At 51.4% G+C, this 115343-nt stretch carries 82 protein-coding genes and 1 pseudogene (2 of these 83 running past the window's edge); 19 read left to right on the top strand and 64 right to left on the bottom strand.

The window, feature by feature from the left end:
* Positions 1 to 3233: the 5' portion of a DUF2252 family protein gene (locus tag EYB31_RS21150; RefSeq protein WP_131015399.1), read on the bottom strand. It extends 1882 nt beyond the left edge of the window; 3233 of the gene's 5115 nt are visible here — the first part of the coding sequence; the start codon lies at positions 3231 to 3233; the stop codon falls past the left edge of the window.
* Between the two features lie 399 nt (positions 3234 to 3632).
* Between EYB31_RS21150 and EYB31_RS21155 the strand changes: the two genes are divergently transcribed.
* From EYB31_RS21155 to EYB31_RS21185, 7 genes are all read left to right on the top strand, one after another.
* Positions 3633 to 4733 (top strand): amidohydrolase family protein, encoded by a 1101-nt coding sequence (locus EYB31_RS21155; protein WP_131015400.1) that lies wholly within the window; start codon positions 3633 to 3635, stop codon positions 4731 to 4733.
* Between the two features lie 12 nt (positions 4734 to 4745).
* The gene (locus EYB31_RS21160; RefSeq protein WP_131015401.1) at positions 4746 to 5663 is read left to right on the top strand and encodes an ABC transporter permease; all 918 of its coding nucleotides are present in this window, start codon (positions 4746 to 4748) and stop codon (positions 5661 to 5663) included.
* Complete coding sequence (locus tag EYB31_RS21165) at positions 5663 to 6538, top strand: carbohydrate ABC transporter permease (RefSeq protein WP_131015402.1); 876 nt, start codon at positions 5663 to 5665, stop codon at positions 6536 to 6538. The genes EYB31_RS21160 and EYB31_RS21165 overlap by 1 nt, the downstream gene beginning before the upstream one ends.
* 22 nt (positions 6539 to 6560) lie before the next feature.
* The gene (locus EYB31_RS21170; RefSeq protein ID WP_131015403.1) at positions 6561 to 6956 is read left to right on the top strand and encodes a Rieske (2Fe-2S) protein; all 396 of its coding nucleotides are present in this window, start codon (positions 6561 to 6563) and stop codon (positions 6954 to 6956) included.
* A 46-nt stretch (positions 6957 to 7002) separates the two neighbouring features.
* Entirely contained in the window at positions 7003 to 8526 is a 1524-nt protein-coding gene (locus tag EYB31_RS21175) for a type 2 periplasmic-binding domain-containing protein (protein ID WP_165452525.1), read from the top strand.
* A 109-nt stretch (positions 8527 to 8635) separates the two neighbouring features.
* A complete protein-coding gene (locus EYB31_RS21180; protein WP_131015405.1) occupies positions 8636 to 10942 on the top strand; it encodes a helix-turn-helix domain-containing protein in 2307 nt (768 codons plus the stop codon).
* An 11-nt stretch (positions 10943 to 10953) separates the two neighbouring features.
* A complete protein-coding gene (locus EYB31_RS21185) occupies positions 10954 to 12516 on the top strand; it encodes a glycoside hydrolase family 88 protein (protein ID WP_131015406.1) in 1563 nt (520 codons plus the stop codon).
* Positions 12517 to 12796: 280 nt separating this feature from the next.
* Here EYB31_RS21185 and EYB31_RS21190 read toward each other — a convergent pair whose 3' ends face one another.
* The 9 genes from EYB31_RS21190 to EYB31_RS21225 all read right to left on the bottom strand — a co-directional run bounded on the left by EYB31_RS21190 (position 12797) and on the right by EYB31_RS21225 (position 23875).
* On the bottom strand, positions 12797 to 13903 hold the full coding sequence (locus EYB31_RS21190) for a glycoside hydrolase family 88/105 protein (protein WP_131015407.1): 1107 nt from the start codon (positions 13901 to 13903) through the stop codon (positions 12797 to 12799).
* A gap of 19 nt (positions 13904 to 13922) precedes the next feature.
* Entirely contained in the window at positions 13923 to 15218 is a 1296-nt protein-coding gene (locus EYB31_RS21195) for a sulfatase family protein (RefSeq protein ID WP_131015408.1), read from the bottom strand.
* 353 nt (positions 15219 to 15571) lie between these two features.
* Positions 15572 to 15847, bottom strand: coding sequence for an AraC family transcriptional regulator (locus tag EYB31_RS41560; RefSeq protein ID WP_420819463.1), 276 nt, complete (start codon positions 15845 to 15847; stop codon positions 15572 to 15574).
* A gap of 149 nt (positions 15848 to 15996) precedes the next feature.
* Positions 15997 to 16200 carry a hypothetical protein gene (locus EYB31_RS40310; protein WP_165452526.1) on the bottom strand — a complete coding sequence of 68 codons (204 nt, stop codon included), beginning with the start codon at positions 16198 to 16200 and terminating at the stop codon, positions 15997 to 15999.
* Between the two features lie 96 nt (positions 16201 to 16296).
* The gene (locus EYB31_RS21205) at positions 16297 to 17832 is read right to left on the bottom strand and encodes a collagen-like domain-containing protein (protein ID WP_131015409.1); all 1536 of its coding nucleotides are present in this window, start codon (positions 17830 to 17832) and stop codon (positions 16297 to 16299) included.
* 33 nt (positions 17833 to 17865) lie between these two features.
* Positions 17866 to 20220, bottom strand: a complete 2355-nt coding sequence (locus tag EYB31_RS21210; protein WP_165452527.1) for an S-layer homology domain-containing protein — start codon at positions 20218 to 20220, stop codon at positions 17866 to 17868.
* A 462-nt stretch (positions 20221 to 20682) separates the two neighbouring features.
* Positions 20683 to 21657, bottom strand: coding sequence for a 2,3-diaminopropionate biosynthesis protein SbnB (locus EYB31_RS21215; protein ID WP_131015411.1), 975 nt, complete (start codon positions 21655 to 21657; stop codon positions 20683 to 20685).
* A 3-nt stretch (positions 21658 to 21660) separates the two neighbouring features.
* The gene (gene sbnA / locus EYB31_RS21220; protein WP_338119967.1) at positions 21661 to 22641 is read right to left on the bottom strand and encodes a 2,3-diaminopropionate biosynthesis protein SbnA; all 981 of its coding nucleotides are present in this window, start codon (positions 22639 to 22641) and stop codon (positions 21661 to 21663) included.
* 13 nt (positions 22642 to 22654) lie between these two features.
* On the bottom strand, positions 22655 to 23875 hold the full coding sequence (locus tag EYB31_RS21225; protein WP_240762683.1) for a phenylacetate--CoA ligase family protein: 1221 nt from the start codon (positions 23873 to 23875) through the stop codon (positions 22655 to 22657).
* A gap of 215 nt (positions 23876 to 24090) precedes the next feature.
* Between EYB31_RS21225 and EYB31_RS21230 the strand changes: the two genes are divergently transcribed.
* Positions 24091 to 24885, top strand: a complete 795-nt coding sequence (locus EYB31_RS21230; RefSeq protein ID WP_131015413.1) for a YheC/YheD family protein — start codon at positions 24091 to 24093, stop codon at positions 24883 to 24885.
* A 213-nt stretch (positions 24886 to 25098) separates the two neighbouring features.
* Here EYB31_RS21230 and EYB31_RS21235 read toward each other — a convergent pair whose 3' ends face one another.
* Entirely contained in the window at positions 25099 to 26940 is a 1842-nt protein-coding gene (locus EYB31_RS21235) for a methyl-accepting chemotaxis protein (protein WP_131015414.1), read from the bottom strand.
* 400 nt (positions 26941 to 27340) lie between these two features.
* Here EYB31_RS21235 and EYB31_RS21240 point away from each other — a divergent pair, with 400 nt between their 5' ends.
* Positions 27341 to 28258 carry an aldo/keto reductase gene (locus EYB31_RS21240; protein WP_131015415.1) on the top strand — a complete coding sequence of 306 codons (918 nt, stop codon included), beginning with the start codon at positions 27341 to 27343 and terminating at the stop codon, positions 28256 to 28258.
* 303 nt (positions 28259 to 28561) lie between these two features.
* On the opposite strand, the gene EYB31_RS21245 is transcribed toward EYB31_RS21240, so the two are convergent.
* Genes EYB31_RS21245 through EYB31_RS21275 form a run of 7 tightly spaced genes read right to left on the bottom strand, consistent with a single transcriptional unit; the run spans position 28562 to position 34548 of the window.
* On the bottom strand, positions 28562 to 29230 hold the full coding sequence (locus EYB31_RS21245; RefSeq protein ID WP_420819460.1) for a CoA transferase subunit B: 669 nt from the start codon (positions 29228 to 29230) through the stop codon (positions 28562 to 28564).
* Positions 29231 to 29288: 58 nt separating this feature from the next.
* Positions 29289 to 29978 (bottom strand): CoA transferase subunit A, encoded by a 690-nt coding sequence (locus tag EYB31_RS21250; protein ID WP_131015416.1) that lies wholly within the window; start codon positions 29976 to 29978, stop codon positions 29289 to 29291.
* The gene (locus EYB31_RS21255; protein WP_131015497.1) at positions 29975 to 31186 is read right to left on the bottom strand and encodes an acetyl-CoA C-acetyltransferase; all 1212 of its coding nucleotides are present in this window, start codon (positions 31184 to 31186) and stop codon (positions 29975 to 29977) included. The genes EYB31_RS21250 and EYB31_RS21255 overlap by 4 nt, the downstream gene beginning before the upstream one ends.
* Before the next feature lie 5 nt (positions 31187 to 31191).
* A complete protein-coding gene (locus tag EYB31_RS21260; RefSeq protein ID WP_131015417.1) occupies positions 31192 to 32517 on the bottom strand; it encodes an MFS transporter in 1326 nt (441 codons plus the stop codon).
* Positions 32518 to 33306 carry an HpcH/HpaI aldolase family protein gene (locus EYB31_RS21265; protein WP_165452528.1) on the bottom strand — a complete coding sequence of 263 codons (789 nt, stop codon included), beginning with the start codon at positions 33304 to 33306 and terminating at the stop codon, positions 32518 to 32520.
* A complete protein-coding gene (locus EYB31_RS21270; RefSeq protein ID WP_131015419.1) occupies positions 33296 to 33634 on the bottom strand; it encodes a cupin domain-containing protein in 339 nt (112 codons plus the stop codon). Before EYB31_RS21270 ends, EYB31_RS21265 begins: the two co-directional genes overlap by 11 nt.
* A 26-nt stretch (positions 33635 to 33660) precedes the next feature.
* Positions 33661 to 34548: a DUF6282 family protein gene (locus tag EYB31_RS21275; RefSeq protein WP_131015420.1), complete on the bottom strand. Its 888-nt coding sequence runs from the start codon at positions 34546 to 34548 to the stop codon at positions 33661 to 33663.
* 284 nt (positions 34549 to 34832) lie between these two features.
* Between EYB31_RS21275 and EYB31_RS21280 the strand changes: the two genes are divergently transcribed.
* On the top strand, positions 34833 to 35522 hold the full coding sequence (locus EYB31_RS21280; protein ID WP_131015421.1) for a GntR family transcriptional regulator: 690 nt from the start codon (positions 34833 to 34835) through the stop codon (positions 35520 to 35522).
* A 131-nt stretch (positions 35523 to 35653) separates the two neighbouring features.
* Here the strand turns inward: EYB31_RS21280 and EYB31_RS21285 are convergent, their stop codons facing one another.
* Positions 35654 to 36316 carry a YfbR-like 5'-deoxynucleotidase gene (locus EYB31_RS21285; protein ID WP_131015422.1) on the bottom strand — a complete coding sequence of 221 codons (663 nt, stop codon included), beginning with the start codon at positions 36314 to 36316 and terminating at the stop codon, positions 35654 to 35656.
* Between the two features lie 186 nt (positions 36317 to 36502).
* Between EYB31_RS21285 and EYB31_RS21290 the strand changes: the two genes are divergently transcribed.
* A complete protein-coding gene (locus EYB31_RS21290; protein WP_131015423.1) occupies positions 36503 to 37207 on the top strand; it encodes a hypothetical protein in 705 nt (234 codons plus the stop codon).
* Positions 37208 to 37315: 108 nt separating this feature from the next.
* Here the strand turns inward: EYB31_RS21290 and EYB31_RS21295 are convergent, their stop codons facing one another.
* From EYB31_RS21295 to EYB31_RS21345, 11 genes are all read right to left on the bottom strand, one after another.
* A complete protein-coding gene (locus EYB31_RS21295) occupies positions 37316 to 38767 on the bottom strand; it encodes an HD-GYP domain-containing protein (RefSeq protein WP_131015424.1) in 1452 nt (483 codons plus the stop codon).
* A 314-nt stretch (positions 38768 to 39081) separates the two neighbouring features.
* The gene (locus EYB31_RS21300; RefSeq protein WP_131015425.1) at positions 39082 to 39828 is read right to left on the bottom strand and encodes an ABC transporter ATP-binding protein; all 747 of its coding nucleotides are present in this window, start codon (positions 39826 to 39828) and stop codon (positions 39082 to 39084) included.
* A gap of 93 nt (positions 39829 to 39921) precedes the next feature.
* Positions 39922 to 41580 (bottom strand): ATP-binding cassette domain-containing protein, encoded by a 1659-nt coding sequence (locus EYB31_RS21305; RefSeq protein WP_131015426.1) that lies wholly within the window; start codon positions 41578 to 41580, stop codon positions 39922 to 39924.
* Positions 41577 to 42575, bottom strand: a complete 999-nt coding sequence (locus EYB31_RS21310) for an ABC transporter permease (RefSeq protein ID WP_131015427.1) — start codon at positions 42573 to 42575, stop codon at positions 41577 to 41579. Before EYB31_RS21310 ends, EYB31_RS21305 begins: the two co-directional genes overlap by 4 nt.
* Positions 42562 to 44211, bottom strand: coding sequence for an ABC transporter substrate-binding protein (locus tag EYB31_RS21315; RefSeq protein ID WP_240762685.1), 1650 nt, complete (start codon positions 44209 to 44211; stop codon positions 42562 to 42564). Before EYB31_RS21315 ends, EYB31_RS21310 begins: the two co-directional genes overlap by 14 nt.
* A gap of 51 nt (positions 44212 to 44262) precedes the next feature.
* A complete protein-coding gene (locus tag EYB31_RS21320) occupies positions 44263 to 44868 on the bottom strand; it encodes a hypothetical protein (protein ID WP_131015428.1) in 606 nt (201 codons plus the stop codon).
* A complete protein-coding gene (locus tag EYB31_RS21325) occupies positions 44865 to 45503 on the bottom strand; it encodes a phosphate starvation-inducible protein PhoH (RefSeq protein ID WP_420819461.1) in 639 nt (212 codons plus the stop codon). The genes EYB31_RS21320 and EYB31_RS21325 overlap by 4 nt, the downstream gene beginning before the upstream one ends.
* A 5-nt stretch (positions 45504 to 45508) precedes the next feature.
* Entirely contained in the window at positions 45509 to 46033 is a 525-nt protein-coding gene (locus EYB31_RS21330; RefSeq protein ID WP_131015430.1) for a hypothetical protein, read from the bottom strand.
* A gap of 273 nt (positions 46034 to 46306) precedes the next feature.
* Positions 46307 to 48151, bottom strand: a complete 1845-nt coding sequence (ftsH, locus tag EYB31_RS21335; protein ID WP_240762687.1) for an ATP-dependent zinc metalloprotease FtsH — start codon at positions 48149 to 48151, stop codon at positions 46307 to 46309.
* 147 nt (positions 48152 to 48298) lie between these two features.
* On the bottom strand, positions 48299 to 48988 hold the full coding sequence (locus tag EYB31_RS21340) for a response regulator (RefSeq protein ID WP_131015431.1): 690 nt from the start codon (positions 48986 to 48988) through the stop codon (positions 48299 to 48301).
* Positions 48948 to 50243: a sensor histidine kinase gene (locus EYB31_RS21345; protein WP_131015432.1), complete on the bottom strand. Its 1296-nt coding sequence runs from the start codon at positions 50241 to 50243 to the stop codon at positions 48948 to 48950. The genes EYB31_RS21340 and EYB31_RS21345 overlap by 41 nt, the downstream gene beginning before the upstream one ends.
* Before the next feature lie 376 nt (positions 50244 to 50619).
* Between EYB31_RS21345 and EYB31_RS21350 the strand changes: the two genes are divergently transcribed.
* The gene (locus tag EYB31_RS21350) at positions 50620 to 51462 is read left to right on the top strand and encodes a nicotianamine synthase family protein (RefSeq protein ID WP_165452529.1); all 843 of its coding nucleotides are present in this window, start codon (positions 50620 to 50622) and stop codon (positions 51460 to 51462) included.
* A gap of 171 nt (positions 51463 to 51633) precedes the next feature.
* Here EYB31_RS21350 and EYB31_RS21355 read toward each other — a convergent pair whose 3' ends face one another.
* The 15 genes from EYB31_RS21355 to EYB31_RS21425 all read right to left on the bottom strand — a co-directional run bounded on the left by EYB31_RS21355 (position 51634) and on the right by EYB31_RS21425 (position 74276).
* Entirely contained in the window at positions 51634 to 52485 is an 852-nt protein-coding gene (locus EYB31_RS21355; protein ID WP_131015434.1) for an aldo/keto reductase, read from the bottom strand.
* A 128-nt stretch (positions 52486 to 52613) separates the two neighbouring features.
* Positions 52614 to 54179: an extracellular solute-binding protein gene (locus EYB31_RS21360; protein ID WP_131015435.1), complete on the bottom strand. Its 1566-nt coding sequence runs from the start codon at positions 54177 to 54179 to the stop codon at positions 52614 to 52616.
* 138 nt (positions 54180 to 54317) lie between these two features.
* Positions 54318 to 55460, bottom strand: coding sequence for an enolase C-terminal domain-like protein (locus EYB31_RS21365; RefSeq protein ID WP_240762689.1), 1143 nt, complete (start codon positions 55458 to 55460; stop codon positions 54318 to 54320).
* Between the two features lie 66 nt (positions 55461 to 55526).
* Positions 55527 to 56408, bottom strand: a complete 882-nt coding sequence (locus EYB31_RS21370) for a carbohydrate ABC transporter permease (protein ID WP_131015436.1) — start codon at positions 56406 to 56408, stop codon at positions 55527 to 55529.
* Positions 56409 to 56425: 17 nt separating this feature from the next.
* Positions 56426 to 57385 (bottom strand): ABC transporter permease, encoded by a 960-nt coding sequence (locus EYB31_RS21375; protein WP_131015437.1) that lies wholly within the window; start codon positions 57383 to 57385, stop codon positions 56426 to 56428.
* Positions 57386 to 57619: 234 nt separating this feature from the next.
* Positions 57620 to 59932, bottom strand: coding sequence for an AraC family transcriptional regulator (locus tag EYB31_RS21380; protein WP_165452530.1), 2313 nt, complete (start codon positions 59930 to 59932; stop codon positions 57620 to 57622).
* A gap of 280 nt (positions 59933 to 60212) precedes the next feature.
* A complete protein-coding gene (gene cydD, locus EYB31_RS21385) occupies positions 60213 to 63998 on the bottom strand; it encodes a thiol reductant ABC exporter subunit CydD (protein ID WP_131015439.1) in 3786 nt (1261 codons plus the stop codon).
* A gap of 12 nt (positions 63999 to 64010) precedes the next feature.
* Positions 64011 to 65021: a cytochrome d ubiquinol oxidase subunit II gene (gene cydB / locus EYB31_RS21390; protein ID WP_131015440.1), complete on the bottom strand. Its 1011-nt coding sequence runs from the start codon at positions 65019 to 65021 to the stop codon at positions 64011 to 64013.
* 102 nt (positions 65022 to 65123) lie between these two features.
* Positions 65124 to 66521, bottom strand: a complete 1398-nt coding sequence (locus tag EYB31_RS21395) for a cytochrome ubiquinol oxidase subunit I (protein WP_131015441.1) — start codon at positions 66519 to 66521, stop codon at positions 65124 to 65126.
* Between the two features lie 142 nt (positions 66522 to 66663).
* Positions 66664 to 68109 (bottom strand): cardiolipin synthase, encoded by a 1446-nt coding sequence (cls, locus tag EYB31_RS21400; protein WP_131015442.1) that lies wholly within the window; start codon positions 68107 to 68109, stop codon positions 66664 to 66666.
* 283 nt (positions 68110 to 68392) lie between these two features.
* A complete protein-coding gene (locus EYB31_RS21405; RefSeq protein ID WP_131015443.1) occupies positions 68393 to 68782 on the bottom strand; it encodes a retropepsin-like aspartic protease in 390 nt (129 codons plus the stop codon).
* Positions 68773 to 69030: a hypothetical protein gene (locus EYB31_RS21410; protein ID WP_131015444.1), complete on the bottom strand. Its 258-nt coding sequence runs from the start codon at positions 69028 to 69030 to the stop codon at positions 68773 to 68775. Before EYB31_RS21410 ends, EYB31_RS21405 begins: the two co-directional genes overlap by 10 nt.
* Positions 69031 to 69229: 199 nt before the next feature.
* Positions 69230 to 72019 (bottom strand): AAA domain-containing protein, encoded by a 2790-nt coding sequence (locus EYB31_RS21415; RefSeq protein ID WP_131015445.1) that lies wholly within the window; start codon positions 72017 to 72019, stop codon positions 69230 to 69232.
* A 260-nt stretch (positions 72020 to 72279) separates the two neighbouring features.
* Positions 72280 to 73263 (bottom strand): Gfo/Idh/MocA family protein, encoded by a 984-nt coding sequence (locus tag EYB31_RS21420; RefSeq protein WP_131015446.1) that lies wholly within the window; start codon positions 73261 to 73263, stop codon positions 72280 to 72282.
* Positions 73260 to 74276, bottom strand: a complete 1017-nt coding sequence (locus EYB31_RS21425) for a zinc-dependent alcohol dehydrogenase family protein (RefSeq protein WP_240762691.1) — start codon at positions 74274 to 74276, stop codon at positions 73260 to 73262. Before EYB31_RS21425 ends, EYB31_RS21420 begins: the two co-directional genes overlap by 4 nt.
* Positions 74277 to 74585: 309 nt before the next feature.
* Here EYB31_RS21425 and EYB31_RS21430 point away from each other — a divergent pair, with 309 nt between their 5' ends.
* From EYB31_RS21430 to EYB31_RS21445, 4 genes are all read left to right on the top strand, one after another.
* Positions 74586 to 75473 carry an AraC family transcriptional regulator gene (locus EYB31_RS21430; RefSeq protein ID WP_165452531.1) on the top strand — a complete coding sequence of 296 codons (888 nt, stop codon included), beginning with the start codon at positions 74586 to 74588 and terminating at the stop codon, positions 75471 to 75473.
* A gap of 213 nt (positions 75474 to 75686) precedes the next feature.
* A complete protein-coding gene (locus tag EYB31_RS21435) occupies positions 75687 to 76082 on the top strand; it encodes a VOC family protein (protein ID WP_131015449.1) in 396 nt (131 codons plus the stop codon).
* A gap of 286 nt (positions 76083 to 76368) precedes the next feature.
* Positions 76369 to 76647, top strand: coding sequence for a hypothetical protein (locus EYB31_RS21440; RefSeq protein ID WP_131015450.1), 279 nt, complete (start codon positions 76369 to 76371; stop codon positions 76645 to 76647).
* 12 nt (positions 76648 to 76659) lie between these two features.
* The gene (locus EYB31_RS21445; protein WP_131015451.1) at positions 76660 to 77016 is read left to right on the top strand and encodes a spore coat protein; all 357 of its coding nucleotides are present in this window, start codon (positions 76660 to 76662) and stop codon (positions 77014 to 77016) included.
* Between the two features lie 64 nt (positions 77017 to 77080).
* On the opposite strand, the gene EYB31_RS21450 is transcribed toward EYB31_RS21445, so the two are convergent.
* Positions 77081 to 81355, bottom strand: a complete 4275-nt coding sequence (locus tag EYB31_RS21450; RefSeq protein WP_165452532.1) for an S-layer homology domain-containing protein — start codon at positions 81353 to 81355, stop codon at positions 77081 to 77083.
* Between the two features lie 487 nt (positions 81356 to 81842).
* Here EYB31_RS21450 and EYB31_RS21455 point away from each other — a divergent pair, with 487 nt between their 5' ends.
* Both EYB31_RS21455 and EYB31_RS21460 read left to right on the top strand, forming a co-directional pair.
* A complete protein-coding gene (locus tag EYB31_RS21455) occupies positions 81843 to 82796 on the top strand; it encodes a helix-turn-helix transcriptional regulator (RefSeq protein ID WP_131015453.1) in 954 nt (317 codons plus the stop codon).
* Between the two features lie 64 nt (positions 82797 to 82860).
* Positions 82861 to 83439: a GyrI-like domain-containing protein gene (locus tag EYB31_RS21460; RefSeq protein WP_131015454.1), complete on the top strand. Its 579-nt coding sequence runs from the start codon at positions 82861 to 82863 to the stop codon at positions 83437 to 83439.
* Positions 83440 to 83630: 191 nt separating this feature from the next.
* Here the strand turns inward: EYB31_RS21460 and EYB31_RS21465 are convergent, their stop codons facing one another.
* From EYB31_RS21465 to EYB31_RS21510, 10 genes and pseudogenes are all read right to left on the bottom strand, one after another.
* Positions 83631 to 84098, bottom strand: coding sequence for a DinB family protein (locus EYB31_RS21465; protein ID WP_131015455.1), 468 nt, complete (start codon positions 84096 to 84098; stop codon positions 83631 to 83633).
* 443 nt (positions 84099 to 84541) lie between these two features.
* Positions 84542 to 84925: a retropepsin-like aspartic protease gene (locus EYB31_RS21470; RefSeq protein ID WP_131015456.1), complete on the bottom strand. Its 384-nt coding sequence runs from the start codon at positions 84923 to 84925 to the stop codon at positions 84542 to 84544.
* Positions 84922 to 85179, bottom strand: a complete 258-nt coding sequence (locus EYB31_RS21475; RefSeq protein WP_131015457.1) for a hypothetical protein — start codon at positions 85177 to 85179, stop codon at positions 84922 to 84924. The genes EYB31_RS21470 and EYB31_RS21475 overlap by 4 nt, the downstream gene beginning before the upstream one ends.
* Positions 85180 to 85525: 346 nt before the next feature.
* Complete coding sequence (locus tag EYB31_RS40315; RefSeq protein ID WP_165452533.1) at positions 85526 to 85726, bottom strand: hypothetical protein; 201 nt, start codon at positions 85724 to 85726, stop codon at positions 85526 to 85528.
* A gap of 24 nt (positions 85727 to 85750) precedes the next feature.
* Positions 85751 to 95449, bottom strand: a complete 9699-nt coding sequence (locus EYB31_RS21485) for a non-ribosomal peptide synthetase (protein WP_131015458.1) — start codon at positions 95447 to 95449, stop codon at positions 85751 to 85753.
* Between the two features lie 25 nt (positions 95450 to 95474).
* The gene (locus tag EYB31_RS21490; protein WP_131015459.1) at positions 95475 to 96716 is read right to left on the bottom strand and encodes an MFS transporter; all 1242 of its coding nucleotides are present in this window, start codon (positions 96714 to 96716) and stop codon (positions 95475 to 95477) included.
* A gap of 44 nt (positions 96717 to 96760) precedes the next feature.
* Positions 96761 to 97441: a 4'-phosphopantetheinyl transferase family protein gene (locus EYB31_RS21495; protein ID WP_131015460.1), complete on the bottom strand. Its 681-nt coding sequence runs from the start codon at positions 97439 to 97441 to the stop codon at positions 96761 to 96763.
* 276 nt (positions 97442 to 97717) lie between these two features.
* Positions 97718 to 98698, bottom strand: a pseudogene (locus EYB31_RS21500) (virulence RhuM family protein).
* Positions 98699 to 98852: 154 nt separating this feature from the next.
* Complete coding sequence (locus EYB31_RS21505; protein ID WP_131015461.1) at positions 98853 to 99767, bottom strand: ParB/RepB/Spo0J family partition protein; 915 nt, start codon at positions 99765 to 99767, stop codon at positions 98853 to 98855.
* 16 nt (positions 99768 to 99783) lie between these two features.
* The gene (locus EYB31_RS21510) at positions 99784 to 101439 is read right to left on the bottom strand and encodes a ParB N-terminal domain-containing protein (protein ID WP_131015462.1); all 1656 of its coding nucleotides are present in this window, start codon (positions 101437 to 101439) and stop codon (positions 99784 to 99786) included.
* Positions 101440 to 101990: 551 nt separating this feature from the next.
* On the opposite strand from EYB31_RS21510, the gene EYB31_RS21515 reads away from it, so the two are divergent.
* Positions 101991 to 102872, top strand: a complete 882-nt coding sequence (locus EYB31_RS21515) for an IS1 family transposase (protein ID WP_131015463.1) — start codon at positions 101991 to 101993, stop codon at positions 102870 to 102872.
* A gap of 751 nt (positions 102873 to 103623) precedes the next feature.
* Here the strand turns inward: EYB31_RS21515 and EYB31_RS21520 are convergent.
* The 8 genes from EYB31_RS21520 to EYB31_RS21555 form a co-directional block, all read right to left on the bottom strand.
* Positions 103624 to 104607, bottom strand: coding sequence for an SPFH domain-containing protein (locus EYB31_RS21520; RefSeq protein ID WP_131015464.1), 984 nt, complete (start codon positions 104605 to 104607; stop codon positions 103624 to 103626).
* A gap of 38 nt (positions 104608 to 104645) precedes the next feature.
* Positions 104646 to 105437, bottom strand: coding sequence for a TPM domain-containing protein (locus EYB31_RS21525; protein ID WP_131015465.1), 792 nt, complete (start codon positions 105435 to 105437; stop codon positions 104646 to 104648).
* Complete coding sequence (locus EYB31_RS21530) at positions 105434 to 106468, bottom strand: TFIIB-type zinc ribbon-containing protein (protein ID WP_131015466.1); 1035 nt, start codon at positions 106466 to 106468, stop codon at positions 105434 to 105436. The genes EYB31_RS21525 and EYB31_RS21530 overlap by 4 nt, the downstream gene beginning before the upstream one ends.
* Before the next feature lie 10 nt (positions 106469 to 106478).
* The gene (locus EYB31_RS21535) at positions 106479 to 107165 is read right to left on the bottom strand and encodes a PspA/IM30 family protein (protein WP_131015467.1); all 687 of its coding nucleotides are present in this window, start codon (positions 107163 to 107165) and stop codon (positions 106479 to 106481) included.
* A gap of 682 nt (positions 107166 to 107847) precedes the next feature.
* The gene (locus tag EYB31_RS21540) at positions 107848 to 108972 is read right to left on the bottom strand and encodes a P1 family peptidase (protein ID WP_240762693.1); all 1125 of its coding nucleotides are present in this window, start codon (positions 108970 to 108972) and stop codon (positions 107848 to 107850) included.
* A gap of 914 nt (positions 108973 to 109886) precedes the next feature.
* Positions 109887 to 110381 (bottom strand): S-layer homology domain-containing protein, encoded by a 495-nt coding sequence (locus EYB31_RS21545; RefSeq protein ID WP_240762700.1) that lies wholly within the window; start codon positions 110379 to 110381, stop codon positions 109887 to 109889.
* Between the two features lie 39 nt (positions 110382 to 110420).
* Positions 110421 to 112163, bottom strand: coding sequence for a sensor histidine kinase (locus EYB31_RS21550; protein ID WP_131015469.1), 1743 nt, complete (start codon positions 112161 to 112163; stop codon positions 110421 to 110423).
* A gap of 942 nt (positions 112164 to 113105) precedes the next feature.
* Positions 113106 to 115343: the end of an InlB B-repeat-containing protein gene (locus EYB31_RS21555; protein WP_476703871.1), read on the bottom strand. Its footprint extends 5382 nt past the window's final position; the window shows 2238 of its 7620 coding nt (coding positions 5383–7620); the start codon falls outside the window, past its right edge; the stop codon is at positions 113106 to 113108.

Genomic DNA, 115343 nt, shown 5'->3' on the forward strand with positions numbered 1-115343 from the left:
TTGCTGCTGCCTGGCGAGCTGCCCCCGCCGCTTGAAGATATGTTCATGACGGAGATCGTATAAGTCATAACCGAGCCGTCCCGAGCCGTGACGGTGACCTGGATCGGATTTACTCCTGTTTGCAGCGCGACCATTTGTGTATTCACTCCGTCCGCCGTCGAGCCGTTTAATGTAACCTTCGCTTTGCTGTCCGCCGCCGTCGCTTTGATCGATACCGCAGTCTCATTCGTGACGCTAGCCGAGTAATTCCGAACCGGAACGTTAGCGGAATACCCCTCATAAGGCGTCAGCTTAACAAACGCCGGCGTCAACTGCGCCGCGCCGCTGCCCGCAGTCACTTCCAGTCCCGACAAATGCGTGACATCAAGAAGTGCACCGCTCGCCATCTCCGCTTGCATCAAGGCGTAATCCGACTTGGACTGCATATAATAAGCCGCCGAAAGATCCAGAAGCTTTTGCTTAAATGCCGCCCAGCTGTTATCGTCCATCGAGTTTACAAATTTCCCTGCGAATCCCGAAGCTGATCTGGCATGCGCCAGTGCATATGACTGTGCCGCATACTTCATATAATTGGCGAAATCCGTTTTGGAGGCAAAAGCCGTTTTGATCTCGGTATAATCGCCTTTGCTGATAGCGATGGCGCGCACCAGGAAACTGCGGCCTCCCATTGTCATCCAGCCAGCATAATTCTCCGTGTTGGCCGTCATTTTCTTGTAGTTGTCCATAACCCGCTTGCCATGATCCGTTCCATAAACGGCGTCATATTGACTGCGATCCGTTTCTGGGTTAGTGAACAATGTCGGCAAGTATTCTTCTTTCACATCCAGCAAAACGTCGTCGTTTTGCCCGGTGCTGTCTCCTTCAATCAATACGTTGAAGCGCGTCGAACCCCGGCTGGCATTACCTTGATTGACCCGGTAAACGACATCTTTCAGGTTGAAATAACCGGGATTTTTACTTCTAACGAAGCTATCGATGCTCGCCAGATACGAATTCCAATTGGCTTCAAAAAGCTGGCGTTCCGCCGCAGTCAATACGACGTATTTGGAGTTGGTCTTAAATTTTCTCGTTTGTGTCTGAGTATCTACCGGCACCGCGCCGTCCAACTGATCGACAAGGGTGACCGCAGCCATTTTATCGACCAGCGTTTTCGTAAATCCGTCGACGTTGCTTGTCGTCAGCTCTTTGTTCAACAGATTGCCGTCGCCGTTTACCGCCGCCAGCATGCTGCGGTATTCATCGAGGAAGCCGTTGATAATATCGGCCATATCCGCATCGGTCAAGCTTTTTTCGGTTGCCGTACCGTTATCTCTTTCCAGGAAAAGGCTTGGCACCATACGCAGCAAATCCCAATAAAATGGCGCCGGCGCCGAGCTGTCGAAATCGTTTAGCTCAAATTTCACCTGTCCGCTTGCATTTTCGAACGTCCCGACGTTTTGCAGGTGGGCGTCGCCTTGAACGGTCGTTTTCAAGTCCATCTGCTTCCATGCATCCGGAACCGGAAAAACGCTTGTGTTTAAGTCTTTAAAGAACACGTCAGGCGTGCCCCGGAAGAAATCGAAGCTGCCGGCTGCCTGCGTAACATACTTGTCGGCTTTCATCGCCGGATCGGAGAAGAAAGCATTGCTGGCCTTAATGCTGTTCGCCAAAAAGTTTTTTCTCGTGAGGTCCGACACGGTATTCATCTTCTGAATCGTAATGCCGCCGACCGGATCGGAATCCTGGATCGTCTGGCTGTCTACGGTCGTATTGGTTAACACGGAATTGTGCAAAACGAGCGAATACGTTTGATCTTTGGTAACCGGAATGGATGAAGTGCCGGAAATGCGGAATGTAATCTGATTTTTTGCGTCGTTCACGGTTGCCGACAAGGAAAGACCTTGCGGCAGCGCCGGCGTCAGGGCGTAAGATGAAGGGTCCAGCGTATCCTTGAGCGACACGCCGCTCACATTGAGTACCGACACCGTAAATGACGATTGGTTCGGATCAACCGTCATCGCCGTGGACATTTTTACACTGCCGGACACCAGGGCGGCATTCACTTTGGGCAAAGGGACCGCAACTGTAAAACTCACGGGATCGGAATCGGTCTGCTCTCCCGAAGTTACGCCCGCGGCTTTCACTTGCACCGTAAAGGTCTGATTGGCCGTTACAGCGTTGACGGCAGTGCCTGCGATGCGAACTTCCAGCTTGTGGCCCGCTGCATCGAGAACAACGGTATACGTCAGCCCTTGCGGCAGGTTGGAAACAACTACGCTGCTTTCGTTAAAAGAGCTGCTTAGCTGCGTCAAAAAGGGAAGCTGCAGCGCAACCGTATTTTTCGATGAATCGACGGTGGTGTATGTAGCCATCGTTACGCTATTGCGAAGAGAGTCCGCCAGGGCGTAAATTTTTTGCGGATTGCGGGCGCTCTGCGAGTTACGTACATTAGCGGGATTGGACTTGTATGTATTCGATATGGACGTACTGCCGCCAACTTCAAAATCAGTAACATTAACGCCGGAGTTATATCCGTTGCCGTAGCTATTTTCATTCGCATTTGGCGTGCCGTCCGCGCTGCTTGTCGAAAGCGGAGAACCTGATGGATTGGCAGGGCTTACCGCCTTGCGGACGTAATAATTGTAAATTTTCATCGCAGGTGCGGAATTCGCGTCTGAATCCCCATAAACGACAGCATCTTTAATCGACGCATCGCCGCCCACAAGCTCGATTTTTCCGGTATCCTTGTCCATTTTGAATATACCGGTGGCACTGGATGCGGTAATATCCGGTGTCGGCAAATCCGCACCGTACTTCGGTTGGTCCAAGGCTTCGGCTCCGCTCGGATTGCGGTCAAAATCTTCCTGAATCAGAAAGTAACCGTGAGGCTGGATCGTTCCATAAATATTGGTCGTGACGGAAGTTTGCCACGTGCCCGAACTTTTGGTTGCGTACTGAAGTTTCCAGCCTGCCAAATCAACCGCCGCTCCGGACGGATTGTACAGCTCGATGAAATCGTATTTATACAAATTATTGTTCTTTACCGTTGTCCCGGAGCTGAAGCTCGGACGGTTGCCCGCCGGATTGAACTTGCTGATGACGACGTGATCGGCCGTTTTTGTAAATGTTTCCGTTGCATGAGCCGTTCCTTGGGCTAAGCCTAACAAGCCTGCCATGGAGCTGCAAACAAGAGACAACAGCGCGACGTAAGTGACCCACATTCTTGACGATCGCTTAAGAAATAGATGGTGCACGACATGATCCTCCCTTTTTAAACAAACCAGTATGCAATCTTTTCCTTACGATCATATCCCCTGATTGTTAGCGACAGATGAGACGAGGATTATCCTATTGTAAAATCAACACGCTTATCGCTGTCTTCCGCGCAGCCCTAAACATGTGTTGTTTCGTTGTATCACGGCGGTCTGCCAATCACCCCCCTTTGTTTGGGCGCAATTCAGCAGCTCGCATTCGACTCGCTTTTGCAGTCACAAAATGATTTTTCAAGTGCATCCAAAGATTATACAGGCGCCTGTTTTCCCCGCGGAATCCGGGGTTTTAAGCTGTCACGAATTGATTATATGCGGTAAACGGGACGCCAAGTAAGATAAATAGCGAGGCAACCATCATCACGAAAAAAGAGGTGTGAGCAATTGGAGAACCAGGACGTAACTTCTAGCCGCAGAGCGCCGCTGATTGATACCGACGTGCATAACGGAATTAAAAACCCGCGTGATCTGCTGCCTTATTTGGATAAGCCTTGGCATCAGCAGTGGATCGGAGGAGGAACCGGAGTCGGACAGCCTTTCTTTACGCCGGTCGGCGTGCTCCGCAAGGACGCCGTTCCCGATCAAGGCGGCATTTCCGGGAGCGACCCGGCATTTATGGTGAAGGATCATATTGAGCGGTACGGCTTTGATTACATTATATTAACCGGGCAAAACGTGCTGGAAATGTCGCTGAATCCCGACATCGACTATGGCAACGCGGTCATATCGGCTTATAATGATTATTTGATCGACCACTGGCTGTCGGCAGATCCCCGATTCAAGGGCGCCATGGTGATCAGCCATGCCGATCCGCAGTATGCTGCGAAGGAAATTGCCCGTGTCGGCGGGCACCCCGATATCGTCGAGGTGGTGATGTGCAGCGGCGCGACACGGCTGTACGGGCATCGCTCCTACCATCCGATCTACGAGGCTGCGGAAAAAGCCGGTCTGCCGGTCGCCATCCATCCGGGCACAGAGGGCCGCGGCCTTGCAGGCCCGCCTACTCCGTCCGGGTATCCGTCGCGGTACATGGAGTGGCATAATATTTTGCCGACGAATTATATGGCACATGTCAACAGCCTGGTATGCGAAGGCGTATTCGAGAAATACCCCGGCCTGAAGGTCGTGGCTATCGAAGGCGGTATCGCCTGGCTGCCCCACCTGATGTGGCGGATGGACAAGAACTATAAGGCGCTGCGGGACACGACGCCATGGCTGAAGAAGCTGCCTTCGGAGTATATCCGCGAGCATATTTATTTGACAACGCAGCCGATCGAAGAACCAAGCGTACCCGAGCATCTCGTACAGCTGATTCAAATGTGCGGGGCCGAAGACCGCATCATGTATTCCAGCGATTATCCGCATTGGGACTTCGATCATCCGAAGCTGGCGTTAACCGGATTCCCCAAGGACATCCGCGTCAAGGTTCAGGGCGGAAACGCCGCCGCTTTGTACGGCCTGCTGCCGAAGCCGGATACACGGTAAGGAGGCGGACAAATGAACCCTACCAGATCAACCATACTGAAAGATATCCGGCGCGACTATTGGCTGTATATTATGGCCATACCAGGCATTCTCTTCTTTCTGTTGTTTAAATATTTGCCGATGAGCGGCGTCATTATCGCCTTTCAGGATTTCTTTCCGTTTTCGGGATTTTTCGGCAGCCCGTGGGTCGGACTGAAGCATTTTCACCGTTTGTTCAGCGATCCCGATTTCTTCATGCTGCTGCGCAATACGCTGATGTTGTCCGTGTATCAATTGGTGTTTGCGTTTCCCGCACCGATCATTTTGGCCTTAATGCTCAACGAGCTGCGCCGCGAGTGGTTTAAGCGCTCCATCCAGACGCTGGTGTATATCCCCCATTTTATGTCCTGGGTGGTCGTCGTTTCGATGTTTTACGTCATTTTCGAATCGCAGCAAAGCTTGTTTCAATCCATTCTCGAATCGCTTGGGTTCAAAAGCTTCTCCATCATGATGGAGCCAAGCCTGTTCCGTCCGATGTATATATTACAGGTGGTATGGCGGGATAGCGGCTGGGGCACGGTCATCTATTTGGCGGCGCTGGCGGCCATCAGTCCGGAGCTGTACGAAGCGGCGAAAATGGACGGCGCCGGACGTTTCCGGCAAATATGGCATATCACGCTGCCGGGCATCCGCAGCACGATCGTGGTCCTGCTGCTGCTGAAGTTAAGCGATATTTTGGAAACGAGCTTTGACCATGTATTTAACCTCGTTAACGCTCTGAACCGCGATGTCGGCGAGGTATTCGATACCTACGTGTACCGGGTCGGGTTAATTAATGGACAGCTCAGCTACGCAACGTCCGTCGGGCTGTTCAAAGGGGTCGTCGGCCTGATACTCGTCGTATTCGCCAACTGGCTGGTCAAAAAATTCGGCGAGGAGGGCTTGTACTAATGCGGGAACGAAGTTTGGGGAAATATGTGTTTGATGGCGTTAACGCCATCCTGCTCATCCTATTTGCGCTCATTACGATCATTCCGTTTATTCACGTCATCTCGAGCTCCTTCGCGTCGGTTGCGGAATACAATTCGAAAAACTTTCTGCTGATCCCGACCGAATTCTCGATGAAGGCGTACGATTATATTTTCACCACCAACGCGCTGCCCAAAAGCTTAGGCATCACCGTATTCATCACGGTGGTCGGCACGCTTGTCTGCCTGCTGTTTACGATTCTGTTCGCTTACCCGCTGTCCCGGCGGCGCTTTCACTTCCGGCGCACGATCATGTTCCTTGTTGTGTTTACGATGATTTTCCAGGGGGGCATGATTCCCGAATATTTGGTTGTAAAAATGCTCGGGCTGCTCAATTCCTACTGGTCGTTAATTATTCCGCGGGCCATCATCGCTTTTTATTTAATTATCATGATTAACTTTTTCCGGAACATTCCCGAGGAGCTGGAGGAATCGGCCAAAATGGACGGCTGCGGCGATTTGCGCCTCTTGTTCCAAATTATGATTCCGCTTTCGCTGCCGGCGATTTCCACTTTGACGCTGTTTTACGCCGTTTTTCAATGGAATACGTACATGCATGCGATTCTTTACATCAACGATACGGAGAAGTGGCCGATTCAGGTGCTGCTGAGGCAGATTGTTATGGTGTCCCAAGCCGGGTTCGTCGAACAGGGTTCTGTCGAAGGCGAATCGTCGATTCCGCCCGATACGGTGAAGATGGCCGTCATTACAGTGGCTACCGTGCCGATTCTGCTGGTTTATCCGTTCCTGCAAAAATATTTCGCCAAAGGCGCGTTGGTCGGCTCCGTAAAGGGCTAACCGGGTTAGGAGGAACACATCCATGGAGAAATATTGGGTCGCCAAAAAAGCGGAGATTGCCGAAGGCACCTGTAAAATCGTGACCGTCAAAAACGCCGAATACGGCATCTACAACGTCAAAGGCGAATATTACGCCTGGCGTAACGCTTGTCCCCACTTCGGAGCCCCCGTGTGCAAAGGTGTCATCACCGGCACACGGCTGCCTTCGGGCGTATATGAATATAAGCTTGGACGCGACAACGAAATCGTCAGATGCCCGTGGCACGGCTGGGAATTCGACCTGCTGACCGGCGAGCATCTCGTCGATCCGGCCACTAAACTGCGCCAAGGCAAAATCAGCGTTGAGACGGGCGCCCAGGAGAACTTGGAAAAAGCCGATCTGGAGCTGCAGTCGGACGATATTTACATGTGGTTGTAATGGCTTTCAACATAAACCAATGAACTTCAAAAGGGGAGGATGTTTAATGAAAAAGCAAAAAATGTACAAATCATGGGGTCTGCTGTTCAGCTCGGTTCTGGCTGTATCCGCCATACTGTCTGCTTGCCAAACCTCTGGTACCAATCCCGGCGCAAGCTCGGCCTCGGGCACCGGCGGGAACGCCGCTGCGGGCTCAAACTCCGGCAGCAAGCAAGGCGCGGCGGAGCCGGCCGGACCGGCAACCGTGTCGATGCTGAACGTGTACTTGTCCAACACCGCGCCCAAGGCGGACGGACCGATCGTCAAGGAAACGGAGCGCATCGCTAACGCCAAGCTGAACATCACCTACGTGCCGTTTAACGTGTACAGCGAGAAGTTGAACGTTACGATGACATCGGGCGACATGCCGCAGGCGATCATGGTCGAGAACCCTTTTGTCACCTCGATCGTTAACGGCATCCGCGCAGGGATGTTCTGGGACCTTACCCCTTATTTAAACGAGTTCCCGAACTTGAAAAAATACGATCCGCAAATTATGAAAAACCTTTCCGTCGACGGCAAATATTACGTGATTCCGCGCCCCCGTCCGCTCGTGCGGCTGGCGACCATTATCCGCAAGGACTGGCTGGACAACGTCGGCTTGTCCGAACCCAAAACGGTCGACGAGTTCTACAACATGCTGAAAGCGTTTAAAGAGAAAGACCCGGACAAAAACGGCGTCAACGACACGTATGGCATGATGATTTACGAAAACAGCATCCCGACGGAAATATTCGCCTGGTTCGGCGCGCCGAACAACTGGAAGGTCGATGACAGCGGCAACTTTGTCAAAGACGTAGAAACCAAAGAATACCGCGAAGGGCTGCGTTTCGTCCGCAAGCTGTACAATGAAGATTTGATCAACAAAAACTTCGCTATTGTCGTCCGCAACGAAGCGAGAAAAGATCTGTACAACAACAAAGTCGGCGCAAGCATCGAAGCGATCGACGCGGTCGTGCCGTTCTATTACTTCCAAATGCAAGACACGAAAAACTTCTATAAAATGACCGTCAGCCCGCCGATCAACGGCAAAGCATACGCGGCTTCCGGCCATTATGGCGGCGCGCTGATCTCGAAAACAAGCGTCAAAACGGAGAAAGATCTGCGCCAGGTACTGCGTTATTTCAACGCGGTCAATAGCGATGAGGCTAAAGCGGAGTTCGTCAAAGTCGCGCAGGAAAACGATAAGAAACCGGCAGCCGAGCAGTTCAATCTGGACGATCTCAAAAATCTGGTCACTACCGATGCGATCGTGTATCCGACGGGAACAACCGATACCGACACACTGCTGAAAAGCCGGATGACCGAATATGCCGCCATCAGCATCCCGGACCCGTCCAGCGCTCTGATTTCTCCTACGCAAACCGAGAAAAACGAGCAGCTCAAAACCATTTTGACCGACGCGCGCGCTCAGTACATTATGGGTAAAATCGACGATGCCGGCTTTGACGCCGCAGTCGCCCAATGGAAAAAAGTCGGCGGCGATCAAGTGGCCAAGGAACTGGCCGATCTGTACAAAAAAAGCAAGTAAATTCATGGCGGGATTGTACCTTCAAAAGGTGCAATCCCTCATCTTCCTTCCATGAGCTTGTGTGATATGATAAAGATACAACAGCAATATGGCGTAAGCGGAGGACAACATGAAAAGATTGCGGACATCGAGCTTTTTCAAAAAATTAGTGCTGCTCAGCTGCGTGATCGGGATATTTCCCGTTATCCTGCTAGGTTACCTGTCTTTTCACAAGTCGTCCTCCATCTTGCAGGAAGAGGTTACGTCCAGCAAACGCCTGATCCTAAAGCAGAACAAGGAAAAAGTAGAATATTTGCTGAAAACGATCGACACGCTGACGACCCGGACCATCAGCGGGCCTGTCACGACCAACACGATCTCGATGCAGACGGTGCTTGGGTTTCCTTTTGATTATGAATACCAGAACGTGTTCGAGAAGCTGATCTATGAGCTTGTGCAGATTCAGGTGTTCGAGCTGGGGATTCAAGACGTCAACATGATGAGTTACCGGCAAAATTGGGTTGTCGAAGGCGGCGCGATCTACCCGATGAACGGCCGCCCTCTCATCGAAGCCCACGACGCTTACTTGTACAAGCTGCAGTCCATGCTGCAGTCGTACCGGGACGACTCCCGCCGTTCTTATTGGAAGCTGATTCAGGACGACAAGGCCGGTTATGTGCTTAAGCTCATTAAGCATATTCCCTTGAACTCCACCAACCCGGACGGCATCATCACCGTGAATGTGCCGATGCCGGAAATCGGCAAACGTCTGACCGGCGATGCCGACGAAGGCCACACGTTTATCCTTGACGATACGGGCGCAGTGCTGGCCAGCTCCAATAGCGAGGACATCGGCGGCAGCATGCAGGGCGAAAGCTACTATCAGCAAATTGCCGGCAGCGAAGAGCAGGAAGGTTTTTTTGTATTCGACCAGCACAATCAGAAATATGTCGTCAATTACAATCATGCCTTGTACAACAATTGGACGTACGTTTCAATCACGCCTTTAGAGCATTTGATGAGCAAATCGGACGGCATCAAGCTGTATACAATTCTTTTTGCGGCTATCCTGATTGTTCTTGTCATTACAACATCGGTCATCGTTTCGCATCGGCTCTACTCGCCCATTCATCAAATTTACCGTTCGATCCAGCCGGATCGCAGGCAAATGCAGAACAACGAGCTGAATTATATCGGCGAGCATTTGACCGAGCTGACGCGCTCCAGCACAAGGCTCAAAGATGAAATCGGGCTGCTGCACAATCAGACGCGCGAATTTTTCGTATTAAAGCTGCTGCTTGGAGATATGAAGCTGGATTCGGTCGAAGAGCAGCTGGAACAACACGAATTTCCGGCGGGCTGGGACCAGTGGTGCGTGCTGGCGGTGCAGATCGATACGCTGGAGAACACCCGTTATACCGATAAAGACTTGGACCTGATGTTGTACGCCATCCACAATATCATCGAGGAGCTTGTGCCCCAGCCGATGCGGTTAAGCCCGGTCATTTTAAGCCAGGGACTTGTCCTGATTCTTGGCGGCGGACTGGACGAGGAAACGCCGTTTAAGGTGCAGGTGTTTAATAAAACCGAAGAAATCCGCAGTACCGTCAAACAATACTTGAATTTAAAAATCAGCATCGGCATCAGCAGACAATATACCAGCTTTATCTACGCGCCGCTGGCTTACCAGGAGAGCTTGGACGCGTTGGCTTACCGGGTAAGACTGGGCTCGGAATCGATTTTGTTTATCGACGAGGTGGAGCCCGGTTCGGAGCATACGTTTCGTTATCCCAAGGAGCTGGAATTTCAAATTATGGAGGCGATCAAGCAGTCGAATCAGGATCTCGCGAAGGAAAGATTGCATGCGATTATCGCCCATTTTTTTGAAAAGCTCGTTCACCACTACGACTACCAGCATATTATCGGACGGCTGTTTCACAACTTGACCGGGCTTGTTCAGGATGCAGGCGCGTCGGTACAGGAAGTATTCGATAAGGAGATTTTTTCTTCGGATCTGCTGGTGCGCATGCATACGTCCGAGCAGGTCGAGGCCTGGTTCTGGAAGCAGATTATCGAACCCCTGCTCATCTGGACCGAAGAGCGCCAGCGCAAGCAGGACGTCAACATATCCAAGCTGATGATTGCCGAGGTCGAGCAGCATTACGATCAGGATTTGAGCGTTGAAATGTTTGCCGCGCGTCTTCATTACCATCCGAGTTATATCAGCCGGGTATTTAAGAAAGACACGGGAGTGAATTTCTCCGAGTACTTGTCGAATTATCGAATCGAAATTGCGAAGCGCTGGCTTGCGGAAACGGATATGAAAATTGCGGACATCGCCGAAAAGCTTCAATACAGCACCGCTTCCAACTTCAACCGCAACTTTAAGAAAACCGTGCAAATCACGCCAAGCCAGTATCGCGAACAATATAAATAGGGAGCGATAAGATGAGACAGATCAGCTATTTGCCCGCCAGCAGAGTGATTTCATCGGAGGCGCAGCTGCCCGAGGGCAAAAGTATTGCCAGAGGCTGGAGCGCCGTACAAGTCGGCGAAGGGAACGGCCGGATGGAGCTGGAATGGCGGTGCCCGGACGGGGGCGGCCCGCTGGAGCCGAAACGTGCTACCATGGAAGGGAGCCCTGCGGAGGTTTCCAACCCAAACTCGCCGTTGGACCTTTCACAGGGAGACGGACAAGGTGTCGATGGGATCAGCCGGGGCAGCCGCCTGCGGATTACGGTGGCGCTGGATTACCGGGACGCGCAGCAAGTAGAGGTCACGCTGCGCCAATCTAACGTGACGATCGGCGCGATCGATATCCGTTATGCCTACGTATTTCAACCGTTCGAGCTGGCTCTTACCGCGGAGCAGACGGCCGCTGTGCTCAGCGAAGGCTTGTGCCTCACATTGCGCGGCGGCAGCCAGCCCTTATGGGTGTTCGATACGCTGGATGGCGTGGAGGAACGGGTGCTGTTCGCCCCGCATCTGCTGATCGGCGAACCCGAGTCGCATGTGGAGGAAGCCATGCACACGATGCTGTCGCTGTCCTCGCTGCAGCCTTTTGGCTGGATGGAGGGCTGCGTGCTGGACGGGCTGCACAGCTTGCGGGCGCTGCTCGGCGATAGCCGTGTCGACCCGGCGCTTGATCTGCATTTTCGCCAATTTTTTAACGACCGCGGCGATCTGCTGTACGAGGATTTGCACGGACAGAAAGCCGACGGTACGTTTACGACGATTGAAGCGACGTTACCAGTCGCCGTCATTGCGCAGTATCGCCCCGAGCATCCTGTCATCGACAAGGCGGTAGCTTTTTTCAAGGCCAAGGGGATGAAAGACGGCAAAGCCGTTGTGGACGATGACATGGTGTCCGCGGAAGGCTCTTACACCGTCGCTTATCCGCTGGCCGTAATCGCCAAACGCCGCGGGCGCAAAGACTTGGCCGAGCAGGCGATCGCGCAGGTGCTGCTGCGCCGGGACTGTCTGGCGCGGGACCGCCACGTCTACCTGCGTTATATGATGCGTTCGCAGGAGCATACGTTCCGCAGCTGGGCCCGGGCATTCGCGTGGTATTGCCTCGGCCTTGTGAAGACGTGCAGCGAGCTGCTCGATTCGCCGTTCGCCCAGCTTGCAGGAATGGGCGAGCTGCAGGCGGAGATCGCCCGTATCGCTCAGGTCGCTGCCGATTGGAGACAGCCGGGCGGGTTGTGGTCGTGCTTTTTGGACGACGCTTCCACGGGTATCGATACATCCGGCTCGGCAGGCATCTCCGCGGCGCTGGCGCTGGCGGCCAGACGCGGGCTGCTGCCCGCCTCTTATATGGAGCTGGCACGGGACAATCTGCAAGCACTCTCCGTATATTTGACGCCGGACGGGCTGATGAGCGGCGTCGCTCAGCATAATGCCGGAGGCATGGAGCTGCAGCGCAGCGGCTACCGGGTCATCTCGCAGATGGGGCTTGGCCTGTGGACGCAGTTGTATGCGCAGGTGAATGCGGAGCGGCAGCCAGAGTAAGCTCAGACACCGGTCACAGAAGGCGTAGAAAAAACGTCAAGAAATAAATGAAAGGCCTCCTATTGTTTAGATGGTGTCTAACAATAGGAGGCCTATTTCATGCTCGCCCGACGTTTTTAGATCCTTGAGGTTGCTTTTGCACGTTGCCCGAAATGAGCGTTGGGAGTAAGCCACCCCACATTCATGTCTTCATTTCGCACATCACATTCAACCGCGCTCCGAACGCATATCATCCGGCGTCACATCCCCTTCCTCGAACGACTGGCCGCCCCGCTAACGTTTACAACCCTTCGTGAAAAAGCGCTTCCGCAAGCAAAACGATCGTAAGAGCTTGTCCATAAGCGGTCGGCGCGATCGCGATTTTTTTGTAGTCTTCTTTTTCCTTGCCGATCGGCGTTCCTGCGGAAACATTCAGCACCGTGCCGTCTTCGGAAATGTTCCGTAATACGGCGGCAACCGCTTTACGGCAGGGCTCCATATAGCTGGAATCGAGCAGACCCATGCGGATGCCCTTGAGCATACCGGCGGCAATCGCAGCCGAGCCGGAAACCTCGGTGTAACTGTCGCTGTCATCCAGCAGCGTATGCCATAACCCGTCAGCGCTCTGCAGCTGCACCAGCCGGTCAACCTGCGTTTTATAAGTATCGCCGATCAGACGGCGGGACTCCGCCGGTATCGCATCCCGGACGATGTCGAGATATTCGGGAGCGGCCAGCGTGTACCAGCTGTTACCGCGGCACCAGTGGGCTTCGCTGAAGTTGTTTGCATTTTTGAAATCATAACCGTGATAAAACAAACCGCTCTCGCGGTGAAAAATATATTCAATATGAACGGCGAATTGATGATCGGCCTCCGCGATCCACGCCGGATTATTGTACTTTTGGCCCATCTTGGCGGTAAACAGGACAACCATAAATAAAGTATCGATCCAAATCTCCTGATCGTGCAGATTGACCGTCGATTTTGAGGTATCGCCGGAAGTCACGTGCTGAATGCCGTTTTCTTTCGTCCGCGGGCAGTCTTTCTCCACCCATTGCATCCATTCCAAGGCGAGCTTCTCGATTTGCGGTAAATCCATCAAAGTAAGCAGCGGCGCGGTTGTGTTTACATTATGCAAAGGAAGGCCGCGGGCGATCTGCTCTTCAGCCCAATTCGCGAAATATTCGCGGAAATCGCCAAAGCCCTCTTGGTTCGTAAGTTTATTCAGTCCGTACAACCCGATACCTTGCGGCCAGTCCCATTCCTCCATGCCAAAATCCCGCGGATAATAACCGAGCACCTTGCCCTCTTCGGCCAACGCCTTGAATTCGCTTTCATTGTCCGGCCTTTTTAAATTCATCAATTGATTGATAATTTTCTTCAGCTCTTGTCGAATGACTTCCTGCATGATGATCAGCTCCTTCTTTTTACAAAAACGTAGACTCGCGGGGGCTCAAGCTTTCCGGCAAATTGATCCGGGCTCCTGGCGGAAAGGGTACGGGGCCGTTCAGCAGCGGGTCGCCGGTCTCTTCCATCCATTCTTTTAACCGCAAGCTCATCGTTTCATAGACATGCGAATATTTCTCATCCTTCGCCAAGTTGACGCGCTCGACAGGATCCAAAGCAAGATCAAACAGCATTTCCTCACAGTATGCTTCATCCTGCAGGCCATGCTGAAGCATAAACGACTTGGAACCGCCGTCGTCGATATTGGCGAGCGTCGGACGGAACCTGTCGCCAAATCTGCGGATATACTTGTAGCGGTCCGTTCGAACACAGCGCATCGGTTCATAGGCGGCATGGTAAGTGACCTCGGCGAACACCTCGGACCGGACGGAGTCCGTCTTGTTTTGCAGCAGCGGCAGCAGGGATACCCCTTGGGTATGTCCCGGCGCTTCGACTCCTATCATATCATAAATGGTAGGGAGCAGGTCTATATGGGAAACAAGACCATCGACCGCCCTCCCGTTGCTGAAAGAAGGATGTTTCATAATCAGCGAAACGCCAATGCCGGTATCATACAGATTGCACTTCATCCTCGGAAAAGCAGGCCCATGATCCGTTGTATAGATGATCAGCGTATCGTCTTCCAGACCGGACGACCGCACGGCTTCAAGCACAATCCCAACGCAAGCATCCATGGTTCGCGCCGACATCATATAAGCGGCTGTATCCTTGCGATTTTCTGCGGTATCCGCGAGCGGAAACGGCGGAATCACATAATCGGGGTTAATCGTCCCGTCCAGCTCAGGGAAATCCCGATGTGTATTAAACATGCCAAACGATAGAAAAAAAGGCTGCTTTTTGCCGCTCGCTTGAATATATTCGGCCGCCAGCGCCGCGTTATGCAAATCGTCCTTATCGCTGCCCGCCGATTTCGCCAAAATGTGCCTATAGCCGATCGACGAGGCGTCAGCGGCTTCATGCTGAACACCGCATAACACGGTTTCGTACCCGAGGCCTTTCAGTTGGCGCACGACGTGCTGATCGTAGTTGTTAAGGGAGAACCCGCGATGCGCCAACCCTATCATGCCGTTGGAGTGGGGAACCATGCCGGTCAGCAGAGCAGAACGGCTGGGCGAACAAGTCGGTCCTGCACAGTAGGCGTGCCGGAACAAAACGCCTTCCCGGGCAAAAGCCATAACATTCGGAGTAGGAACCGCATGTCCGTACGGTTCGATGTACCTTCCCGTATCGTGAGAGTGCATGTAAATGATATTCATCAAAACATCTCCTCCTCTTTCTTGAAATAATCGGAAGGGCGGCTTCCGATTACGCCGCGAAACACTTCGCTGAAATACGTTGGCCTTATGCATGCAAGTTGCACGCTCCAACGGTCAGGAGCGCCTTTATTTGTCAAAAAAATCGAAGTTATCATTTTTAACGGACGGGAGCGTCTTTATTTGCTCAAAAAAGTCGGGGAAACCCCGATGATAGGCCGAATAACAGCGCTGGTGTCCGCCCCATTAAGTAAACCGCAGATTTGGTTTACATTGCTGCGCGCAGGTCCGTTAGAGAGTAAGCCTCCTAACGTTGGGGATGCACAATGAATCGACAGTCTCACTCAGTCCGTCCGTTATCCATTCGGATGGATTCTAAGTCCGGAACGGGTCGCCACGCATAAAAGAAGCTTGATCATTCCTGTGACGATACTTTGGTCAAGCGACTCTGATCCTGACAACATTGGCCCGTTGCCAGCAGACCCTTCGCCTTCTGAATGCGAAATTTGTTCAAATAGGAGGACAAACGTTTCCCCGGTCACCTTCTTAAACAGCTGGCTCAAATAATTGCGGCTGACGAACAATTGCTTCGCGATATCGGAAAACCTAATTTTTTGGGCATTAGAGAACATAATGTCTTCGGTATTAATGAAGCTCAACGTATTCCTTAACCTGCTGAATCAATTGATGGAACGCTTGCTTAGCTGCGGGAAATATTTCACCTTCTCCCCAAAAAAACGATAACAACCATATTTTCATTATAATCCAAACGGATGGCCTTTCACGGGTTATTTTCGACTTCGCATCCATGCAAAGGCTCATCTATGATGTTCGAGGCTACTGAATAAGTGGACGCTGCATGTGCGAAGTTATTCCCTAGGGTCGCTGGTTGTCTGCGAATTGCTTGGATGATACCCGCTTTATGGCGGGTGAAATTCGTGGACAAAAGCGAACGCTGGCGCTGCTCCAGCATGATTTCACTCACTTCGCTGCTTTTTCAGTGACCTTATGATGTTGACGGCTCCTTATAGGCAAAAAATGGACCCGCAGCAAGAGCTGCAAGTCCATCTTGTTTTTTGAGTTATTTCACAAACATATTTTCTGGAGTCCACGCCATGGTTTGGAAGGTATATCCGGCGGTGCCGGCTTGTCCGCTATTCCCGCTGGTACCGCCATTCCCACCATTCCCGCCGCTTGCTCCGCCTCCGCCGCCGCTGCTTGCGCTCGCAGTTCCGCCCGAAGGTAATCCGGCAGCACCTCCCATTACTAGCAACGATCCGCTGACGCTTGGGCTAGTCTTTGAAATCAGATGGATGATGCCCCCACCTCCGCCCCCGCCCCCTGCAACAGCCGTTCCATTGGTCGAGTAACCGTTTGAACCGTTGCCGCCAATCGCCCTAATGGTACCCGAGATGGCTAGGTTGCCCTTCGCTCCGATTACGATGATTCCGCCGCCTCCGCCACCCGTCCCGGCAATTGTGGGACCGGGAGTTTGCGGATTTACCGCATCGGCGCCGTTCGCATTGATCGAGCCGGTTACATTCAAGGTAACATTGCCTTTTGCAACCATGACAAGCGAACCGCCTCCTTCTCCCCCTGTCGTAGTAGTCAGCCGTTTCCCCGCACCGCCCGCTGCCGCTCCCGGTAAAGTTAATTGCGCTGCTTGCAGTTGGGAAAGCCCCTTGCCGCCAACACCTAAACCCGATTCAGCCAACGATATGCCGGGATGCGGATTGCCGGCGCCGGTATCCTTGGCACCTGTGTCGACACTGATAATTCCCGAAATGTTGATATCGCCCGACGAGCGGATCATGGTGCCGCTTGGAACAATGAGAGTGCCTAAAATATTAATGGAGGAAAATTGTAAGCCTACTCTACCGCCTAGCGAACTGAAGCCGCTAGTTGTAGTTAAATCCGTGGTTGTACCCGCCGGTACATAAAATGCACCATCCGATCCGTCACCATATAGGCTTGCACCTTCTGCGGCCGGGCCCTGCGGCCCTTGCGGGCCTGTTGCTCCTGTCGGGCCTTGCGGACCCATGGGACCGGCAGGCCCCGTCGCTCCTGCAGGGCCAACCGCTCCCGGGTCTCCGGGATCGCCCTTATCTCCCTTGTCTCCCTTCGCTCCTTGCGGTCCCGTCGCACCCGCAGGGCCTATCGCTCCCGGGTCTCCGGGATCGCCTTTATCTCCCTTGTCTCCTTTCGCTCCTTGCGGTCCCGTCACACCCGCAGGGCCTATCGCTCCCGGATCCCCGGGATCGCCTTTATTCCCCTTGTCTCCCTTTGCTCCTTGCGGACCCGCCGCTCCCGCTGAGCCTACCGCTCCCGGGTCCCCGGGGTCGCCTTTCAAGCCTTGCGGCCCTGCTTGACCTGCCGTCCCCTGCGGACCTTGAAGTCCTACTGGTCCTTGGTCGCCTTTTAGCATCAACGTATACATTTTCTGATTTGCCGCGCAGCTGCCGTCCGGCGCTATGAGATTGATTTGTCCATTGTCGCTGACGCAAATTGGAATGGAATCAAGCAAGGTCGACGCAGCTCCTGCTCCTTGCGGATAAATGCCAAATAATAAAAGGCCGATTGCCATCGCTGTTTTCATCATTAACTTTATATTTTTCACGGGTCTCCAGCTCCTCTCGCATTATGTATCATGTTATGGGATGAATCGTATAAGCTGCAGCATACGTTTGAGCATCGTCACCGCTTCCGCCCGTGTCGTAAGGCTTGCCGGCCGGAACGATCCGCCCCCTTCAACGATTCCCAGTTGCCCGGCAATCCTTACATCGTCCAGCGCCCACCGGGATATGGCCGGCTCGTCGGTAAACGGGCTATAGGCTGCCGGAGCGCCGGTTTGTTTAACCGATGTATAGTTCATGGCCCTAACGATCATGGCGGCCCATTCTTCCCTGGTGATGTTCTGCATCGGACGGAACGTCCCGTCATCATATCCCGAGATCAAGCCCGCCCGATAAGCGGCACCAACCGCCGTTTCGTACCAGCCCCCGTTGGCATCGGCAAATGGGCTTTTGTCACCGGTCTCCGCCAGCCCCAAAGACCTGACCAGCAGTGCCGCCGTTTCCGCTCTGGTAATGGCCGCATCCGGCTCAAACGCATCCTTGCTTTTTCCTTGAACAATCAGCTTGGAAGCCATCTTTTCCACATCGTTGCTTGACCAGTGGCCCCGTATATCTGCAAACGTCTCGAAACGGTTGATGACAGTGTAGATACTGGCTCCTTGACGTTTCATCACAGCCAACCACCGGCCGTTTTCCTGTTCGAAGGTTGTCGGAACATACTGGAATTGGCCGGTTGCCGGGCTCCACCACACACCGGTGGCGGTTTCCGGAACCGAATCCGCATTCAAAGGAAGCGTCCGCGTCACATACTGTTGAAAAGCTTGGATAAAAGTGCTTGAGCCGTCCTCTCCGGTTACTTGGATTTCAAACTCCAGCGGCGAAGCCAGCAGCTCAGCCTGGATCGATTTGGCCGACTGCTCCATAGCTTGGTAGGTAGGCCGATCCGGTTCACGAATGCTCACTTTAAAGACGATAGCCTCGTCCCGCAGGCCGTATTTTTGACTGAAAACGCTTGAATCGATTTCCGAGACCGGCAGCAATATCGCCGCGGAACCGGCGCGAATATGCAGCATCGCTTGCGGATTGATTGCCGCTAGTTGTTTCCAATTGGCTGCCGTTATGTAAATTTGTCCTCCAGCAGTCGATATTTTCAGATAAACGACGCCCTTCGATAGCTCATCGGGAGATATAACGATCGGCTCTCCGGCCTGCCCATCCTCGGAAACTACCTGAATGGCAAATCCGGCCGATACCGGATTGAGAGCAGGTGCAGGCTGATGGGATGAGCTTCCTGCATACCCCGGTACATAGACATTGCCTTGATTGTTGTCCGATACAACAATCGCCGTCTCTGCCGTAAGTCCGCCGTAAGTGGCAATAGCTACCGTTTGTCCCTTGCCTATCGCTTTTACGATACCTCCGCTATCGATTGTGGCAATAGAAGAGTTCGCGATGCGGTAATCTGCATAGGGTGTTACATTGCTCGCCAGCCCGTTAGAATCGACAGCCTGCAAACTTGTAGCAATCATCTGCCCGGCAGTAACCGGATAAGAGGACTCACCAAATTGCAGCCCGGTCCACTTGGTTGATGCGCCGCTCTCCGTAAATGTCACATAAACACTGGACGGGACCGTCACTCCATTCAGGCTGGCTGTAATTTGCGCGGTTCCCGGAGTGGTTGGCGCCGTTAGGATCGCTTTGTAGGCTCCATAGGTTTCATAAGTGACAGAGAGCGCTGCCGGAATGGAGCTGCCGTTCGGAACCGCGGCTGGGATCGCTCCCTGGTTCAATTGAATTTCCAGCGGGCCTACAACTGGACCGGGATTGCCGGAAATTCTCCCCACACTCCCATAAACCACCGAGACAATCCTCGCTTCATAACGGCCATACGTTTCAAAGGCTACACTGCCCACACTCCCCAAAGTCGTGAAAATTTGCAGCGAGCTTGCTTGCTCAGTAACGTCATTGCCGTACCTGTCTTTCAAAAGCAATGAAATCGCAGTCTGACTGACGCCATCGGCAGGCAGCGACGTGGTGTTAGCCGTGACAACCGAATGCGCGGCGGATGGAGCACCCGCCTGAAAACTCACCCGTGCAATGTCCGGAACGGCAACCCCATCCACTTCCGCGCTAATCAACGCAACTCCTGCAGTAACCGGAGCGGTCAGCACCGACGTATATTGCCCGTACACCGAGAAAGCCACGCTTCCGTCCATATGTCCCAGCGTAGTCTTGAAAGTTATCCTCTCGGGCGATATAGCGGCATCCCGATCGAACTGATCTTTTAACAGCAGCACGACATGTGTCTGACTTGTTCCATCCGCTGGAACAACAGCTTCGTTTACGTACACCGTTCCTTTCAGCGCCGCATCTGCGGCATAAGCGGGAGCCTCGCTTTGGACGATACCCAGAAGCAGCATAACGATCATCATGCAAGCTACGGCCCTTGTCCAAAAGCAAGCTTTCGCTCGTTTGTGCATAAACATCGTTCAGCCCCTACTTTCATTTGCTGAATTTGGCAAGTTCATCGAATCAAATCAAGTGGCATTGATCTCTTATCAACCAACATACCAGCCAAAAATAGCTGCAAACTGAAAAGAAAGCGCTTTATGTTAGGTTTGGCGGAACCAAAGAAGCAAAATAAACTTATTCTGATCAAAATCGCCATAAAAAGCATCGCTCATAAGAACATCTGATCGAAGTCCTTTCGGTGAAGTACATTCGTGTCCTGGCGGAAGCTTTTCTTGCGAGCAGAAAGTTGAATAAGCGCTTCAGCGTTTTGATATAGTTAAACGTTCCTTACCTTAAAAAAACCTGCGGCATCATTGTTTAGCCGCAGGGTTCTTCCACTTCATATAGATACGGTTGTCTGACGAACTAACGGAGGGAAGATTCTATTCCGCGCCCTCCAGCTCGACCCCTTTGCCAAGACGCTGCGCTTCCCACAAATAATAAGCGGCTACGCCGATATCGAATACGGCAAGCCCCATCGGATTAAAAAACACCGTCTCCTGAGCAGCTGACCCGCCCAACCCGTCACGGCATACGATATCGGCTAACGTAAGCACATCCGTCTCACGCAAGCCGCATTGGATGTGAAGCTGCTCCACGTCGGTGTTTTCGCGGCAAACCTCCTGCCAATCGTCGACCACGACCGCCTTCACATTCGCTACGCTCTCCGGCTTATAATCGCGCAGCGATACATTCAGCAGCAGTTTGCCTTCCCCTGGCGGTTCATCGATATATCTTTCCGCGGATACCGTACATGTGGCCACAACGTCGGAGCCCCGATAAACTTGCCGCCAATCGTCCGCTATGTCCGTGATACCACGTACAGCTTCGGGAACGGTGTCCGGGTCGATGCCTCTTAAGTCATACAAGGCGACCCGCTCCAGCTTATCCCCCAATACGCTGATCAACATATCCAGATGGTGGCGTCCCACAGGCCCCCAGCCGATGATGCCCACCCGCAGTTGGGCCGGGCGCCTTGCAGCAATAAAAGCTTGAAGCATTCGCCCGCTGACTGAGGCTGTTCTAATACCGTTCAGCAAACCACTGTAGATGAACGCGGCGGGACGGCCCGTTGCCGTTTCGTTCAGAATGATCGTATTGTGGGCTCTTGGCAAGCCAAGCCGATGGTTGTCAGGATAACTGGCGATCCACTTGATGCCGGCCCTATCAAAGCTTCCGCCGACAAAAGCAGGCATGGCGATAATCCGGTTTTGCGGTTCGCGAAAGCGCAAATACGGCTTGAGCGGATGCGCGCAATCCCCGCTATCGTTAATCTTCACAACTTCACCGATGGCCTCGGTGAGCCGCTGCCAATCGATCCCGATTTCACGTATATGCCCGTCGTGTAAATACAGCATCGTTTACCCTCCCAACACGTAAGAAGCTGATCTGACACCCAGCTCCCTCCGCACCCAATCGTCGTCGTACACCGTCGTTAAGTACCGTTCACCGCGATCCGGCAGTATCGCCGCACACATCGCTCCCGCAGGAATAGCCGGGGCAATTTTGCGAATGGCGGCAATCACACCGCCCGAGGAGCCGCCCGCTAGAATCGACTCGCAGCGTACCAGATCCCGGCAACCCTTGACACATTCCGCGTCGGACACATGCACCACCCGATCGGCTACATCCTGCCGGTATAAAGCGGGTGTGATACCGGCACCCAGTCCGGGTAATTTCCGTTGACCTTTCTCTCCACCAAAAATAACGCTCCCTACAGCATCCACAGCTACGATTTGAGTAGACCACTGCCGGCTGTTCACATATTCCATGCAGCCGCGAATCGTTCCGCAGGAGCTGACACCGCAAAATAAATAATCGATCTCGCCCAGCTGGTCTCCGATTTCCTTCATGGTCGTCTCCGCATGAGCCATGTAATTGTCCGGATTTCCGTACTGATTGGTCCAATATGCTTTCGGCATATGCCGAACCAGCTCGCCCACTCTTCGGATCCTAGCCGGCAAAAATTCTCCTGTCTCCGGATCCGGCTCTCTGACCAGATCGATTTCCCCGCCGAAGCTGCGAATAATCCGCTTATGCTGCTCCGTCGTACGGGGATCAATTACGCAAATAAACCGCAATCCCAAATAACCGCACAGCTGTGCGAGACTGATAGCCAGATTGCCCGAACTGGATTCGATGACAACGGTGTCGCCGGTAATTTCCCCGCGCCGTATAGCCTCCCGCAGCATATACAAAGCGGGCCTGTCTTTGGAACTGCCCCCGGGATTCATCCACTCCAGCTTGCCATAGACCTGAAACGATTCGCCGCCGAACAACCGCCGGAGCCGGATTAACGGAGTACGGCCTATCGCGTCTGCTATTCCACCCTCAAGTTGCAATGCAATCCCTTCTTTACTCATAAAAAATTTTTTTGTTTTTTACCGCGCTGATATAAAGCGAATCTTCAAACACATCGGAGATAACCTGTATCCCGCCCAAAATTCGGGCTTGAATCATCATTCCGATCTCTGGAATGCGGCGCTCCAGATCATCTCGTACCCGCTCTAACGCCGCTGCCGTTGCCCTCGGGCTATGAACATATACGATTAAAGCGTTGCCGGCCACCTTGACGCGTACGCCGGCCCCTTCCAGATGGCGAAGCACTACGCTTTCAATATCGTAGATACTGATTTTTTCTCCGTGTTTGAGATCGGGGCCGATTCTCTTTACGACGCCGGTGAAGCTTTGCCGCAAGACGCCATCCACCCATATCGGGCGCAAATCGCGCACGACATCGTAAGTCACGTAACGCAGAGCGGGGAATGCTTCTCTTACCGCCGACGTCAGCACAAGCACCCGTTCGTCGTCATCCGCCAGCGGTTCCAAGCCATTATCGATTTCCTCCGGCCGCACTCCCTCCGCCCACAGCCCCTCCGTTACTAAATAGCGCCCATGCTCATGGGAAAAATATGCGATATTGCCGATTTCAATGGAGCCGTACGTGTCGGTGATGTGCTCCTCCCCAAGCCCCAATCGGCGGGCTGCCTGCCGAATCCACACGGGCGAGGCAATTTCCCCAACAAGAATGACATGGCGGATGCCATAAGCCGACGGGTCGCCGGAAGCGTGCAGGATACGGTCCAAAATAGACGGCATCGTATACAGTACTTCCGGCTGTAAAGCGGCCAACCGTTCGAGGTGCCTTTCAATCGGCAGCCGAAATGAGATCGATTCCGCTTCCATACCCAGGCTGCGAAACACATCGACAGCCGTCGCTTCCGCATGCCCTGTACCCATATCCGCCAAAGCCGACCGAAACCGCGTCGCTCCAAGAATAGCTCGGAACATGTTCAGCTTGATCCGTATATAATGCTCCTCATCCGAAGGGGAGTAATAAATCGTTTTACGGTGTCCGGAGCTTGTACCGGATGTACGATAGGCATGCAGATCAGCACGCCCGGACAACGGATTCGTATCCGCATAATAATGCTCCTCAAGTACCGAAGACGTCACAAAGGGGAGCTTTTCCAAAGGTTGCGCCGCCTCGTTCCCCCGCTTTATCCTTGGACGGCGCAACCAAGGAAACAACCGGTTCATTCGTCCGATCGTCTGCTGAATATCCGCCCGTTCCATAAGCTGCTCCCCTTTCCCGTTTGTTGTGCCAATGCCTTGATAATACGTTTCTATAACATATGCGGGTTATCTGTACTCGTTCTTTCTCATCTTGCAAAAAAATCGAGAAGTTCGAATACGGGAAGAGCCCGCGACAGCACTCATGAAGCCCATCCGACGTATGCTGTAAGGAATAAAGCGCTCTGACCGCTTCGACATGGAAAAGAGGAATCAACGTGGGAACTAACCGGAAAACGGTTACAAGAGTGATCAGCAAGCTGGTGAAAACAAGACTGCTGCTTCACCATCGGCAATTGGCGAAGCACATCCCCGATACGCGTCCGTTTACACGGCGTCATTTGGCCAATATGCTGAACCGCTACAAAATGGTGTATGTGAAGCCGGACGGCGGCTCACTTGGCGTTGGAGTGGTGCGGGTGGAGAAACGAGGGTCTTCGTACCGGTATCAAAGCGGTATTAGATCGTTTACGTTCGGCACATTCGAGGAATTGTTTACAACGTTAAAGAAACATGCCGGCAGCAGGCGCTACCTGGTCCAGAAGGGAATCCACTTGTTGAAGTTTGAAGGCCGCCCTTTCGACTTTCGCGTTATGATCCAAAAAAATCCCGCCCGTCAATGGGAGCCTACCGGAACGGTCGGCCGCGTCGCCCATCCGCGGAAAATCGTCACCAACGGCAGCCAGGGAAGCACCATCTATCCTGCCACAGACCTGATGAAGGGGCATGCCGATGGCCATAAAGCCGTCGAGGTGCTGCGGCAAATGAACCGGATCGCCCGTTTGACCGCCGCCCGGTTCAGCCGCACCTATCCCGCAATCAACGAGTTGGGACTCGATATCGCAGTGGATCGCAACATGAAGCCGTGGATCCTGGAAGTAAACACCCACCCCGACCCATGCCCGTTCACCAAGCTGGAGGATAAGAAAGCGATCCGGAAAATCGTCGCTTTCGCCAAAACTTACGGCAGGCGGTACTGCTTGAAATGCGCGAAGGCCAAGAAAGGGCGTTGAAGCCTGCCGCAAGCAGGTACATTCAAGAAATTCGGGGACAATCGGCGATTGTAAGTATGATTCGCTCATGCAATATTCACTTTTTCAGCGGCTACGTCCCGCCAAAAACATCACTCTGACGCAACAGGCGGGACGTGGCGCGCAAAACTGTACCTTTGATAGCTTACTTGCAGATTGGGGCATCGGCGCACCCCGTGGGTGCCGTCCCGCTGTTTAGCTTACTTTAAAATGATTGACCGACTGCCTCATATTCTGCGAAATTTGGCTTAACGAATGTGCCGAGCTGGCCATGCCGTTGAGAAAATCAAGCTGCCTTCCGGTGTTTTCGGCAACTGTTGTGGCCAAGGAAGACGAATGCTCGGCGATGGTGTTCATTTCCTCGATCGATACGGACACCTGCCGGGAACTGGCCGCCAACTCTTGAGCAGCCATCGCCGCACCATGAATGCTCCGGTTGACATCTTCCGCGGAAGCTACAATATTCGCAAAGGATATCTCCACTAACCCCATGCTTTCAAGCCCCTTATCCACTTCGCCCAACCCTTGCTTCATCGTAATTGCTACTTGATTCGTATCGGTCTGCACCTGCTTAATCATAGTCCCGATATGTTTCACCGCATTAGCCGATTGCTCGGACAGCTTCTTTACCTCTTGGGCGACAACGGAAAACCCCCGGCCGTATTCTCCCGCCCGCGCCGACTCAATCGCCGCATTAAGAGCCAGCAGGTTTGTCTGCTGAGATAAATCTCCGATCAGATTGACAATATGGCCGATATTGCGGGAATGCTCCTCCAGCTGACGGATTCCCTGCTCCCCGCGGACCACCGCCTCGCTGATTTTGTGCATGACTTGAACGACGGCTTGAACAGAGGTATCGCCTTTCCGCGCTTGCAGGGACGCTTCTTCGGCCATATCCGAAACTTCTCCGGTCGAGTCAGCAATTTTTTGCAGACCGCCAATAATTTGACCGATGGCCACGCGGGTCTGATTAGCTCCTTCCATCTGGCTGCCTGCTCCTGCAGCTACGATTTTGATCGATTGCTTCACCTCGCCGGCTGCCTGGACATTGCGCTCGCAATGATCGAGCAGTTGCCCCGACGAAGCTGCTACCGTATCCGACGTATTGTGAATTTGCTTGATCGTCTCCCGGAGGTTCACGACCATCCGATTTAAAGATTCGACCAGCAGCCCGATCTCATCGCGGTTTTTCACCTTGAGGACATCGGCCGAAATATCCCCTTCGGCAATTTTTTGCAATGCTCCGGACACCTGCCTTACCGGCGCAGCAATGTGCGCCGAAATGAGCAGCGCCAGACCGATAGAAAAAACGACAGCCAGAAAAACGGCGATCCCCGTGTTGCGGATAGCGTTATAATAGAGCCCTTCGCTGTTGTGGGACAAAGTGACGGCATTCTCGTAATTAAGCTTGCCCAGGAGATCGATTTCTTGCTGCATCGCTTCATAAGCTTCTTTGGACTTGGCAAGCATCTTGGCGATCTGATCGGCGTAGGCGCCGGCCCCTTCAACGAAGTTCACCCGGGTGGCCATGATGAAAGAATCGGAATAACCGTCCTTATAGGCCGACCATTTGCTCTTCAGCAGCTCAAAATGCTGCCGTTCCTCATCACTGCGCACAATTGTGCCGTACAATTCCAAGTTATCGTCAATTTGCTTGAAAATAGCGCCCGACTGGGGAAGGAACTGCTTTTTATTGGCGTCATTCGGCTCCATTATCATCGTAGCCTGCAAAGCAAGCATTTGTTGTGCCAGCAAGTTGATTTTGCCGATCGTTTCGACGCCCTTTAACGAGGAATTCGTAATTTCTCCCGTCAAGCTCTGCATGGAAGACATGCTGATGAGTCCCGTACCGCCGACAACGGATGCCAGCACAATCGTGACCAGAAAAGAGCCGAGCAGCTTTTTGCGTACGGTGAACTTGTTTACATCGGCATTAGCGCGCCTAAACTTTTGAAAGACCGTTTTGCACAACCCAAGCCATCCATTATTCCATTGTCCAATCCGGTACCGCTCCCTGAACATCTTGATATTGTCCATACGTCCCTCCGCTATGTGAAATACATCGTATGATCAGCTTATCTCTCATTAGTTCGGAGAATTTAAGCGGCACTTCAAAACCATGTTAAATCTATCCATATTTACTGTGTCTATTCATAGATTTTCTCTATAACGCGCAGATGATCTGATCTGTGGGGTGCCGGCTCTCCCTAGTAACCTATAGTAAAGGTGCTACTGTATAGTTAACCTAGTTAATTCAATTTCACTGCTTACATTTACCGCGGCAATTCTATAAAATAGATAAAGAATGCGAGCATCTGCGCTTTGGCCGAACGTTTCGCCATTTGAAAGTGGTCGGCACGGCTCAAGTTGGGCAGACTGCATTCCAACGTATCATTGAATGTTAAGTATGGAAGCGACAATGAGGAGGATATGAATCATGAAAACAATACAATTGGGGACAAGCACGCTGGAGGTGCCGGTAATCGCCGTCGGCTGTATGCGCATTAAATCGCTGGACAAAAAGGAAGCCGAACGTTTCGTCCAAGCATCGCTGGACGAAGGCGCTAATTTCTTCGATCATGCGGATATTTACGGCGCTGGAACTTGCGAGGAAATTTTCGCCGACGCCATTCAGATGAACGCCAGCATTCGCGAAAAGATCATCTTGCAATCCAAATGCGGCATCCGCAAAGGAATGTTCGACTTCTCCAAGGAGCATATCTTAACGTCCGTAGACGGCATCTTGAAGCGTCTGAACACCGAATATTTGGACATCCTGCTTCTCCACCGTCCGGATGCGCTGGTAGAGCCGGAAGAAGTCGCTGAAGCGTTTGATCTTCTTGAAAGCTCGGGCAAAGTGCGCCACTTCGGCGTATCCAACCAGAATCCGATGCAAATCCAGCTGCTGAAAAAATACGTAAAGCAGCCGATCGTAGCCAACCAGCTGCAATTAAGCATCACCAACGCCAACATGATCTCCAACGGCATTAATGTAAATATGGAAAATGAATCCGCTGTGGGCCGGGACGGCAGCATCCTCGACTACTGCAGACTGAACGATATTACGGTGCAGCCTTGGTCTCCGTTCCAATTCGGATTCTTTGAAGGGGTATTCCTTGGAAACGAGAAGTTCCCTGAATTAAATGAGAACATCGATGAGATTGCAGCAAAATACGAAGTAAACAACACGACCATCGCTATCGCTTGGCTGTTGCGCCACCCGGCCCGCATGCAGCCGGTCACCGGCACGATGAATATCGAACGCTTGAAAGATTGCTGTAAAGCAAGCGATGTCCAGCTGACACGCGAAGAATGGTACGCCATCTACCGCGCAGCAGGCAACGTGCTTCCTTAATTTTAAGGCAAGCCTAAAAGAACTGATTTCTTTCGACAACAAGGACCTCAGACTCCACTTAGTGGAAACTGAGGTCCTTGTTGTTTAATGATCCGACGTTCCCCTATCATGCCAACGATTTGGGAGCTGCCGCTGCTATATGCTGTATGTGACCGGCAGGCGGGGCTATGACGGTAACAGCAGCCGCTTTGCCGATCCGCCATGCACCTATATACAGCGCTGATCTTTCGCTTTTTCTTTCTATGCGAGCCTTATCTTTTATGCGAGCTTTTCGAGCCTGTTGAGCCTATTGGAGGCCACCGCTCAGTACGCCTCCAGTACAACATCGCCCGCGACAGCCAGCTCCGCTTCCGTGCATTGCATGATGTCTTCGACCGTGTAACCGGAAGCAACCTCCACGAGAAGCAGCCCGTCCGGCGTTACATCGATAACCGCCCGGTCCGTGATCATCCGATTCACCACACGTTGGCCCGTCAACGGCAAGCTGCAAGCCCGCAATATTTTGGGCTGGCCGTTTTTGTTGACATGGTCCATGATAACGACAGTCCGCTTCGCGCCATGCACCAAGTCCATCGCGCCGCCCATCCCTTTGACCATCTTGCCGGGAATCATCCAATTGGCGAGATCGCCGCAGCTTGAAACTTCCATCCCGCCCAGAATCGCCAGATCGATATGCCCGCCGCGAATCATCCCAAACGATTCCGCGCTGTGGAAATAAGAGGCGCCTTCAGCCGCCGTGATCGTTTCCTTACCCGCGTTGATCAGATCGGGATCCAGCTCCTCCTCCGTCGGATAAGGCCCGATGCCAAGCAGGCCATTCTCCGATTGCAGCACGACCTGCTTATCTTTCGCCAAATAATTGGCGACCAAGGTAGGAATGCCTATACCCAGATTGACGTAAAAGCCGTCCTTAATCTCTTGTTCCGCTCTGCGGGCAATCCGCTCCCGAATCGACATTTTCGTAGAATCCATCTTTGCAGCCTCCCTCCTTTCCTCCGTCTCCCGCCGAGATTTTTAACTGCATTAACAGCTAAGCCCGTACTGTCCGCTTCTCGATTCGTTTGGCCTGCTTGCCGATGATCAGCCGTTGAACGTAAATGCCAGGCGTCTGAATCGTTTCAGGACGCAGCTCGCCGACCTCGACGATTTCCCCTACCTCGGCAATCGTCACCTTGCCCGCGGCGGCCATAATCGGATTAAAATTCATCGCTGTTTTGCTGTACACGAGGTTGCCCATCCGGTCCGCCTTGGCCGCGAGAATCAAGCTGTAATCCGCTGTCAACGATTCCTCGAGCAAATATTCCTTTCCCTGAAATACGCGTGTTTCGCGATTCTCGGCAATTGTAGTACCAACACCCGCGGGGGTATAAAACGCCGGGATCCCGGCGCCGCCGGCGCGGATTTTTTCAGCCAATGTGCCTTGCGGGGTCAGTCTGACCTCGATTTCGCCGGTTAACGCTTGTCGTTCAAACTCTTTATTTTCACCGACATAAGACGCAATGATCGTGCGAATCTGCTTGTTTCGCAGCAAAAGCCCCAGCCCAAAGTCGTCCACGCCGCAGTTGTTGGAAATAATCGTGAGATCCTTGACGCCTTTCTCAGCCAACGCCATGATCAAATTTTCGGGAATGCCGACAAGCCCGAAGCCGCCAACCATCAGCGTCGCTCCGTCTTGTATATCGGCTATGGCCTCTGCATAAGAAGCCGCAATCGTCTTCATGTCAACACTCCTTCCCCGTCGTCAGGCCGCTCAACAATAGTCGCCACGCCTTGACCGCCGCCGATGCACAATGCGGCAAGGCCGTACCGCGTCCGGCGCCGGTTCATTTCGTGCAGCAGCGTCACCAATATACGTGCGCCGCTGGCGCCGATCGGATGGCCCAACGCGATTGCGCCGCCATTCACGTTCAGCACATCGGCGCCGAGCTGCAGTTCCTGCGCTACCGCTAGCGCCTGTGCCGCAAACGCCTCATTGGCCTCGACGAGACCAATATCCGCGAGCCCCAGGCCGCTTCGCGCAAGCGCTTGGCGTACGGCCGGCACCGGCCCAAGCCCCATGAAGGCGGGGTCGACGCCGGCCGCGGCATTGGCGCGGATCACCGCCAGCGGCGCGAGGCCGAGCTCCCGCGCCTTGCCGGCGCTCATCAGCACCAGCGCCGCCGCGCCGTCGTTGATCCCCGAAGCATTGCCCGCCGTCACCATGCCGTCCCGCTTGAAGGCCGGGCGCAGCTTGGCCAGTCCTGCGAGCGATGTATCGGCCCGCGGGTATTCGTCCGTGTCGACGATCAGCGCATCGCCTTTGCGCTGCGGAACGGCAACGGGGACGATCTCGCCGGCAAATCTCCCTTCCGCAATTGCAGCTGCCGCCTTCTGTTGGCTTTCCAGCGCAAATCGATCCAGCTGCTCCCGGGTCAGCGAGTATTTCTCACCTACATTTTCCGCCGTTACGCCCATGTGGTAATCATTGGTTGCGCACCATAATCCGTCGCGGATCATGCTGTCCACGACCTGCTGATCGCCCATACGGTAACCGTCGCGGGCACCCTGCATCAAATAAGGCGCTTGGCTCATATTTTCCATGCCGCCGGCAACGGCAATCTCGCTGTCCCCGCTGCGGATGGACTGCGCGGCCAAATGAACCGCTTTCAATCCGGAGCCGCATACCATATTGATTGTCATCGCCGGTGATTCTTGAGGCACCTCCGCCGTTAGCGCCGCCTGCCGCGCAGGATTTTGGCCAAGTCCGGCTTGCAGAACATTGCCCATAATCACTTCATGCACATCGCCAGCGTTCAGACCGGCGCGCTGTATCGCTTCGCGTATGACGATCGCACCGAGCTGCACCGCACTCACATCTTTCAGCGCTCCCTGGAAACTGCCAATCGGGGTCCTAACAGCGCTGACGATGACGACATCCCGCTCATTCACCGCCATTACAAATCAACCTTCTTCGTCTCGGGTCCAAGCAGCGCACCCAACGTGATAAACAAACCGCCAATGACCAGAATGACGATAGGCGTAAACTCGTAAGGCATGAAGTTTTTTAAGCCCAGCATGAAAAACGGCGTCATTGCAGGCACAATCAGCGCCAAGCTGTACCCGATTCCGTAACCCGAAGCACGAACCCCTGTGCTAAAGCGCTCTGAAATGTAAGAAGTCAGTACGCCAAATACCGGAATCGCCAGGCAGTTGACAAGCACCACAAGCACAATCAGCGAGGTCGTATCGCGGTAACCGCCATTAAGCAGCATATATAAGAACAACGGCGATAACGTGAAGCTTAAGATGCCAAAGATGATCAGCACGGTTTTACGGCCGATTTTTTGACTGATCGCTCCTGCGTAGATGAATAAGAAGAACATAATGACGTTGGTAATGAGCTGCGCGTTCGTAGAAACGACGCTGTCTACGTTAAGGAATTTAAGAATGCCGGGCAGCGAAGAAATAATCGCGTTGGTTACAAACCATACTCCGCTCATTACCAGGAATACTTGGCCGAGCAAAGCCAGGTTCTTTTTGCCAAACAAGTCCTTCAGCGGATTTTCCGCTTTCTTCGATGTTTCCCAAACCTTCGATTCTTCGACGTTAAAATACGTATAGATATATAAGACAAAACACAGCAAAGCGCCGATAATAAACGGAATTCTCCAGCCCCATACGGCATACAACGAATTGGCGTCACCCGCAGGGAATACCTTGAGCGTAGCGAGCGTTACCAGCGAAACGACAATCGTGCCGGTCGGAAAACCTGCGTTGATGAAGCCGCCGTACATGCCGCGCTTGTGCTTAGGCGCATATTCCATCGCCAGCGGGTTCGCAGACGTATATTCGCCGCCCATAAAAACCCCCGCAATCAAGCGCAGAGCAGCCAGCACCAATACGCCCCCGAGCCCCCATGCCGAATAACCCGGCAAACACGCGATCAGCAGAGTCGATATGCCGATGCCAAGAATTGAGATCAGGGTTGTCTTCCTGCGGCCGATTTTGTCACCGGCATAACCGAAAATAAACGAGCCGATCGGCCGGCCGATCAAGGAAAGCACAAATATAAGATAATACAGCGTAGTCGCCAAGGTTGGCGACAAGTTCGCAGGCTGGAAATAAATCATCGCCGGCGCAAGCGCGATAATAGGAAGGTACACGTCGATCATGTCGACCGAAAAACCGAAATACGCAGCGGCCAGCGCTTTTTTACCTTGACCGCTCATCTTGGAACTGTCCGCTGCCGTTGGATTCAGACTTTCCTGAACAGTGCTCATCTAATTTTCCTCCGTATATTCAAGTTCGACTTTATGTTTGGTTTGCATCATACCGTCCAGAGCCTGTTTGAAAATGGCCACGTCGGATGCCCATACGATGTAAGGAATACGTTGTTCCAGAGCAAACTTATATTGCGCTGCATTGGCAACGGCAATACCCGCCATTTTCCCTGCCGTTCGGCATGTATCCAGTATCGATCTCACGGGTGCGGCCAACTCGCCTTGAATGTAATCGGTTCCGGTTATACCCAAGCAGACGCTTAAATCCAACGGCCCGATAAATACGACATCCAAGCCTTTCACAGCACACAGTTCGCGCAGCTGAACGTAAGCGTTTTCAGTTTCAACATGTACAACAACCGTAGTGGCTTCGTTCTGATCGGCCGTATAGTTAAGCGGCGTATGCCCGAATCCCGCGGCGCGATGCGCATAGGTCAGCCCTCGCGACCCTTGGGGAGGATATTTGGCTTTGTCCACAATATCCCGCACCTCGTCCGCCGAGTAAACCTGCGGAACCTGGACACCCGCAGAGCCCAGATCCATCGCCCGCAAAATCGACATCCGGCTGGCATCGGGAACCCGGACGATGCTGTTCATGCCATGCAGGTCGGCAACCCGTACCATCCGTTCCACCTGAGCAAAATCAAGCGTCGTATGCTCCATATCGATCACGATAAAATCGAATCCGGCGAGCCCGAGCAATTCGATCACTTCCGGCGAGTCGATTTTGACGAATGTCCCCACTTGAGAACCTGCCGCCAGCCGTTTCTTAAATGGCTCAGGACGCATATTCATCCCTCTTCGGTGTAAACACATCCAGATTATACACCGGCTCGTCGCCCACCACTTCCGCATAATGCATGACATCCGGCGGCACGGCGAGCAATCCGCCCGCTTCCAGCAGCACAGCCTCGTCCCCGATATGGAATTTCACCTTGCCGCTCAAAATGTAGACGATTTGCTCATACGTATGGCTGTGCGGTTTCGGCTCATGGCCCGGCTGCAGAACGTGGAGTGCCAGCGTCGCTCCTTCCCCGCTGAACGCTTTCCGCGTTACGCCTTCCCTGACAAAAACCTCCTGCAATGTCTCCCAATTTGCCGCTTTAATCGTATTCATGTGATATCCTCCCCTGTTGTTGTTTATTATCCTTCGGCCAAAAATGTGGTGTTCTTCACCGTCATCGTCTTGATTTCTTCCTTAGTAAAACCGTTGTTATACAGCCTGGTGACAAAATCGATCATGCCTTCGTCGGGATACGGATTGTTTGTTTGGCCCAAGTCGCTGGATAAGATGCAATGCTCCGGCCCCACGTAACGAACCGTCTCGTAGAGAGCGTCCCAGTCGATGCCGTAATGAGGTGTGATGACCCCATAACATTGCTCCATATAAGCGCCGAGCTCGGCCAGTTCCTTCTGTTCTTCCTTTGAGAGATTGACGGATGAGAAAGTAGGATGCGTAACGACGACCTTCTTTAAACCTTGCTGCTTCGCCGCGCTTACAAGCTCGTAAATCTCTTTCTTGCTCAAATGGCCGGTGGCCAAAATGAGGTCGTTTTTCACAGCGATGTCGATGATCTCGAATACGCCGGGCTTCAGCTTTCCGTCCTCCAGAATCGTGATGCCCGCCTGCACCTTGCCTTGCTTGCTCAGCTCGAACTGTACTTTCGCCCAAGGCGGCAGCTCTTCATAGCTGGTCTGATTAAACATGTACTCCATCTCGTTGGCCGCATCGAAGGTCGGCATCCAGACGATTTTCGCCCCGACTCTTGCCGCCATTTCCACCGCAATCGGATTAATCCCGCCCACCGTATGATTCAGGCACAAAGCACCGATCGGATTGAGATCAGGGTACAGCTTCTTGACCAACCTAGCCCGCTCCCCTGAGCAGAAGTAGTGGGATTTAATCCCGAAGCCCTTCATTCCGATTCGCTGACTTCGTTCCGCCATGTCCAAATCGTCAAGTTTCCTCGGGCTTACATCCGGTCCTGTGTGCACATGCAGATCGTAAGCGCCTTCAAGCAATTCATGCATTGTGTTTTCCTCGCCTTCTGTTGAAATTGGATGACTTCTAGCGTGCAAAACTAATTATTCGATATAATTTAAGTTAAATCATATATCTTTTTAAATTTAATTATATATTATATGATCCCTAGCTCAAAATCAATCACTTTTTGAAAACGTTTTATCTCTTTGCCATCAGAAAATATACAATCCCTCAATTTTCATGTACAATTACAGTGAAATCATATATGATATAATATCAGCAGTTTCCATTTCTGGCAGTATCGTTTGGAACCCTATGGAGGTTAACTACTATGTCAATAGACCATTTAAAAAGTAAAACAAAGTCGGACCAAGTGTATGACTTCCTGAAGGAGCAAATTTTGTCGGGAGCTTATAAACCGGATGGGCGGATAGTAATTCGTGACATTGGCAAGCAGCTTGGCGTCAGCGATATTCCTGTTCGTGAGGCCATCAAACGGCTTGCCGCGGACGGACTTCTCGAAATTAAATCGCACAGCGGCGCGCGGGTCGCTCCGATTAATACGGACAACCTGGAGGAAATTTTCCTCATCCGCTTAGAGCTGGAAACCCTATCGACCCGTTTAGCCGCCAAAGCCGCTACAGCGGAGGAAATTGACATACTCGACAGCCTGGTTCGTCAAATGGATGAGAGTATTGTCCAAAAAGATCTGGACACGTATTCGCTCAGCAACCGGGAATTTCACCAGCTGCTATATCGTGCCTCACACGCCCAAGTTTTAATCGACATGATCGAGAACTTGTTCTTGCGCAGCGAAAATTCCAAGATGGTGTTCCATTACGACCCCGACCGCCTGCTCCAATCAAATGAGGAACATCGCGCGATTGTTGAAGCGATCCGCCAAAGAGATGAGGAAAAAGCAGCACAAATCATCCGCACTCAGAAAGAATCCGGATTTAAAATCGTATTAAATGCATTGCGGATTTCCAAAATGCTGCAAGGCAATACGCCAGCCAATTGATTTATTGCAAAAGATGCGCTCCCGTTGCCGGATCGGCCAAGCCTTGGGTTTGGGTTATCTGGTAACTAGGGGCGCTTTCATTTGTGCCTGGAGAAATAAATGAATCAGGAGAATACCCGATAAGTGAGGGTTCAAACGAGGGGTTTACAGCTGTCTTCGATGAAATCCGGAGCTAAAGCTTCTTCCGTAATACGTCTGATGTCTACGGACGACATCATTTCGTCGTTGATCATGTCCGGCAAAATGTGATTCAAGAAGTAATCGACACAGTGCAGGTTAATATGCTTAATTTTAATGAGCGCTTGGCGATACATTTTCACAAATTCTTTCTCCGTGTTGCCCTTCTGCAGCTCGGCGAATGCCTCGTACACTTGGTCCATCTTATCGGCGACTTCCAAGATCAATCCTTCGGTCGTGTTGTCTTTGCCTTCACGCAGCTGGTTGTGAAAAATGTCTTTAAACTCCTCGGGAATATTTTCCTCGATAAAGTTATACACCATGCCTTCTTCCACTTGCTGAATGAGCTGGCGAAGCTGGGGCGACGCGTGTTTGACCGGCGTTTTGATATCCCCGATGAAAATTTCGCCGTAATCGTGGCTGCTCGTGATTTCGTACAACTTCTTCCAATCGATGCTCACGCCGTGTTTTTCCTCGATATCCGCCAGCGTCTTTGCATATTGAACGACCTTCCACGAATGCGCCGCGACACTGTGTTCTTCGAACTTGAATTTTCCCGGACAGCGAATGATGCGTTCCAACTCATTTAACGATCTGAAATATTTATGGATCCCCATTCTATCATCCCCTTTTGTTTTTATCGTTATTTATTGTCTGATCGGGATCACTTTCAGTATAGCAATCCCCTGTGAAATGCAGATTAAATGGGATCGCGTATATTGTTAAATCGCTTATCTGCGGCATGTACATTCTTCCATATGCCATTTCACCTTTGATATACTTTGCCCAAGGAGGAGGGGACTGTGACGAATCATTTGGATATAAACGATCTACCGCATTACCGGTATAAGGGACTTAAGGAAGGGAAGCTGCTTCAGCATATTATTACGACCAGCCGCGATATTTTGTTGGGCCAAATATATCATCTCAAGGTTGAAATCAACAACGAAGCCGATCTCCGACTCCATTTCTCTTACATACTAAAAAAGGTCGGGGAGCTTTTTGAATTCGGGAACGACCATCATTTGAAAATTAATTTGGAAGCCCCGTTTCATTCGCAAACGACGCTCTTAAAAAGCGGATCTAATAAATCCAAAATTGATATCGCCTTGGAATGGTACGGAGGCACCCATTTTGTGTCCTCCTGCGCCATTGAGCTGAAATACTTTCTGTGGAGCGGACTTCGCGAACCGCAAAATCGGTTTGATGTGTATTGCGATCTTAAAAATTTGGAAGAATACGTGCAGCAAAACGCCTTGTACCAAATGGGATACTTTCTATTGGGCACGGACAATCCGCATTACGTTAATCAGGATTCCTACTCCAGCGCCACAAAGGATTTCGACATCCGTCACAATACAACCTATAAAGCAGGAACGGAACTGATTTATACAACAAGAAACAATACGGCTAGGACGGTATGTTTGTCCAAAGATTATCATTTTCAATGGCAGCAGGTCAGTCACTACTACTTTCTCGATCATTTTATTTACAAGTCTTACAAGTAATCGTTTTTTTGTTCACCGCGGCAGCAATATAAATAGGAGTCACCTACGTGACTCCTATCTCTGTATATATAAAATTATGCAGCGGATTCCGCTTCCACCCACCAAATTTCATTTCGCCATCTCCGTAATTTGGGATATACTCGTATCCTCCTGCACAACCTCCAGCGGATACTTGTACACCGACGGTTCCTTCTCGCATACATGCACCCAAGCTTCTACACATGCAGGATCAAAATGGGTGCCTTTCTGGTCAATCAGCAGCTTTAGCGCTTCTTCATGAGACCATGCCTTGCGGTACGAACGGTTTGAGGTCAGCGCGTCGTATACGTCCGCCACAGCCACAATCCGCGCTAACAGCGGAATTTGTTCTCCTTTTAACCCGTTCGGGTAACCGCTTCCATCCCATTTTTCGTGGTGGGAAAGAATGATGTCCAACTCGTCCTGCATAAATCCAAGGCTTCTGCACATTTCATAGCCCTTCGAAGGATGCAGTTCAATGTGCGCACGTTCCTCCGGAGTTAATTTGCCCGCTTTGTTAAGAATCGAGTCAGGTATATGTATTTTTCCGACATCATGAACAATCGTTCCTTGCGCGATCGCTCGAAGATGCTCCGGGTTAATATGCATTTCTTCGGCCAGTTTTAAGGCATACATCGTCACCCGTAAGTTATGTCCCGCCGTATACGTATCTCTTGATTCTGTAGCAATCATCAAAGCTTTGATGCTCGGAGACAGGCAGCTGGTAATTCTTTCAACAGGATCCGAGGTGAATAAAGCTCGCAGTGAATTGACTAACGAACGCGAATTGGCATATTGCTTGATCAGCCCTGTAATGACGATCAACATGGAAGCAAGTAATAAGAAGTGGTATAACCACCAGCTGATATGCCAAGTGACCCCTGCTACCATAATGAACTGAGAGGAGACAAGCAGCGACGAACCATAGACGATCGATAACTGCAGAGGAAATCGCGAATACCTGTAATATTGAATGTAGCGGTACATCGTAATGATATTCATAACGGTGGTAAGACCGGCAATCGTTTGATTAAACGGCTTAATATCAAGAGGCAGAAAATCGACCACGTGTGAAAACAGGATGCTGATAACCCCAAATACGGCTAAAATCAACGTCCAGAGGAAAACCAGGCTGTTGCGATATTGAACCAGCAGCCGGATCACCGGATTGTCCGACCTCAGCGTGGACATAAAGAGCCAGAACGTAGCCAGCAGTACGCTGATTTGAGCGGCGACACTGGGCAGATGGCTGGGCCCCATGATGAAGTTTGGCGTGGATAACCCGTGAATTAGAAACGTTTCGGCCAGCGAGATAAAAGCAAGCGATAATAACGTGACTTGAATATTGCGGATTTTGGAGCTGGAAATGGCGACCGCTATGGCAATTAACGTCGCTAAGAAGGCAACCGCGCTGACAATATAAAAATGGCCGCTTGGCATAACCATCACTTTATCAATCGACGGATTGCTTTGCAAAACAATAAATAGCAACACCGTTACAACTACCGTTAGCGCGGGACCTACCATTAACCGATATCTCATAAGTCACTCTCACTTTAACTTAAGTGTTCATCCAATAATCCTAATGTACTATATTTCCGCCATTTCGAATACACGCTTTTTTGGCAAAAAACACCGATAGGAATAAAAGCACCTTGAAGCCCGCATCATGTGCGTCTGTCAGGTGCTTTTTGATGTATGAGCTATGATGATTTGTCGTGAGACGTCATGATGAAAACGCAACGGCTTGCGGCCGGGCGTGCTGCTCAACGGCTCTTCACGCGCCCAAGCTTTATTGCCGTGCCACTTTGCGGCGGCTTCATGCAGATGCCGGTACCGGCCTAGCCGACCGGCGACTACTCAAACGATGATGCTTTCAGCAAAGCTTTCGTATACTCCGACTTCGGCTCGGTCAAGATCGTCTTTGTATCTCCCGCTTCCTGAATGGCGCCATCTTTCATCACTGCAACTTGATCGGCAAAACCGGCGATCGTTTCCAAACGGTGGGTAATATACAGAATCGACATGCCCTCGGACTGCCTTAAGGCCAATAGCAGCTGCAGCATTTCCGCTTCGATGGAAGGATCTAGCGCCGATGTAATTTCATCGGCCACAAGCAGCAGCGGCGACATGGAGAGCGCCCTGGCGATTGCGATCCGCTGTTTCTGTCCCCCGGAGCATTCCGCCGGATAACGGTCCAATAGTTCGGCGGGCAGCTTTACTTTCGCCAGCAGCTCTTCGGCCACGGCATAAGCTTGTTTCTTCGGATATCGGCTGAGGCGCAGCGGCTCCGTAATAATGTCCTTCACACGCCAATAAGGATTCATGGAACGGTCGGGATTTTGGAAGACGACTTGGATCCGTGAGGTGGGCCGATCCTGCTTGGGCCTGACGATCGTGTCCGCCCAGGTGATGGAACCGCCGGATGGCTGCTGCAGGCCGACAATCAGCTCCGCCAGCGTCGATTTGCCCGAGCCGCTTTCTCCGATCAGAGCAAATATTTCATTGTGCCGCAGCGTCAAAGAAACCTGATTTACCGCCGTGACGGCTTGTTCCTTCCCGCTGCCGGCAAAATGTTTGGATACATTGTCTACACGTAACACCACATTCACTCCCAGCCGAGCTTCCCTAGGAATCAACCCAGCGAAAGCATAATGGCGAATACTCACCTAAATTCATCCGCCCATACAGACCCCTTACCCGTATTGAGGGTACAACCGCTTGCCCTGGCCTAAATAAAGCTGCTTCTGTTCGCCTTGCACCTGCACACCGTCCTGCAGCACGATCATCTCGTCGGAAATATGCAGCGCTGCAGGGATATCGTGAGTAATCAATAGAAGCGTCATGTGGTGCTCTTTCACTTTATGGACCAGCAGATCAAACACTTCCCGTTTCACAATCGGATCCAGCGCCCCCGTAGGCTCATCGGCAATCAGTACCTTCGGTTTGTTCACCAAGGCCAGCGCAATCAGCGCCCTGCTGAGCATACCTCCGCTTAATTGGTGGGGATACAGGTTCATCACATGAGCTCCCAGCTGCACTTCGGCCAGCGCGGCAACCGCCGCGGCATGCTTCTGCTCCTTGCTGGATTGCAACCGCATCGTTTCATAAAACTGCCGGCCAATCGTCATAATCGGATTAAAGCTGTTGCGCGGATCCTGAAAAATATAAGCCGCATCCACCCAGCGCTGCATCGTGCAAGGCTCGTCCCGCAAGTAAATATGATGCCCGTCGATCATCACCGTACCGCTTACCGATATATGCGGCACCAGCCCGTAAATAGTGCGGGCCATCGTGGTTTTGCCCGAACCCGACTCCCCAACCAAGGACGTGATGCTGCCCATCTTCACCTCAAAAGAGATCGGATGAATGATCGTTTTAGCGCCATATGTCACTTGCAAATCACGCACGACAATAGCCGCCGGCTGCTGATCGTCAGCCGCCAAATGGCAGCCGAGCGCAGCCCCGTCGACACAAGGCTCCTCGCAGCCCGTTTTCCGCTCCATCTCTTTCACCGGCACGACGCGGCTCGCTTTGCGATTCAGCGCAGCCGCGAAGCGGTTGCCCGTCATTTTGCTTTCGCCGATCAGCGCCAGTGCCACGGTGACGATCATGATCGCCAGAGCAGGCGGGACGATCATCCACAGCCATGCATCGGTAATAAACGTCTGCGTGCGCGAGAAGGCGTCCTGCAGCATCTTGCCCCACGACACCGAACTGGGATCGCCGATCCCCAGGAAGGACAAGCTGGCTTCCGCCGCTACCGCGGAGCCAAAGGACAATACGAATTTGGCTCGGATCAGCGGCCAAATAAACGGCAGCAGATGCCGGAACAATATATAGCCCGTGCTGGCATGATACATCTGGGCTAACCGGATAAATTCCCTTTCCTTCAGCGAAAGCACCGATGCCCGGATCAGCTTCATATACCCCGGCCACGTCAACAACCCCAACGTGAGAATCAGCTGCCACGTACCGCCCCCGGTAAACGAAGCGACGATCAGGATAAGCAGCAAGGAAGGCAGCACCAGCAGCATGTTGGCCAGGCCGTTCAGCAGCGGGTCCAATCTTCGCGAATAACCGGCCAACAGCCCCAAGCTCACGCTGATCAGCGTGCTGATGATCGCCACCATCAAGCCGGTGTACAACGTTGTTCTGGCGCCATGGACAAGCTGGCTGAATATATCCTGTCCGATCGCATTGGTGCCCAGCCAGTAGTCGGAGGAAGGCGGCAGCAGCCGGCTCGCATCAATCGCAAAAGGAGAAATCGTGCTGACCACCGGCCCGAAAACCGCGACAAGCACAAATACACCGAACAATACCACGCCGACTCGCTGAGACCAGGTGAGCTTCATCTTGGCGTCCCCCTCTTCGCAGCGGTTCGAATGCGCGGATCCAGATATGGATAAATCCAATCGGCAATAAAATTAAGCGCAAGCACAAATAAAGTCATCATCAGAAATAGTCCATGAAGCAGCGGATAGTCCCGCCCCAGAATCGCCTCTTGCAGCAGCTTGCCGATCCCCGGGTAAGCAAACACCGTTTCCACCAAAATGGAACCGGCCATCAAGCCGCCCATACGAATAATAATCATCGTGACCAGCGGCAGCGCCGCATTGCGGGCAATATGCCCCATGACGATAGTCTGCGCACCGATCCCTTTGGCCGAGGCAAATTCGATATACGGTTCATTGCGAACACGAATCGCCTCATTGCGCATCAGCAAATAAATGCCCGCAAGACTGGCTAAGGTCAGCGTTAGCGTCGGCAGCACGGCATGACGAGCGACGTCGATCGCATGATCGATCCACAAATCCGAACGCAAGAACGCCGTTTTTGCTCCGCTCAGCGGGAACCATTTCAGCTTCACCGCCATCCAGATCAGAAAAATCATGCCGATCAAAAACTCGGGAATCGCGCTCAAACCGAGCATCGTCAGAAACAGCCCCCGGTCCCTCCGGCCGGGATACCGCCATGCGGAATACAGCCCTGCCAGCAGGCCGATGACAATCGATAATACGCCCGCCGCTCCCACGATCAGCAGCGTCCATGGCAGCCGCTCCATAATGATGCCGTATACCGGCGCCTTATAAGCAACGGACAAGCCGAAATCAAACGTAAAAACGCCCTGCAAATATTTCACAAACTGCGTGCCGATCGAATCGTTCAGATGATAATATTCCATCATCGCTGCCTTTTGCGCTTCCGTCAGAAATACGACGCCTTCTTCGCCGCCACCCGTTATATATTCAACGGGCCCCCCCGGCAAAAGCCGAGGAAGCCAGAAGTTGAGCAGCAATACGAATACCAATACGAGTAAATACGAACGGTACTTGCTATTTTTTGACATTTATGAAATACACCTTATTTTCCCACAGCGGCATACCGTCAGCGATCCCGCCGAATGTATTCTTGAATTTGTCGAACACTTCGGCTTTGTGAATGTCGTAAAACGGACGGTGATACAGCACCAGCGTAGGCAGCTCTTCGGCAAGCACGTCTTGCATTTTGTTCACAATCTCATGACGTTTTCCTTCGTCAAGCTCCTGCATCTGCTGTTCCGCCAGCTTGTGGAATTCTTCCAGCTGCAGGCTTTTGCCGCGCGAAGACCACATGTTGGCCGCCTTGCCGGAGAACCACAAGCGCAAATAATCGGGGTCGCCGCTTGCACCGATATGGCCGGTCAAAGCGATATCGTATTTATTTTCGCCAAGCGCCGTCGCGAATGCAGCCGCATCCAGCTGAACCAGATTCAGCTCAATGCCGACCTTCTTCAGCATTTCCTTCATCATGGTCGCATCCGGCATCGTAGAGGAGGTCATCACGCTTAATTTCAAATCCTCGCGAACGCCGTTTGCATTTTTCTTATAACCGAGCTCGTCCAATATTTTTTCGGCTTGCGCTGGGTCATAAGGGTATTGCTTCACGTTTTTGTTATACCAAGGGGAGTCCGTCGGCACTACGCCGGCGCTGCCAACCATCGGCTTGCCTCCCGTAATTTTCGACGAAATTTCTTCACGGTTCAGCGCGTACGCCAGCGCCTGACGCAGCCGTTTGTCGCCTAATTTCGGATGATCCAGGTTGAACGAAATCCGCACGACACTGCCTGTCGGCTCGCTTTTGATCGTTTTGAAGCCGGCTTTCTCCGCCGTCTGCACATCGGCATAACTGGACGTGTACGTTTCGTCGATTTCGCCGTTTTGCAGAGCCAGCAGCTTATTGGAAGCAGCCACGAAGGCAACTTCCTTCACCATCACTTGACCTTTGAAAAATTGCTCATTAGCTGCAAACAAATACTGTCCGGTTGCCGAGTCGTATTTTTTCAGCTTATAAGGGCCTGTTCCGACCAGAGCCGCATCGTCGCGGTATTCAGCCGGCTTGGTTACCTTCTCCCACACATGCTTGGGGATAATCGGCACAATGCCGACCAAATCGCTCAGGAACGGCGCGTACTTGTTGTTCAGATGGAACACCACCGTCAAATCGTTCACTTTATCCACGCTTTTGATTTGGCTAATGTCGCCGTTCCAGTTAAACGGATATGTTTTGTAATAGTTGAAGCTGAATACGACGTCATCCGCAGTGAAGGCTTGGCCGTCATGCCATTTGACGTTCTCTTCCAGCTTAAATGTATAGGTCAGCCCGTTGTCGGTCACATCCCACGACTTCGCCAGCCACGGAATAACGCCTTTGTCATCCTTCCACGTCAACGTGTCGAAAATAAACGAATTTCTCAAATAACCGAAAGGACCCGACGCGCTAAAAGCAAATGGAGACGGGTAACCGTTGTTTGAACCGGCAATTTTCAAAATATCTACGGCAGCCGCCGTGCTCGCCGCCGGAGCCGTGTCGGCTGCGGGCGTGTTTTTCGCCGGCGTGTCGTTTGCGGTTGAACCGCTTGCGCCGTTCCCGGCGGAGCATCCCGCAGCAAACAATGCCAAACTTAACATCATCAAAGCCGCTGGCTTATGCATCTTTTTCAACATGAATGTTCTCTCCTTGTATTCATCGTTCTCTCTTGTCTGCGCGCCTCTCGCTTAAATCCGGCCCTCAGCCAGCCATGGCAGAAATCCGTCCAAAAACCGTTCCGTTGCAGGCATAAAATACGAGCCGTAATGATACTCGGGATCCAGTGTTGTCAAAATGAGCGTGCCCGGCGTGCTTTTTTTATCCACATACATAATCGAGCCGTCGTTCTCAATTTCGATCAACGACTCCACTTCCGTCTTGGGGAAAAATACCCCGTGATAATGCCAGGTTGCGTCTTCCAAATTAATGTAGCGGAACAAATCGTGTTCCGGCTGCGTCATGACCAGACCGCTTTTGGCGCCCGGTTCAAGCCACCACCAAAAATTGGTCGCACGAAACTCCCAGTGATGTCCGGGGAACCAGTCCTGATGTTGTCCGCCCAAAGCGACGACGGTTTTGCCGCTATCCAGAAAGCCTTGAATTTGATTCATATGACGCGTAACTTGCTCCTGGTGGAGCTGCGATGGGACGATCAGCACATCAAACCGGCTCAGATCCGCTTGGGCAAGCTTGGGCAAATACAACAGCTCGGCGATATACTCAGCGTATTTCGGCTCCGTAAACGTCCGATGCTGGTGCGAGCTGCCCGAGTAAAGAACGGCTATTTTTCTCAAGCTTGTACCCCCCTCGTCTGCAACGCCTGGTGCTCTTCAAAGAGAAATTGCGCGAATTGCGCGCCAATCCGTCCCCCGCTGTGATTGTTGTGGCGGTACTTCAGAAGATTGCGGCCTGCGTGAACCACGATGGTTCCTTTCGTGCTGAACCGGTCGATATAGGTAATCGGCTCTTCCCCGGCAAGCCTCAGCAGCACCTCCGCTCCTTCCGGAACAGGATGATGCCCCCGGCTGAAGAAACCGGCCACCCCTTTGTTATAAGTAATATCCTCCGACTTCACGCCCGCAAAGATCGGATGATCCAATACGGTCACCGTATAATCGTGGTGATTGCGGATGGTCTTCGGGACAAATAACGAAGCTCCGGGAATCCAGGGCCGGAATAAATGTCCGCTGAAAAACAGAATATTGCCTTGGTCCAAAAAAGCTCGAACTTGGTCCTTTTGTTCCAGCATCAGTTCCTGGTCGATAAATTCATCGATAACGAGAAACTTATGCCCTGCCCCAAGCAAGTCGTACGAGGGCAGATCGTATTGGTCAAGAACCTTGGTAGCCGGATCGTCCTGCCCGTTGCGAACGGTTTGTTCGCTGAAGACGGCGCCTGAGTCAAGCAGGAGAAAGTCTGCTGCTGTCACGGGGCTCATGACAATCTTTTAACCTCAAGCAGCTCATCTTGCGGCAGCGCCAGCGCCTTCTCGCACAACGATGCTTTGAGCGCTTCGTTCGCTGCGGTATCCTCCGGCGTCATCGTGCCTTCTCTGCCTTTTTTCAAATACTCGTAAAACACGGACGGCAAAAAGTCCGGTTTCAGCGCAACCTCTACCGACGCCCCTTGCGCATCGGAAATGACGTACGCATAAGACTGCGGACGGTACGGATCGTATTGAGCCACGGGATAGTTGACATCGACCTTATACGCCCCGCGTGTCACTGCCCGTGTTGTATATTCGAACGCATCGCGAAAACCCGGGCCTGCATGGCCGGATTGCACGGACAAGCTGCTGCGTTCCGGAGCTTCCTCGCCGTACAATTCCGCAAGTGCGGCCTGAACCGCACGGAAACCAACGCCAATTGCCATTAAGGCCAGATTGCCATGATAATTGCGAAGCTCGGAAAATTGCAAAGTTAAAACTTCTCCACGATCTTTTATTTTGAGTGATGACATAAACGGCACGCCCCCAGTGATATTGATTATCATTCTAGTTTAAGATTATACGCCCAGTGATATTGATTATCAACATCATTCGATACCTGTTTTGCCTCAATATGTGACCGTTTTATGAAGTCATTTTTTCTCAATGGAATGATTTATACGGATGCCCATAAAGAGGAAAGACCGCCCGATAAAATTGAACCACACCTCCCATGTTAGATGATGTCTGACAATGGGGGTGCAGTGCAAATCACCGGACGGTCCTGATGGGGACGTTAAAATGCATTACTCCGCGGCAGATGGTTCACGCTGTAAAATACCCATGAATTCCTCTCCCGATATGGTTTCCTTCTCCATTAAATATTTCGTAATTTCATGAAGTTTTTCTTTATTTTCCTCTAAGATGCGAATCGCTTCCTGATGGCAGCTTCGGATGATTTGCAGCACCTCGTCGTCGACTTTGGAAGCTGTCCCCGCTGAAACCAGCATCGAAGTATCGCCGCCCAAATAAGGGTTGTTGACCGTTTCCAGCGCCATCATATCAAACGTTTCGCTCATGCCGAACCTTGTCACCATCGCTCTAGCAATCTTGGTAGCCTGCTCTATGTCATTGGAAGCGCCTGATGTAATGCGGTTAAAAATAATTTCTTCCGCGGCGCGTCCTCCCATAAAAGTGGTGATTTTGTCCAAGGCTTGCTCCTTGGACATTAAGACCGTTTCCTGCTCGTCCACCTGCATCGTGTAGCCCAGAGCGCCGGAAGTCCGCGGAATAATCGTAATTTTGTGTACGGGTGCGGAATGGCTCTGTTTGGCCGCGACCAAGGCGTGCCCCACTTCATGGTAAGCGATCGTCAGTTTGTCCTTCATGGAAATAAGCACATTTTTCCGCTGGTAGCCGGCAATGACGATCTCGACGCATTCTTCCAGGTCATTTTGCGTCACCTGGCTGCGGCCCATTTTCACAGCCCGCAATGCGGCCTCGTTGACAATATTGGCAAGATCGGCGCCGGACGCCCCGGAGGTTGCCCTGGCAATCACGTGAAAATCGATGTCGCCCGCCATCTTTACCTTTTTGGCATGCACCTTTAAGATGGCTTCCCGCCCCGCCAAATCCGGCAGTTCCACAGGAACCCGGCGGTCGAACCGCCCCGGCCGGAGCAGCGCTTTATCCAGCGTTTCCGGGCGATTGCTGGCCGCCAGAATGACGACGCCTTTGTCCGCATCAAATCCGTCCATTTCGGTCAGCAGTTGGTTTAACGTTTGCTCCCGCTCGTCGTTGCCGCCGGCAATACCGCCGGAATTGCGGCTTTTCCCGATGGCGTCGATTTCATCGATAAAAACGATACATGGCGCCTTCTCTTGCGCTTGTTTAAACAAATCCCGCACCCGAGCCGCACCCATCCCGACAAACATCTCCACAAACTCGGAGCCCGATATGGAGAAGAAGGGGACCTTCGATTCACCCGCCACCGCTTTGGCCAGCAGCGTTTTGCCCGTCCCCGGAGGACCTACCAACAGTGCGCCTTTGGGGATATTCGCGCCGATCTCCGAATATTTCTTCGGGTTATGCAGAAAATCGACGATTTCCTGCAGCGCTTCCTTGGCCTCGTCTTGCCCCGCCACATCAACGAAGGTAATGCCGCTTTGCGCTTCGACGTATACCTTGGCGTTGCTTTTTCCGAAAGACAATACGTTGCCTCCGCCCATTCGCCCTCCCATCTTCTTCATCAGCCATTGCCCCAACGCTAGAAAGATTAGAAACGGGAGAATCCAGGTCAGAAAAAAGCTTAATATCGGCGACGTTTCTTTCGGGACGATACGCGCGAACGCGACATTGGCTTCGTACAGCCGGTCCACCAGCTTCGGGTCCTCAATGGCGCCCGTCTTAAACATTTTTGCTTCCGTCGTATCCACCGGAGTAAAAACGATCACATTATTTTGGATTTCGACCTGCTTAATCTTGCCTTCCTGCACCATCCGAAGGAATGTGCCGTAATCGACTTCCTTCACCGAATAGTCGTAGATGGCCGGGAAGATGAAAGCATTCGCCAGTAAAATAACTAGCAAAATGATCCCGTAATAATAAAACAGCGGCTTTTTAGGCGGCTTGATCTCATTCATATTTTTCATCGGCACTCGCTCATTTCGTTCGCAGATTCGTTTCAAGCCTTATTCCTGCCATAAAATTCAAGCTTAGTATTCGCAGGCCGGACAGATGTATACTCAAAAAACAAAACCCGACGAACAATCCGTCAGGTTCAGATGAATGAATATACATTACTGCACCATACCTTGGCGAATCGCATAAACGACCGCTTGGGTGCGGTCATCGACCGCCAGCTTCTGCAAAATCCGATGGACGTGCGCTTTCACCGTACCTTCGGAGATCGTCAGCTTCACGGCGATCTGGTCGTTCCGCAGCCCATATGCCATCTGCTGCAGCACCTCCAGCTCCCTGCCGGTCAGCGGCTCCAGCAGGCAAGCGTCCGAATGCTCCTTATACGCCGCAGTCAAACCGCCCGTTTCCCGTTCGCTCAGAACGTCGGATAACGCTTGACCCGCTTTGGCCGTACGGTACACCGCTTCGCCGCGGTATGCGGATCGTATCGCCTGCAGCATATCCTCGGAATCGGCATCCTTCAGCAAGTAACCTACAGCCCCGGCGCGAATACCTTCATATACATATTCCTGCACATCAAATGTGGTCAAAATGACAATTTTCGTGTCAGGCAGCGCATCTATAATTTGTTTAGCCGCCTCGATTCCGGTCAACTTAGGCATCTGCACATCCATTAAGACGACATCCGGCTTCGATGCAAGGCATCGCTCCACTGCCGCTTCGCCATCCGCCGCCTCCCCAACCACTTCCATGTCGGGCTGCAGCCGGATGACATACCCCAGTCCTTGCCGAATCATGGTCTGATCGTCAACGAGCAGGATGCGTATGTTCTGCAGCGGTTCCTCCATCACGTGATTCCTCCTCTACCGTTAAAGGGATTTGTACTTTAATCTTTAGCCCGCTAGGCTGCCCCGCAGTCCATTCGCAGCTCCCGCCAAGAGCTGCCGCACGCTGCTTCATCCCCTGCATGCCAAAGCCGAGCTGCAGTTCCCCCGCTTGGGCCAGCTTGCCGTTGTCGGCAATCTCCATATATACTCCGTCTTCCCGTTTATGGAGCTCGACATGAACGGAAGCGGCTTCGGCGTGTTTCGTAATATTCGTTAGAGCCTCCTGCAAAATCCGGTACAGCGCAATAAGCACTCCGGAAGGCAGTTCCAGCCTTTCATCTACCTGGAAGCGGCATTGTAAGCCGGTGTGGATTTGCGTTTGCGATACAAGCGCACGAAGCGAGTCGAGGCCAATACTTGGCCCGTCGTCAGCAAGTGCATGCACAGATGTGCGGATATCCTGTAGGCTTTGCCGGGCGACGGCCAGCATATTTTTCACCGCTTCGCGGGCCTCATCGGGGCCATTCGCCACCATATACTGCACGGCTTGCAGCTGCACGATCAGCGAGGTCAGGCTGTGTCCCAACGAGTCGTGGATATCCCGGGCAATCCGGCTGCGCTCCTCAAGCACCGCATGATGCATCGACACCACCGCCGCCTCCTGCAGCTCCGCATGCGCCTGCTGCAGCGCTTCTAAATGCCGCCGCGTCCGTCTGTGAAATTCGTTCCGTTCCACAAGACCACGAACGCCAAAATACACGCCGGCAATACTAACCAAATTCCACATCCGGTTTTCCAACGAAACGGGAAACATAAAGGACAACAAAACCATTTCCGCAACAATCCCGCCGGCTATCCACGGAATATACCGTTCTCCGGTCCGGCTGGCCATAAAGCCCACCAGGATCAGCTGAAGCGTTACGTTCCAATATCCGGAATGGAAAACCGTTACATTAAGCGTATGCATCAATGCGATAACCAGCGAGATCAGCGCTATTCCCCGCAAGCTGTACGTCTTTCCGCGCGGAAACCAAAACAACAGCAAATACCCGAACAGGCAAAGCCACTCAATCCAGGAAGGGGGCGACAATGGGTCCTTAAATGAGTTATGTACGGCTACAGCCACCGCAATGTATGAACCTGCGGTTCTTACCCATATCGTTCTTTTCGAGCGGACCGGCAAGGCGTCTGTATTTTGATGCTCCTCTGCGGACATAGTTTCACGTTCCTTCTTCACATCAATCTCACTGCGATAAATCCCCGTTCGTGTATCCATATAGCACAGAAGGCATGATGGTCTCTCCGACGCTATTTTAATATAAATTTTTTCTAATTGACAACACACAAAACAATTTGGCTAACCGCGGTTGCAGATGTTTACAATTTCTTTGTGAATATCCTCTTCTGTGGATATGTTTATATATTCACCTTGATTTATACACAATGAGGCTTAAAAGGCTGTGTGGATTGTGTATAACCCTGTGTATAACTGCTTATTTGTTCACCTTGCAATGGCCGTGAGCGTTCTTTTATCCCACAAGTGATAATGATTATCAATGTTGGGCATAATGGGTAACAGCCCGAATCGGGCTCACTATCCCCTATCCATTAAACTTTGTTTATTAAAGAAAGGTAACCGCATGTACGGGCAAATGAACACATCCATGGAAGCCACAGCCGACGTGCTCGGCAAATACAAATTAATGTTAGGCATGAAATCGCTTGACTATGAAATCAAGGAGTTAACCGATTACTCCAAGTCTTGCTGTGACTGTTACGTGCTGTTGAAAGACCGGATTGACAGATTAAGCAGCTTTATGATGGACGAAGAAAATGAGAGCGCTTGGAGGATCTATGGCGATTGCGAAGACGTGAAAACGTATGCCGAAAAGCTGAGGGAAAGCTCCGTGCAGGCGCTTTGCGATATGGAGAAATACCATTCCAGCTGCATTTGCGATAAGAAACAGAACATTCAAGGGTATCTGTCCACTCTATCCGACGCGGTTAGAGGAGAGCTTGTCCGTTACGGCATTACCGGGAACTCCAAAGTTCTGTTCATTGGCGCGGGCGCTTTCCCGTTGTCTTCATTGACCATCGCCAAAGACACCGGCGCTGCCGTTCTCGGACTCGATATCGACGCCGAAGCCGTGCAATTGGCCAGACGTGTAGCCGGAGCCTCTGGACTTAACGACAAAGTCGGATTTACGGAGAAACGCGTTCATGAGCTTTCTTTTGCGCAAGACGCCACACATGTGATTATCGCTTCGCTGGTTAAATCCAAATTGGCACTACTCGATGAGCTGCGAGCTGTCATTCAGCCGGAGGCCAAAGTGATTCTCCGTTATGGGAACGGCTTGAAGTCCATCTTTAACTACCCGCTGGAAACGCATTTGGAAGACGATTGGATTACTTCCAAGCTTCCTTCGCACGGAACGTTGTATGATTCCATTATCCTGAAGAAGCAGCCAAGCCAAGCGCGCGTCAAATCTTCTTAAGGACCAAAAAAACACCGGCCCTAATAGAACGCTGCTGAAAAAGCAAACGCTGGAGCTTCTGCAGACTGCTTTCGCTCATTGCGCTGCTTTTTCGGCGGCCCCCTATTAACCGGTGCTCAGGTGCGTATTGGTGACTTCTCCCTGCGGCCGTACCGCCGCAGTTTCCCTTCCTCAATAATAGGTAAACATACGCCCAATATCGACCCGTCCCGACAGGTTGTCGCAAATTGCGACGTTTTTCCGGACTTCATCGGCGTTTCTCATCCCGATTAAAGCGACATCGACATGAGGATTGGAAAGCACGAACTGAATAAGCGCTTCGGTGTAATCAAACTGGTTATCCGGGTGAACCATCGCCATCCACCGCTGAAAAACACCCGATGTAAAAGCACGCATCACGGCAATGCCCAGCCCGGCCTTCTCCGCTTCCAGGATGCTGCCGAATGGCCGGTTCGGATCATACGGATGCTGCATGCATATGTTGTAGCAAATCTGCATGATATCAAACTGCCCGCACTGGATAAAATCGTACACCGCCCGGTTGGAATCCTCGCTGGTAAACCCGATAAAACGCACCAAGCCCTCTTCCTTAAGCCGGATCATCTGCTCCAATATGCCTTCTTCCCGTACTCGCCGCACATCCGCATCGCTGTAGCTGGTACCGTGAAACTGGAAGAAATCGAGCCGGTCCGTCTGCAGCCGCTTCAGGCTCTGTTCAAGGGAGCGCCGCAGCTCGTCTGGAGGGCACAGCTTCGCTTTGCTGGCAAGAAACACCTTGTCGCGGCTGCCCTTCAGCGCATAACCGATCAATTCTTCGCTTTTGCCGCTGCCGTACCCCGGCGCCGTATCGAAATAATTGATACCCGCTTCCAGCGCAGCGTCGATCGCTTCGATAATACGGTCATTGTTGTCAGCCAGATGCGGATCATACTGCATCAAATAATTGGTCAATCCCGCCGGAGCGCCTCCGAAGCCGATACGGCTTACGCGCACCCCCGTTTTTCCGAATTCCGCATATTCCATGTGATCCCGCTCCTTTTTCCCGATTCAGCCGTTCCGTCATCCGCAAGCCGGCCGCACAGCAAAGAGGCAAGGAATCCCTTACCTCTTCGCAAGCTGCAAGATGGCCTGCGTGCGGAGTGAATCAAAGCTTACTTCTGCTCCAGCCGCTTTTTGTACTCTACGTTGATTTCATCAGTGATCTTCTGGTAGTTCGGATCTTTCTTCAGCGAGTCGATGTATTTATCCCAGTCTTCCAAAGACACTTTCCCGATGATCGCTTGCGTTTTCATATCGGCAAATTTCTTCGTGTAGTCCGCGCCCATCTTGATTTCCGTATCGGACACGAGACCGATCGCCGGGTCGCCGACGGAAATTTTCGCTCTTTCTTCGGCGATTTTCATGTTCCGTTGGTAAATCTCTTTAGGCATGCCGGCGGCGTATTGCCACAAATCAACTACCGGCGTGCTGAACATTTTGCCCCATGTTGCCGTACCTACGCTGTCCGCCACCGCTTTATCGTTGGACACCTTGATGCCATCGTTTACCGCATAATGAACATCTTTAATGCCATACAACGTCAGATCGAGCCCTTCGCCGCCCGAACCGTAATTGACGAATTTCAAAATCGCCTTCATCTTGTCTTCCGGCACCGATTTCGGTATCGCCAGCACGCCGTTCATGCCTGTGCCTTGCGAAACATAAGGCTTGCCTCCCGGCTTGGCGGCAATGGAAACCATCGGTGTCCATTCCACCTTCGGGTTTTTCTTCCATTGATCCATCGTATACCGGAACAGCGCCTCAGGGGTTTCATTCGTAATTCCGGCTCTGCCGCTGGTCGCGAGTTCCCAATACTGGTTTTCTTTCAGCACCGGGAAATCTTGCGGGATCAGCCCTTCCTGGAACAATTTGCGCTGATACAGGATCGACTCTCTCATCTCCGGCTGAAGATACATGTTCACCAGCTTGCCGTCCACCGCTTTCCACTTGCCGATGGTGCCCAGGAACACTTCGTCAATGACCCCAGAGCCGCGCATCGTGTATCCGACCGTGTCTTTCATCCCGTCCGGCGCATTTTCCTTAAACGCTTTCATGACCGTGTACAGCTCATCCATATTGGTCGGCATTTTCAGCCCCAGCTTATCCAGCCAATCTTTGCGGATATCGAAAAATCCGCCTCCGTCCAAAGGCCGCCCCGCAGGAACGGCGAAATTTTTGCCGTCGATCTTGGTGTTTTCCCACGTCTTTTTATTGATCGCCACCAGATTCGGGTAGTCCTTAATATACGGCGTCAAGTCCCAGAAGGCTCCTTGCTTCACCATTTGCCGGAAAAGCGGCGTCGTGATGCTTGGAATTTTGATCAGATCGGGAAGATCGCCGGCCGCCAGCGCCACGTTGACACGGTCTGCATAGTCGCCGCCCGGAATCCATTGCACGGTCAGCTTGGTGTTCGTCTTCTTCTCGAATTCTTTCTGAACGGGATTGTCCGCGCCGGGAGGCTGAGCGATCGTAAAGTCGGTCATGATGCGGATCTCGGTTGGCTTGGCCGGCGCTTTGGCTTCTTCTTTGGCCGGCGCAGAAGGCGCTGCTCCATCTTTCGCCGGAGCCGAAGGCGCTGACGAGGAACAAGCTGCCACCAGAGAAGAACATGCGACCATTGCGGATAAAACGAGAAATGCTTTGCGCTTCATCAACAGAGTGCTTTTATCGTTATTCATGCTTCACTCATCTCCCATACATATAGTTAATGACCTATTGCGGCAGAAGGCGCAGCCGGTACCGCCGCTAAGACGGGCATAGCCGCCGCCACAGACTTTTTAGCTACTGCCGTTACAATGCCGTTGGAGCCTCTACCGCTACACCGTCCAGCCGCTTTCGCTCACTTTGCTTTCATAATAAGCGTCGTCCACGTGCAAACCAAACCCCGGAGACGAAGGCACGGCAATTTTACCGTCCTTGACGCTGTAACCGGATGTGTCGATGCCCGGAATTTGCGCCTCATCCCATTCGACGTACATGAAACCTTCGATGGCCGGATACACCTGCGCGGAGGCATAGTTGCCGTAGAAACCGCCGTAGTTGTGCGGTGCCGCCTTGACTCCGGATTTAGCCAATCTCTTCGCCAATACCAGCCAGTTCACAACCCCATAATCCCTCAGGTCATATTGAATCGCATCGATTAAACCTTGCTCGGCCCATTCCACTATCGGTTTGGCCGCCAGCCCTTCGCCGTCGGTAATGAGCACGTTCAGCTTTTGCTCGGCCATCCAATCCTGCAGATTGCGGTACAATCTGTCGTCCTCGTGAAATGCTTCTTCAATCCACAACAGGTTGGAATGCGCCGTCTCTTTCAGCACATGTTTGGTCAAGTTCAGATTATAACCGTTGTTCGCATCAATCGCTATGCCACAGTGCGGGCCGACCGCTTCCCGGATGCCGTTTACGATGGCAATATCTCTTTGCGTGCCTTCCATAAGGTCCATATGCATCGCGCCTCGGCCGACTTTGATTTTAAAGGCGCGGAAACCTGCGTTATACCCCGTCATCGCTTCTTCCTGGAGTAGCGCAACCGCATCGGCTTCGGATTTCAGATGCAGATCGTCAAAATAAAGCGACGTGTCATAACCCGGCACTTCCAGCGGTTCTGCCCATGTCCGGCCGCTCAGCAGCTCATACACCGGGATGCCCCTAACTTTGGCGAGCCAGTCAATCAGTGGAAATTGAATGCTTTGGAACCGCTCCTTCACCCACATCTCCTCGCAAAAGATGTCGCTTACCGAAGCGCCGACAAGCGCTGCAGCAGCTTCGTGCGAGACCCGGGACCAGCCGTAGCCCGTAACGCCTCCGATCGTAATCCGCACCAAGGGACAGCTCACTTCCTTGCCGTGTACGCCCAGTCTTGCATTGCAGCCGGCCAATCTCCGGCGCTCGCCTTTCATGACCACCTGCTCCATTTTGTCGATACGCCAATCTTTCTCCAAATCATTAAAGCTGATCATGTTACCAATCTCCTTTTGCGCGTATTTATATTTGGTTGGCGGCCCTGCCGGATGCGTCGGATGCGATCATCCTTTGACAGAACCTAACATAACACCCTTCGTAAAATGCTTCTGCAAAAACGGGTACACCAGCAAAATCGGCAGCGTGGACACCACAACGGCGGCCATCTTGATCGTTTGCGTCGGCAGCTGCTTATCCGAAGCCATCTCCACCGCCGACGCGCCGCCGACAGCGGTATCGGAGTCAATCAGCATGTTGCGCAGCACAATCTGCAGCGGCACCTTCGTGAAATCGTTGATGTACAGCACGGCGTTAAAAAACGTATTCCAGTAAGCGACGGCGTAAAACAACCCGAAAGCGGCCAGCGACGCGGCCGAAAGCGGCAGGATGACCCGGAAGAAAATGCTCAGGTCATTGCAGCCGTCAATCATGGCGGCTTCCTCCAGCTCAGCGGGAATGCTGTCAAAGAAGCTTTTCATCAAGATGACATACCAGCCGCTGGTCAATACCGGCACGATCAACGACCATACGCTGTTGATGAGACCCAGGTCACGCACAAGCAGATAAACGGGAATAATCCCCGGATTAAACAAAATCGAAAACATCACCAGCAGCAGCAGCGTTCTTCTCCCGCGCAGCCGTTTCCGGGACAGCCCAAACGAGAACGCCGAGGTGATCATCAAGCTCAGCAAGGTTCCGACCGTAGCCAGAAATGCGCTCACCCCGGTAGCGCGGATGAAAGCTGAAGTCGAGAGCAGGTACTCGTAAGCGCCGATGCTCCATTTGCTTGGAAACAGGACAAAACCGTATTTCTCGATATATTCGCTAGGTTCTGTGAAAGAAACGACAAACACATAATACAAGGGGAATAACGTGACGATGCCGATCACCACCAGCAAAATCACATTGGCGATCCCCAAGAGGCGATCCCCGTAGCTTTCTCTCATGGCTTTACCTCCTTTGCTTAATACACGCCTTCTTCGCCAAACCGTTTGGCCAACCAGTTGGAGCCAACCACAAGCACAAGACCAATAACCGACTTGAACAGTCCGACCGCCGTCGTATAGCTGAATTGGCCTTGCTGAATCCCATTGCGGTATACGTAGGTCTCGAACACGTCCGCCACGCCTGCCACCGCGCCGTTGCTCATCAGGAACACCTGCTCGAAACCGACGTCCATAATATGGCCAAGGCGCAATATCAGCAGGATGATAATCACGTTGCGGATGCCCGGCAGCGTGATATGCCACATTTGCCGGAGCCGGTTGGCGCCGTCAATCTTAGCCGCTTCATAGAGCTGCTGGTCGATGCCCGTCATGGCGGCGAGAAATATAATCGTGCCCCAGCCTGTGTCCTTCCATATGTTCTGCCCGGTCAGAATGCCCCAGAAAAAATTCGGATTAGTCAAAAAATCAATTTTGGCAAACCCGGCGTATTGAAACAGCATGTTAATGATTCCATTGGTCTGCGACAGCAGCAAGAACGTGATGCCCGCGATAATGACCCAAGACAGAAAGTGCGGCAGATATACAATGGACTGGATCGTTCGTTTAAAATACTTGCTGGCGACTTCATTCATACATAGAGACAACACGATCGGCAGCGGGAAGAAGAAAACAAGACTGAGCAAGCTGATCATCATCGTGTTGCGAAATAATAGGAAGAAGTCGGGATTTTCGAAAAACCGCACGAAATTTTCTAGCCCCACCCATGCGCTTTTAAACACACCCATGTAAGGCGAATATTCCTGGAAGGCGATAACCAGCCCCCACATCGGGTAATATTTAAACAACAGAAAATACACAATCCCCGGGAGCACCAATAGATACAAATATTTGTCGCGCTTCAATTCAGACCATAACGAAGTTTTGGTTTTACTTTGCGTCAGCGATTGCCGCTTGATCTTCGCCGTTTGGTAATCCATGTACCATCCTCCATCTTTGATAATGTTGTGCCGATAGCTTAAAGGTAAGGCCCGTTCCTGTGGAGCGCAATAATAACAAATTATTGCTATGCGATTTAAAAATTTCCGGCGATCGTCTTTTTTTGAAATCAGCAAAAAAAGCCCTTCCCGTATCGGAAAGAACCCGTTGATGGCTATGGATTTGTTCATGCGACAGCTATCAGCTCTTAGGCAGGAGCCGGAGCCTGCCGCACGTTAAGTATGCTTCTCCCGGTACTGCCGGGGCGTGATGCCTTCGTTCTTTTTAAACATGCGGATCAAATACGACGGCTGGTAATGCAGCTGATCGGCGATTTCGTTGATTTTCATATCGGTGGTCACAAGCAGCTCCTTGCATTTCTCGATCCGCAGACGAACGACGGCATCGATAAAATTAATCCCGTTAAACTGCTTAAACGCCTTGCTCAGCTTGGAAGGGCTGATCTGCAGCTGATCGGCGTACATTTCCAAGGAAACGTCAAGCAGGATGTCTTTCTCCATCTTCACAAGCAGCTCGTCGATCATTTCTTTTAAATTGGCGTCGTACGCGATCGATAAGGTTTTGACAAAAGGACGAATCAGATTGTATTGGAACCAATCGACGATCTGCTCCGGTTCGGTCAGCTGCATCAGCTGCTCGTACAGATGAACGCCGCCGTACATATCCAGCAGGTTGACATCCTGCTTGATCATCGCGTCATGAATCGCCCCCAGCAACTTCATCATCCCTTGATGGACCATCAGCTCCGCATTGTAGCTGCTTTGCAGCTCCAGCATGAACTGCCTGATCAGCCGCACCGCCTCGTCCTCCAACCCCATGCTGACGGCGTGTACGATCTCCCGTTCCCGCTCGGAGGGATAATGGTGCTGTCCGGTGTTTTTCAGTGTCAGCTGGTTCATGTCGAGCATCTGATTGGATGTGTGAAGATCGCGGAAACGCAGCGCTTTGCGTGTCTGCTCCATAATTATCGGCATCTGCTCGATCGAATCGGATATTTTGCTGGTAACAATCGTAACTTTCAGCCGCAGCACATTGTTGACCGCAGCGATGTAGTCATGAGCGAGCTTGTTGAGCGTCGATTCCAGCTCACTATGGGAGCCGGTCTCATCCAATACGAGAAACACACCCAACGATAAGTCCTGAAAGTTAATCACGTGAAACATGTTGAATTTCTCGCTGCACAGCTCCGTCACGATGTTGGAGGCGGCAAAAGTGATTAATTGGGCGTCATGCTCGGAAAATTTGCCTTCCAGTTTGGAAATCCCGTGGAGCTGCGCAACCATCATGGCAAACTTCTTGTGCTCGGCGTCCCAATCCAGCTGCCTTAACTTCTGTATCAGCTCCGATTCGGTGTGACTGTACAGATTGCCCTGCAAAAACTGCAGCAAGAAGCTTTCCCGCAGCACAGGGATCGACTGCTTGATCTGGCTGGACAGATCCTCCTGCACCTGAAGCTGCAGCTTCCATTGATGTTCGATATACGTGATCTCGTCCTTTTCGGTGGACTTGTGGGCCCATGTGTTCTCGAACAAGCTCTTTAGCCGGTAGACGGGGTCATAGATCTTATTGGAAGCGAACCAGGACAGCAGCAGCCCAAGCGTAAGGCCCAGCATGCTGATCCAGACAATCAGTTTCGACAAAGAGGTCACGGGGGCTACGATTTGGGAGATCGGCGTGGCCGACACAAACGTCCACTTGCCGCCTAATTTGTTGATTCTTCCATAAGTCACGTTGTAATTCTTGTCGTGCCAATCGAACTTAAACATATTTTCATTGGCTTCATCCACGAGGATGCGGCTTTTCAGCGCGTCTTCCAGTCTTTGTCCTTGACCTTCATCACGACGCGGCAGCGTTGTTAAATAATCGCCGTTCTCATTAAACAGGAAAGAAACCCCTTCGCCCGAAACAAGCTTCTGAACCATGCTGTCTAATTTATTTTGATCCAGATAAATGATGGCGATCCCGTAAGTTCCGTAGACCTGCCCTCCCGGCAGCTTAATGACAATCGCTTTATTGGCCGAGTCCGGCATATTGATTTTTCTCAGCGAATAATTCCAGTAGATGGTCCGTTCTTTATCCAGCAGTGAATTCAGCAGGTTGCGGTCTTCCTCCGTCCGGACGGACTGGAATCCATCATCCCCGATAATCTTATTGGCATGAGGCAAGTATAAGCACACGCTGCTAATCAGAGAATTCGAGCCGGTAATTAACGATAACGATTTCATAATTTCGTTGGTCGTTTGGAATTCCTGCACGAAATCAAGGTGGGTCAACGTCTCGTCCATATTCCGGTCAAAAGCAAGCCGCACAACCGAATGCTCCAAATTGGTCAAATAGTCGTTCATTTGCTGAACCGATGAATTCAGCTGGTTCTGATGCGCCTTGTTAACTTCGGTTTCGATCCGGTCGGTTCCGACATAATAAATAATAACTCCTATAAAAGCAATAGGAATACAGGTAATCAGCAATACGAGTCCGAGGTTCTTCCAATATATTGTCCCTTTGTTTCGAGCTTTGTGTTTGCCCATATGCCTCATCACACCTATCGCTTCATAAGTTTAGCGCTTACATTCATCGTTTCCTTCACGCATTCATCGGTACCTAAGTTCATTATAATGGGTCGAGTTCAAAATGTAACCACTTACCGCGCCGATATTGTTACCCAAACTTAAAGCTTTTCCTGAGCGTCCTCACCGAGACCAGCAGCTTCTTGATGTATTTGAACAAGAAAAAAGCACCTACTTGCAGGAGGAAATCTCCTGCGTAAGTGCGTCATTGCGCGGTTCCTAATTGTGGAAGCCTCTCCATTTAAGCTATACGAAACGATACCTGTTTCTCGTCAAATTGGCGGCTGTCCGATTGCTGGTAGTCCCAAAGCTTGCGGTACATTTTGCCGAGCGACATCAGCTCGTCATGCGTGCCTCTTTCATGAACAATACCGTTATGAAGCAAAATAATCTCATCCATTTTCTCCAAACCGGACAACTTGTGTGTAATCCACAGCACCGCTTTATCCGCAAGCAGCGGCTCCAGATGCACGTTAAACGCCTGCTCGGTGAGCGGATCCAGTCCGGTCGACGGTTCATCAAACAATATGGCGGGCGCTTGACGTACAAGCGCTCTCGCCAGCGCAAGCCGCTGGCATTCGCCGCCCGACAGCTTGGCGCCCCATTCGCCGATGATCGTATGATAACCGTCGGGAAGCTGCATAATGGTGTCTTCGATCCTCGCAATCCGGCAGGCCTCCCGCAGCTCCTCCATCGTCGCATCGGAACGGCCAAGCCGCAAGTTATCCGCCACGGTCGCATTAAACAATTGCACGCGCTGCGAGACGACAGCAAATTGCTCGCGAACCGCCTCCTCATCCAATGTATGCAGATCGGCCCCATTGATGGAAACGGAACCGGCTTCATACGGGCGCAGCCTCAATAGCGCCTGCAGCAGCGTGCTTTTGCCTGCGCCGCTCTCTCCCACAACGGCAACGCGTTTGCCTTGCTCGAGCGTCAAGGAGAGATCGCGCAGCACGCAAGACCCTTTCGGCCTGTAGCGGAACGATAAGCCGCTCACCTTCAATTGCCAAGGCGCAGGGGATGCAGTTGTGCGCCTATCCGGCGCTTGCGGCGCAGGTGCTTGTAGCACTTCCGACGCTTGAGTCACGGGAGGTGCTTCTGGCGCAGGTACTTCCGACACTTGCCTCACATGCGGCTTTTGTCCGGCCTGCGGCGCAGGAGCCGCATCCGCGTCTTCGTCCGCAAGCCGAAACAACCGGCTTCCGGCATATAACGTTTGGCCGAGCTGCTGGAAGGACAAAGGCAGCGGCAGCACAGGCTCAAAGCTGGCCAAGGCCACAAGCACAAGCGCCGGGATCAACACGCCATCGATGCTTCCCGCTGCGGCGTACGCAATGGCCATCGCCAGCACAAGCCACATCGTCAGCTGGGACATTCCGGCCATCACCCCCGCCGTACAGGCGGCAATCCGATTCTGCGTCTGCTGATACGCGTCCAAGCGGCCCTGAGCATCCGCCATAAGCGCTTCTTTCCGGCCGAGCTGGCCGTAAACGGCTAATACCGGCAATCCTGCTATAAGATCGGACGTTTCGGCATACATATCCGAACGCGACCGGACAATCGCTTTTCCGCTTGCCTGCCCGAGCCGATGACTGAGCCACGGGACGACAAACCCGGTCAGCAGCATCATGCCGGCGAGCAGCAGGCCAAGCCCAAGCTGTGCATGCGCCAAAAAGGCGAAGCCCAGCAGCAGCGTAAACAAGGCGACAAGCGGCGGCGCAATAACGCGCAGATACAAGTTTTGCAGCTGCTCCGCGTCGCTGATCACTGTCCCCAGCACATCTCCGCTGCGTCTGCTTTCAAACAGCCGGACGCCTCTTGGCTCCAGCCGCTCATAAAGCCACACGCGCACACTTTTGACAATTCGGAACGTAACGTCATGCGAAACGAGCCTCTCCACATAACGGGATACTCCGCGAGTGATGCCAAAAAAGCGTACACCGACAATTGGCACGTACAGCAGCAGCACCGTCTCCGGGCGCAGCGCCGCCTTGGCGATCAAATATCCCGACGTCCCCATTAGACCGATGTTCATCGCCACAGTGAAAATCCCCAGCAATATGCCCAGCAGCGCTCTCCACTTGTAAGGACGGACAAACTGCAGCAGGCGCACGAACGTCCGCCAGCCAGCGCCAGCCGGGTTGTCATTAGAAGCTTCTCCTTCGGCCGCATCCCCGCCGGCCGCAGTGGTATCCGGGTCGGCTGCAAGCGAATGTGCGACAGACGAGCCGAGAGACGCTTCGAATGCGGCTTCAGGCAACAAGCTCTCCTTCTTCAGCCCCCCGTCTACCAACGGCAAATCGCGATGAGCCGCTTGAAGCATCCGGGCGTAAAGCCCGCCGGCTGCAAGCAGTTTTCCGGGTGCTCCGTGCTCAACGAGCTTGCCTTCGGCAATAACCACCACCCGATCGGCTGAGCGAACCGTATCCAGCCTATGCGACACGGTGATCGACGTACGGCTTTGCAGCAGCGGCTCCAACGCAGCGGCGACGATCGCCTCGCTGGCAAGATCGAGCCCGTTTGTCGGCTCATCCAGCAGCAGCACCGGACAATCCCGAAGCAAAGCCCGCGCCATGGCGACCCGCTGCGCCTGCCCGCCCGACAGCTTCACCGCTTCCCCCAGCTTGGCATTATAGCCGCAGGGCAGTGATTGGATAAAATCGTGGGCCTGAGCAGCCTGACAAGCGGCAATAAGCTCCGCATCCGTTGCCTCCGGCCGGCCCAGCCGAACATTGTCGGCGACCGTCCCGTGAAACAGATGCACCCGCTGCTCCAGTACCGACAGCTGTTCCCGCCACCAGGCGATAGAGATTTGCGACAGCTCGACGCCGTCGATATAAATACGTCCTTCCGTCGGCTTGACGAAACCTTGGAGCAAATCAAGCAGCGTGCTTTTGCCCGCCCCGGTTGGTCCTATGACCGCCACACGCTCACCCGGCTCAATCGTCAGCGACAAGCCGGACAACGCCGCACGATCGGCCCCGGGATAACGGACGCTGACATTGTCAAACGTGATCCGGTATCCTTCACGCTTCGTCGGAAGCCGCAGGCCGTTTTCGTTTTCCGTCCAGCCCGCCGGCTGGGTCTGCAAAATCCCGAAGATACGTTCAGCTGCCGTCACTCCGTTCATGCCCGCATGAAACTGCGCGCCCAGCGTCCGGATCGGCGTATAGAAATCCGGTGCCAGCAGCAGCACCAGAAAAGCCGCTTCAAAGCCAATCTCTCCCTTGATTAGACGCAGGCCGAGAAAGACGGCCACGATGGCCGTGCTGAGCGCCGCGAACAGCTCCATCACAAGAGCGGACAAAAAGGCAAGCCGCAGCGTGCCCATCGTCGAACGCCGGTACTCTTCGCTGATTCGCGCGATAATCCCGATCTGCGCCCGGCTGCGGTTGAACATTTTGAGCGTAGGCAAACCGCGGAGCACCTCGTGGAAATGCCCGCCAAGACGGCCAAGCAGGCGGAACTGCCGATCGGTCTTATCTTTCGCCGCTTTGCCGATCAATATCATGAGCAGGACCAGCAGCGGCAGCGTCACGGCAAATACGCCGGCGGATATCCAATCGTAACCCGCAACAACTACAAAGACGGCAGCGGGGATAAATGCGGAAAGCGCCATTTGCGGCACATATTTAGCCAAATAACTTTCCAGTTGCTCTATGCCTTCGTACAACGTGCCAAGCAACTCCCCGCTCCGCTCGCCTTTTGCATATTGAGGCCCTAGCTCCGCCAGCTTGCGGACCAGTCTGCGGCGAAGATCGCTTTTGATACGCTGCGCCATTTGGGTCGACATATATTCACCGGCTCCATGAAGCGCCGATCGGGCCGCAATAATGCCCAGCAGAACAAGCAGTTCCGTCCATAATGCCGCCAAGTTTCGGCCGCCAAGAAAAGCCCCGTCCACGATGCTGGCGATATAGACGGCCTGGCCGATCAGCAGCAGCCCGCCGGCCGTGCCGGTCGCAATGCTTGCCGCCAATAGCTTGCGGGTGCCTTTGACTTGCTGCAGTAATCGTTTGATCATAAGATCAGTCCTTTAATAATCCAAATGATCCGACGCGGTCACCCGCTTGCGGAATACCCAGTACGTCCAGATCTGATAAGCCAGCACAAACGGGATCACCGACACGGCGACGATCGTCATGACCTTCAACGTGTACGTATTGGATGCCGCATTATAGATGGTCAGATTCCAATCCGGGTTCAACGACGATATCATCACGTTCGGGAACAACATCATAAATACGGTAATGGTCGACAGTACAATCGTTGCTCCGGTTGCGATAAACGCCCACCCGTCACGACCGGCTTTAATGAAGAAGTGGACCGAGAACAAAGCCATGCCGGCGAGAATCGGAGCCATCCCCGGGTTAACCCCATTGGAAGTAAACATATCCGTTTGAAAATAACTTAAAATAACGAAAAGAAACATCACAGCGCTTGTCCATGCCCCGATTTTAAGCGCGACGCCGCGGGCTCTCTCGCGCAGCTCCCCTTCCGTCTTCAGCGACAGGAACAACGCGCCGTGAAGCAGGAACAGCAGTACGATACTGGCGCCGGCCGTCAGCGAATACAGGGAGATCAGGTCCCAGAAGCCGCCGACGTAATTCATGTTTTTGTCGATCGGCACCCCTTTCATCAGGTTGGCGAGCGCAACGCCCCACAACAGCGGCGGCAGCAGACTGCCGATACAAATCACCCAATCCCAGGTATGACGCCACTTCGGGTTATCGAGCTTGCTGCGGAATTCAAAGGCAACCCCACGTCCGATTAACGCAAGCAGCATAAAAAACAGCGCTAAATAAAATCCGCTGAACAACGTAGCGTACCAATTCGGAAAAGCGGCGAACATCGCGCCGCCGGCGGTAATCAGCCACACCTCGTTGGCGTCCCAGAACGGGCCGATCGTATTGATCAGCACTCTGCGCTCCGTATCCGTTTTGCCGAGGAATCTCGCTAACATGCCTACCCCAAAGTCAAAACCTTCAAGGAAGAAGAAGCCGACGAACAACACGGCAATCAATATAAACCATACGGTCTCCAGCATGAACACCTTCGCCTCCCTTTCATATCTTTACGCCCGGACTATAACGAGCCCGTCACGCGAGTGAACTTTCATTGCCAAACGTCCATAAGGCGGTAGACCCGATTACAATACAGCCACAGGCGGCTGATCGGCGCCGTGTTTCCCTTCCCCATCGCCATGCGCCGAGTCTTCCACGCCTTTACGAACTTCACGCATAACCAGGTACACGAAGATGACGGCGAGGATCCCGTAGACCAGGGAAAAACCGATTAACGTCGTGGCAACCATGCCGCTGCTGACTAGCGGCGATACGCCGGCTTCCGTCTTCTGCAGTCCGAATACAATCCACGGCTGACGTCCCACCTCGGTCATAATCCATCCCGCCGTATTACCGATATACGGCAGCGCTATCGCAGGAATCATCCATTTCAAAAAGAAACGGTACCGTTCCAGCCGTCCCTTCGCAACCGCAAAGGTGCCGAACAAACCAAGGCCTATCATCGCCATACCGGCCGCCACCATGATCCGGAAGCTCCAAAACGAAGTGCGCACCGGGGGAATATAGTTGCCCGGGCCGTACTTTTGTTCATACTGCGCCTGCAGTTCCAATATGCCGGGTACTTTGCCGTACGGCTTGTTATAAGACAGTATGCTGAGCGCATAAGGGATTTCCACTTGAAAGCTGTTGGCCTGCTTTTTCGGATCGATTCCAGCGATCACCGTCCACGGCGCACTTTCTCCGCTCGAATGCCAAAGCGCTTCGGATGCGGCCATTTTCATCGGCTGCGATTTCATCAGATGCTGGGCTTGATCGTGCCCGGCAAAAGCCGTCAGCAAACTGGACATCAACGCAAGCACGATGCCGATCGCAAACGACGTTTTGAACAGCTCCGTCTGCTGACGGCGCAATATTTTATAGGCGCTGATGCCTGTAACAAACAATGCTCCTGTAGACAATGCACCAAAAATGACATGCGGGAACTCGACCCACAGCTGCTTATTCATCAGCAATGCGAAGAAACTCGTCATTTCCGCGCGACCGTTTACGAGCTCGAACCCGACCGGCTCCTGCATAAAGGAGTTTGCGCTCAAAATCCAGAACGCCGACACCGTGGCCGACAACGCCACAAGCCAGATGCAGGCCAGATGCAGCTTTTTGGACAAGCGTTCCCAACCGAAAAGCCAGATCCCAAGAAACGTCGATTCCAGGAAAAACGCCACCAGCGCTTCCACCGCAAGCGGGCCGCCAAATACGGCACCCACAAACCGCGAGTAATCGGCCCAGTTCATCCCGAACTGAAACTCTTGCATAATGCCGGTTACAACGCCAACGGCAAAGTTCAAAAGGAAAATTTTGCCCCAAAACTTAGTCAGTCGCTTGTAGCGATCATCTTTCTTGTACACATACATCGTCTGCATAAATGCGATCAAGTACGCCAAACCAATCGACAGCGGCACAATTAAAAAGTGGTAGATGGTCGTAATCCCGAATTGCCATCTAGCAAGATCCAAAGCTTCCACAGTATCAGCTCCTTTGTATTCCAACTCATTGTAGCACTTGGAAAAAAAGGGGATGTGATTTTTTTCACAACCAGATGCAGCAATGTTGAACATTCCGTGAATACCTTCACGTTCTTGTGATCAAGGGCACCTGCCGCCTCATTCATAGAATAGGCGACAGCAGCCGTGATACCGCTTCTTTGGCTTTGGCCAGATTTGACCGCGCTTCGTACCGCTCCAGGGTCAGCTCCGAACAGTGCTTGCTGTCTTGAAGAAACAAGTCGTACAGCTGAATCGCGACCTTCTCGTCATATACCAGGGCATTGACTTCAAAGTTTAAGCGAAAGCTGCGCGTATCGATATTCATCGTGCCCACCGACGCCACTTCTTGATCGACTACAATCGTTTTGGCATGGAGAAAACCTTTCTCGTATTCGAAGATTTTCACGCCATATGGCAGCAATTCCCCGGCATACGCCAAAGTGGCTGAATAAACAAACGGGTGGTCCGGCTTGTTCGGAATCATAATCCGTACATCCACGCCCGATAGACGCGCGATTTTGCATGCATCCATAAAACTGGAGTCGGGAATGAAATACGGCGTTTGTATGTAAATGCTTTTTTTCGCCGACATGATTAATTTCAGGTACATATTTTTCAAATGTTCCGTTTGCGAATTGGGTCCGCTTGAAATAATTTGCACGGCGCTATGTCCGGGATGCCTTTCGGATCGGAATGAAAAATGGTCCCGATTTGTTTTCTTTCCGCTGGCAGCCTTATTCCAATCCAAAATAAACCGGCCCTGAATCAGATCAACCGCGCCTCCTTCAATCCGAAAATGCGTATCCCGCCAATAACCTATTTTTGCATCCAGCCCTAAATATTCATCCCCTACATTAAACCCTCCGATATAAGCAATCTCCCCGTCAATAATGCAAAGCTTCCGGTGATTCCGGTTATTGATGCGAAAATTAATCAGCCTAAATAAGGAAGGGAAAAACGCCTCCACTTCCCCTCCATGCGCGATGAGCTCATTAAAAAACGACCGCGTCATCCGCTTCGATCCGATTTCGTCATACAGAAGCCGGACTTTTACGCCCTCCTTGGCTTTCTTGGTTAACTCGTCCCTTAACCGCCTGCCAAGTGCGTCTTTTTGAATAATATAATATTGGACATTAATTTCTTTCTCGGCATTGCGAATGTCCTCAAACAACGCGTCAAACTTCGCTTTTCCATCATTAAAAACGACAATATCGTTGTCCATGGTCACTAGTGCGTTGGACGAGCGCAGATTCATTCGCAGCAAATCCGCATATTTGGTTAACAGGCTGCCCTCCTGGAGCTGAATATGCTGCAACTGCTCATCCACTGCGGATTGCAGAAATGCGCGTTCCCCGGAAGAAAGCTCGTAAAAATTTTTTTGTTTTAATTGGCGTCCGAAAAAAACATATACCACAAATCCAAGAAGAGGGATAAAAAACAACACCATCAACCACGCCCAGGTTGATCCGATATCTCTTCGTTCAATAAACACAACGATACCGGCCAAGACGATATTGCCCAGCGTCACCATGGAAACTATGAACGTTACAACATGACCGATTTCCAACGAAGTTCCAACCCTTCCTGCACCATTTTCCAATTCCCCCACAACTTATCATCGCCGCGGGTTCCCTCCATTGTACCATAACGTGGGGCTAATCCGGCCATTTCTTGGAAAGGCGGTATGTTGGGCCGGCTATTTTGAGATAGACAAACAAAAAGACTCAGGGGCATCTAATCCCCTGGGTCTGGAAGATGGTATAGCTGGAACTAACGGTAATTACCGCCATAAAGTTTTGGATGTGCTTCCTTTAATACCCCGTCTTTAGCCCGCGCGATGTTGCGAATGTTTAGTTCGACGAATAAACTTGCATCCTGTCCGTATCAATGACAAGCTTGGCAGTTCTAATAAAATCAAACCCAAGTATTCCTTGAATATCTATGCCGTAGTCCATTGCACCGACTTCAATCTTACACGAATTTACTGACCATTCACCTAAAATAACAGAGTCAAACCATTTCGTAAAAACGATTTCAGTACCTCCAACCCCGTGTATGATTGCTGTCTTATCCGATCCTTCCGGCTTTACTCCAATTTCAAATACCGCATCCGCATCAAGAATGGTGCCAGCCGATCCCGTATCCATTAGTATATTTTCCAGACGGAGCCGACGGCCTGCAAAAATAACATCAATATCGACGATAGGCAATCCGTGCAGCAACCTCAGTTCTACCGCCATCTTTTGAAACCAATCCATTTCTCTTCAATTTTCAATTGAGGAAGCGATGTGTGAAGAAAATAAATTTCTTTTCCCGGCTGACTCCTGTGCAATTCCTTATATCGTTTCATCGCTTCCATCGAATCTTCATAACGATCAATAACGGTTACAGAATCAATGAAACGGAATCCGTTCTCAGAATAGGCCGCCGCTGCTTCAAATACTACCCATTCGTCCGGAAACTTTTCTCGGACTTCTTCCCATTGCATACTTGCTCACCTCAACGATATCGTTTCATACAAGTATACCATATGCGTGCAGTCAGCTGGAAAGTATATACTGATCTATCGCGCTAAACTTATGTCCGATATTAATCATTGTGGCTTGCATCGATGAGAGTTTATTTTGCCGAGTTGGGGTTTGGGAAATTTGCAAGTCCCTCCTGTTTTGAGCTATTGCTTAGCCGACTCAAATTAACTCCATCTTCGGTAACATATGTTGATCAAGTAATCCTTTGAGTCTGGACTCTTCCCCACTCCCCGTCGTCGGAAAACGATGCAAGGCCACACCATATTTCTCGAAAATCTCCTCTTTTTTCTTGTCGCGTTCCAATTGCTTCGGATTATTCTCATGGAAGGCAAACCCGTCCACTTCGATGGCAAGAGCGGGCGAATTATCGAACTTATGATAGATCACAAAATCAACGGATGCTCGATGCCGCACGAATCGTTGTTCCTCTTCTCCCAGTATGTCCAGATTAGGGAATAAATTCATGAGCAGCACTTGATTGACCAGCCGGAAATCCTTATAGCGGTCTTCTTTTAAAATTGTATCTAACAAAGCATGCATAATATTCTCGCTCTTATGCCGCGAGCTTTGATATTGCCCGACTTTTTCGCGAAAATCCCTAAGTTTGTTCGAGTATTCGCGGTACAACAAGTCGAAAATTGAGATTATCTCGCTTTCCAGAACATTAGGGTCCAATGTGCTATATTCCATATATCGCATCAAATCGCTGATTTCATTCCCGTACTTTCTGAAGGCTTTTCGATCAGTCACCAGAATAAATTGGTTCTGGGCACGGGACACAGCTACATTGACCTTGCAAGGATCATTGACAAATTTCATCCCCATTTTTCCTGATCGAGTCTGGTCTAGCACTGTGGACAGAATCATTGTCGGTTTCTCGCGGCCCTGATACTTATGAATAGTGTCGCTCTCCGCCAACTCATAAAACTGCTTGGAAGCCTTATCCGCCTGGTTGCGGTAAGGTGTAGCCACGCCAATATCCGAATGACGCGCAGCGTCACTCACCATTCCTTTCAGGACCTCCCGCTCAATCACATCCAGCTCTCTCTGATTAAACTTCCCCTTTCTCCCATCTCTCATATGATTACCCTCAACCGTTCCATAAATTAACAGCGGAGCATCCGCTTCAGTCTCATGTGTAAAAACGATGAGTTCCTCTTTATAATACTTTTTATTACAATACTGTATAATTCGAGGATGGCAACGGTAATGCTCCCTTAACATCACTTTGGGGATGGAATCTCCATATAAGAACAGCAGTGAGGAAAGAATATTGTGCTGAAAATAATTGTAGGCTTCGTTAAGCCCCTCAAAAAGTTCGCTCTTCATCAACTTCTTGATTTTGGCATCTACGATTTGCGGCAATTGTTTGGTATCTCCAACAATAATCGCCCGTTTGCAACAAGATAAGGCTAAAGCTCCCGTCAACAGGTCAACTTGTGAGGATTCGTCAATGATACAATAATCAAATAAATAATTGGCCGGGATGCTATTACGCAAGGAGTGCGTCGTGCTCAACAAAATCGGGTAATGTTCCATAAAAGACTGAAAATGCTTTACGTTCATATATGATCTCACATCACATTCCAACTTCTGGCGATGATGATATTTCTCATATAATTTATGTCGAAAAAGTTTAATCGAATACATCTGGTGCTCATGCATTAATTGTTGGTAGGACTGAGCTTTCAATTTCTGCTCTATAGCATCTATTTGCGAGATCAGATTTTTCACTTTGAGAACATAGAATTGGCGTTGGTAATTTAGCATCACGTCTTGCCCTTGATCCTTCAACAGCTTAAAGCGAATAAAACCGTGCTTGAAGAACAACTTGAACTTGTACGACAGATTATCATCAGTGCCCAATTCTACTGCCAGGAAGCTATCCTTCATAAATTCCAATATTCGTCCAGGCGTCTGCCGGTAAAAGGACAATTTGTTTAACTGTTGCACATCCTTTTGGGCATAAAAATGTTCAAAATGCTCCTGCTCCAACAGATACTCCGCTAGCTTCTGTTTGAGTACTGCCATTTCTCGCTCGCACTCCATCAAGCGGCGAATGCTGCTGTCCAAGCTCGTTATTTTCTTCCTTATCTCCGCCACTGGCTCGTCACTTCGCCAATCGGACACATTCCATTCCGGAAGATGACGGAAGAAGCGTTCTTTATTCTCCTGGTTCCCTAAGTTTGCGGCAAAAAAGTGATATCCTTCCCGCTCCAGCTTCTCCCGGACATTGGCTACCGCCGCGTTATTCCCTGAAACTACCGCTACAGTCTTGTCCCGCATGACAGTTAAATTGGCCAGTATATTCAAGATCGTCTGAGTTTTGCCTGTACCAGGTGGTCCTTCAATGATACTGATGGTACTTTGCAAAGCTTGATGAAGTGCGCTCTTCTGGCTGAGATTGTATCGAAACGGAAATAGGCAGCTAGAATCCACAGAGCTGGCGCTGTGAATGGGAGCAGCATTAAGGTAGTGGCTCAATGCGCTTTCAGGATGAACAAAAGTAAGCTTCGAAAACTCTCTCGCCAAAAAGGCTTGCCGCTCCACTTGCTCGTCTTCATTCTTTACATGCTTCGAAATATCTCGCCAATACTCCATAATTGGTTTTGCTTTTGTGTATTGGATACCACAACTCTTAATTTGGATGCGTTCGCTTGCATAGGACCTGCTAAGTCCGTTGGTAAAATGCACCCGCGCCATAGGACCGAAATTTCTTACCCGCAACACTTTAGAAAAAGGATATCCATCGTTATAAACAGCCATACCATCCGTTATCTCCGTTACTTTAGGATGTTCCAAAATGACTACATCAACAGAGTTGTAGTTATAACCTTCCATGGAGTTAACGAAAAAAATGCGAACCTGAGATTTCATATATTGATACGAAGCAACCGCCTCTGTCCTATCTTTACCGCGGATCATGATTAAATATTGTTCTATATCCATGACTACCCTCATATATTAGCATAATGTGTAATAATAAAGGATTCTATGGAGTTTAAAGAAATTCCTTCCAAGTCGACTCTCTGAATATGAATTATGAAAAAGGAATTCCAACTATAGGGAACACAACAAGCACCACTAGTTTAAAAAAAGCGACGAAGCAGTAGCGCGTTTATTGAACACACCCACTGTATCGTCGCTTTTAAGATTGCTATTCTATCCGATCTCCACAAAAAAATTATAAAAACCCTTCACCTTTACGCTCAAACTTTCACCCGGCAGCCCTGCTCAAACGACCGGATCGCCGCGTCTGCGAGCAATAGTGCACGATAACCTGCCTCTGCATGGATCGGCGGCTGCTTGCCGGCTCGCAATGCTTCAAACAATGCGTCGGCATGCTTGTCGAACGTGCGATGAAAGCCGCGGTCCACGTCGTTGAAATAACCCGCTTCCCACGTCTCGCCGAGCTCATTATCCAGCGGATGATACGTATACCGCTTCACCGTATCGTGAATGACCGCTCGGCCTTTCGTGCCGTCAAGCTCCACTCTATGCGTATCCGGATAAGAGTAGGACGAGTCGTATGTACCGAGCAAGCTGCCGACCGCACCGTTAGCGAATCGCAGCGTCAGGGACATGGTGCGGAAGCCGCCGCCCGTCTTATCGGTCATCTCGGCCATAACCGATTCGATAGGACCGCATAAATGCTCCAGCATATCGAAGCCGTGACATTGCGTCTCAATGAGGTTCGCATGAGGATGATCGCTTGATCCTTTGCCTCCAAATCGCCACGATGCCATAGTCAGCTCCCCAAGTTTACCTGACTGGACCGCTTGATGCGCCATTTGAACCGGCTTGGCGTACCGATGGTTGAAATTAATCGCAAAAAACAATCCCCGTTTGGATGCTTCATTCAGCAGGATGTCCGCTTCCTTCAAATCGAACACCAGCGGCTTCTCAACAAGCAGCGGAAACCCGGCCTCAATAACCTGCAGCGTCGCCTCAAAGTGCGATTGGTTCGGCAAGCACAAGCTGACCAGATCCGGCTGCTCCCGATCAAGCATCTGCCGGATGTCCGTATAAAACTTCGTACCGTATTCATCCGCCCGCTTCTTCGTTTTCGCCGGATTACGGCCCACAATGGCGCAGAAGTCCACATCCGCCCGGTCTTGAAAAATTCTCGCATGCTGCCTGCCCCAACCGCCGGCTCCGATTAACGCGACTTTCATCCGCTTCCGATCGCTCATTGCTCGATCACAACCTTACCCGTATCTCCCCGGAAAAATAGCTCATACGCCTCCTGCAGCCGTTCAATCCCAAAACGATGTGTAATGATGTGACTGAGGTAAGGCAGATGGCTCAAGATCAGCTCTTGGTTGACCGCCAGTTCGTTGTATTGGAAGTACTCGCTTCCGAGCACCGCCCGCTCGGCCGCAATCAGATCCGGGGATACCTTCAGATGCAGCTCTTCCCCATGCCCTACGCACACAAGCACTCCACGTTTTGTTAACGCGGCCAGCGCAGCTTGCCGGCCTGCCGTCTTCCCGGTCGTATCAACGGCCACGTCAACGCCTTGCATTCCGTCCGCCTTCATCTTTTCATCCAAAGTTTCCTTGCCCAGATAAACCGGGATAGCCCCCATCTTCTCCGCCAGCCGAAGCCGGTACTCCACAAAATCCGTGATGTAAACCGGCACTTCCGTCCCCAACATCAGCTTCGCCATCGCTAAGACCGCAAGCCCGATCGGACCCGCTCCGGCAACTACGACGGATTGAATGTCGGAGTGTACCAACTGAGCGCGTTTGATCGCGTGTCCGCCGGTTCCCATGATATCCAAAAGAAGCGTCGCTTCTGTCAGCGGTATCGATGGATCTGTCGCGAAGAACACGCTTTCATCCACGACCATGTATGGCCCGTAGCCGCCGTCATGCGAGAAACCGTAATCGGCTTTTTTGCTCAGGCATTGATTCGTGTAACCCAGCTTGCAGCTTCGGCATACTCCGCAATACCCCATTAAATAGACGACACCTGGAGTTCCAACTGCCGTATGTGTATTGGGCCCCACTGCAGCTACCACACCGGATGCTTCATGGCCGGGAGTCGCCTTGGCCCCCTCATAAAATTGCTTGCGGTCCGAGCCGCACAGCGCATTCGCCTTCACCTGCAGCAGCAGTTGGCCTTCTCCCGGTACCGGAACCTGCTTCTCGCCATATTCAATTTTCCCGCCGCCTACAAAAAAAGGCACTGTCATTGTTTTCATCGCCATTGTCACCTTTTCCATCTCCTTTTTTCACACCACTGACGCGGTGCTTCGCTGCGCTGCATAACGACGATCTGTCGACCGCAGGCTGCTTTTTCCCGGTTGAACCCAGCAATAATAAACTTGTCATAAACTTCTTATTGCAAATAACTCAAATGAAACTCCGGCAAATCCGCATTCCCAAGCATATCTTCCGCTTCTCGTTGATATGTAAACAACTTCATTATATAATGATGACACTTTCTTTCCATGTCTAAAGCTTTCATTTACTTGTCAAAAACAACGATAATGTCCAAGGTGGCGGTTTTGTTGAAAGCACTCGCGGAGAATTGGAACGACCATCTCGTGCATCCCTATATACGGCTATGCTACAAGTACAGACCGCCGGTGCCCGCTTTTTTTCAAGGTCCCCGGAGACTGCTGGACTATCTGATACAATTTATTGAAAAAGGACGCTACATCCTCACGGTCGAAGGTGTGGAATACGAGCTGAACGAAGGCGAGATCGCCGTTATTCAACCTGGCGTATTATTTACGACACATACCTTCGGCGAATGTATCGTCCCGAATACTCATTTGGATTTCTTCTACAACACTTCCCGGGCTCATAGCTTCGTCACCTCCCCCGGACAAACCGACCTCTCCCCCCATGCCCATCTGATGCAACCGCGGTTGAACGATTTTCCGGATATCCATATTCCCGTCAAGTTCGTACCGGAGAATCCGGACCTTTTTCGAAGCACGCTGCTTCAGATGATCGAGCACCATAAGTCCGTCGATCTGAGGGATACGATCAAGCTGCAGCAGCTCGCGATGGATTTACTCCTGCAACTGCTGGGCACCGGCAAAAAAGCGTTGTCCGAGAACGACGCGGAGCAGCAGCTTATACAAAAAATGAAAGCATATCTGGCATCCAACCTCTCCTCGCCCGTCTCTGTGAAGAACATGGCCAAGCATGCCGGCTATTCGGAATCGTATTTCAACATGATGTTTACGAAGATGCTTGGTATGACGCCGCATGCTTATCTGCTCAACCTTCGATTGGAACGGGCCAAGGAATTGCTCGCCTACCCAACCAAATTCGAAAATATTGCTGAGTACTGCGGGTTCGCAGATGCCGCTCATTTTTCCAAGGCGTTCAAGAAGAAATACGGTTGCTCCCCCAGGGAATACCGGTCACGTCTTCAAGAACAGTAAGCGGGTCTGGCTGGCTTACTCGCAAGGGGAAATCTGCCGCTCCCCCGCTAAGGCGGAACTCCTATCCGGCACAACAAGTGGAATACTTTCCTCCATTCTCGCAAAATTGAATAAACTTCTATATTTATTACAATAATGAAGTAGGAGAATTAGCAATATACGCAGAAAACATAACGATAACATGTAAAATAATCCGCAAATCAGGAGGTAATCATGGGCAGAGTCGTTCATTTCGAAATTCATGTCGATGACATGGAGCGTGCCAAGAAGTTTTACGGAGAGATTTTTGGATGGACATTTGAAGATTGGAGCAGTTATGCCGGAATGCCTTATTTCGGAGCAGTTACCGGCGATGCGAATGAGCTTGGAATTAACGGCGCTTTAATGCAGCGCAGAGGTGCTTCCCCAGAGCCCGGTCAGACTTTGAATGCCTTTGCATGTACAATCGGAGTGGAAAATTACGATTCTACCGAAGCGAACATTCTGAATCACGGCGGCAAGGTCGCATTGCCGAAATATGCTTTGCCCGGAATGGCTTGGCAGGGATATTATACGGATACCGAAGGCAACGTGTTCGGAATCCATCAGCCTGACAAGAACGCAAAATAATTTTTCAATATATACATTCGAAAACGCTGCTGCTGCACATGACATGAATCAGCTATAAAGTCCCTCTAAGTCCACTACATGCCAGAAACACTGACCGCACAGTCAGTGTTTTTGCATTTTATGGATCACTCGGAAGGTAGTACGGATCAATTTGCTGCAGTAAACAGGGTATGATGCCACGACAAACACCCTGCGAAAAGCAACCAAATCCTTTCTGAAAAAAAGGATATTATTTTCAATTTAAAGGAACCCTAAAAGCAATTCCCAAAAGAAGAAAGGAGTTCCCATGGAACAAAATCAAACTCAGACGCAGCAGCCTATTTTCCCGCAACCGCCACAAGTCATAACCATAAAAGATCATCTTTATTTAAAGGATCAAATGTCGTGGGAGCTTATTGCGATGAAAAAATGCCGCCATTTCGCCCAAGAATGCTCCGATCAAGAAATTAGCCAGGCCATTAATAAGGCAGGCCAAATGCACCAACGCCACTACGAATTGTTATTGAAGCATCTGCAAAACAATAACACAGCGGAAATGCAAAAAGTCCATCAACTACAACAATAAGGAGTAACTGGAATGAACCAAAATCAAAGCCCAAATACGATCCAAAATCCTAAGCCCTCCTACGAGCCAAAAGTAAAAGGACCCGAAATGAATGACAGGGACCGAGTAAATGATATTTTAGCACTTGAAAAATATTTAACCGATAGTTTCAATATTTCCGCCAGAGAAGCGAGCCATCCGAATCTTCACCAGGACATTATGACCATATTGAATGAAACACATCAGTGCCAATACGAGATGTATGAGCTGATGTTCCGTAAGGGGCACTATAAATTAGAAGCCGAAGAACAAACCAAGCTGGATCAAACCCATAAGCAATTTAGCAACTATAACTCCCAATTTCCTTATCCGAGCACTTTGGTCCAGTAAGTCTTAATAGTGTACCAAAGACAAGCAGCCGACTCCTCAAAGTCAGCTGCTTATTTTTTACATTCTATTTAACACCCTTTTCAATGAATCTTTGGATGATCGTAGATAATTGCGCTCTGGTCGCAGTATCTCCCGGAGCAAGAACATTATTTTCATAACCGCTGATCAGCCCTGAGCCTATCGCCCATTCCATAGGTTCTTTAGCCCAACTGGATACGTTATTTCCGTCCGTAAAAGCATTCACGTTTTTGGTATTGGAAATGTCATATCCTTTAAGCTTTGCATAATTGTACAGTATAGTGCATAGCTGCTCTCTAGATATGTCATTATTCGGTCCGAATAGCCCGTTACCATAACCGCTGATCACATTGTTGGATGAAGCCCATGCAACGGCGTCGCTATACCATGTGTCAGCCTTAACATCGGTAAAGCCGCTTTCTGAAGCTGACGGAGTTCCTTCCAGTCTATGAAGAATCGTTACCAGCATGGCTCTAGTCGTATTTTGATTAGGGCTGAAGCTGCTGTCGGAGGATCCTACCATAAGCCCTTTTTCGCTCATAAACTGGATGCCTTTATAGAACCAATCGTCTTCCTTTACATCGTTGAATTTTTTAGCATCTGAAGTCCCCGGAGTTCCTTTGGCCGCTTCTTTCTTCGTAAATGCCGGCTCAACTTTGGCTCCGCCTTCAGGCATGATAAAGCTATAAGTGCCATCTGCATTTTTAGTGATTTGTACTTCCTTGCCATTTTGATCAAAAACCTTCATATCATTTAGCGTATAGCCCTCTTTAGGCGTGGCCGTAATGGTTACCTTGCTACCGGCAGTTGCTTTGTTGGTGTCATAAGAAACCGAACCGTTTTCCGCCTTGGTCCCTTCCGACACGGAATAACTTAAAGAAGCATTGCCGCCGCTACCGCCACTGCTGCTGCTACCACTAAGCATAATTGTAAAAATGCTCAAATCTTTGGAGCTGCTTCCCGCATCGTTTGTTGCTTTTACTGTGAAGCTTGCTGTACCCGTTGCAGTCGGTGTCCCGCTTATTTTACCTGTCGTTGGTTCCAGAGAAAGTCCCGCCGGCAAGCTGCCGCTTTCAATGCTCCAGGTAATTGGGGTATCTCCTGTCGCAGCTAATGCTTGATTGTAGGCAATACCAAATATGCCGTTTGGCAGGCTGCTTGTTGTAATCGTTGGAGCTACCGGAGCTGTTGCTAAAAATGTGCGCGTTACGCTTGGCCCGTGCCCGGTCCACTTACCAAAAGTCACCTGGTTCCGAGGAAGTTCGGTATTTTCGGTGCCTGTAAAACCTGTAGAGCCGCTAAGTCCGCCTGCACCGGACGCGTATTTCAAAATCTCGCTTCCCGCTTCCACCGAGATGGTATAAGGAACATTCGGAATAAGTCCGGCAGGGGAAAACACGTAAGTGTGTTGACCCGGTTGAACGGTTGGTTTTGCGTTGGCTTGAACCGCTCCACCGTCTACCGGCACGCCGTTAATCAAGATTCGATAACCGGCAAATCGTGCGGTATCGCCATTGGAATAATCCGTTACGTCTCTTTCGTCCCATGTGATGGTCATATCTTCCCCAATCCATCTGCCGCCTGCGACGGTCAGCTGGCTGCCGGGAGCCCATGCCGGAGTCTGCATTAAAGTGCCGGGAACGGTGGTGATCGTAACCGGGCCCCACTGTGGTCCTTCCTGACCAATCCAGTTGACAGCTTTCATCGTGACATCGTAGGTCACACCATCATCCAGCCCCCACAGCGAATAACCCGCACGGCTGGCGTTGTTAAAATAAGCTTTGTATTTTTTAGTAGCGTGATTTGAATTTGTCGGCGTTGCCGTTAACTCGTAATAATGAATGCCGTAGACAGCGTCGGTAACGGCGTTCCATTTAAAATCCTGCCAAGAGATGCCGGTGATGTCCGCAGCCTTCACATTAAAACTCGGCGAACTGGTTGAAACTGTGGATACCCCAAGCGTTGCAGCGCCCGTGGTTACCGTCGACTCCAGCAGATTGCCGTAGGAGGCGTTTGCACCTGTCGTTTCCGGTCGGACCGCAACTTTGTAAGAGGTGTTCGGACGCAGCGCGATTCCCGTGGACTGCGTACCCGCTCCCGCGCTCGCTACAATCTTGTTTTGCTGATAGCCATAACCATCCAGCATATCCACCAACACGGCATACTGCGTTGCATTACCGATGGCGGGCCATTCTAAAGTGGCATAATAAGTATTGGCCGTCACCGTGAGCGCGCCGCTTCCATTCAGCACATCCGGCGTGCGGTTGGTGGTCCCGGGGCAATTTTCGATCGTGACATTTTTGCTGTTGGTGGTGGTAATGGCGCCTCGAAGACCTGTGATGTTGCGGAACGTAACATCCGACATGCCGTTTATCGCAATGTTACCGCCACTTCCAACATAGGATAAGACCTTGATATCCTCGAATGTGAAATTGCGGAGTATCGGGCTTAAGGCATAGACGGAGCTGACGGGAGCCGCCACGCTAATCAGTGGTATATACGCGTTTGACACCGTTATATTGCGTACCAGCACATTTTCGAAGGTCAGTGGCTGCTCGCTTTCCGGGCCGAAGGCTGTACTGGCGTTGCCGTCTTTGTAGTCTGTATCAATCACAATCGTACTGTTGCCTACCGTGCTGTTCGAATAATTGACCGCATTGTCGCGCACGACAATATTGCGGATACCGCCACCGGTAGTCGCACCGGATTTCATTCGCAATACGCCGTTACTTCCTTTTTCGTTCGAATTATAGACATTCTCTTCCGCGATCAAATCGCCGATCCAGCCGCCGGTATGGCTCCCCATCGCCAACATGCCCCCGTGGCCGTTGCGCAGAAAGTTATTGAACACGCGGCCCTCTCCGCTTGCCACTTTGTTGGTTAAATTGCGTACGACTGTGCCCTGTCCGGCTGCAAAGTTGATGACGTCGTCTCCGGTATCCCAAAAGCTGTTCATAATCGTAATCCCCGTGCTGTCGCCAAATTCAATACCGTCGCCGTTGTTGGCGTCAAACATCATCGCATTCACACCGTTTACGGCAATCTGCTCGGACTGATAGTTGACGATTCCGTGGAAAGCAGGGTTATAGAAGGTCAGTCCCTCGTAATACAGGCCATGCACGCCGCGCATTACCGTCAGGTTAGGGCGGGAATTATAGAATTGCGCGTCAAGGGCATTCGGGGTTTTATCCTGACGAGACTTCCACATCGCATCCGCCGCAAGGATGCCCAGCACACTGTCGGAATCAATTGCACTTTTATTATCAACAGTGATATTGCCGCCGGATTGGTAGTTTGGCAGACGCCAACCATTTCCGGTTGGATCTGAGACACCTGCGGAACCGGGAGTCGGATCCGCTGCCGTTTGGGTCTGTAAGCCGTTTCCGGTGGTAGTATTCTTCCACCCGTTGCCGTCTATTGCACCCTTGCCGACGATGCGGATATTTTTCAAGGAGCCATAGTCCCAGGTTACGGCATTCAACAGGCCATACGTCCGGATATCTTGTGAATAAGGATAGACCAGAAGGCTGCGCGGATAGTGGTCAAAAACAGGAGAACCGAGCAGCACAGCTCCTTTCTCAATTTCAAAGGTCATATTGCTGTGCAGAAACAATGAGCCGCTTGGATAATAGTAGGGATTGGCATTGTCTCCGCTTCCCTTCAATACAACCTTTCCGCCCGTAGGGACAGCGTCGATCGCAGCCTGTATCGCGGCAGTGTTGTCTGCAATTTTCTTTATGATCGTTGCATTGTTATTCGCGCCCCGGATTTTATAGTCGGCGTTGGCGCCGGAAGTAGAAGTAATATAGGTTGCGCCCTGAGCAGCGGCGTCTATAACGGTAGGCGTAGGCGCAGTTGAAAAGACAAGCGACGCGCTAAAATCAGACCTTGTCTCATCGGTGTAAACGGCCCTCACCTTAAATTCATAACTCGTGTTGGGCGCCAGCTCGGTCGCCGTAAAGGAAAGAATATTGACCCGATGATGCTGCGCGCTCAAATTCCCGTAAAATGCATCCATGTACGCATTGACATAGGAATAGTTATCTCTGAAATTTTCGCTTGCAAGACCGATAAGGACTCCATCCCGGAATACTTCGTAGTCCCGGATTTTTACTGCACTGTTATAATAGTCATCCGGCTTTTCCCAGGTAAGTACAATTTTGGATTCGTCAAATGCTAATGGAGGTACGGATAACTTTTGCGGCGCCCCGGAATAGCTAGCCGCCGCATGAGCAGGCGTTGTCGGCATGACCGGAAATAAACCGACCAGCAGAGCCAGCGAGAGTACTAGGCTGCAAATCATATTAGCTTTCATCTTCATTTTCATTTCCTCCTGTTGTTAAAATGGTTAACTTTATGTATTTGCCTTCGAACCTCTTTCCTGTACTGCAGAAAGGATTGTGTCATGTCCGCATCCCCCCTCTCGTCATACTCCTCACAATTTTATTTGGATAGCAGTGAATCAGTTACTATTAAAGCGTTTTCAGGGCATAAAAGATATAATCATTAGCTCATAACTGTGAAATAAAGCCCGTATATCGGGGCAATTTGTTTGAAATGTAATATAAGGACACCCTTGGTTACAGATACGAGAGCATCCGTCCGGTTACTATTGCGGAGTATATGGAAGCGCGATGATGGGCAAGTGAAATTGAGGGGATTCGGCAAACAGAGATAGTTCACTTACCGTTACAATCATCGAGACCGAACGCAATGCTGTATAGATCATTCGACAAAAGTTAATTCCAATGAGAAAATACAATAAGATAAGCTTCCGGCTTAATCCATCGTGACGGAGGGTAGATGCTGTGAAACTGGAAAGGCTCTTATCCATCATTATTCTGCTGCTAAACCGCCGCATGGTGCAGGCCAAGGAGCTCGCGGATCGGTTCGAGGTGTCCGTAAGGACGATATACCGGGATATCGAAGCTATTAATGGGGCTGGCATCCCCATCGTCACCTACCAGGGAACAAACGGAGGCATCGGACTTGCAGAAGGTTACCGCTTGGACCGTAATGTGATGACCAACGACGAACTCGCTGCCATCGTCACCGCCCTGCGCAGCATCTCCACCTCATACGGCAACGAGCAGCATGTGCAGCTGATGGAAAAAATCAACAGCGTCGTTCCACCCGCATATTTCGAAGAGTTCCAGCATAAGACAAGTCGCGTGCTGATCGACTACTCGCCTTGGGACGGCAACGAAAGGCTGCGACCTAAACTACAGCTGCTAAAGGAATCGGTAGATCGCTGCCTAATCGTGGGGTTCGTCTATTCCAGTGCCAAAGGTGAGGTATCACATCGGGTTGTAGAACCGCATACGCTCATTCTCAAAGGAAGACAGTGGTACCTGCAAGCCTACTGTCTGGAGAAAGATCAGTTTAGACTATTTAAGCTAAAAAGAATGAAGACGCTGGAAATAACCCCGGGGAGGACTTTCATTCGTCGAGAGCTTCCGGCACATGAGAGTGTCACAGGCCAGAGCTCGTCCGAGCCATCTCCGGTAACACAGATCGTCTTGCGGTTTCGGGCGGACACTCGCCATTTCGCCGAAGAACTGTTTGATATCGAGGAGCTTGTAGCAGTTGGTGACGGCGGTTGGCAAGTGAGCAAAGCATATCCGGAAGATGAATGGTTATACAGCTTTATTCTCAGTTTAGGTCACCATGCTGAGGTGGTTGAGCCTCTTCATCTTCGGGAGATTATCGCTAGCCGCGCGGAGCAAATTGCAAAAATATACAGAAACGACAATACAACCTGACAGATAGTTGTCAGGTTTGTTGTTTTAGAATAGACTCATTCAACTAAAAGGAGATTGAGCCGCGATGAAACAAAACGAATCCATACCCATGACACCACACAGTCAGTCACCATCGACAAGCCCGCTGCCCGTAGATGGGGCTGCCGGCAAACGAATTGAACCTGCCCGTGTCGAGGAACTCCCCTCCTTCACGATAGCCGGAATTAGCGCTGTCACAACAAATGCAGCCGAGTTAAGCGGCAACGGCAAAATCGCTGGACTGTTTGAACAATTCCATCTGCGCAATATTAGCGGACAACTGGCCGGCCATCTGCAGCAGCCCGGCCTTTATAACTGTTATTTTGACTATGAGCAAGGCGATGCCGGACACTATGAAGTGATGGTCGGTGTACATGTCCGAGAAGCATTGCAGGATCACTACCCCGAATCCGTTACGACGTTCACAGTTCCTGCTGCAAAATACGCCGTATTCGTCACAGAGAGGGGACCGATTATAGAGATGGTGCAGAAGACTTGGGCCGATATTTGGCATTGGTCGCAGCAGCCCGGCAATAACCGGGCGTTCACAGGCGATTTTGAATATTATGACCCGAATACAGATCCGAACGACGGGCAAGCGGAAATTTACATCGCTATGCGATAACCAGTAAGCGACCTTAACTTTCAGTAATCCAGTTAAAAACAAAGACCAAGAATCCGAGGATTTTTGGTCTTTGTTTTGGTTTTCCATTTAATAGGTGTTAGCGTTCATGAAACGGTCGCTCAACACTACCCGCCACCCATGCTCGAACTATTAAGTAGAGAGTTGGATATTTTTGCTGAGATTGTCTTGAGCTAAACATTCGCCATTTCGATAGCTTGTTTAATACGCAGCATACAGTCAAGATGATGCTGTTCTTCCCTGTTGTGGAAATGAAACATGCCTCGTAACCTCTTGATACGCAGAAAAGGTTTAGCAATCGGATCATCAAGTTTGCCCGTTGATGCTACGATAATGTCATCAACTTGACTACGCAATTTCTCCAAAATTTCAGAGTAAGCCGGCGGCTCCGTTGTCCACCCGCTCGGACGTGTTCCTTTCGGAAATGTGTGATGGTAGCTCTTTGGCACCCTCCATTCTTCGCCTAACTTCGGAAAGATACCGTGATCCCATGCAACAAGGATATGCCCCAGGTTCCAGCGGATGCTATTGTTGAAGCCCTGTGGTACGATGTCCACAATTTCTAGTGGTGACGATTCTGCTAATGCTAATGTTCGGGTACGCACCTCACGAAATGTTCTAAATTCAATAGATTCCCGCATCTCAGAAATCCTCCTAATTGAAGATAAATCACCCTGTACTTAGTTCGACTCAGACTGAACGATCCCTTTCTAATCAACACTTTTCGCAGGGATGCCCATTGTGGTGTACAAGAACTCTGCTTAAGAAGTACGTCTCTGTAACCGAGCAGATCAAAGGAGACGCGCCGCAGGATAAATTCCTTAAAAGCATGCTGGAAGTAATGGAACTTCAACTTCATGAAGGTTAATTGAATGGGCGTGGTATAAATGTTCCGATACACCTAAATCCATCCTTAAAGACCAGTATTTTCAATAACCTAGCTACCACAACGCAGCAAGAAAACCAAAAGGAGATGCCCTCCCGGACATCCCTTTCTAATAAACCTTATGGAGACAAACCGCAGCCCGGCAAATCCACGATTCGCCGGCGGGTTTTGCTAGTGATATTTGGCGAGGTGACGTAGCTACTCTTTCTTACCCACTGTCAACTCTTTAGAATCAATCACCAAACCGGCTAATTGAATGTAGTCAAAACCAATAATGCCGTCAATCTCCATTCCATAATTCATTTCTCCAATTTCCACTTCAAAACCTTCCAGAGTTACTTCTCCTGCCTGCACAAAATCAAATTGTTTGGAGTATATGACCTCGACTCCGCCCACGCCTCTGATTTTATTCAAAAAGTCACCCGGCTCAATTTTAACCCCGATGGCATCCACTACATCTGCGCTGAAAATAGTCCCTGCCGAACCTGTATCAAGCAATGCATTCCTTAAATGAAGCTTTTCACCACGATAACAAATGACCACTTCTATAAAAGGCAATCCGTACTTCACATCAATTCTCATCTAGGGCCCCTTACCCCTGCCCATTTCTCCCGAAGCTTAAGCGTTTCGCGGGATGTGTGAAAAAAGCCGTATTCCCGGTAAGGCTGCGCCCGATGCAACTCATAGTAGCGTTTCATGGCGACAGACGAATCTTCAAAGCGATCAATGACTGCCACCTCTTCGATAAGCCAGTATCCGTCCTCTGAATGGGACTTTAACGCCTCACATACAATCCACTCTTCGGGAAATTGCTCACGAACCTCTTCCCAGCGCATCTTGGTCACCTCCGGAAACCTAACTTGCAACTATTTTCAGTATAGCACATGCCTAACCAAAGATGTACGGGTCCGAGTTAAGAACATATGAAGAACCCCTGTCCTACATTAACTATGAAACGAAAAGTCTCGAAGTTCGGTAACAGTTTAGGAGTTACTATGACGGATGCCCTGAAGCGGCTTGGCCTTGATGTAGGGGATTCCCATCCACATTGATGTTCGGGAGAATGATGGGGAGATCGTCATAAAAAAATAACCAAGGTGCACTTACCCCCTGGACTAAGCCTGGATTTCCTTGATACCCTCAACGAAGTCATGCATGATTATGACGATACATTAAAAGGTCTCAAGGATCGATAATCATGACCGTTAACCGGTATCGCTCGGCAAATCCACAATTCGCCGCCGCGTGATGGTTAGCTGAAATCGAATCCAAGAACACCACCCATTTATTTACAGTTTCCGTTCCGCCAATACCATGAATCATTGCCATTCGATCAGTACCTTCCGGTCTCACGCCGATTTCTGCAACCTTATCCGCATCCAAAATAGTTCCAGCCGAACCTGCCTGCTACAAGAAGCCGACCTGCCGGCAGTGCTCCAGCATGCGTTCGATATGCTCACGCTGGACAAGCGGCCACTCCACGTTCAGGCGGCGCAGCAGGAGCATCGACTTCGTCGAGCACAGAAGTAGGGGTGACGATTGGCTGGAAGTTTCACCCTCCAGCTCCAACCTGACTTGTTCCAGCCCTTGGCTGTGTTGCGAGGCAGATTTCACCTGCCCGGCAGAGGCGGCCGCTATCTCCCGCAGTATCTCTTGGACCGCCTGCAGTTGAATGTCTCCCTCGAGCTGCGCCGCCTCGTTGAGAAGCCGGGCAAGCCGGCGGTAGCTGATCGGATGCGGATGCGCCACATGAATGACCGCATCGGGCACCCCGGCAGCGACGATTCTCGCGACGGCGCGGCTGGCGCAGTCGACGAAGGAAAAGTCTAAGCTACGCGCCGGCAGATCAGGCATCCGGCGCAAATGGATTAGCCCGCGGATGAGGCGGTAGAAAGCGTTGTCCTCGATGTTTCGCTGAAACTTGCCGGTTTCGGAATGAAACACGATATTCCCGAGGCGGATGATCGTCGCGCCGTGACCTTCCTGATGGTGCGCCCATATTCGCTTTTCCGCCTCCAACTTAGATTGGACGTAGTAATTGTCCGACGCCCGCCCGTCCGCCACCGTATATTCCGAGAAGATGTGTCCGCTGCGTTCCGGAGTAGTGCCAAGGGCAACGCTTAAAGTCGACAAGTAGTATAGATGCTTCGCTCGACCTTCCGCCGCCAGCCGAATCATGTTTACGGTACCCGTCACGTTGCTCCGCTCAAAGTCCCGAGCAAATCCGTAATGCTTCGTATAGGCCGCGCTGTGAATGATGCAGTCGATGCAGTCTTCGAGTTCGCCATAGACGTCCTCGCTTAAGCCAAGGCGCTCCAGCGTCATATCGCCTGCATAGAACCTCACCCGTTCCTGAACGCTTGCAAACGGCGTCTCGAAGTAAAACGCCCACAGCTCGCCGATGATTCCCGCCGCGGCTTCCTTGCTAGAAGCACGGACGAGCAAATGAAGACGGCAATCCGTCTCCTGCAGCAGCTCATGCAGAATATGCATGCCTATGTAGCCGGTACCGCCAGTCAGCAGCACCTCCCGATACATGCCTACAAAGCGGGAAACATCAGCAGCATCGCCCGCGCCCCTATCCGGGTCAGCCGTCATGCTTGCTTCCTTGCCCGTGCCTACGACTTCCCCAGCACCCGCCCCCATATGATGATCTACATGTTCGCTAGCCCACCGATCCGCACTGCCATCTGCCAACGCACTGCGGCGGGCGAAGGCGTCCGGGCCCACGTCTGCACCACTCGCACCCGCATCGACTGTCGTACATACCTCCGCACCCGCATATGCGGCAGCCGCAGCAGCGGTTTCGGCAATGACGCGCTGCCTATACGTGCGCAGCTCCCGCTTCAGCTCGGACAAGCGGACAGGCGCTGCCTGCGCAGCTGCTTGCTCCCGCTCCTCCCCCGCCTTCTCTTGCAGCTTTGCCCGCAGGCCGGCGACGGTCTGCCGCTCGAACAAGTCGTTCACGCTGAGCTCGAGCTGCTGCGCCAGGCGGGCGATGACACGGATCGCCTTCATCGAATCCCCGCCGAACTCGAAGAAGTTATCGTGCAGGCCGACCGGCCCGCCCAGCACCTCCCTGAACGCCTCCATAATCAGCGCTTCCCACTCATCCCTCGTTCCTGCCGCGGTGCCCTCTCCCTCCTCCTGAACGACATCGGGAAGCTCGGGCAGTAGGTACAGGAGCCGCTTCCGGTCGATTTTGCCATTCGTGGTGAGCGGAATCGACGTCACGTGCTGGAACCGGGACGGAATCATGTAGCCCGGCAGCCGGGCCGAGCAGTAGACCCGCCACACCTCGCGGGACAGCTCGGTGTCGGTGACGTAAAAGGCGCACAACTCCTGCTCGCCTCGCGCATTCCGAACCGCGATGACGACAGCCTGACTAATGCCGGGGTACTCGCTAACGATCTGCTCCACCTCGCCAAGCTCGACGCGGTTGCCGCGGATTTTCACCTGATCGTCCATTCGTCCCAGGAACTCCAGCGTCCCGTCGGCTCTCCACCGAGCCACGTCCCCGGTCCGGTACAGCTTCGCGGACGGATCCAGCGGATGCGGCACAAAATGTTTCGCCGTCACCTCCGGAAGCTTCCAATACCCGAGAGCAAGACCAACGCCTGCAATGCACAATTCGCCGGGGAGCCCGATCGGCCGCAATTGGCCGTGCGAATCCATAACATACAGCAGGCTGTTCGACACCGGATGGCCGATCGGGATGTTTGGCTCGTTCGCCGTGACGAGATGGCAGGCGGCGACCACTGTATTTTCCGTCGGGCCATAATTGTTGTACACCTCGTACCGCTGCGGGCTGAACGCATTCAGCTTATCGCCCGCCGTCAGCAGCAAACGCAGAGAACGGTTGTGCAGGCGCATGAACGCTTCGGCGATTGGCGTCGGCAGGAAGCTGACCGTGATGCCATGTTCTTCATAATAGGCGTTCAGCCGATCCAGCTCCAGGCGAATTGTTTCCGGTACGATATGCAGCGTCGCCCCTGCGATCAAATACGGGAAAATTTCCAGAATCGACGCATCAAATCCAAGCGAAGCGTACTGCGTGCCGTGGTCGCCTTCCCCGATCCGGTAAAACTCGCGATGCCACTCCACCGCGTTCGCGAACGACCGCTCGCCGATCATAACCCCCTTCGGACGCCCGGTTGATCCGGAGGTGTAGATCATATAGGCGAGGTCATCACTGCTTCGGGCATACGGGACACTGCTTGCATCCGGCTCCAGCAGCAGTTCCTCAAGCTCCAACAGTTGGCCATCCATGGTGCTCTCGAGACCGGCCTGCAGCTCCGGCGGCACGATCGCTGCCGCAGCCTCCGAGTCCTGCAGGATTTGCGTCATGCGCTGCACAGGTACGGTGCGGTCGATGGGGAGGTAGACGGCTCCGCTTTTGAAAATGCCGATGATCGCGACGATCGCCGTAAGCGACCGTTCCCCGATGAAAGCCGCCACCTTGCCCGGCCCGATCCCTCGTTTGACCAGCGCGCGGGCAACCCGGTTCGAGCGCTGCTGAAGCTCGATGTAGGAGATCGTCTGCCCGGCATGCACGACGGCATCCTTTGCCGCAAACCGCACGCAGCTCCGCTCCAGCAGTTGGATCACCGTCTGCCCGCGGTAGTAGGACTGCGGCAGCGGATTGAAGGCAAGCAGCTCCGCCTTCCTCTCCTCTGAGACAAGCCCGATCTCCGCCAGCATGAGTTCAGGGTCGCCAAGAGCTGTGCGTACGACATGCAGGAACGTCTCGGCCATCGTCCGGACGGTCCGGTCGTGAAACAGCGATGTTTTGTACTCCCAGTGGATGTCGGCGCCCTCCTCCTGCTCCTCGATTTCGACGAGCAGATCGAACTTCGCCTTATGCAGCGCAATCCGCTGCGGAACCAAGCTCCCCTTGCCGGTTCGGCCCCCGTTCCGGCGGTCCACGCTGACCAGCATCGTATCAAACAGCGGGTTTCGGTTCGCTTCGCGAACCGGTACAACCCGCTTCACCAGCTCCTCGAACGGATACAACTGACGCGCCAGACCTTGTAGAAGCACCTCTTGCGTCTCCTTCGCAAAAGCGAGGAAGCGCTTAGCCGAATGCGGACGGCTGCGGATGGCGAGTGTGCTCACGAACATGCCGACGGTCTCCTGAAACTCGCCATACTGCCGGTCGGAGGCGGGGATGCCGACCGCTATATCGTCCTGCCCGGCATATTTGGACAGCCACACGCCGTACAAGCTGATCCAGAGGGCAAACGGAGTAACCGCATGCTCCCTGGCAAATGCCCGCAGCTTCCTCAACGTATCCACATCCAGCGAGACCGTCTCCCTTGCTCCTTCGTCGCTGTAGCGCTCGGGTCTAGGCTGATCCAGCGGCAGCTCCAGCGGGGGCAGCGGGCTCTCGAATTGCGACAGCCAATACGACTCCTGTTCGCGGAACGCGGGGCTGTCGGTTTGCGCCTTTTGCCACATGGTATAATCCGCGTATGGACGCGGAGGTGTTTTCAACAGCTCTCCTTCATACAGCGCCGCCCATTCTTCCAAAATCACGTCCACGGATACCGCATCCGAGACGATATGATGCATGTCGAGGAACAAATACGTTTCATCGCCCGCATGCACCAGCTTCACCTGCAGCAGCGGCGCCTGCTCAAGGTCGAACGGCCGCACCCACTCCGGCAGCCGGAAAGCCAGTTCGTCGGCGCTGGCAAGCTGTTCCGCCGAAGCGGACAGTTCCACCTGATCATGCACGCGCTGAACAGGCTCCCCGTCCTGCAGGTGGAACGAAGTGCGAAGCGCCGCATGCCGATGCGTCAGCGTCTTGAATGCGGCGTTCAGCTTCGCCAGATCGATCGCGCCACCGCCCACAGACGGGTCGTAGCGCCATAACATCGGCATGTTGTATGTGCAGGCATCCGGCTGTTGCAGCTGCGCAATGTACATATGCCGCTGCGCATAGGTGAGCGGGTACCCTGTCTGCGCAGCCGCTTCGGCAATTCGGGGAGCGGAGGCGCTCTGTGAGCGAACGACCTCGGCCAGACGACGAACGGTAGGCGCGTCGAACACGGCGCGGATCGGCAGCTGGACGCCGAACGCATCGTTCGCTCTCGCAACCAGCTTCATCGCAGATAAGGAATGCCCGCCCCTTTCGAAAAAGTTATCGTCAATCGCCACGCTGTTTGTTCCAAGCACTTCGTTCCACAGTTCCAGCAGTTGCCGTTCCGTTTCATCACGTGGCCCTTCGGCCTGCAGATTCACTTCCGCTCTGCCCTGCTCCGGCTCGGGAAGCGCGCCGCGGTCGACTTTGCCGTTGCTTAAGAGAGGCATCTGCTGCAGTTGGACGTAGAACGGCGGCACCATATACCCCGGCAGAAACTTTAGCAAATACGCCTGCAGCTCCTCACCCGGCACATCCCGCCTTGCCGTGAAATAGGCGCAGAGCATTCGGCTCTCGCCCTCCCCTCTCACGAGCACGACCGCCTCCTGGACCGCCTCATGCTGCACCAGGCGCAGCTCGATCTCCATGAGTTCGATGCGGTAACCTCTAATTTTCACCTGATGATCCCGTCGGCCGAAAAACTCGATCGAGCCGTCCTCACGCCACCGGGCCAAGTCTCCCGTCTTGTAAAGGCGCTCGCCCGGCCGGAACGGGCTGTCAAGAAACCGCTCCGCCGTCAGCTCCGGCTTGCCCAGGTAGCCGCGCGCCACGCCATCGCCGCCGACCCACAGCTCGCCCGTCTCACCGACGCCGAGCAGTTGCCCGCCTTCGTCCACGATATACGCCGTCGAGTTGCTGATCGGCGCACCGATCGGAACCGCCAGCTCGTATTCCCGCTCCACGAGCTGGCACGTGGACATCGTCGTATTTTCCGTCGGGCCGTACCCGTTGAACAACTGGAGATCCGGGCAACTGCGGAGCACGTCGGCCGCGATGTGCGGCACCATCACGTCACCACCGACAAGCAAACAACGCAGTGAAGCAAAGACATCCGCCCGCTGCGTGGCCAGATGGTGGAACAATGGAGTTGCCGCGACCATCATTGTAATGCTGTGCCGCTCGATCACCCGCTTCAGCTTTTCGGCGTCCAGCAGCTCCTCCTGCTCCGCCAGCACTAGCGAGCAGCCGTTCAGCAGCGCGCCCCATATTTCCAGCTTCGACGCGTCAAAGTTGAGCGCAACGGCCTGCAGCACACGGTCGCGTCCATGTTCGAATGTCATGTGGTTCGTGTTGCGGACGAGCCGGACGATGCCCTGGTGCTCGATCATAACGCCTTTGGGTAAGCCGGTCGAGCCGGATGTATACATCACGTAAGCCAGATTCGTCGGGCTTGCGGCAGAGGAAGGTACCGGCTGCAAAGCCGTATCGATCGGTTGCGGCTGTATTGGGTTTACCCCCTCCTCACCGCCAACCTCCTCCATGCGTACGACCCGCCCGTGCCACGAGCTTAAACGTTCTGCGTGCCGGGTGGACGAGATCACAAGGACTGCTGCAGAATCATCCAGCATATAGCGGAGCCTCTCCACCGGCAGCTCGGGGTCAAGTGACAAGTAAGCGCCGCCGGCCTTAAGGATGGCGAGAATGCTTACGAAGCATCCGACCGAGCGCGGCAGCATGACGCCAACGACCCGATCTGTGCCTACACCCAGCTGCCGCAGCAGGCGGGCAACCTCGTCAGCCCTGCGGTTGAGAGCCCGGTAAGTGACGACCTCGTCCCCATAAATGAGCGCAGGGTCGTTCGGATACAGCCACGCCTGCTCCTCGAACAGCTCTTGGATGCACTTGTCCCGGGGGTACGCGGTCGCCGTATCGTTCACGCGCCGCACCCACTCGAGCCGGTCCGCTTCATAGGGAAGCGCCAAAGATCCGGTCCGGCAGGCGGGTTCGGCAGCCAGCGCCCACTCTATGAGGGCGACGAAGTTCGCCGCCAGCTTTTCCACCGTCTCATGGGTAAACAGCGCCTTCGCATAGTCGAAGCAAAAATACAGCTCCCCTCCGACCTCCTCCCCTTCCAACAGCAGCTCAAACATCGCGTCCTGCGGCGGCAGCGGCAATGGGGTGACGGTCAGCCCCGGAAGCACTAGCGCTCGCGATCCGATGTTTTGCCAGACGAACGCGGTGTGCAGCAGCGGATTCAAGGAGGAATCCTCCCGCTCCTGATCCTGCAGTACATGACGGACAAGCGCTTCGAACGGATAGCGGTCATGCTCATACGCGTCCATGAGCTGGCTCTCGATGCGGCGCACCCATTCCTGGAGGCTCATGTCGCGCTCCATCCGGCTTCGTACCGCCAGTGTGCTGACAAACATGCCTACATTCGGCTGCAGCTCGGGGTGGTGACGGGAGGCGGTGACGGTACCGACGACCAGATCAGTCTGTCCGGTCCAACGATGGAGCAGCAAGTTATAAAGGGCGAATAACCCGGCAAAAAGCGTCCGCGCGTGCCGGTGCGACCATGCCGTGAGCTGCGCGCTCCGCACGGCGTCCAGTTGGAACGCAAAGCGCCCGGCTTCCCGCGTTGGCTGAGCGGTACGCGACTTGTCATAAGGCAGGCGGAGCGGCGTCACCGGCTCGCGATACTGCTCCATCCAGTAGGATTCATCGGCGCAGGCGGCGGGCGATGCCAAGTAACGCCGCTCCCACTCCGCATAGTCTGTGTAGGTGAGGCGAAGGGCGGACAGCTGCCGCCCAGCATACAGCGCCGCCAAGTCGTGCATGATCGTGGCGAGTGAAGTACCGTCACAGGCGATGTGATGGACGTCCAGCAGCAGCCGGTGCGACTGCTCTCCCGTACGGAGCAGCACCGCGCGAATGACCGGCTCCTCACCAAGGCGGAACGGACGGACGAAGCACGCCGCCTCATCCTCACCTACGATAGGGAGCACCGGCTCCATCAGCTCGCGAACTTGCTGCCTCCCCTCCCCATCCTGCAGAAAAAAGAACGTGCGAAGCGAGCCATGCCGCTCCAAAACGTCCCGGAACGCTTGGCGGAGCCGCTCCACATCAAGCGGACCGTCGATTTGCCAGATGCTGGGTATGTTGTACGCCGTGCTGCCTTGATGCAGATGATGCTCGAGGAACAGCCTCGTCTGAGCGGTCGACAGTGGGTAGACGTCCTTGTCCCCGACCGGCTCAAGCGGCAGCAACTGCCCGTCAGTCGGATGCTCCGACTGTGCGGCGAGCAGACGCGCAGATGCGTGGACGGAGGGATTCTGGAACAAGCTTTTGATCGAAAATGGCACGCCCAGCAGCTGCCGCACCTTCGCGACAAGCATCATCGCCTTGATCGAGTGGCCCCCGCATTCGAAGAAGCTATCTTGAACGCCGACATCCTCACGCTGAAGAACCTCGCGCCAGAGCGTGAGCAGTTGGCGCTCCCGTTCGCTCTCCTCACCACCGTCCGCTGCTTGAGGCTCATCTGCCGGCTCGCTTGCAGACCCGCTCGCAGTCCTGCTCGAAGCCGCTTCCGGCAGCGATTGGCGATCGATTTTGCCGTTGGTGTTCAGCGGCATTTTGTCCAGCGCGATGAGGCGGCTCGGCAGCATGTAATCCGGCAGCATACGCCGCAGATGCTGCTTAACTGAATCCGCGGACAGCGTCTCCTCCGCACCCGCGCCCGTGCTGTAATAGGCGTGGAGCTCCTTATCCGCCCCGTTTCCTTCAACGACGACAACCGCTTCCTTCACGCCTGCAATGCGCAGCAGATGCTGCTCGATCTCGGCGATCTCGATACGGTAGCCGCGGATTTTGACTTGATGATCCGCCCGGCCGAGAAACTCAATCGCGCCATCCGGACGCCTGCGCGCCAAGTCGCCGGTCTTGTAAAGCCGTTCGCCTTCGCAAAACGGGCTGGCCGCAAATTTCTGTGCGGTCAGCTCCGGCTCATGCAAATAACCGCGCGCCACGCCGTCCCCGCCGACCCACAGCTCGCCCGCCGTGCCATCGGGCACTTGTTGCCCGGCTTCATCCACAATGTAGGCCGTTGAGTTGCTGATCGGATACCCGATCGGAATCGCATCCTCATGGTCGCGGTCGATTACATAACATGTAGAGAACGTCGTGTTCTCCGTCGGCCCATATCCGTTGACCACGCGCATCTGCGGATGCTGACGCCTGACGAGCGCAATCAAGTCCGGCCGCAGTACATCGCCGCCGACGAGGAGGCTGTGAAGCGGAGCGAATAAGCTCGGACGCTCCAGCGCAAGCTGGTGAAAAAGCGGCGCGGTCAGCCATAGAATCGTAATGCCGCGCTGCAGCAGGCAAACTTCCAACTGCTCGGCATCGAGAATCGTCGATTGGGGCTCGAGGACAAGCGTCAGGCCGTTCAGCAGCGCCCCCCAAATCTCGAACGTCGAAGCGTCAAAACCCGGCGCCCCTGTCTGCAACATCCGGTCCATTCCCGGCGCGAACGTGATGTAATTCGTCTGCTTCACTAGCCGGATCACGCCCCGATGCTCGACCATGACGCCCTTCGGTTTGCCTGTGGATCCGGACGTGAACATGACGTAAGCTAGGCTCGTCGCGGCTTGTGATGCTTGAGTGTCGGTTGCGGCGAGCTCGTTCGCCCGCTGCAGTTCTCGGCCGCACGAGATTCCACCACGGCCGCTCTCGGCCGACGTACCGTCCACTCGTATCCAATCTAAGCCAGCCGCTATCCCCGCCGGCGTTCCGACCCGATGCTGCCGGGCTGAGCCGACTATGTTTCCATCGTCGATCACGATGATCTCGCCAAGGTAACCCGCAAGCCGGCTGTGATACTCCTCGGACGTAATCACGAGGGTTATGCCGCTGTCCCGCAGCAGAGACCGGAGCCGCCCTTCCGGCAGGTCGGGACCAAGCGGCACGTAGGCGCCTCCCGCCTTCAGGACGGCAAGCTCACTCGCGATAAAGTCGAACGAGCGATCGAGAAACACGCCGGTTAGCTGCTCGTTTTTCAAAGCCCGGTTGCGAAGCTCTTGTTCAATCTGCATGGCCCGGTCGTTCAACTCGCTGTACGTGAATGCACGCCCTCTATCGATAACGGCTGTGTGGGCCGCATATTCGTCCATCTGTGAAGCAAATAACCCGTGGATCGTTGCCTCTCTCGGATATTTGGTTGCCGTTTCGTTCAATCGGTTACTCATCTAGCTGGTACCTCCATCGCCAAATTCAAATCTCGTCTGCAATTCGCGGAATAAAAAGAACAAGCAAGGAAAGCACGAGCCCCCCGGCTCCATTCAGCAAAATAATATCCGTAATCGGCCACACGCTGGCCAAGTACCCGTTCAGCAGCAGCGAGAACGGAATGACGGCGAAGCATACCGTCTTCAAGATCGCGAAGAAGCGGCCCTTCATCTCGTCTGGTACGCCGTGTTGAAACAGGATCATCGACATTCCGTTCACGACGGCGAGTAAAGCCCCAAACAGGAACACACAGAGGAGCAGGGGCGCCATTCCACGGAAGGCACCGAGTCCCATGAACGCCAGGCACAGCACAGCCAGTACAGTCACATACAGCCCATAAATGCGTTTGTACCGCTTCACGAAGCTGAAGGAAACGAACGCCAGCAGCGCCCCGATCGACATCGCCAGCTCCAGAGCGGCCACCCAGGAGATGCTCTGATTCAGCACTTCTTTGACGACGATTGGGATGAAGATGACGATCGGCGAAATAAACAAATTCAGCGCCGAGAACAGGCCGAGCAGGCTGAAGATCGCTTTGTTCCCCCAAATAAACGAAAAACCACTTTTGAACTGATCTCGGTAAGATTCAGGTGCAGGCTCGTCGATGCTGGCGGATTGTGGAGGCAACGGGGTTCGAATCATGGCCACGAACAGCAGGGATACCACGAAGGTGAGCGCATTGAAGAAGAAAATACCGGATTGGCCGAGCACCGTGACAAGTACGGACACGCACAGCGCGCCGGCAATATTGGAAATCTCGATGACGGATGAATCGAAAGCCGCCGCGGAAGCCAAGTGGCGCTCGCTCGTCAGCTGCAGCAGCGAGCTGTTCGAGGCCGCTTCGAACAGCGGGATCAGCGCGGCGGCCAGGAAGCAGCAGCCGAACACGAGCGGCAGCGGCGTGTAGCCGATATAGAAGAGGAAGCCGAGGAGCAGGAACAGTAAGCAGCGGATTGCGTCCGCGACTATCATGCATCGTCTTCGATCGAAGCGGTCGACGAGGGGGCCGAGAAGCGGGCCGAACAGCACAACCGGCAGAAAGGTGAGCGCCATCATGACGCCGAGCTGCAGTTGGCCTCCGGCCGCGTTTGAGGAGATGAGCCACCAAGAGAGCGAGATCAGGAACACTTTATCCCCCAGCCCGGATACGAAACGGCCCACATACAATTTACGAAAGTCCTTATACAAATAAAATGGATGCTCGGAAAGCTTGCTCCAATTCGCCACTTTTCATTTCCCCTCTTCGATTAGCGATCCTTCATCGTTATGTCTCAGCCTTCCTTGGCGACAAGCTGCAGGAAAGCGCGCAGCATCGGCAATGTGTCGACCTTCTCCACCCGCTCCGGAAAATTACGCGATGCGCAGCAAACGGCGATTTGAACGTCCGGCTCGACGTTATACGATCGGACCGCCCAAGCTTCATCGCCACTCACCCGATCTCCCAGCACGCCGTAGGAAGGCAGCGACTCGCCGATCCCTTTGCCGGTCGCCTTGACATAGCTCTCCTTCCGCGTCCACAGCCGGTAAAACTCCCGGTCCCTCTCGAAACCCTCCCGCTCGAGCAGCGAGCGGCATTCATCGGTGGTGAACACGAGCCTGGCGACGCCAAGGTCGGCGCGCTCGACAATTTCGATATCGCAGCCGACCGGCTCCTCGGCAATGGCCGCGGCGACATAAATGCCGGCATGCGAGCAGTTGAAGTGGAAAGGGACGGGAAGCTGCAGCGCAGGCTTCCCCCATTCCCCAATTTGAAACGCGATGTCCCGATTGCGCAGCCCGAAGGCGCGCATCACGGTGTAACGGATGAAAATATCCGCCAGCATACTGCGGTCCCGGTCTTCTTGATGCCGGTACCGGAGCAGACGGCGTCTTTTGTCCGAATCTATACAAGCCAGCAGTTGTTCGCGGTATGCCGCCAGTTCTGCCGGTAAAGTCAACAAGGCCAGCTTCATGCTCTCTCTCGCCTTTTCTTGAAGTCATATTCAGAAAGTCCAGCCGAGCTAGACGGCTGATTCCTATGCAAATTATACCACCTATTTGTGTCAAGCGTGTGTCGTTTGCTCCTTGCTATATAGTTTTTGGAAATGAAAAAAATCCACAACCGTGTGGTTGTGGCCATGTGGAGACAAACCGTCCACAATTCGGCGGCGGGTTCTCTTAAAACTTCCTAGATGAACAATATTAAACCAAGCAGCCTCCCAAGAAAATCTATAGAGGTTAAATAGAACTTATTTTAACCGATTTCTTTTAATAAACTTGGTGAAATCATCGTCTTGATTTTGAAGTATATCAATCCGTTTGTTATTGTACTTTTCATATTGGGTAATTGCCAATTTTTCAGCAACTTCTTGCGAAACTTTCCCTGCATTAGTAAGGATTTCACGTTCATTAAATATTAAAAATGAATTCAACTTTTCAATCCAGTCCTTCATATACATAGGATTTTGTCGCTCTGCTTGGTCCTCAGCATAATCTAAATACATAGTTACAATGCGATTCATAGACTGCATTTCCTTGTCGGATAAGTAGTTTTTTGCAATCATGACATCAGACTTTCTAATCTTCTCACCCTACCAACTGGTTAACCCCATATTATCCTTCTCAGCATCTGCTCGTTCGGCAATTAATTCAGCCGCTGTATGCCCATGAATAGCAAAATGAAGTTTGTTCTGAACGGTCGAGAAGAATTCTTTAGACAATTCTGCTTGCGAATCATAATCAACTGATGTAGCATAAATATCCGTAATTTTGCGATAAAATCTTTTCTCTGATGCGCGGATTTCACGAATTCTTTGCAGAAGCTCATCAAAATAGTCTTGTCCAAAGTTGCGCATTTCCTTCAGACGCTCATCATCCATTGTAAAGCCTTTAACTAGGTATTCATTCAACCGTTCTGTCGCCCAGCGTCTGAACTGTGTACCTCGGTGAGAACGAACACGGTATCCGATGGAAATTATCATCTCAAGATTATAAAAAGATACTTCTCGTTCAACTTGACGTTGCCCTTCGTTTTGAACTATTCGGTTTTTCCGAATAGTTGCTTCTTCGTCCATTTCACCTTCTTCATATATACTTTTGATATGTTCATTTATTGTATTAACACCCTTCTGATACAATTTCGCAATTGCTTTTTGCGTCATCCAGACTGTACCGTTCTCTAACTTGACATCAATCTTAGTATTTCCATCCTCGGTCTGGTAAATTAGCATATCAGTATGGTTGTCCAATTTATTCACTCCGCTCCAAGCAGCATAATTCCTGCATTGTATAAATCCATTTTACCATATTCTTATCGCTTACAAATAAGAGGCAGCATACGAGGATAATGAACCTGATGGTATTAGCTAAAAACATCCTACCCGGCTATAAAACGTCTCTCAGTTCTTTTTGTTTTTTTAAAAGTTCCTCTCTAATAAGAAGTATCTGATTTAAAGTTTCTCTTGCATTTTTAATGGCACCAGTATTTAAGAGATTGATACTAGCTGCAATATTTTTCATTGTTGCTTGGTGAGATGAAATTTTTTTTATAATACTTGGTCTATTGCCATCGTCCAATCCCATTAAACAATCCGACAACTTAGTGTTGCTGTTCTGCAAAAAAGTCTTTATTTGTTCTTCCGTAGATTCACGAATAAATCTTTCATTTTTTAGGTCTACAACACGAACTGTTTTGCTTCCTATTTTTTGCAGCAACGTAGCTCTAATCATATCAGAACCAAAAAGAGCAACTAAGCTGGGTTTATGATGGGATAACTTGTCCAACCACCCAATTAATTGATATAACACCTTTACATTCAAGGTCCCTCTGATGAATCCCTTTTCAATTTCAGTGTGAGGGTAATATTCAAAGATCCTTATTCTTTCAGCAACCCATCTGTTACTTTTCCCCATCTTTTTAGAAAGCACCTCAAAAGAGCATTTTTCCCAAGCAATCCACATTCCATAAGTGTGCTTGGCCCATTCGTAGTCGGTCCAATCCTCTTTGCCTCCTTGCACACTCCACAGACGTTTTAATTCTTCCTCGAGTGTTTTTGGAGCTTCTACCAAAATAACTGGCAGCTCTTTAATTTTTAATCTTTTCGCTGCATAGTATCTCCGATGACCTGACATTATGATATATTTGGAGTCTTTCTCATAGCAAGTAATGCCTGTTTCCCAGCCTTTGCTTTTAATAATCTGCTGCATCTCTTTTGTCTTAAGAGCCATATTCCCCCTCGGGTTATTAGGATTGGGTTCTATCTCATTTATACTCGCCCAAATCATCTTAACATTCTCCAACTAGACCACTCTCCTTTTATATAAGGCTTTCCAGCTCCGCTTTCTTTCGTTCAATGCACGCTAACACTTCATCCACTTCTCCTAAAAGCTTTCTTGCTTCACTTTTCGTTTTAACCTTAATATCTCTGATTTCAGTAACAATTGCTGCTGAATTAATCTCGACAGAAAAAGTATCCGTTACGTTAACTTGATAATCATTCAACTTTTTATTAGTATTTATTAGAAAGTCTCGAATTACTTGAACAGTTGCCTTTGTCACAAAGGTATCGTGCACGAGCATACTGTTAAAGCACCTTGCCTCATATTTCTTTAACATTAACCGTCTTATATAGTGTTCGCCGCCTAATGCCTCCACCAAGTTGGGATGATATTTAGCAAGTCGCTTGATCCAAGTATAAATATATTCGAGCATCCTTACACTATACATTCGATTATTAAGCTTATCTTGAATCTCGCCAGGAGGATAGTATTCATAAACTCGAATTCTGGATCTAGCCAATCCTTTTGAAATACCCAGTTCACTCCCCAGGCTCTCAAACGAGTTTCTCCCTGAGGCGATCCATCTGTCATAGGTATATTTAATCTGGTCAAACGGACTCCACTCCACCTGTCCACCCTGTACGGAGCTAATACGTTCTAATTCCTCTCCTCTACTTTTAGGGGCCGCAACAAGGAATATTGGAATCTTTTCAAGTTTTAATTCGTTCGCTGCATGCCATCTCCTATGACCTGAGATGATTCTAAAATTATTTCCCCATTCGTAACAAGTAATAGGTTCATCCCAGCCAAATGACTCTATACGATCTTGTAAGTGTTCTGATTTTACAGCCGCATCTATTCTTGGATTCTCCGGGTTGGGTAGTACCTTCTCCAAAGGTACCCATCTCAGCTGTGCTCTCTCTTTTTCTTCACCATCAGCCAAATCAAAGTGATTTAAATTCATTAACCATCCCTCATTTCTAGTCAATATATGACTACAATCATAGCCACAGCAATTTGCGATCTTCTTCAGAATGTCATTTAATGTGTGATTTGATATTTTGAAGTGCCTAATAATATCCCTTACACTGAAACGATCCAATAACATTTTAATGACACCTTGTTCAATTACGGATAATTCCCCCACAACCTCTACACGAAATAAATAATCACGATTTTCCTCTGCTCCAATTAAATCAACAAGTTCTAAATCCTCGCTAGAATCGACATTTGATAGAGACTGATTGAGGGATTTTACGTTACGGATTCTGATATATTCTAGCCCTAGGTCAGCCATTTCCAGTGTGCAGTTAAAATAGTTAGCAATGTATTCGGGGGAATGATGCATCATACTTTCTTTATGAATTTTCGAAATAATTGAGTTTAATTCTCTAGTTGGACGAATATGGCTTATACTGTATATCATAAAATCTTTCATTCTCCCCTTAACGGTATGGCAAGCATAACTCCAAAAACCGTGAGTATTCTTGCTGCTGTCAAAACGTTTATGTGCCTCAAGCAGCCCAATATATCCTTGTTGAATCAAATCTTCTTTTAAATCTCTAGGGATCCCCCATTGATTACTAAGTTTACGCACCTCATTCTCTATCTGTTTTGAGTACCGCACAACCATATCAGCGACTTCATCTAACTCAGAATCCTTAATTTTTAAAATAGCGTTCACTCCTCTCATGAGATTAAGTAATAGGGATAAGCATTCTATTTAGATTGAATTTTCAGATATTTATTTCTAAATTGAAACTATTTTATTTGCAATTTGATTTAAAAGCTACCTTTCACAGTTAGTTATGAGGTAGCTTTTAAATCCTCCTACAGCATTTAGGAACACCCGCCATCGTGGCATTCAGTAAGGTTTTTCCATCCGACTAACGAGCGCTCCAAACACATCTTCCGCTTCAACCAATACCTCAACCCCTTATACTCCTGATAAAAAAACTGCATAATTGCCCGATCTTGCACAACATTATCCGTATTCATTTACTTTAGTTTAGGTACTCCTCGCAGCGACTGTACGGACAATCCCGCTCCTTTCATTTTCATAAACTAGGCCTCCTTCCCCGTCAAGATTCATAAATCTATCTTAATTCCGGCTTCCATCTATTTACAAGCAGGGACGAATGGAAGTCAAATGACAGCATCACTATGTTACAGTTTGTCGTTGCCAAGGCTGAGTGGATACGCTAATGTGAGGATAAGCTACCATTGAAGATGGAGGAATCCGGAATGAACGAAAGCAGTACACTAGATACACTTATGAAAATGCTAATGAAGTCTACAGGAGACAGGAAAAAACATATCATCAACGAATTTGAGCAAAAGTTTCAACTTCATTTAACACAAATTAGAGATCGGAAGAACCCATCTCACATCATCTGTCCTGGTTGCCAGCAGCACGGCCACGTTATTCTGTATGGCTACGCAAATCGTGGTAAAACCCGCCATCGCTTCCACTGCAAAAAATGCGAACGCCATTTCAACGACCATACCGATACCATTTTTCATAACAAAAAGCTCCGTAACCATCTCTACCCATTCCTCGAAATGATGCTTAACGGCATATCGATTCGGAAAACGGCGACCGATCTCGGCATATCCCCGACAACTGCCCATACCTGGCGTCACGCCATACTTCGTTACATAGAAAAGAATAAAGAGACCTTTATTGAGATCTTATCTAATGAGGAAATTATTGAATCCTCGACCAGTGAATTCAAGCCATCTCGGAAAGGCCTGCCTCGCCATCTTGACATCCCGTCCAATACGCAAGTTCTTCAGTTCCAGTGCAATCGCCAAAAGCAATTCTATCTAACCTACCTATCTGAAGGTGCAATCAAGCCCAAGAACCAACTCATTAAGGGGAAAATGTCCGTGGAACTTGCAGGTACGCCAATCAATACCCTGCAAACATCTTCCGCAGACCGCCTGTTGCATCATAGCCGCCATGTGACAGAGCTCAATCAGCAATTTGCAGACGCCTATCAACGAATGAGAGGGGTAGCCCAACCTTATTTGCTCAAATATGCCCTTTGGTACTGCCTTTGCGCCAAGCTATCGGGGCTCAATCCTAAGGAGCGTTTGCATTCATTATTGCTTTTATGCTTATAAGATTTTTTTATTGGAACATTATCCCTTAATAGAATAATTCATTTGAATAATCGCACATCACGTGCCACCAACGATAGAGTGTAACATGCCAACTACCGGAATTTCTCTTCTTGTTGAGTCACTAGACAGCCGCCGTACGGCAGTGTAAACTACTATTTCCTCCATTCCAAGAATGTGCCACTAGCCACTTCTTTGAGTACGAATGGGCAAAAACGGACACCAATCGGCGTCCGTTTCTAATCGTATATATGGAGGTGAGAGAGTATTGGAATGATCATCTGGCTTAACTTACTAACGTAGACTAATCACCGATGACTACCTTAGCGGTACATTTCAATACCGTGCTCCCTCCGCTCACGCTCCAGTCCGCGCGGACTAAACCCTCCAGGGGTTCTCCTCCTGCCTTTCACCATCATAAACAAAAGACATTCCGAAGGGTGTCTCTCCTATTCAGGAAGACGAAACGTGGCTTGGCAAACCCACAATCGCCGTCGCGTGATGTTGAGGTTGTTCGGGGGGTAACTTGACTCATTCGCTTGCTGCCACTGGCAATTCTATAAAGTCAATCACCAATCCAGCAGATCCGATCCTACCTTTACAAAATCAAAATGCTTAGAGTACACGACCTCTTACCATCGCATCCCGGTACCTTCGGAAAATAAAACTTTCTACTGCTTTTCATTATAGTACAAATGCTTAGCCAGTAATGTATGGGCTAGGACCTTCGAACATACTCACTTATCGACGCGGATTAACCGAGCTTTTGCCCGCAATTCGGGCAGAAGTTAGCCCCTTCGTTTTTCGTACCACAGTTAGGACAGAAGTTTGGTTTACTTCCCCCTTGAGAAGAAGGCGCAGGCGTGGGAGCCTGGTTCTGATTATGGCTCTGGTTCTGGTTCATATTTTTCATCATTTCATTTGCCATGTTCATGCCCATCATCATACCCGCCATATCCGAAGCCGCTCCACCGCCATGCAATTTACCAGAAGCCATCGCGTCGGTCATACTTACCTGCTGGTATTTCTGCAAGTTACCGATCATTTCATGAGAAGCCGTCTTCGTGATCATGTCCTGAATTTCTTGAGGATAATTAAAGCTCATCACTTGAAAACCCGTAATCGTCAATCCATTATCCAATAATTCCATATCCAGATCCTCACGAATACCTCTGGCAATATCGGATGCATTTGCCTGGAGATTGAACATATCCTTCCCTTCTCTGCTGATCCACTTCATTAACAGTTGATCCAACACAGAAGTGATACGGATTTTAATATCCTCAACAAGATAGCTGTCTTTCACCCCGGCAATTTTATCGATCAGTCTCACATAATCATTCACTTTAAAATTGAAGGTTCCGTTTGCGCGTATCGGCATGCCGCCTGGAAGCTGCGGAGTTGGGATCAGAACAGGATTCTGCGTCCCCCATTTGACGGTAAACTCCTTCGTATTCACAAATAAAACTTCCACCCTCATACCGCTGTTGAAGCCGAACTTAAACCCTTTTAAAGTCGATAGGAATGGAATGATCTGTGAATCGATATGATATTCCCCGTCATCCTGAAAGATCCCTTCGATCTTGCCGTTATTTACGAAAATGGCATCTTGACCCGGGCGAATAATTAGCTTACTGCCTTTCTTGATCTCCCGATTGCCCCACTTCCAAAAGATCATATCATCTCGAAACTCTTCCCATTCCACAACATTCGAAAATTGATTTGAGAAAAATCCCATATGAATACCCCTCTCCTTAGTTGAATACTCAACAACGATTAAAATTTGCCCCTACTGCCGCTATGCGAATGGCCGCCTCCAGTGATGCCGCCACCACCGCCGCCTCCCGATCTACCGCCAGAGTTTTTCTCAATTTTTTGCTTCGTGACTGTTGTTCGCAGGTACTGATCCTTCCGGTCTAGAATTCCCGAATGGCTTGCATCCTCATAGGTTTGCCGATTTACGGTGACGCGCCCGCCGGAGCGGTAAACCATCATCCCCACTACAATACCTCCGATAGCCAAGGCCCCTCCCAATTGAACCCAGATATTAAATAAAATGTTCTCCGGATTAACTCCCGGCTTGAATCCCATATATTTATAGGAAGTTTTAATATATTTTTCGAATGCCATCTTATAATTGCCGCTGGATAGATCAGATGTAATCTTGCTCCGTATTTGATCAAGCCTGCTATCGTCCAGGTACTGCTTAGCCTTATAAAACCCAGCCAAATAGATGTCGCGGTTTCTCATATCCAGTGTCAAAATGACTGCATTGCCATGAGGTTTGTCGAACCCGGGTCCATGCTCGTCATAAAAATCTTCCGTCATCTTTTGAACATCCACATTTTTGGCATTAGTAGAGGTAACGATGATGATATCGGTTTCCCTTTTGGCGCCGTATTGATTAGCCATCGTATTGAGCTCACGAAGCTCTTCAGGAGTAAGAAGCTTCGCATCATCATAAATCAACGTTTTCTCTTCTAACGCTGCTGCCATGATTTGAACAGGAACGGCCAAATAGACCACAAAAAAGAACAGAACCGCCAGAAACGCGCCGCGCCTTCTCAAAAGAACCCTCCCCCCATCATCCATGAGATTAATTTTAATGATAGGAAGGATACCCCGGAAATACCGGCAAACCAAGCTGCGACCTTCGTCTTGCTGATCGGAGGTTTACCGACGACCTTGCCCGTCTGACCGTTCATGGCAAACGTATACTCCAGTTTATTATAATCATAATGAACCACCCATACCGGAAGCAAACAATAATCTACGTTTTTTACTTTTGTATCAATGTTCTTATTTGTAAAAGTAGCAGTGGAGTATTCCGACACCGTTGACGAAATGGCAGATTCAATATACTCCCTGATCTTATTTTTCGCCCGCGGCAGCATCTCCGTATCTGTATAACTGTATTTCTCCGCAACGTAACCTGCCAGATAAGGCGTTTTAAAATGCTTCAGCTGATCATAAGGAAAAGGTTCCAGCTTATCCATCAGCGTATCATTCATCTTCTCCGACGAATCAATAGGCACCCGCAAATAATTCAATTGAAGCTTACGGTAGACGTCAAAATACTGCGTTTCCGTGTACCGGTAATCCCCGTCCGAATAAATTCTCACTCTCGTGGCATGACCGGTTGCTTCTACTTGGTTGTGCAATTCATATAACCAGAAGGGGACATACATTCCTGTCATACTTTTAATGCGGTCTGCGGTCATAAATCCGCTTGGTGTAAGAAGACCGTTTTTGCACCATTTTCGAAAAGCTTTCACCGCTTCCTCTTTGCTGATAGAAAAAGGAATGACCAGACCCGGAGCCAGCTTGCCGCTCAAGCGATCGCCGAGAACAACAGCCGAGCCGCAAAAGCTGCAAACCGTCGCCGCCGTTTCCGCTTCAGCCATAATAACAGCTCCGCAGCTCGTACAGTGATATTCATGAACCTGCTCTGTTGCATCTATTTGCTGCCCGTCAAGAGGATCAGCGATCTGCTCGATATTGTCCTTTCTTCCGCAGCTATGACACGATAACATCCCCGTTGCCGAGTCAAAAACCATGCCGCTGCCACAGTTCGGGCATTTATATTCAATAACATTCATCGACTCACCGCTATTCCTTTTTCATTTTTGCGCGGATTGCAGCCAGCTCATCCTCTGGACTGAGAGAACTCGCCGTATTTGCCTGTGCATCCGATTTTTTCTCCAGTTGTGCAAACAAGCTGTCCAGATCATCTTCTTTTGTTCCGGCCCTCAATTCAGCCAGAGCCTCCGCTTCATTTAACGCTTGATTGGCCCTTTCCTCCATCTCTCGAAAGGATGCCTGAACCCCTCCACCCGAATTCATCTCTTGCTGCAGCTTCGCAGCGGCCAGTTTCCCTTTAAGCTCTTGCCGCCGAGTCTCCAGCTGTCCGAGATCCGACATCAGCTTATCCTGCATTTGTTTCATGTTTGCAGCATGGGTGGAAGCAAGATCATATGCCGCCTGTAGCTCGGTTAACTTCTCGTTTAACTTTGTTTTCTTATCCAAGAACTTCAAAGCATCATCCTCATTGCCCGCTTCCACCGATTTCTCCGCATATCGCTGCAGCTTCTTGATCTCGGCATTGCACTCATCAAGCTGCGCCTTCGCTCTTCGTTCATCTGCAAGCACGGAAGCCGTTTCGGCTTTTACCTGCCCCAGATCGCTATTCATAGTCCGCATATATTCATCAATCGTCTTATCCGGATCATCGTTCCGCTCCAGCAATGAGTTGACATTGACCCTCATAATATCCCTTAGTCTCGATAAAATGCCCATAATACGCCACTCCCTTCACAATAGTCCTTCCCTTTAATAATACAATAGTTTTAGGGAAAAGATTTCGTTGAATTATACAGTATGTTATGTTATCCAAATATTGGAATATCATTATTTAGTACGTTTTAGTTAATCCCTTAATTTGGATATTTTAATAAATTTAAACAACTCCAGATTTAGCTAGATAGAGTTCATCTCCTTCGTCGCCTCCAAAGAAGATAGACTCGTCTTTTAAATAGTGCACTCGCTGCATAAATCAAAGTTATTTTGTCCCACTGTAATGGCAAAAATGGCACCGACATTATAATCGGTGCCGTTCACACTTTATGGAGAAAAGGAGAGTCAAACCCATATCCGAAGCTAACAACACATAGGGAATGTTTATGGCAACCTCTTTTTTCTAGTTTGAATCGTTACATGCTGCGACAGGTAATGCATTATGTTAGGAAGAGTTGCTTGTTTCTAACGGGATCGGACAAGTTAATGAAAGTCTTCTTAAACTGGTCATTATCGTTTTAACCTTTCATAACAAATGGTTGTTCGAGCTTCCCAGATTGATCTATATCAACATCCAGTTCGGTACAAAATCCATCGGGTTGCTCTAAGGACGTCAGAAGAGCGCACTGAATATGCTCTAAACTAGTTTCGCCTGTAATTGGATTCTCACCGCTGCGCCTGGTTACTACTTAGCAGTCTTGACTCCCTGAATAATAGCCTGTTCCAAAACAACCGCCGCAACGGTCCCCACCGCGGTTACGGCATTATTTCCGACCAATCCGCTGGTGTCGGTACCCGTAGCCAGACAAAAAATCGTATCGCCGTCGGCTTGAGTGTGCACAGGAGAAATGGCTCTGGCCATGCCGTCGTGAGCGAGTGTGGCCACCCGGCTCGCCTCCGCCTTGGTCAGTTTAGCCGTGGTAGCCACCACAGCTATGGTCGTATTTCTGCTTCGGCTGTCTGACGGAGGTTCTCCTTCTAAGATTGCCCGGGTCTGGTTGACGAAAGTGTCGTCCGGCTGCAGCGCTCCGGCAATGATCCGGTCATGTTCCCAGATGTCCCCGACGGCGTTGACGACCGCAATCGCGGCTACCCTAGGCCCTCCGGGAATTTGCCAGGAGGCCATTCCTACGCCGCCCTTCATCGGCCTGCCGTAGATTTTCCCGACCGTCGCACCTGCACCTGCACCCACGCTGCCCTCCGCTACCGGCCCCGCATTTGCCGTCTGGCTGGCAGCGTAGCCCATGGCCGCATCAGGCCTGCTGGCGCCTTTGGCATAAATAAGATCAAAGATGACTGCCGCGGGCACGGTAGGGAGTACCCCACCTTCCGTCTGAGCTCCGAATCCCCTTTCGGCGAGCCAGTCCATGACCCCCGCTGCTGCCGCCAGACCGAAGTTGCTGCCGCCCGTGAGAAGCACAGCCTGCACTAACTCCGTCGCCGTTCCGGGATGGAGAGCGTCGGTTTGTTCCGTTCCCGGAAAACCTCCCCTCACATCCACACCGGGAACGGCACCTTGTGGGCATAAAACGACGGTACAGCCCGTACGCTTACTTTCATCCTCTGCATGGCCTACCAGAATACCCGGAATGTTGGTAATCCCGCCGGAGGCTTCTCCCGCCCCGCCGATCAAACTGCCCGGACTCGGTCCGATTGGCCGCTTAAGAATACTTCTGTCGCTCTTGAAGCGAATTTTTACCCCATGTTTGAATGCGGATAAACACTTGCCAATGAGAAACTGCGATTTTTTCAGTTTTCGAACGGCAAGCTTCTTCTTTCGATGTCGTATCGCATGCCTTGCTATGCGCAAATTTTGAATAGCCCCATTGATCCGTCGGATGCTTCGTTGTCCCCGATGGTACACGCACGCTCCCCCTTTTTTTAGAAAATGATGAAAATTCATCTTAGTTCAGCGCTCCGTCGAATCTGACGACGATTAATCGATGACCAAGCGCCGCATATCAAACGCTTACCTTCATATTCTCGAATACGAATAAAACGAGATGTCGCACCGCATGGAGGCCGTTCGGGTAAACCGCCTCGCATTTGAACTGGCGGCAAGCCGGGCTCCGCGCATGTTTTCCAAACGCTCAAGACATTTGGTGTGGACAGTACTAGACGTAGGCAACGGAAAAAGTCGCCCAGCCGAGGTCACCTCGCCGGAATGAGCCCCAACGACGCCCTTAAACCCCGTTCGTACGGCTCAGGCGGTACAGGCGATTCGTTGAAGAAAATCTCACCCTTTGCTTCGAAACCGTCCACATTAAAGGCCAGGGGCGCTTAAGCTCGTCACCGCTTAGGGATGAGGGTTCTATCTTTGCTGAAAACGGAAGTTTTACCCAGAACCGATCAATCCGGTGGTGTTCGGGATTCAGAGCAATCGTATTTTCTTTGCATAGGTTATTACCCTCCTAACACTATGTTTATGAGCTGTGGGGAAATGTTCCTGTATGAACACACAGGGCATATTCACTAATTCCATTCCAGCGGAGGAGCCTGTTTTCGAAACAATAAAAAACCTTCATGAATTCTGAAGGGTATCGCTCATTTTTAAAAAAACGAGCTCAATTCATCTATGCAGCCATCAGTACTAAAACGCTCCATCCTACCATCCTCACGAACAACCAGAGTACTGCTCCAAAAAAAATCCCTTCCAGCATCTTGAATATCCTGCTGGGAAGGGATGATGAGTCATATTTCAATTGCTCGGAGGATATTCTCCACTTAAATCAGACCAGAATATTGCAGCAGTCTCTGAATAATTGTTGCAACTTCGGCTCTGGTCATGCAATCCTTCAGTGCGAGCTCAGTAGTGCTTCTTCCTGATACAACGCCAGCTTGCACACTATCCGCAACGCTAGTTTGCGCCCATACAGATACTTCTGCCGCGTCTCTAAACGGAAGAAGCGCTTCATCCGCCAATTGAACCGGCAGCTTGGCTTTCAGTCCAGTGATCTTCATCGCTTTGGAGAGGATAACCATCGCCTGTTCCCGCGTGACCTTGTCCATCGGACGGAATGTACCGTCTTCAAAGCCCTCGATTAAGTGGTACGCATACGCAGTGTTGATCGCGCTGTTATACCAATCCGCCGTCTTCACATCCGTGAATGACGTTACTCCATTCTCAAGTTTGAGTCCCAATAAGCGCACACCTTCAATTTGGGACAACAACCGCTTCAGGATAATTAACATAGCCTTCTCATCATCAACCAATATCACTCTCAATACTCTCACCCTAACCAGTAAGCACCGAGCGAATTATGAAATAACCCGTGGCAATGAAAAATAAAACATGCTTCCTTCCCCCGGGGCGCTGTTCACCCCTATTTCTCCTCCGCTTCTCTGCACAAGCTCCTTGCACACGAGCAGACCGATTCCGGTTCCGCGTTCCCCTAAGGTTCCTGAGAATGACCCCACAGGAGCGCCTCCGAACAGCAGCTTCATTCTTTCCGGTCCGATTCCGACCCCGTTGTCTCTGACCGTAACGACGACTTTTTCATCCGTTTCTTCCGCATCAACGCATACAACACCGCCGGGTTTTGTATACTTGACGGCGTTAGAGAGCAGATTGCGTAAGATCAAACTAACCGCCTCTCTGTCCGTACACACCTGAATATTGTCCCGAACCTCATTGCGGATACGGATATGCTTGACTTCGCTTTTGCTTTGCAACAGCTTGGCGGCTTCCTGCACAACAGAAGACAGGACGATTGAACGCGCATGAAGGGTCATCCCGCCTCTTTGGCTGCGGGCCCATTCCAGCAAATTTTCCACCATCGCATACGCGTTCGTCACCTTCTCCTTGACGGCGTCAAATACTTCGCCGCTCTCCTCGCTTAGCCGAGGCCTTTCTTCTTCCAGCATTTCCGTCAAATTCAGCAATACGGCCAGCGGATCACGTATGTCATGGGAAACGATGGCGAACAGCTCGTCCTTGAGGCGATTCAATTGCTCCATCTGCTCATAGCGCCTGCGATTCTCCGTGATGTCCGACATTACGGATACCGTGCCCAGCTTCCTCTTGCTGGCGGAATGCAAGGGGACAACCTTGACCGTATAAACTCTACTCTGTTCCTTCTCGCCGATTTCAATTTCAAGCTCGTCCTGCTGCATGCGTTCGCAAGCGTTTCGCCACTGCGGCCATGGAGCAAGGAGCTTTTCGATGCTCCTCCCGGCCAATTCGGCTGAGCTTACAGCCCTCCCGGCGAACAATCGGCGAGCCGACGCATTGCTGTCGATCACCGCGCCTGTTTCATCTGCTACGAGAACCCCGTCCAGCATCATTTCGACGACTTGGTCCTTGGCAATGGGAAGGGTCTTTAACAGCTTGTACTTAAAAATCGCCAAAAACAGGCACAGACCCATGATTCCGTTGATAACTGCAGTATACAGGCCCCATAATATTGGCGGCAACGGATTGACCAGCCCTACAATAACCCACAATATGGGAAGCGTTACGGATAGCCAAATCCATACCATTTGCTTGCGCGCCAGCGAACCGGATCTCCCGGAGTAGACGCCCAAATAACATAACGCTGCAAACAACGCCATAAAACCGAATATATTCAAACATACGGATAATCCCGTACTGGAAAATGTCAGCACGTCTTCCTGCAGCTTGATGTCATAGCGGAGCAGATGATGGTACGAGTCCGTCCATATGAGCGACACCCATAAGGCGAAATATATTAGAATTGCAAATATTTTACTCGATCTCAACAACCGCTGCTGGCCAACGTATTCCAACACAAAAAACAGAAAATACGGAATTGTGAAAATGTGGGCCGATTGATTGAAGTTAAACCAATACAGTTTTTCCGTTAATGTATCGCTAATCCTCTCGAAAATGGACCCGCACGAATTTAAAGAGTCAAACAGCATAACCCATGCCAAATAACGAGCTCCATGCTCGCGTCTGTTCTCATAGGCATAGATTCCGATAAATACCGTAATCACGGTCGAAATCGCCATTACCACCAGATCAATGGTCAAATAGGTCATAACCGGGGCCTTCTCCCGACATCAGTATTACTGTTTGTTATAATACTAGAGTTTATAAGTTTTGAGCGGAGCTCAAGAGGGCTAGTATTGCAAGAAAGCTATCGCTAAAACACGAATGTACTTCTTCGAAAGCGCTTCGATCAGGAGCTTTTCTCATTATTCTAGCATAAGTCAGAAGTATTGCACATACGGTGACATAGAGGCTGTCAATCAACTGTAAATTAACATACGAAACTTAATTGGATTTTCGCTGTTTTGGAGCAGACGTGGTGCCGAGCGTATTGTTACGCAGTTTGAAGAGGAGAGATACTGTTTACCTGAATCCGTGGCCTTTGCTTGTTAAAAAGGTATAGGGAGTATAAGGAAAATTCCGCATGCAAAATAGAAAGATTAAGAAAACATGCAACTGCAAAAAAACCTCTAGTTCCTGCGCTACACAATACCTTGACGCTGCTGCAGAAACCCCTGAATGGAAAACAATTCTATTTAAGGAATCAGATGGATTAATCCGGAAGGTGCACCGCCCGCCGAGGTCAGAATTTACAGCCGCCGCCAGGATCAACCATATCGTCGCGGTAGGCTCAACCGGCGCGAACTTCATTTATTCAATAGCTTTTCGCGTCCCCTCATAAACTGCCGCACGCCCCTCTTCGAAAACAGGAATAACGTTCAGCCTTTAACCACGTCAACGAGATCAGCCATTTTGCCCTTATCCATCGAATACGACTTTGTTATTCAGCACAGTCCCAAGCTTTGGGCAGCGTGTGGGGCTGGTTACTTTTCGTTTTTTGCAGCATAACCCTTCTCCAGGATTTGGCGGCCGCATCGCATTCTTACCAATCCGGTGCTGAAACGCTTTTCGATGTTGATATGCATGTTGTCCAACTTCAAAAACAAGGCTGCTTTGAATTTGACTTCAAAGCAGCCCTGCAACAATTTCATTTACTTGCTCTTTTGCGCCAGCATCTTCAGCAGAACCGAAACCGCCTCTGCCCTCGTAGTCTTAGCTACAGGAGCAAATTCGTCGGCGCCTTTGCCTTCGATAATGCCAAGCGTTTTCAGGGTCGCCACTGCGCCCTTCGACCATGCTGGAATGTCCTTGTCGTCCGCGAAGCCTGTTGCCGTTGTCACTTCAACGGACTGTCCCAGCGACTTGGCGATCATCACGGCCATCTCCGGGCGAGTAATTTCGGCATCCGGACGGAAAGTGCTGTCCTCATAACCTGTAATGATGCCTGCATGTACCGCCTGTGCAACGGACTTCTGTGCCCAAGAGCCGATCTTCGCCGTATCCGTGAACGTCAGCGTTTCTGCGTTTCCTTGCGGCTTCAGCACATTCATCAGCATAACTGCAAATTCCGCGCGCGTCACGGTATGATCCGGCATGAAGGTGCCGTCCGGATAGCCGCTGACGATGCCCATGCTTACCGCTTGCTTAATATTGGCCTCTGCCCAGTGTCCCTGGATATCGCTAAAATTCGTTACGTTTGTTTGCAGTCCAGGCTTCTCCTCGGTTTTCGCTTTGTCCGAGGCCAGCACGGCAAATTTGGTGAAATGGCTCACCGAGCCGGATGCCGTTCCCTTCGCTTCGTCGACTTTCAGGTTATCCAGCTGCACCCACTTGCGGGTTTGCTCGTTCAACCAATATACACCTGCTGTCGACTTCGTAAAGTCTATCTTCATCTTGTCAAAAGGCAGCGTAATGACGACCGGTTTGCTAAAATCCCCATCCATGTCTTTTTTGATCTCGTACACCTCGCTTGCCAGCTGCAAAGCGCTCTCTAGGACGGGCAGGCTTGAGGTATCGCTTACTTGATTTATCGTCATTGTAAAGCTGCTCGCCATCGCTCCGGCCGGCACCTCAATGGTGACTCCGTTCAGCGTTGCCGTACCGCCAGTGGCGGCCGCAATCGTTGCAGAGTTGGTTGCGGCGCCACCATGACCGCCCGATGTGCCTGTGCTTCCTGTGCTCGTAGAAGCGACTTTCGTGTAGCCGGCGAACTGGGTAAAGTGCTTCGTCCAAATGACAAGGTCATTGCCCACCGTAATGACTGCGTCTCCGCCGGCAGCAATTTCGTTATCTGCCGCTGTCTGAGTATCTGCCGTAATCGTCCCCGTAATTGGCGTAAATACGCCATTTCGCACATAGCCGGCTGACTTGCCCCCTTGGTCCGGGACTAACAGACGCACCGCCTTGTCGAACGTTAAGGGGATATCTGCCGCTCCGACTTCAATAACGAAGCTAACGCTGCCGCCACTAACCGTTACGCTGCTGGCACTTTGCACCTGCGGCATCTTAATTCTGCCATTCCAGTTGGCGGGAGCTGTGATGGTTGTGCCGGAAGGTATCGATACGCCCACATTCCCCAGCGAGGTAGCCGCCTGCACTTCCATTAATGGCAGCGTCGCTTCCATCGTCGACCCTACTATTGTCGTTGCGACACTCACCTCGACATTAGTTGCGCCCGAAGGAACAGTAATGCTGACCGGTTCCGTCGTCACCTGGATCGGAGTGCCAGAGCTGGCGTTGATGACTGCAGCTCTAGTCACGTTTACGGTGTACGTCTGCGTGGTTATTCCGTCTTGCGCCGTCACGGACACGGTAATCGGATTGCTGCCCACATTGAGAGCCACCGCGCTCGACGCCTGCCCGCTCGCCACAGTTGTTCCGTTCACCGTTATTACGGCGCTGCTGTCGGCGGAGCTCGGCGTTACCTTAACGCTGCTTATGCTGTTCCCAACGCTTGCAGTATAGCTCGTTATGCCCTCGGCAAATGCCGGGCTTAATGTGCCGCTCGAAAGCGCCAATCCGCTCAATTTTGCATTGCTGGATGCGACCGGTGTTGCAGCTGCCGGCTTCGCACTGACTTCGTTGGAGTAGCCGCTGGTTCCTTCTGTGCTGTTCGCCTTTACCGCAAAGTAATAGGTCATCCCGTTTGTCAGGCCTGTTGCCGTATAGCTATAAGTCGCACCGCTCACTGTCGCGATGGGGGTTGAGCCATAGGCACCGGAAGCCGTCCCCGCATAGACATTGTAGGTGACAGTTCCTTGTACACCGTTCCAAGCTAACGCAACTTGCCCGTTCCCGGCGTTTGCTGCAAGCCCCGTAGGCGCCGCCGTGGGTCCGGAAGGCGAAGCCGTATTGACGGTGACCTTGGCTACTCGGCTTGCTGCTGCTGC

It is taken from the genome of Paenibacillus thalictri (assembly GCF_004307995.1).
GTDB classification, from domain to species: Bacteria; Bacillota; Bacilli; order Paenibacillales; family NBRC-103111; genus Paenibacillus_AF; species Paenibacillus_AF thalictri.

Bases quoted from the DNA above. Each gene is read 5' to 3' on its own strand.
- EYB31_RS21445 (WP_131015451.1), top strand. From the start codon at position 76,660: ATGAACCAAAATCAAAGCCCAAATACGATCCAAAATCCTAAGCCCTCC.
- EYB31_RS21160 (WP_131015401.1), top strand. From the start codon at position 4,746: ATGAACCCTACCAGATCAACCATACTGAAAGATATCCGGCGCGACTAT.
- EYB31_RS21470 (WP_131015456.1), bottom strand. From the start codon at position 84,925: ATGAGAATTGATGTGAAGTACGGATTGCCTTTTATAGAAGTGGTCATT.
- EYB31_RS21250 (WP_131015416.1), bottom strand. From the start codon at position 29,978: ATGAAGACGATTGCGGCTTCTTATGCAGAGGCCATAGCCGATATACAA.
- EYB31_RS21410 (WP_131015444.1), bottom strand. From the start codon at position 69,030: ATGCAATGGGAAGAAGTCCGAGAAAAGTTTCCGGACGAATGGGTAGTA.
- EYB31_RS21530 (WP_131015466.1), bottom strand. From the start codon at position 106,468: ATGAATGTTATTGAATATAAATGCCCGAACTGTGGCAGCGGCATGGTT.
- EYB31_RS21375 (WP_131015437.1), bottom strand. From the start codon at position 57,385: ATGGATTACCAAACGGCGAAGATCAAGCGGCAATCGCTGACGCAAAGT.
- EYB31_RS21315 (WP_240762685.1), bottom strand. From the start codon at position 44,211: ATGTTGAAAAAGATGCATAAGCCAGCGGCTTTGATGATGTTAAGTTTG.
- EYB31_RS21460 (WP_131015454.1), top strand. From the start codon at position 82,861: ATGAAACAAAACGAATCCATACCCATGACACCACACAGTCAGTCACCA.
- EYB31_RS21175 (WP_165452525.1), top strand. From the start codon at position 7,003: ATGAAAAAGCAAAAAATGTACAAATCATGGGGTCTGCTGTTCAGCTCG.
- EYB31_RS21380 (WP_165452530.1), bottom strand. From the start codon at position 59,932: ATGGGCAAACACAAAGCTCGAAACAAAGGGACAATATATTGGAAGAAC.
- EYB31_RS21210 (WP_165452527.1), bottom strand. From the start codon at position 20,220: ATGATGATCGTTATGCTGCTTCTGGGTATCGTCCAAAGCGAGGCTCCC.
- EYB31_RS21185 (WP_131015406.1), top strand. From the start codon at position 10,954: ATGAGACAGATCAGCTATTTGCCCGCCAGCAGAGTGATTTCATCGGAG.
- EYB31_RS21365 (WP_240762689.1), bottom strand. From the start codon at position 55,460: ATGATCAGCTTTAATGATTTGGAGAAAGATTGGCGTATCGACAAAATG.
- EYB31_RS21510 (WP_131015462.1), bottom strand. From the start codon at position 101,439: ATGAGAGGAGTGAACGCTATTTTAAAAATTAAGGATTCTGAGTTAGAT.
- EYB31_RS21285 (WP_131015422.1), bottom strand. From the start codon at position 36,316: ATGGGGATCCATAAATATTTCAGATCGTTAAATGAGTTGGAACGCATC.
- EYB31_RS21215 (WP_131015411.1), bottom strand. From the start codon at position 21,657: ATGCTGTATTTACACGACGGGCATATACGTGAAATCGGGATCGATTGG.
- EYB31_RS21305 (WP_131015426.1), bottom strand. From the start codon at position 41,580: ATGAAGCTCACCTGGTCTCAGCGAGTCGGCGTGGTATTGTTCGGTGTA.
- EYB31_RS21550 (WP_131015469.1), bottom strand. From the start codon at position 112,163: ATGACCTATTTGACCATTGATCTGGTGGTAATGGCGATTTCGACCGTG.
- EYB31_RS21195 (WP_131015408.1), bottom strand. From the start codon at position 15,218: ATGAATATCATTTACATGCACTCTCACGATACGGGAAGGTACATCGAA.
- EYB31_RS21240 (WP_131015415.1), top strand. From the start codon at position 27,341: ATGAAAACAATACAATTGGGGACAAGCACGCTGGAGGTGCCGGTAATC.
- EYB31_RS21465 (WP_131015455.1), bottom strand. From the start codon at position 84,098: ATGCGGGAATCTATTGAATTTAGAACATTTCGTGAGGTGCGTACCCGA.
- EYB31_RS21275 (WP_131015420.1), bottom strand. From the start codon at position 34,548: ATGCATGAATTGCTTGAAGGCGCTTACGATCTGCATGTGCACACAGGA.
- EYB31_RS21495 (WP_131015460.1), bottom strand. From the start codon at position 97,441: ATGAAGCTGGCCTTGTTGACTTTACCGGCAGAACTGGCGGCATACCGC.
- cydB (WP_131015440.1), bottom strand. From the start codon at position 65,021: ATGCTGGAGACCGTATGGTTTATATTGATTGCCGTGTTGTTCGTCGGC.
- EYB31_RS21535 (WP_131015467.1), bottom strand. From the start codon at position 107,165: ATGGGCATTTTATCGAGACTAAGGGATATTATGAGGGTCAATGTCAAC.
- EYB31_RS21485 (WP_131015458.1), bottom strand. From the start codon at position 95,449: ATGAGTAACCGATTGAACGAAACGGCAACCAAATATCCGAGAGAGGCA.
- cydD (WP_131015439.1), bottom strand. From the start codon at position 63,998: ATGATCAAACGATTACTGCAGCAAGTCAAAGGCACCCGCAAGCTATTG.
- ftsH (WP_240762687.1), bottom strand. From the start codon at position 48,151: ATGAAAAATATGAATGAGATCAAGCCGCCTAAAAAGCCGCTGTTTTAT.
- EYB31_RS21520 (WP_131015464.1), bottom strand. From the start codon at position 104,607: ATGGGATTTTTCTCAAATCAATTTTCGAATGTTGTGGAATGGGAAGAG.
- EYB31_RS21355 (WP_131015434.1), bottom strand. From the start codon at position 52,485: ATGGAATATGCGGAATTCGGAAAAACGGGGGTGCGCGTAAGCCGTATC.
- EYB31_RS21340 (WP_131015431.1), bottom strand. From the start codon at position 48,988: ATGGAGGAACCGCTGCAGAACATACGCATCCTGCTCGTTGACGATCAG.
- EYB31_RS21265 (WP_165452528.1), bottom strand. From the start codon at position 33,306: ATGCGTCCTGAGCCATTTAAGAAACGGCTGGCGGCAGGTTCTCAAGTG.
- EYB31_RS21425 (WP_240762691.1), bottom strand. From the start codon at position 74,276: ATGAAAACAATGACAGTGCCTTTTTTTGTAGGCGGCGGGAAAATTGAA.
- EYB31_RS21310 (WP_131015427.1), bottom strand. From the start codon at position 42,575: ATGTCAAAAAATAGCAAGTACCGTTCGTATTTACTCGTATTGGTATTC.
- EYB31_RS21345 (WP_131015432.1), bottom strand. From the start codon at position 50,243: ATGGATACACGAACGGGGATTTATCGCAGTGAGATTGATGTGAAGAAG.
- EYB31_RS21440 (WP_131015450.1), top strand. From the start codon at position 76,369: ATGGAACAAAATCAAACTCAGACGCAGCAGCCTATTTTCCCGCAACCG.
- EYB31_RS21180 (WP_131015405.1), top strand. From the start codon at position 8,636: ATGAAAAGATTGCGGACATCGAGCTTTTTCAAAAAATTAGTGCTGCTC.
- EYB31_RS21330 (WP_131015430.1), bottom strand. From the start codon at position 46,033: ATGTCATCACTCAAAATAAAAGATCGTGGAGAAGTTTTAACTTTGCAA.
- EYB31_RS21435 (WP_131015449.1), top strand. From the start codon at position 75,687: ATGGGCAGAGTCGTTCATTTCGAAATTCATGTCGATGACATGGAGCGT.
- EYB31_RS21295 (WP_131015424.1), bottom strand. From the start codon at position 38,767: ATGAGATATCGGTTAATGGTAGGTCCCGCGCTAACGGTAGTTGTAACG.
- EYB31_RS21235 (WP_131015414.1), bottom strand. From the start codon at position 26,940: ATGGACAATATCAAGATGTTCAGGGAGCGGTACCGGATTGGACAATGG.
- EYB31_RS21370 (WP_131015436.1), bottom strand. From the start codon at position 56,408: ATGAGAGAAAGCTACGGGGATCGCCTCTTGGGGATCGCCAATGTGATT.
- EYB31_RS21515 (WP_131015463.1), top strand. From the start codon at position 101,991: ATGAACGAAAGCAGTACACTAGATACACTTATGAAAATGCTAATGAAG.
- EYB31_RS21260 (WP_131015417.1), bottom strand. From the start codon at position 32,517: ATGAGCACTGTTCAGGAAAGTCTGAATCCAACGGCAGCGGACAGTTCC.
- EYB31_RS21475 (WP_131015457.1), bottom strand. From the start codon at position 85,179: ATGCGCTGGGAAGAGGTTCGTGAGCAATTTCCCGAAGAGTGGATTGTA.
- EYB31_RS21405 (WP_131015443.1), bottom strand. From the start codon at position 68,782: ATGGCGGTAGAACTGAGGTTGCTGCACGGATTGCCTATCGTCGATATT.
- EYB31_RS21280 (WP_131015421.1), top strand. From the start codon at position 34,833: ATGTCAATAGACCATTTAAAAAGTAAAACAAAGTCGGACCAAGTGTAT.
- EYB31_RS21350 (WP_165452529.1), top strand. From the start codon at position 50,620: ATGAACACATCCATGGAAGCCACAGCCGACGTGCTCGGCAAATACAAA.
- EYB31_RS21360 (WP_131015435.1), bottom strand. From the start codon at position 54,179: ATGAATAACGATAAAAGCACTCTGTTGATGAAGCGCAAAGCATTTCTC.
- EYB31_RS21270 (WP_131015419.1), bottom strand. From the start codon at position 33,634: ATGAATACGATTAAAGCGGCAAATTGGGAGACATTGCAGGAGGTTTTT.
- EYB31_RS21450 (WP_165452532.1), bottom strand. From the start codon at position 81,355: ATGAAGATGAAAGCTAATATGATTTGCAGCCTAGTACTCTCGCTGGCT.
- EYB31_RS21190 (WP_131015407.1), bottom strand. From the start codon at position 13,903: ATGCAGGAAGTCATTCGACAAGAGCTGAAGAAAATTATCAATCAATTG.
- EYB31_RS21170 (WP_131015403.1), top strand. From the start codon at position 6,561: ATGGAGAAATATTGGGTCGCCAAAAAAGCGGAGATTGCCGAAGGCACC.
- EYB31_RS21245 (WP_420819460.1), bottom strand. From the start codon at position 29,230: ATGGATTCTACGAAAATGTCGATTCGGGAGCGGATTGCCCGCAGAGCG.
- EYB31_RS21420 (WP_131015446.1), bottom strand. From the start codon at position 73,263: ATGAGCGATCGGAAGCGGATGAAAGTCGCGTTAATCGGAGCCGGCGGT.
- EYB31_RS21165 (WP_131015402.1), top strand. From the start codon at position 5,663: ATGCGGGAACGAAGTTTGGGGAAATATGTGTTTGATGGCGTTAACGCC.
- EYB31_RS41560 (WP_420819463.1), bottom strand. From the start codon at position 15,847: ATGTTCTCTAATGCCCAAAAAATTAGGTTTTCCGATATCGCGAAGCAA.
- EYB31_RS21415 (WP_131015445.1), bottom strand. From the start codon at position 72,019: ATGGATATAGAACAATATTTAATCATGATCCGCGGTAAAGATAGGACA.
- EYB31_RS21225 (WP_240762683.1), bottom strand. From the start codon at position 23,875: ATGGAACGGGCGGATATTCAGCAGACGATCGGACGAATGAACCGGTTG.